Raw genomic sequence first — 115,343 nt, 5'->3', positions numbered from 1 at the left:
CGGCCGCAGGATTTCCTGCGCGCCGATTATTTCTTGCGGAAGCGATCCAGCCGCACCACTTCGGCGCCCTCGCTCGGCTTGGCCGGCTCGTCCCTGGTTTCGGCGGCAGGCGCCGCAACCGGCAGCCCGGAGGGGGCGGCGACGGCCGGCAGGTTCGCCGTCGGCGCCTCGGCCGCAGCGTCCGCCGGCTCGAACTGCAGGCCGAACTGCACCGACGGGTCGAAGAAGCTCTTGATCGCGTTGAACGGAACCACCAGCCGCTCGGGAATTCCGCCGAATGACAGCCCGACCTCGAAACGGTCTTCGGTCACCACCAGGTCCCAGAACTGGTGCTGAAGGATGACGGTCATTTCTTCCGGATATTGCGCCAGCAGCCGCGGCGACAGCTTTACGCCCTCGGCGGTGGACAGGAAGGTGATGAAGAAATGGTGTTCCCCGGGAAGGCCGTGCTCGGCGGCGTCGGCCAGCACGCGGCGCAGCACGCCGCGCAGCGCGTCACGCGCCAGCACGTCGTATCGGATGTGGTCGGTCGCCATGGTCTGTCCTGTCGCGTCTAAAATGCTGCCGCGGATCGGCGGCAATGCCCCGACTCGCCTGTTCCGGCCATGCTACCCCGGCAGCGGGCCGAGGTCAGCAGGCGTTACCGTCGCTGGCGGAAATTCCAGCAAACGGCTCACGTTTCAGGCAAATCGAATGAAGTGGAGGCTTCTGTTGCCAGGTGCCTCCGAACCCCGCCTGGCGGAGCTTAACCCACCAGGACTTTAGACTTGGTTTTTCAAACCGCTTAAGCGGCCTGAGCAACCGGAGCATAGTTGTCGTTTGCAACTATTGCATAGCCCGATAACGGCGGAACCATACCGGGAAAAAACACGTCCTTTACGCCCTCGTCGATCCTGTTTCGCCCCCGCCGAAACCCGCGTTTTGGCGCGGCGGGCTTGGGTGGAGGCGCCGGGTACTGCCCCCGGGTCCGAATGGTTTATTGCGACGGCAATTTATTTCCATAGCCGGCGAACCGGCACGTCCAATATAGGGGGCAAATCTCCGGAAAAACAGAGCCGCAACGCCGCATTTGGGCGGGGAATGCGCCCCGGCTGGCCCTGGCGGAACCGCCGTTCCAAATCTCGGACATGCCGTTGGGTCGACGCGTTCGCGATATCGCAGATCCCGCCGGGCCGGATGTGCCGATCATACCCCGATCGGGTATTCCGTTGCCGGCATTGCGGGAGCGCCGGCCGGCCCCGTGGTCACTGCCGCCGCCGCGGTGCGGGCCTTTGCCAACCATCTCAATCCGCTCTAGATGCTGCTGGCCGGGGGATGGGGTTTTGCTGGCGTTACCTGACGAAAATCGGTAGGCAGGATCGCCGGACCGGTATGACAGCCAAACAGAATGGGCGAGAAGCCCTGTGCGGGGAGAGAGATCGATGAGTGATACGCCGAGCTATGGGCCGGTCAAATACATCATGCCGAAATGGATACGCGGTCCGCAGGATTTCGTCGGTGGCCTGGCGCTGATCGCTATCGCAGTATTCGCCTTGTGGGCATCGAGCGATCTTCAGGGCATGCGCGGATTTTCGTTCGGAGCCGGAACCGCGCCCCGCATGTTCGGGTTTCTGTTGCTCGGCCTCGGCGTCGCGGTGATGATCGTCGGTCTCGTGAGCGATGGCGAGCATATTACGACCTATGCGTGGCGAGGCCCGCTGTTCGTATCGCTGGCCATTCTCGCCTTTGCGATCAACATTCGTCCGCTGGGCCTGGTGGTTTCGGCCTTTGCGAGCTTCCTCATTTCGGCGCTCGGCACGCCGGAAACCAAATGGAAGGAGACCATCATCGTCGGCATTTGCCTGACGACCTTCTGCAGCCTGTTGTTTCCCTACGCGCTCGGTCTGCCTTTGCAGATGTGGCCAAAATTTCTGATCCGGTGAGGGTGTGATGGGAGATATCTTTTCGAACCTTGGTCTCGGCTTCGGCGTCGTATTCCAGTTGGTGCAGTGGACCCCCGCCTTCCTCGGCGGCATGTCGATTCCCATCCCCGTCAACATTCTGCTCTGCCTGATCGGTGCGCTGGTGGGCACACTGGTCGGCGTGCTGCCGGGCATCGGCACCATCGCCACGGTGGCCATGCTGTTGCCGATCACCTTCGGTCTGCCGCCGGTCGGCGCGCTGATCATGCTCGCCGGCATCTACTACGGCGCTCAATATGGCGGCTCGACGACCTCGATCCTGGTCAACATTCCGGGCGAGGCGGGCTCCGTGGTGACCGCGCTCGACGGCTTCCAGATGGCCAAGCAGGGCCGGGCAGGCCCGGCGCTGGCGATCGCCGCGATCGGCTCGTTCTTTGCGGGTTGCGTCGCTACCGTGCTGATCGCGGTGCTGGGTGCGCCGCTGACCAAGCTCGCGCTGGCGTTCGGGCCCGCCGAATATTTCTCGCTGATGGTGCTCGGCCTGATCTTCGCCGTGGTGCTCGCCAAGGGATCGGTGCTGAAGGCGATCGCGATGATCGTGTTCGGGCTGCTGCTGTCGATGGTCGGCTCCGACATCGAGACCGGCGCGTCGCGGATGTCCTTCAACATCCCGGAACTCGCGGACGGCCTCGGCTTTGCCACCGTCGCGATGGGTCTGTTCGGCTTCGCCGAGATCATCCGCAATCTCGATGCCGGCGGTGAAAGCGACCGCGAACTGGTGCAGCAGAAGGTCACGGGCCTGATGCCGACCAAGAAAGACATGATCGATTCCACACCGGCGATCCTGCGCGGCACGGTGCTGGGATCGATCCTCGGCATTCTGCCGGGCGGCGGCGCGGTCATCGCCTCGTTTGCGGCCTATACCATGGAAAAGAAGCTGTCCAAGAATCCGTCGCGGTTCGGCCGCGGCGCGATCGAGGGGGTGGCGGCGCCGGAAAGCGCCAACAACGCCGCCGCCCAGACCTCGTTCATTCCGCTCTTGACGCTCGGCATTCCGCCCAATGCGGTGATGGCGCTAATGGTCGGCGCCATGACCATCCACGGCATCGTGCCGGGCCCGCAGGTGATGCAGAAGCAGCCCGAACTGGTCTGGGGCATGATCGCCTCGATGTGGGTCGGCAACCTGATGCTGCTGATCATCAACCTGCCGCTGGTCGGGATCTGGGTGCGGTTGCTGCGGGTGCCGTATCGCCTGATGTTCCCGTCCATCGTGATCTTCTGCGCGATCGGCATCTATTCGGTGAACAACGCGCCGATGGACGTGGTGCTGGCCGGCATATTCGGGCTGCTCGGCTATTGGTTGATCAAGCACGATTTCGAGCCGGCGCCGCTGCTGCTCGGCATGGTGCTCGGACCCCTGATGGAAGAGAACCTGCGCCGGGCGCTGTTGATCTCGCGCGGCGACTGGACGGTGTTCGCAACCCGTCCGCTTTCGGCGGCGCTGATGGCGATCGCTGCGTTCCTGCTGGTGATGGCGGTATTGCCGTCGCTGCGCAAGAAGCGCGACGAGGTGTTCGTGGAGTCCGAGAGCTGACATGCGTCAAAGCGCAGCATCCCGAAGTCCAATCGACTTCGGGATGCCGGGTCGTCTAATGTAGGTGTCGGTCGCTCGTGCCGGTATCGCGGTAATGGGCTTTTTTTTCGGAGAACATTGATGAACTGGTATGGTCGGTTGCTGGCAAGCGGTGGACTGATTGCGCTTGCCGGGGGCAGCGCGCTTCCCGCCCAGGCCCAGGCGCAAGGCTACCCGACGCGTTCCATCACCATGATCGTGCCGTTCGCGGCCGGCGGGCCGAGCGATGTCATCTCACGCATCGTTACCGGGCATATGGCGCAGACGCTGGGCCAGAGCATCATCATCGAGAACGTGGTCGGGGCCGGCGGCACCACCGCGACCGCCCGCGCCGCGCGCGCCGCCAACGACGGGTATACCCTGATCACCGGGCATATGGGCACCCACGCGGCTTCGGTGCCGCTGTATCCCAAGCTCGCCTATCATCCGGAAAAGGATTTCGAGCCGGTCGCGCTGCTGGCCGGGACCCCGATCCTGATCCTGGCACGCAAGGATTTCCCGCCCAAGGATCTCAAGGATTTCGTCACCTACGTGAAAGCCAATGTCGAAAAGATCAATGCGGCGCATGCCGGCATAGGCTCGGTCTCGCACGTGTCGTGCCAGCTCCTGAACTCGGTCCTCGACATCAAGCCGGTCGGCGTTCCCTTCAACGGCACAGGTCCCGCTATGAATGCGCTGGTCGGCGGTCAGGTCGATTATATGTGCGACCAGATCGTCAACGCCGTGCCGCAGATCAAGGGCGGCACCATCAAGGCCTATGCGGTGGCAACGCCTGCGCGCAATCCGTCCTTGCCCGACGTTCCGACCACCACGGAGGCCGGCCTGCCGGCGTTCCAGGCCCAGGCCTGGAGCGCGATCTTCGCGCCGAAGGGAACTCCTCCCGAGGTGATCGCCAAGCTCAACGCGGCGGCGGTCAAGGCGCTCGACGATGAAAACGTCCGCAAGCGCCTGTTCGATCTCGGCAGCGTGATCCCGGCGACGGCCGAACGCACGCCGGAAGCGCTGGCGGCGCTGGTGAAGAGCGAAATCGCCAAGTGGACGTCGGTTCTCAAGCCCGCAACCAACTGATTGCGCTCGGCGAAGCCGTTTTGAGGGCAGGGGACGGAGCGTCCCTGTTCCCCTTGCCTTAAGCCGGCCAGATCCTCATTTTTCCGGGTATAATCTAAGCATCCGGCCGAGTCGGCACTGTCGACCGGTCGGACCGCCCGCTAAGACTTGGCCTTCCCGGGATCCGCAACGCCATGAATCAGTACCACGACCTGCTCGAACGGATTCTCTCTGACGGCGCGGAGAAGCACGACCGCACCGGCACCGGTACGTTGTCGATCTTCGGCCATCAGATGCGCTTCAACCTGGCCGCCGGTTTCCCGATGCTGACCACCAAGAAGCTGCCGCTGAAATCGATCGTGCACGAACTGCTGTGGTTCCTCAAAGGCGACACCAACATCAAATACCTCAAGGACAACGGCGTTTCGATCTGGGACGAGTGGGCCGACGCCAACGGCGATCTCGGCCCGGTCTATGGATCGCAGTGGCGATCGTGGCCGGCGCCGGACGGGCGCCGCATCGACCAGATCTCCAATGTCATCGACATGATCCGGCGCAATCCGGATTCGCGGCGCCTGATCGTCAGCGCCTGGAATCCGGCCGACGTCGACAAGATGGCGCTGCCGCCCTGTCATTGCCTGTTTCAGTTCTATGTCGCCAACGGCAAATTGTCGTGCCAGCTCTATCAGCGCTCCGCCGACGTGTTTCTCGGCGTGCCCTTCAACATCGCTTCCTATGCGCTGCTGACGATGATGGTCGCGCAGGTCACGGGCCTGAAGCTCGGCGACTTCGTTCACAGCTTCGGCGACGTTCATCTTTATTCGAACCATCTCGATCAGGCCCGGCTGCAACTGACGCGTCCGACGCGGCCGCTGCCCACCATGAAGATCAATCCCGACGTGAAGGACATCTTCGCCTTCCGCTACGAGGACTTCGTGCTCGAAGGCTACGACCCGCACCCGCATATCAAGGCCGAGGTCGCGGTGTGACCGCGACGGCCCGACCGGAAGTCGTCCTCATCGTCGCGGTCGCCGAGAATGGCGTGATCGGCGCGCATGGCGCGATGCCATGGCGGCTGAAGTCCGACATGCAGCGCTTGAAGGCGATGACGATGGGCAAGCCGGTGGTGATGGGCCGCAAGACCTTCGCCTCGCTGCGCCGGCCGCTGCCCGGACGGACCAACATCGTCGTTACCCGCGATGCCGGCTTTCGCGCCGAAGGCGCGGTGGTGACGACGTCGTTCGCCGCCGCCCGCGCGGTCGCGACCGGCGACGCGCTGCGGCGTTTAGCCACTGAGATCGCCGTGATCGGCGGCGCCGAAATCTACGCGCAATGGATGCCGTGCGCCGACCGTCTGGAAATCACCGAAGTCCATGCCCGGCCCGAAGGCGATACGTACCTTCCAGCCATCGATCCGGCCGATTGGGAAGAGGTCGCGCGCGTGCGGCATCCGGCCGGGCCGGACGACAGCGCCGACACCTCCTATGTGACATATCGCCGGCGAAAGCCGCATTAACTCCATTCGGCAATGTTTGCATTGACAATTACCGGCCCGGGCATAGCTCCTTCGAGCCAACAAGCCGCGTTGTAAGGGCCGGGGCGGTCCCCTATAAAGCCGGGCAGATATTGCGGGGCCGGGCGTCTTTGCCCTTAGGCCCGCGAAGGAGACGTCGATGCCGTGGAAGAATCAAGGCGGAGGCCCGTGGGGCTCCGGTCCGAAAGGGCCATGGGGCTCCGGCCCGCAATCGGGTGGGCCGAGGCCGCCCGATCTCGAGGACCTTCTGCGTCGCGGCCAGGACCGCCTGCAGCAGCTGCTGCCGGGCGGGTATTTCAGCGGCATGGGCGTCGCGATCATCCTGCTCGCGGCCGTGGTGATCTGGGGACTGTCCGGATTCTTCCGCGTCCAGTCCGAAGAACTCGGCGTGGTGCTGCGTTTCGGCAAGCATGTGCGCACGGTGCAGCCGGGCTTGAACTATCACCTGCCGTACCCGATCGAGACCGTGCTGCTGCCGAAGGCGCTGCGGGTCTCCACCATCAACATCGGCATGAACCTGATCGAGGATCCGGCGCGGCGCGGCAGGACGATGCGCGACGTGCCGGAAGAGAGCCTGATGCTGACCGGCGACGAGAACATCGTCGACGTCGACTTCACCGTGCTGTGGCGGATCAAGCCGGACGGCGTCGGCAATTACCTGTTCAACATCCAGAATCCCGAAGGCACCGTGAAGGCGGTGGCCGAAAGCGCGATGCGCGAGGTGATCGGCCGTTCCAACATCCAGCCGATCCTCACCGGCGCCCGCACCACCACCGAGGCCGGCGTGCAGGAACTGATGCAGAAGACGCTCGACAGCTACGGCTCCGGCATCCTGATACAGCAGGTCCAGATGCAGAAGGTCGATCCGCCGGCGCAGGTGATCGACGCGTTCCGCGACGTGCAGGCGGCGCGCGCCGACCTCGAGCGGCTGCAGAACGAAGCGCAGACTTATGCCAACCGCGTCGTTCCCGACGCGCGCGGCCGTGCCGCGCAGATCATCCAGGTCGCCGAAGGCTACAAGGAGCAGGCGGTCGCCGAGGCCAAGGGCCAGAGCGCGCGCTTTCTGAAGGTCTACGACGAATACAGGAAGGCGCCCGACGTCACGCGGCAGCGCATCTATCTGGAGACGATGGAGCGCATCCTCGGCAATGCCGAGAAGCTGGTCTATGACGGCGGCAATTCGTCGTCCGGGCAGAGCATCGTGCCGTATCTGCCGCTGAGCGAGCTGTCGCCGCGGCGTCAGGCCGCGCCAACCCAACAGCAGGGCGGAGCCGCAAGATGAGATCCGGTATTACAGGTATTGTCTCGCTGATCGTGCTGTTTTTCGTCGTGATCGTCGGCTACAGCTCGATGTTCACGGTATCGCAGACCGAACAGGTGCTGGTGGTGCGGCTCGGCGAGCCGGTGCGGGTCGTCACCGAGCCGGGGCTGAACTTCAAGGCGCCGTTCATCGATACCGTGATCAGTATCGACAAGCGGATCCTCGATCTGGAAAACCCGTCGCAGGAAGTGATCGCGTCGGACCAGAAGCGGCTCGTGGTCGACGCCTTCGCCCGCTACCGCATCAAGAACGCGTTGCGGTTCTATCAAAGCATCGGCTCGATCCAGGCCGCCAACATCCAGTTGACGACGCTGCTCAACGCCGCGCTGCGCCGCGTGCTCGGCGAGGTCACCTTCATCAATGTCGTGCGCGACGAGCGCGAAAACCTGATGGCGCGGATCCGCGACCAGCTCGACAAGGAGGCCGACGGCTACGGCATCCAGGTGGTCGACGTGCGGATCAGGCGCGCCGATCTGCCGGAGCAGAACAGCCAGGCGGTCTACCAGCGCATGCAGACCGAGCGGCAGCGCGAAGCCGCCGAGTTCCGCGCCCAGGGCGGCCAGAAGGCGCAGGAGATCAGGTCCAAGGCCGATCGCGAAGCCACCGTCATCATCGCCGACGCCAATTCGACCGCCGAGCAGGTGCGCGGCGCCGGCGACGGAGAACGCAACCGGCTGTTCGCCGAGGCCTATGGCAAGGACCCGGATTTCTTCGCGTTCTACCGCTCGATGACCGCCTACGAGACCGGGCTGCGCAGCAACGATACCCGCTTCCTGCTGCGTCCGGACTCCGACTTCTTCAAGTTCTTCAGCAATTCGTCGGGCAAGCCGCCGGTGGCGGCCGCGCCGAAGCCGTAACGCTGCTGGAGCAAGATCAGGGCGAAGCGGATGCCGCTTCGCCCTGCCGAAGCGTTTTCAAACACAAGGATGGCCTCGATTCCGTTTCGATCGGAACCGGGGCTCCAAAACCAAGAACAACGTCAAACGGGAGGTTCCAGTCCGATGAGGTCCATTGCGTTCGCCGACTTCCTCATCGGTCTGGGCATTCTGTTCGTGCTTGAGGGCCTCTTGTTCGCGGCCAGCCCGGCCTGGATGCGCCGGGCCATGAAGAGCGCGCTGGAGACCCCGGACAACATTCTGCGCGTCGTCGGCATCGGATCGGCGGTCGCCGGCCTGATCCTGATCTGGTTCGTCCGGCGCTGATTGTCGCGGTCGGGACGGGCAGAAAATCCTGCCACAACAACGCGATCGTGAGCGATTGGCGTCGGTTTTTCGCCGGAATGTCCGGCTCAAATGCTTGCGCCAGAGCCCGGTTCGGGCGCACTGTGGCGGCCAAATCCCGACCCGCTTTATAGAGAGACGCTGATATGACCGGTGCGATTCGTTGCCAGAGCCGTCGCTTTCGTCCCCTGGTGGCCGCAATCTGCCTTGGCGCCGCAAGCTTTCTTTCCGCGCCGGCTTTGGCGCGGGGCCCCGACGGCATCGCCGACGTCGCCGAGAAGGTGATCGACGCCGTCGTCAACATCTCGACCTCGCAGACCGTCGAAGCCAAGAGCGGGTCTTCCGGCGGCGACAGGGGCGCGATGCCGCAACTGCCGCCCGGCTCGCCGTTCGAGGAATTCTTCGACGACTTCTTCAAGAACCGCCGCGGCGGCCCGGGAGGCGGTTCCAAGGGCGGCGAGGCCCAGCCGCGCAAGACCAACTCGCTCGGCTCCGGCTTCATCGTCGACACCGCGGGTATTGCCGTGACCAACAATCACGTCATCGCGGACGCCGACGAGATCAACATCATCATGAACGACGGCACCAAGATCAAGGCCGAGCTGGTCGGCGTCGACAAGAAGACCGATCTGGCGGTGCTGAAGTTCAAGCCGCCGGCGAAGCCGCTGGTCGCGGTCAAGTTCGGCGATTCCGAAAAGCTCCGGCTCGGCGAATGGGTGATCGCGATCGGCAATCCATTCAGCCTCGGCGGCACGGTCACCGCCGGCATCGTCTCGGCGCGCAACCGCGACATCAACTCCGGCCCCTATGACAGCTACATCCAGACCGACGCCGCCATCAACCGCGGCAATTCCGGCGGCCCGCTGTTCAACCTCGACGGCGAAGTGGTCGGCGTCAACACGCTGATCATCTCGCCGTCGGGCGGCTCGATCGGCATCGGCTTTGCGGTGCCGTCGAAGACCGTGATCGGCGTGGTCGATTCGCTGCGGCAGTTCGGCGAGCTGCGCCGCGGCTGGCTCGGCGTCCGCATCCAGCAGGTCACCGACGAGATCGCCGAAAGCCTCAACATCAAGCCCGCGCGCGGCGCGCTGATCGCCGGCGTCGAGGAAAAGGGCCCGGCAAAGCCCGCCGGCATCGAGCCCGGCGACGTCGTCGTCAAATTCGACGGCAAGGACATCAAGGAACCGAAGGACCTGTCGCGCGTGGTGGCCGGCACCGCGGTCGGCAAGGAAGTCGATGTCGTCATCATTCGCAAGGGCAAGGAAGAGACCCGCAAGGTCACGCTCGGCCGGCTCCAGGACGACAAGGCGGTGCAGGCCTCGGCCAAGACCAAGGAAGAGCCGGCGGAGAAACCGGTGACGCAGAAGGCGCTCGGCCTCGATCTTGCCACCCTCAGCAAGGATCTGCGCACCCGCTACAAGATCAAGGACAGCGTCAAGGGCGTCATCATCACCGGCGTCGACAACGCCTCCGACGCCGCCGAAAAGCGGCTCAGCGCCGGCGACGTGATCGTCGAGGTCGCGCAGGAGTCGGTCGCCAACGCCGCCGACATCAAGAAGCGCGTCGATCAGCTGAAGAAGGACGGCAAGAAGTCGGTGCTGCTATTGGTGTCGAACGCCGAAGGCGAACTGCGGTTCGTGGCGCTGAGCGTGCAGTAGGGGCGCGCGCACCGTCTTGAGGTCAAGCTTGAAGGTGGCGCCGTCGAATCCTGCCGAGAAATCGACCGCGAGTTGGATATGGTGCAGGATATCGCGAAGGGCAGTGTCGAGCGACTTAGAAGGCATAGATTGCGTCAGCCGTCGCAGCGGGGCGGACGTAGGGTTTGAGGCCGTCGCGGTTCACCACGTCGACGGGACCATCAAACAGGCTCGCGATATAATCCTTGAGACCTACATAGTCGAACACGGTGAGATGCGCGTCCGGATCGATCTCGACCATGATGTCGACATCGCTGCCAGGACGGCTGTCGCCGCGCGCCACCGAGCCGAACACGGCCGCCCGCCGCACGCCGCGCGCACGGAGATCAGGTTCGGATCGACGCAAGGTTTCAAGAGCTTCGTTACGGTTCATGATTGAATTATAGCACGAAATCCCGGCTGGCGGGAGGGAGCGGATTGCGCCCCCGATAAGGTCCCCAACGCAGGACGGTTGGCATCGAACCTATCCCCCCACGAACTCGTCCCGCCGATAGCCCTGCGCATACAACAACGCCGTGAGATCGCCGTGGTCGATCCTTGCCGCCGCGGCCGCGGCGACCGCGGGCTTGGCATGATAGGCGACGCCGAGGCCGGCGGCCTGGATCATGCCGAGGTCGTTGGCGCCGTCGCCGGTGACCAGGGTGTCGATCTCGTCGAGATCGAAGGACTCGCGCAGCTCGATCAGGGTGGCGAGCTTGGCGGCGCGGCCGAGGATCGGCTCCCTGACTTCGCCGACCAACTGGCCGTCCCGGGTCAGCAGCTGATTGGCGCGGTTCTCCTGAAACCCGATCGCCGCCGCCACCGCTTTGGTGAACAGCGTGAAGCCGCCCGAGATCAGGCAGGTCCAGGCGCCGTGGGCACGCATGGTCATGACCAGCTCGCGGCCGCCCGGCGTCGGCGTGATGCGTTTCTTCAGCACCTCCTCGACCACGCTGACGGGCATGCCCTTCAGCAGCGCGACCCGCTCGCGCAATGCCGGCTCGAACTCGATTTCGCCGCGCATCGCGCGTTCGGTGATCGCGGCGACGTGCGGCTTCAGGCCGACGAAATCCGCCAGCTCGTCGATGCATTCCTGGCCGATCATGGTGGAATCCATGTCGGCCAGAAAAAGCTTCTTGCGCCTGGCCGTCCGAGGCTGCACGACAATGTCGATCGGCAAATCGCCGCGGGCCTCGCGCAGGCGGTTCTCGATGACCCGGGTATCGTGGCGGCCTTCGAAGGGGATATCGACGGCGACTTCGTCGGACAGCCATTGCGGGGCGCCGGCCGAAGGCAGAACGGCGCGCGCGCCGTCGACCACGGTGGAGTCGAGCGCGGGGTTGGCGGGATTGCAGATGAGTGTGGCGACGAGAGACATTTGACGTGAATTCACCTGACGACAGCAAGGCCGTGCTTATCGCAGGGCCGACCGCCAGCGGCAAGTCGGCGCTCGCGCTCGAGCTTGCGCAAAAAACCGGCGGCGTCGTCATCAATGCCGATTCCATGCAGGTGTATCGCGATCTGCGTATCCTCACCGCGCGTCCGACGCCGGAAGAGGAAGCGCAGGTTCCGCACCGGCTCTATGGCCATGTCGACGCCGCGGTGAATTTTTCCGCCGGCGCCTGGGTAGCCGATGCCGCCAGGGTGCTGGCGGAGGCGCGCGCGGAAAATCGCCTTCCGATCTTCGCCGGCGGCACCGGCCTGTATTTCAAGGCGCTGACGTCAGGGCTGTCGGCGGTGCCGCCGATCCCCGCCGAAATCCGCGACAGCGTGCGTGCGCGGCTGCAGCGCGATGGCGTCGAGGCGCTGCATGCCGAACTGACGCGACGCGATCCGGCGTCGGCCGAGCGCCTGAAGCCGCGCGACCGCACCCGCATCGCCCGCGCGCTCGAGGTGGTCGAGGCGACCTCGCGTTCGCTGACCGACTGGCATCGCGACGGTCTGCCGCCGCTGTTGCCGCCGGGTCAATTCCGCGCGCTGTTTCTCGCGCCCGATCGCGATCAGCTCTATGCGCGGATCGATACACGCTTCGATGCGATGCTGAAATCGGGCGCGCTGGAGGAGGTCGCGGCATTGGCGGCGCGGCAGCTCGATCCGCTGCTGCCGGCGATGAAGGCGCATGGCGTGCCGGCCCTGATCCGGCACCTGGCCGGCGAGATCAGCCTGGAAGAGGCGGCCGTGACCGGCCGCGCCGATACCCGGCACTATGCCAAGCGGCAATTCACCTGGTTCAGGCACCAATTGCCGGAATTCGAGTGGGTGCGGCCGGAGCAGGCGGGGGAGTGGCTCTCGGCAGTCGTTCCGGGGCGCGCATAGCGCGAACTACGATGTGCAATTGCACATCGGAGAATCTCGAGATTCCCCGGTGCGCAATTGCGCACCTGAGGGCTGGTCCTTCGGACCATCCCGGAATGACGGGGTGGGAAGGGGCCCGCATGGCTGCGTGCCGCATTTTCGCTCTCGCCCGGGGCAAAAAACCCCGCTAAGCTGCAAATCTGCGTCGATTGCCGCCCGTGGCTTGACTTTTCAGGCTTGGGCAGTATGTTCCGCGCAACCTTTGGGAAGTCCGAGCCGCCGAATGCGTAATATTATTACCAAACTCCTTATCGTCGTCGTACCCAGGCGCACCGCCGGGGATGGCTAAGGCCATCCACATTCGGGCGGTGTGCATGGGGCCTCTTGGGCCCCTTTTTATTTTCCCAAGTTCTTTTCCCAAGACCCAGCTGAAGAACACAGACCCAAACTGAAGCAAGCCGCTGGCAACAGCGCATCCGGAGCAAGCCATGAGCGATACCAGCCACGATCCGAACCAGATGACGGGAGCCGCCATGATCGTGCGCGCGCTGATCGATCATGGCGTCAAGCATATCTTCGGCTACCCCGGCGGCGCGGTGCTTCCGATCTATGACGAGCTGTTCCAGCAGAGCGATGTCGAGCACATCCTGGTGCGGCACGAGCAGGGCGCCGGCCACGCCGCCGAAGGCTATGCGCGCTCCACCGGCAAACCGGGCGTAGTGCTGGTGACCTCAGGTCCGGGCGCCACCAACATGGTGACGCCGCTGGCCGATGCGCTGATGGATTCGATCCCGCTGGTCTGCATCACCGGGCAGGTGCCGACGCACCTGATCGGCAACGACGCGTTTCAGGAATGCGACACCGTCGGCATCACCCGGCCCTGCACCAAGCACAACTGGCTGGTGCGCGACGTCAACGATCTCGCCAAGGTGCTGCACGAGGCGTTCTACGTCGCCTCCAGCGGCCGGCCCGGTCCGGTGGTGGTCGACGTGCCAAAGGACGTGCAGTTCGCGGTCGGCACCTATCACCCGCCGCGCAAGTCCGACGTTCACGTCTCCTATACGCCGCGGATCAAGGGCGACGCCGCGCAGATCCGCAAGGCGGTGGCGCTGATGGCCTCCGCCAGGCGTCCGGTGATCTACTCCGGCGGCGGCGTCGTCAATTCCGGCCCCGAAGCCTCGAAGCTGCTGCGCGACCTGGTCGAAGCCACCGGCTTTCCGATCACCTCTACCCTGATGGGGCTCGGCGCCTATCCGGCCTCGGGCAAGAACTGGCTCGGCATGCTCGGCATGCACGGCACCTACGAAGCCAACATGACGATGCATGATTGCGACGTCATGCTGTGCGTCGGCGCGCGCTTCGACGACCGCATCACCGGCCGCACCGATGCGTTCTCGCCGGGCTCCAAGAAGATCCACATCGACATCGATCCGTCCTCAATCAACAAGAACATCCGCGTCGACGTCCCGATCATCGGCGACGCCGCCAACGTGCTGGGCGATCTGTTGCAGGTGTTCAAGGCCGAAGCGAAGAAACCCGACATCCGGCCGTGGTGGCAGGAGATCGCGAAGTGGCGCGCGCGCAATTCACTGTCCTACAAGAAGAACAACGACGTCATCCTGCCGCAATACGCCATCGAACGGCTGTTCGCGATGACGCGCGGGCGCGATACCTACATCACCACTGAAGTCGGCCAGCACCAGATGTGGGCGGCGCAGTTCTTCGGCTTCGAGGAGCCGCATCGCTGGATGACCTCGGGCGGTCTCGGCACCATGGGCTACGGGCTGCCGGCGGCGGTCGGTGTTCAGGTCGCCCATCCCGACAGCCTCGTGATCGACATCGCCGGCGACGCCTCGGTGCAGATGACGATGCAGGAGATGTCGACGGCGATCCAGTATGAACTGCCGATCAAGATCTTCATCCTGAACAACCAGTATATGGGCATGGTCCGGCAGTGGCAGCAGCTGCTGCACGGCAACCGGCTGTCGCACACCTATTCGGAAGCGCTGCCGGATTTCGTCAAGCTCGCCGACGCCTTCGGCTGCGTCGGTCTGCAGGCGATCAAGCCCGGCGATCTCGACGGCGCGATCAAGGAGATGATCGATATCAAGCGCCCGGTGCTGTTCGATTGCCGGGTGGCGGCGCTGGAGAACTGCTTCCCGATGATTCCGTCCGGCAAGGCGCACAACGAAATGCTGCTGCCGGCGGAAGCCAACGACGAAGCCACCGCTGCCGCCTTTGCCGGCGGCAAGGCGCTGGTATGAGGGTGGGCCGCGCCGATGTTTGATCTCGGGCAACTGGAACGCGCGCAGGACGTGGTCGGCGCGGCGATGCCCCCGACGCCGGCCTATGCGTGGCCGCTATTGTCGGAGCGGCTCGGCGCTGATGTCATCGTCAAGCATGAGAACCATACGCCGATCGGCGCCTTCAAGGTGCGCGGCGGGCTGGTTTACCTCGATCGTCTGAAGCGCGAACGGCCCGACGCCGTCGGAGTCATCTCGGCGACACGGGGCAATCACGGCCAGAGCCTCGCATACGCGGCGAGCCGCTACCGCATGAAGGCGATGATCTACGTGCCATCAGGCAATTCGGTCGAGAAGAATCGCGCGATGCGGGCCTTCGGCGCCGAGCTCGTCGAATATGGCGAGGATTTCCAGGCGGCGCGCGAGGAAGCCTATCGGCGCGCCGAGGCCACGGGACTTCACATCGTCCCGGCGTTCCACCCGAACCTGGTGCTGGGCGTCGCGACCTACGCGCTGGAGCTCTTGAGAAAAGCGCCGGATCTCGACGTCCTCTACGTGCCGATCGGGCAGGGATCGGGCATCTGCGGCTGCATCATGGCGCGCGACCTGCTCGGGCTGACCACCGAGATCGTCGGCGTGCAATCGACCGAAGCGCCGTCATACGCGCTGTCTTTTGCGGCCGGCACGGTCGTGACGACCGAGACCAGCAATACGCTGGCCGACGGCATGGCGACGCGCGTCCCCGATCCCGACGCGCTGGCGATCATCCGCAAGGGCGCCTCGCGCATCGTGCAGGTCAGCGACGACGAGGTGGCCGCCGCGATTCGCGCCTACTGGACCGATACGCACAATCTTGCCGAAGGCGCCGGTGCCGCGGCGCTCGCCGCCGCCCTGCAGGAAAAGCCGAAGATCCGCGGCAAGCGGGTCGGCCTCATCCTGAGCGGCGGCAATATTGATTTCGAACTGTTCAACCGGTGGGTCGTTCCGGAAACCGCCGTCGCCGGCGGCAAGGTGCTGGTGTGAAGATGGCAACCGCTGCATCACCAATGTTGCTGTCATCGCCCGGCTTGACCGGGCGACCCAGTACGCCGCGGCGTCTCGATTCAATTGCTGCTGCTCTGGAATACTGGGTCCCCGCCTTCGCGGGGACGACGAGCGGTGGGCGTATGACGAACAAGAGAACGACAGGGAATTGAAATGAACCAGCCCGCATCCGCCTATTTCATGGAAGACCGCCATGACCCGATCGAGACCCATACGCTGTCGGTGCTGGTGCAGAACGAGCCTGGCGTGCTCGCCCGCGTGATCGGGCTGTTTTCGGGGCGCGGCTACAACATCGAGAGCCTCACCGTCTCCGAGACCGAGAGCCAGAAACATCTCTCGCGCATTACCATTGTCACCACGGGCACCCCGATGGTAATCGAGCAGATCAAGCACCAGCTCGACCGCATGGTCCCGGTCTACCGCGTCGTCGACATGACGCTGACCGGCCGCTCGATCGAGCGCGAACTGGCGATGGTCAAACTGCGCGGCACCGGCGATCACCGGGTCGAGGCGTTGCGTCTCGCCGAGGCGTTTCGCGCCCGCGTCATCGACGCCACCATCGAAAGCTTCGTGTTCGAGATCACCGGCAACTCCGCCAAGATCAACCAGTTCATCGACCTGATGCGGCCGCTCGGCCTCGTCGAGGTGTCGCGCACCGGGGTCGCCGCGATCGGGCGCGGGCCGGAAGGGATGTAAAGCATGCTGGCGCGCGACTGGTATTACACCGAGCGGCGGCGGGTCGGGATCGATTCCGCCGTCGCTTCGATCTACGACCGGCATGACGACAGCGACAGCCGTGCCCGCGCGGCGCTGACCATGCTGGGGCTGCAACGTGGCTGGCGGCTGGCGGACATCGGCTGCGGCAACGGCGTGCTCGCCTGCGAGGCGGCGGCGATGGGCGCCGAGGTAGACGCCATCGACATTTCGCCGGCGATGCTGGCGCTTGCCGACATCCTGGCGCGCGACCGCAAGGTGGCGATCCGCACCCAGTTCGCGGGGCTTCTGAGCTTCGCCTACCAGCCGAATTCCTACGATCTGATCGTCAGCGAATTCGCGCTGCATCATCTGCCGGATTTCTGGAAGGCGGTGGCGCTGGCGCGCATCTTTGGCGCGCTGAAGCCGGGTTCGAATTTCTATCTGCGCGACATCGTGTTCGCCGGCATGCCCGACGGGATCGAGCGCGACGTCGAGGGCTGGGCGGACTTCAGCATCAAAAATCATGATTTCGACCGCGACAGCGTCATCACCCATATGCGCGACGAATATTCGACCTTTGGCTGGGTGATCGAGCGCATGCTGACCGACGTCGGCTTCACGCTGGTCTCGGCCGACTACCACGCGCCGCTGCACGGCACCTATCTGCTGCGCAAACCGAAATCCGGCGAGCAGGGCTAGCGACGTGAAGCCTTTCGACCTCTTCCTGGCCGTCACGGTGGCGGAGATCCGGCGCCTTGCCTTGGTGGCGAGCCGGATCGCCACGGCTTGATCGGGAAGAGCAGGCATGTCCCATTCGCTGCTGATCGCCTTCGTCATGTTCGCCGTCGTGATGTTCTTCACGCCGGGGCCGAACAACATCATGCTGCTGTCGTCGGGGCTGACCTACGGCTTCCGCCGCACGCTGCCGCACGTCGCGGGCATCACGATCGGCTTTGCCTTCATGATCGGGGCGGTGGGCCTCGGGCTCGGGACCATCTTCATCACCTATCCGGTGCTGCAGACCGTCCTCAAATATGCCGGCGTCGCCTATCTGGTCTATCTCGCCGCAGCCATCGCGATGTCCGGGCCGGTCGCGCAGGATCAGGACAACCGGCGCGGGCCGATGACGTTCTGGGGCGCGGCCATGTTCCAGTGGATCAACGCCAAGGGCTGGGTCATGGTGATCGGCACCATCACCGCCTATGCCGGCATCGCCGGCTTTCCCTGGAATATCGTCATCCAGGTCATGCTCAGCCTGTTGCTGGGAACGTTGTCCTGCTCGGCCTGGGCGCTGTTCGGCAGCGCGCTGCGGCCGGTCCTGACCTCGCCGAAGGCGGTGCGGGCCTTCAATATCGTGATGGCCGCCCTGCTGCTGGCCTCGCTCTGGCCGGTCTTCATGGACGCATGATGCCGCACCGCGCCATGCAGAAACGGGTTTCCCCTGACGGGAAAAATGCTCTAGACAACGCCGGAAATTCGCGGGCGACCGGCGGTCCCATCCACCCAAAAGCCTGATTAACCGGCCGATCTTGGCCACCGATGAGGAAACCACCATGCGTGTTTATTACGATCGCGACGCCGACCTGAACCTGATCAAGGGCAAGAAGGTCGTCATCGTCGGCTACGGCAGCCAGGGCCACGCCCATGCGCTGAACCTGAAGGATTCCGGCGTCAAGGACGTCGCCATCGCGCTGCGCAAGGGCTCGGCCTCCGCCAAGAAGGCCGAGACCGCCGGCTTCAAGGTGATGGAAGTCGCCGAGGCCGCCAAATGGGCCGACCTCGTCATGATGCTGACCCCCGACGAATTGCAGGGCGACATCTATCGTGAGCATCTGCACGACAACATGAAGAAGGGCGCCGCCCTGGTGTTTGCGCACGGTCTCAACGTGCACTTCAACCTGCTCGACCCGCGCGCCGACCTCGACGTGCTGATGATCGCGCCGAAGGGCCCCGGCCACACCGTGCGCTCGGAATACCAGCGCGGCGGCGGCGTGCCCTGCCTGATCGCGATCTCGAAGGATGTTTCGGGCAACGCCCACGACCTCGGCCTCAGCTACGCTTCCGCGATCGGCGGCGGCCGCGCCGGCATCATCGAGACCACGTTCAAGGAAGAATGCGAGACCGACCTGTTCGGCGAGCAGGTGGTGCTGTGCGGCGGCCTGGTCGAACTGATCAAGGGCGGCTACGAGACGCTGGTCGAAGCCGGCTACGCGCCGGAGATGGCCTATTTCGAGTGCCTGCACGAGGTGAAGCTGATCGTCGATCTGATCTATGAAGGCGGCATCGCCAACATGAACTACTCGATCTCCAACACCGCCGAATACGGCGAATACGTCACCGGCCCGCGCATCGTCACCGAAGAGACCAAGAAGGAGATGCGCAAGGTGCTCGCCGACATCCAGGGCGGCAAGTTCGCCCGCGACTGGATGCTGGAGAACAAGGTCAACCAGACCTCGTTCAAGGCGACCCGCGCCAAGCTCGCGCAGCACCCGATCGAGGAAGTCGGCGCCAAGCTCCGCGACATGATGCCGTGGATCAAGAAGGGCGCGCTGGTCGACAAGACCAAGAACTGAGGCGCGAGTACGCGAACTGAACGGAACCTTCGAGCCCCGGACGCGCTGCGTCCGGGGCTCAATAATGTCTGGCGTCTATTTCGGCATCGCCACGGCGCGCAGCGTGACGATCGCGACCGCGCACGGTGTCTCCAAGCCTTTCGCCTTTGACGCCACGTCGACTTGCGCGACGCCAATCGTGTTCCCGACCTGAATGGCCCGCGCCCGCGCGATCAACTCCTCGCCCTTGGCCGGGGCGAGGAAGCTGACCTGAAGGTTCACCGTCACCGCGAACCGGCCGGGCGCCATGGCGCTGGTGACCGCGCCGCCGCCGGCATGGTCGGCGAGGCCGGCGATCACCCCGCCGTGGAAGAAGCCGTTCGCCTGCAACAGGTCGGCGTTCTTGCCGAGCGACATCACGACATGCCCGGGTTCCGCGCTCTCGACCCTGGTGCCGATGGCCCTGGTGAACCCGGGCGCGCTGGTGACGATTTCCGCAAGTTCGCGGATGCGATGGTGGTGATCCATGAGACCCTCCGTGCTGTTCAGCCGGCGGCCATGCTCGGGCCCTCGCGTGGTCTCGGCAATGACGATTGCTCCGATACCGAGCTATAGATATGATCTATAGATGGACCTGAAGCAGATCCGGTATTTCGTGGCGGTGGCGGAAGCGGGCAGCTTCAGCGCCGGCGCCAGGCGCGCCTTCGTCACGCAGCCGACGCTGTCGGCCGCGATATCTGCGCTCGAGGCCGAACTGGGATTTGCATTGCTGGAGCGTCATGCGCGCGGCGTAAGGCTCACTGCAAAGGGCGAGGGGGCGCTTGTTACCGCGCATTCGATCTTGCGGCAGACCGAACAGCTCAAGGCGGCCTCCCGCGACAAGCCCGCGGGCAAGCCGCGGCGGCTCGGAATACTGCCGACGCTGGCTCCGGCATTCGTGACCGGATGCCTGTCGCGGCTGATGGCGATCGACTCCGACAAGTCCTGGCGGACGGAAGATGCACCGCTGGCAAAGCTTCGCCAGCGGTTGGCCAACGGCCGCTACGATCTGATCTTGACCGCGCTGGGTCCACCGGCGCGTGGCCACCGGCAAGCGGAACTGCTGACCGACAGACAGGCACTGGCCGTCTCGTCACGCGCTTTCCCTCGCGGGCCGGTCACGCCGGAAATCCTCTCGGGCCAGCCGCTGATCGTGCGCGTGCATTGTGAGCAGCTGCAGGCCGCTTCGCGCGTGCTCGATGCGTGGAAGGTGCGGCCGCGGGTGGTGGCGCAGACCGACAGCGACGCCAGGGCGCTCGCGATGGTCGCGGCCGGTCTCGGATTTTGCCTGATGCCGGACAGCTTCGAACACCCTGATGTCCGCATGCTTCGTTCCGACGATGTTGAATTGTCGCGGCGGCTGGGGTTTGAATGGGTGCGAGGCGCTGCGAATGGCTGGCTGGATCAGGCGCTCGATCGTCTGTGAATTCTTCCGGAAGTTTGCAGCGGCGCGAGATGTTTCGTGACGTGATGCCCGTCCGTCGCTTGCTGCAAGATTCTTCAAGCAGAGGAGAGTGGTGCAGCGCAACTGCTATTCGTAGTTGTCGTTTTTCATCGCGAGCGCGAATGCGGAGGCCGCGCCTTCTATCGGAATTCACCTGAAATTAAGCTGGTTGGGACTATCTCTGAAGCGACGACCGAACGAGACTCCAAGATCTCCGCGGATTTTTCCGCGTCCGCGCTTCGCAATTCCGGCGTCCTTGTCCCGTCCAGTTGAAGGTCTTTTCGATTGAAGGTTCGTGCCATGAATCCGTCCGCCCAGGCTGCGACTGTTTGGAATATCCGCAATCTCCTCATCACGGCGGTAGCGCTGCTGTCGCTGCTCGGGCTGGCGGTTTCAGGTTACGTGCTGCGCAATGCAAGCCTGGAGCGCACCACCGCTTCCGATGCGGCATCGGTCAACGAAACCGCCGATCTGCTGCTGGAAAGCGCCGGCCAATGGGCGCGCGAGCGCGGCGCGGCCAACCTCGCATTGAATTCGGCCAATCCCGCAACGGACGCGCAGGTAGCGGCGATAGCGGGTTTCCGGAAATCGGCGGATCAGCCATTCGAGCGCGCGCTCGGCCGCATGGCGGTGCAGGCGTTTGCCAATCGCGAACAGCTCATCGCAAGCGCGAAGCGTGCCTTCGAACAAGTTGCGGCGCTTCGGCGCCAGGCCGACGCCGAAATGGTCAAGCCCGCAAGCGCGCGTCAGTCTCAAGTCGTGTCGCAATGGGCGCCGGCCATCACCGGGCTGATCGTGGCGAGCCAGAATCTTCGCGTCGCCGCGGCGATGGATGAAGACAACGTCCAGGCGCGGCTGTCGAGCCTGCAGAGTCTCAAGCACTTCGTCTGGATCATGAGCGAGTATCTCGGTCGCGAGCGCGCCACGGTGGCGGCGCTGATCGCGGCCGCGCGGCCGATGAATTCCCAGGAGATCGCCACTCTCGGCAGCTTCCGGGGCCGGGTCGAGGCTGCGTGGGACTATGTGCAGGCCTATGCCGCAAAAACTTCCGCGCCGCCGCCGGTAACCGCGGGCGCCGGCCGGCTGGGCGAACAGGTATTCCAGCGCTTCGAGGGGACGCGCAAGGCGGTCTACGCCGCGGGGCTCGGCGGCGGAAACTATCCGGTCAGTTCCGCCGAATGGTTCAGTCAGTCGACGGCGGCCATCGACGAAGTGATCGCGTTGAGCGCATTGGCAAGCCAGGAAGCCGCGCGTCTGGCCGAAACCGCACAGCGCGACAGTCTGCAGATGCTGGTGCTGAACGGTTTCCTGATGACCTTCTCGTTGCTGCTTGCCGCGGCGACGCTCTGGATGGTGATCAGCCGCATCATCCGTTCGCTCGGCCAGATGACGGAGGCGATGAGCGAGCTGGCGGGCGGCGAGACGTCGGTCGTGGTTCCCTGCTCGGACCGCCGCGACGAAATGGGCTCGATGGCGCGCGCCTTGCTGGTATTCAAGGAGAATGCCCTGAGGATGCGGGACATGCAGGCCGAGCGAGAGGCTCTCGAAAAAGCCGCCCGGGAGGAAAAGGTTGCCGCCATGGCCCGGCTTGCCGACGCCTTCGAAGGCACGGTCGGAGAAATCGTCGAAACCGTCACCGCGGCCTCGACCCAGCTCGAGGCTTCGGCCGGCACCCTGACGGCGACCGCAGCGCGGGCGCAGGAGCTCACGACCATGGTCGCCGCCGCCTCGGAGGAGGCCTCGACCAATGTCCAGTCGGTGGCCTCCGCGAGCGAGGAGATGGCCTCCTCGGTCAGCGAGATCAGCCGGCAGGTGCAGGAATCCTCGAGAATCGCAGGAGAGGCGGTGGAGCAGGCCCGCAAGACCCATGATCGCGTCAGTGACCTGTCGAGCGCGGCCAACCGGATCGGCGACGTGGTCGAGTTGATCAATAGCGTTGCCGGACAGACCAACCTCCTGGCGCTCAATGCAACGATTGAGGCGGCGCGCGCCGGAGAGGCCGGCCGCGGCTTTGCGGTGGTGGCCTCCGAAGTCAAGGCGCTGGCCGAGCAGACGGCGAAGGCGACCGAGGAAATCCGCAAGCAGATCGGCGACATCCAGAACGCGACGCGGGATTCCGTGCATGCGATCGAGGAGATCGGCGTGACCATCGGCCGGATTTCCGAAATCTCGTCGACCATTGCCTCCGCGGTCGAGGAGCAGGGCGCCGCCACGCAGGAGGTCGCCCGCAACGTCCAGCAGGCGGCGCAGGGCACCCAGCAGGTGGCGTCCAACATCACGGACGTGCAGCGCGGCGCCAGCGAAACCGGCTCGGCGTCGTCCCAGGTGCTGACGTCGGCGCAGTCGCTTTCGTCCGAAAGCGGCCGCCTCAAGCGCGAGGTCGGCAAGTTCCTGGATACGGTGCGCGCGGCCTGAGCGATCGGCTTCGCTGACTGCGGTATCGCAGCCGGCCTCGCCGGATCAGCGCTCGGGTGCGCAATGCTCCCGCCGGTCGGCGACGGCGCCGCTGGGGCCTTAGCCCTCCGACGCACGCGGCGTTCGGCGGTTACAAAAATGCCCGATTCCGATCTGCGGTTGAGCTAGGTCAATAGCACTGGACCTTTGGCGCCTAAGGATTGCATTCGGCAGGGCTTGTCCCTGAGCCAATTCCCGGGAGGATTGTAATGAAGAAATCGTCTGGAGTTCTTCTTGCCGCGCTGGCGGTGGCATCAATGGGGGCTGTCGCGCCTGCTACGGCGGCGCCGATCGGATCGCCGCTGATGCTGCAAAACACGGTGGAGACATCGGTGGAGACCGTACGATATCGCCGCGGCTATGGCCCGGCCGTTGGCCTTGGCATCGCCGGCGCACTGATCGGCGGGGCGATTATTGGCGCAACGCAGCCCTACGGCTATTACGGCTATTACGGCTACCCCGGCTATTACGGTCCGGCCTACGTCGTCGCACCTCCCTACGTCGGCGGCGCAGTTGCCTATTGTGCGCAACGCTACAGGTCCTACGACCCGTATTCCGGGACCTATCTTGGCTTCGACGGGTATCGCCATCCTTGTCCCTGACGGCGGCAACTGTTGACGGAGAAAGTCGCGCCCCTGCGCCACGCCAACTTGCGCTTGCGCGGCGAGCGGTCATGCCGCCGCGCCGCCGATCAGGCCGAACAACTGGCGGCGTCGCATATCGGACACTCGGTTGCCCCATCCCGGTCACGGCTTGCACACCTTTCAGATGCAACATCTTCCGCTGAATCGCCCGCGTGACTCTTGGGAACATCATGACAACTGCAAAAGTCCGCGCATCGACGATCCTCACCGCGTTCGGGGAGGTGGAATCCGAGCTTGTCGGCAAAGCCGTCGTTCTCACCGACGGAAAAGCCGGAATGGTTCAGAGCGTTTGGCTGGACGAGCTTCATGGCCTGCGAATTTCGATCAAGGGCCACGATGGAAAGTGGCCAATCTCGACCATAAAATTCGAACAGAGCTGCCAGGAGCTGAGCGAGCCGGCCCCGGGTTAGGACGTTTGGATTGGATCGCCGTACGCGAGGATTGGATCCGCTCAGTAGATGGCTGCAATCTTCGGCGCGGAGCAAAGAAAGAAATCGGCTGTCGCGGGAATTCCGTCGTCCGAGACCATTTGCTGTCTGTCCAATGTTGGACGCACTACAACTGGTAGACACTGCGAAGAAGACCAGCCCGCCGCTGGTGGCGCCATGAAGGTTATCGATGCTGCCTATCCGTCACAGGCCTTGGCACAAACAGCTTTGACGGCTTATTGCCTGTAACGGCAATACTCGTCGCCATTGTCGTACTCGAAGCAGACTTTCACGCGGCGCCGGGCTCGGTCTCCATCGGAGTAACCGCGATTATCCTTATCTCGCTCCGCGCGGTCCCGGTCCCGATCTTCGCGCTCTGAATATCGTCCGCGGTCCGGGTCGCGATCGCGGCTGGTCTCACGGTCGCGATGCATCATTCCGCCACGACCCATTTCATGGTCTTCACGGCCCATACGGTAGCTGTCGCCACGACGTATCATCCCGCCACGACCCATCTCACGGTCGTCATCACCCATACGGCTGCTGTCGCCGTGACACATCATCCAGCCACGACCCATCTCGCGGTTGTTACCGCCCGTGCGGTCGCTGTCGCCGCGACGCATCATCCCGCAGTGGCCCATCTCGCGGTCGTCAGTCTTCGGTTGGTCGCGGCCGGTTCGTTGTTCCCGTTGTGGTTGGGAGTTCTGGTCAGTCTGGGCCGGAGTACCGGCTTGCGGAGTTGCAGCCGGCGCCTTTCCCTGCTCCTGGGCGGATGAGCAGAGGCTCGACGAGGCGAGTAACATCGTGGCGAGGACAAACACGCGCATGGGATTTTTCTCCATTGGGGTGTGATCCTAACTACCCGGTCATCTCTTGGTTTCGCGCATCAGGTCAAAATTGTACGCGCGCCCCCAAGGCGACCCCAATTCTCCTTTCCTTGGGAAGGTCTGTTGCTACGTCCGAACCCGACATTGTGATCAATATTGCTCTTGTTGGCCGTTTCAGATTTGGGTGCCCGGCTTTATCGCCCGGCTATACTGAGCAGAGCAGAAAAGCCAACATCGTCAGCCGATTGTGCCGTGTTCCGTGCGGGCCACAAAGGCTCGCTGAACCAAAAGGGAGCTATCCATGCAATCTGTCGTCATCACCGGGGCGTCCACCGGCATCGGCTGGGCCACCGCGAAGCTGTTGCTCGATCGCGGGTTTCACGTGTTCGGCAGCGTGCGCAAGCAGGCCGATGCCGACCGCCTCGGAAGCGAATTCGGCGCGAATTTCACGCCGCTGCTGTTCGACGTGACCGACGAGGCCAAGGTGCTGGCCGCCGCCCGCGAGGTCCGCGCGGCGCTCAATGGCGAAACGCTGACCGGCCTCGTCAACAATGCCGGCATCGCGGTCGCAGGGCCGGTGCTTGAACTGGCGGTCGACGAATTCCGCCGCCAGATGGATGTCAACGTCATCGGGCCTGTTATCGCCACGCAGGCTTTCGGGCCGCTGCTCGGATCCGATCCCTCGCTGAAGGGCCCGAAGGGCCGGATCGTGATGGTCAGCTCGGTCTCCGGCAGAGCCGGCGCGCCGCTGACGGCGCCCTATGCGGCGTCGAAGCACGCGATCGAGGGGCTGTCGGAAAGCCTGCGCCGCGAAATGATGCTGTTCGGCATCGATGTCATCATCGTCGCACCGGGCCCGGTGAAGACGCCGATCTGGAGCAAGGCCGAGGAGGTCGATATTTCCGTCTACAGGAACTCGCCGTTCTTTCCGGCGCTGCAACGGATCCGCAAATTCATGCTGCAGCTCGGCGAAACCGGATTGCCGCCGGAAAAGATCGCGGAAGCGATAGCCGGTGCGCTGACCTCATCCAGTCCCAAGGTGCGGTACCAGCTCACGCCGGATCCGATGCAGCACCTGATCACAGCCGTGCTGCCGAAGCGCATGGTCGACCGGATCATCGCCAAGCGTCTCGGGCTGATGCCGCCGGCGTGAGCGAAGGCATCAGCCGTTAGCCTGCCTGAACGGTCCGCGGCGTTTGCTTCGGCGCCATCGCGATCAGCCGCAGCGCCATCACCGCCAGCAGCGGGAGCAGGAACAGCGCGTAGGGCGGCATGTCGGGAATCCGCTTGCCGAACGAGACCATGAACTGAAACCACAAATAATAGCCGCCGGTCAGATGCAGGATGCGCCAGGCCCGCGGGCCGATCGCCGCGGCGCTGCGGTCGAACGACGTCGCCGCCATTGCGATGATGCAGGCATAGCCGATGCCGCCGAAGATATAGGAGGCGGCCGAGGTGGCGGCGGCATAGCCCGCGGGATCCATGATCGCGAAACAGGCGATGGCGATCGCATGAATGCCGTGGGATGCGGCGAAGGTCACGCCGAGATAGCGCCGGTTGCGGCGCTGCCATCGCGTCCAGGCATTGGGCCACAGCCGCGCCAGCGCCGCGGCGCTGAAGGCCAGGCAGAAGAACAACAGCGATGTCCGTGCGGTGAAGCGGATCACCATGCGCACGCCATCGACCTCGAATTGCCGCATGCCCGCGATCCAGATGCAGAGCCCGGCGAGGATCAGCGCCAGCACGGCGAACAGCCGCCAGCCTTCGAACCAGTGTTGGCGACGTGACGACATGGCGAGCTCCTCCGTTGGCGTAATGTAATCATCAGTTACATTTCGCTCGCCGGCATCGTCAATCCGTGTATGCAGTGCTTACATTCACGATCGGGTGATGCTAGATGTCTCGCCATGCCTGTCCCCGCCAAGCCGAAACGCCGGCCCGCCCGCCGCCCGGTTGAACCGCCGAAGCCCTATCACCATGGCGATCTCAAGCGCGTGCTGGTCGAGGCGGCGCTCGAACTGGCCGAGGCGGGCGGCGCGGAGGCGGTCAGCGTGCGCGAGGCCGCCCGCCGCGCCGGCGTTTCGCCGGGGGCGCCGTTCCGGCATTTTCCCAGCCGCAACGCCCTGATGGCGGCGGTGGCCGCCGAGGCGCAGCGGCGTTTCCGGGCCGAGATCGACGCCGCGCTGGCCGAAGCGCCTGCGGGCGACCCGCTGGCACGGTTTCGGGCCCTTGGGCTCGCTTATCTGCGCTGGGCGATGCGTAACCCGGCCCATTTCGAGATCATCTCGAGCGGCCGGTATTTCAATCACGACAGGGCAGCCGGACTGTCCCGGGACAATGCCGAACTGATCGGCCTGGCCGAAGCCACGCTGGCAGAAGCCTTCGCCAGCGGGCAGCTGAACTCGCCCGACCTGAAACGGGTCCAGGTCGCCGGCCGTGCTCTGGTCTACGGCTTTGCCCGCATGAACATCGACGGGCACTTTCCGCGCTGGGGCATCGCGGAAGGCGAGGCGGCGGCGACCGCCGAGGCGATCCTCGACCTCTTCGTCGAGGGCATCGCCCGGCGTCCCCGGCCGGCCTGAGCTTGCCGCGTCGGCTGCCTCGAGGCCGGGCAATCACCCGGCCTCACGCCGGCTGCGGCAAATTCATTGCGCGTTCATGACGTTTCACTTACATTTTCATGACACGTCGCAGGTTCCGGCTGCGCCGTCTGTCTCCTGGTCGTCGCCAGCCAAGGCTCAAGGGCAGTGCCGGTGTAAACGCGTCCCAAACCCATGGCGCCCGCGCCAAACCAAGGTCCAATCGCCACCGTCGCCACCGCCAGCGTTGCCGCGGTCGGAATCTGGCGGCTGCTGGCGGTAGCCGCCCCGCATCTGGCGGCGATCGGCCTGATGCTGCAGACCGAAACCGATCTCGGTTCGCGCACGGGCTTCGTGCTGGCCTGGGGAATCCTGAACTTCTTCTTTATCGCGTTGTTGCGGCGTCCGGCGCTGTCGGGCGCGCTGTCGCTGACGCTGGTCGTGGTGTTGATCCTGCTGTCGCGGCTCAAGCACGACATCGTGCAGATGACCGCGAACTTCGTCGACCTGATGGTGATCGACCGCGATACCGCAGCGTTCCTGTTTACGATCTTCCCCAATCTGCGCTGGTCCGTGATCGGCGCGGCCGTCGTCACCCTTCCTTTGATGTACGCATTGTGGTGGCTCGATCCGTTCCGGATCCGCCGCCTGCCGGCCCTGGCCGGCAAGCTGACATGTCTGGCGGCGCTGGTCGGGTATTCCTTTGCCTGGCCGGATGAGGCCTGGCGCGGCTATTACGACGACGGCTATCTGTCCAAATTCGCCCGCTCCGGCGTTACCGCGGTGTCGGATTTCATCAATTACGGCTTCATGGAATCGGATGCGGTCGCCGCCGAGCGGCTCAAGGTGCCGCTGGTGGATTCCTGCCATCCCGCCGGGCGGCGGCCCCACATCCTCATGATCCACGACGAGTCCAGTTTCGACATCCGCCAGGCCAAGGGCATCAAGGTGCCGGCGGGGTACGGCAGCCACTTCAAGTCGTTCGACGGCAAGGAGCGCAGATTCCTGGCCGAGAGCAATGGCGGCCCGAGCTGGTTCACCGAATACAATGTGCTCGCCGGGCTGTCGTCGCGCTCGTTCGGCCGGTTTTCCTATTTCGTGACCCGGATCGCGTCGGGACGTGTCGAGCGCGGCCTGCCGCTGGCGCTGCGCCGCTGCGGCTACGAGACGATTTCGCTGTATCCGGCCTATGGCGCGTTCATGAGCGCGCGCAGCTTTCAGACCTCCACCGGGATCCAGCGCTTCTATGACGCGCGCGATCTCGGCGCCAAGGGCGTCGAGCCCGACAGCTTCTACTACGACAAGGCGCTGCAGCTGATGTCGGGCAACGCGCCGAACAAGCCGCTGTTCATGTTCGTCTATCTCGCCGCCAATCACTTTCCCTGGGAGACCCGGTTTCGTCCGGACCTGACGCCGTCCTGGAAGCGGCCCGGCAACGAGCCGGTGGTCGACGAATACATCCGCCGCCAGGCCATGAGCGCCGGCGACTACACCGCGTTCATTGCGAACCTGAAGAAGAAGTTTCCGGCGCAGCCGTTCCTGATCGTGCGCTACGGCGATCACCAGCCGGAATTCTCGCCGCACGTGCTCGATCCCGGTCTCGGCGAGGCCGGCGTCGGCAAGAAGCTGAACGCCTACGACCCGCGCTATTACGCGACCTATTACGCCATCGACGCTGTCAACTTCGAGCCGGTCAAGAGCGCCGCCGTCATGGATACGGTCGATGGGCCCTATCTGCCGCTGGTGATCCAGGAAGCCGCCGGCATTCCGCTCGATCCGTCGTTCGAGGAGCAGAAGAGCATCATGCTGCGCTGCAAGGGCATGTTCTATGCCTGCAAGGACGGCGCGGAAGCCCGGCGGTTCAACCGGTTGCTGATCGACGCCGGCATGGTGCGGGGATTGTAGGGCGCGGCGGCCGTCCGGGTTCCGGCGGAAGCGGGTGGCCGGACGCCTTGAGTGTGGCCGTACAAACCTGCTAAACGTTTCGCAGTAGAGGCGGTTTTTTCGGGGTCTTTCGCCATGCTGATGCGTCTTTTCGCGCCGCAATTTCTCGTGGTCTGGGCCTTCCTCGGCTCGGCCGTGGCCGTGCATTTCCGCGGCAAGGTGCGGCTCGGGTTCTGGCGGCAGTTCACCGACCATTCCACCATCATGGCGCCCTACAATGTGCTGATGTACCTGTTCTCGGCGGTGCCGAACCGGCCCATCCTCGACGAGCAGTCGATCCCCGAACTCAAGCTCTTGCGCGACAATTGGGAAGTGATCCGCGACGAGGCGCTGGTGCTGTTCGCGCAGGGCCAGATCAAGGCCGCCGACAAGTACAACGACTGGGGTTTCAACTCGTTCTTCCGGACCGGCTGGAAGCGGTTTTACCTGAAATGGTACGACGCGCCGCTGCCGTCGGCGCTCGCCAATTGCCCGAAGACCGTCGAATTCCTGAATGCGATCCCCAACATCAAGGGCGCGATGTTCGCGAGCCTGCCGCCCGGCGGCAAACTGGTGCAGCACCGCGATCCCTATGCCGGCTCGCTGCGCTATCACATGGGACTGGTGGTGCCGAAATCGCCGGGCGAATGCCGGATCGTCATCGACGGCGAACCTCACTACTGGTACGAGGGCAAGGGCCTGCTGTTCGACGAGACCTATCTGCACTACGCCGAGAACACCACCAGCGACGACCGCATCATCCTGTTCTGCGACATCGAACGTCCGTTGCACACCCGCGCCATGACCGCAGTCAATCGCTGGGTCTCCAAGCACATCATCAACGAGAGCGCCACCCAGAACGAAGAGGGCGAGCGCGTCGGCTGGCTCAACAAGATCTTCGGCTACGTCTACCACGTGCGGTTGGTGGGCAAGCGGATGAAGGCCTGGAACAAGCGCGTCTATTACGCGGTGAAATATCTGCTGATCGGCGGCATCCTCGCCGCCTTCCTGGCGACCGCGTTCGCTTGAGAATGCGGGGGCGACCGACGTCCGCGTCGCGGTGCCACCTCGCTATATCGGTGGTTTCCGGTCCTCGAGGCTTGACCGGGGGCGTCCGGTTCATGTGAGATGAAACCATGAACCGCCTCCTGACCATCATTGCCGTGCTTGTCGTTGCCGCTTCGTCATCCGCGGTGGCGGAGACGATCAAATTCGAGGATTCGGCGGCGCTGTTGGGCGCCGCCTGCGCCAGGGACATCGACGCCAACTGCCGCGGCGTCAATCTCGACCCCACGCGCATGAAGGATTGTCTGTTGCGCAACCAGGATGTTCTGACGCCGCAGTGCAAGAGCGAATATAGCCGGGCTTTCGATCAGATCCAGAAGCGCGTCGCCGCGCGTCTGGCCGTCTTCAAGCTATGCGAGCGCGACATCGTCAAGCTTTGTCCCGGGGTCCAGAAGGGCGACCGAGGTGCTGCAGTCGACTGCCTGCTGGCGGGGCCGCGCGGCATCGGCATCAATTGCGGCAAGTCCCTCGGCGAAGCGGGGTATCGCTGATGCGATCGGGCAGCAAGAACCGGGGCGGCATCGGCTTGCTCCTGGCCGCGCTGATCGGCTTTGCGGGGCTTCCGGCCCTGGCGCAGGCTCCGGCGGGCGGCACTTCGGAAGAATGGATCAAGAAGCTCGGCGGCCTTGCGACCGAGCCGGAGCTCGATCTGGCGGAATTGAAGAAACAGGCGGCGGAACGAATCAAGGCGAGGGTGGAGCCGATCCCGAACAAGCGGCCGCCGATGGCGCCCGAATTGAACAAGCTGCCGCACTTCGTCGCCGAAATTTTGTTCGATGAAGACGCCGCGGTGGTGCGGCCCGATTCTTACCGGACGCTGGGGCGGATCGCCGACACGCTCACCCACCCGTCGATGCTGGGATACAAATTCCTGATCGTCGGCCATACCGCCTCGGGCGGCCGCCGCGACTTCAACCTGACGCTGAGCCAGCGCCGGGCCGACGTGATCCGCGACGTGCTGGTCAACACCTTCAAGGTTTCGTCCAAGCGTCTGGTGACCCTCGGCCTCGGCGAGGAGCAGCTCTTGGACCGCGCGAAACCGGGGTCGCCGGTGAACCAGCAGACCCAGATCGCGACGATCGGAAGCTCGATTGAGGCAAACTCTCCTCCCGTCGCGCCTGCCGCCGCCGTTCCTGCGAAAGCAGGGACCCATAAGCCCAAGCGTTAGGCAAAGGCGCGCCTTCGCGCCGTGCCCACCCATCCTGATGCGCCGTCAAGAATGGTGGGCACGCCATCGGCCGCGCATTCACGCGCCCCGATAGCTTTTTCCACCCTACGATTCCTTCCCTACTTCCCGGTCTTGTCCCACAGCCAGCGCGCCACCGCATCCGAAGACGACGCGCCGTCGCCGCCGGCGGCGCGCAGATTGGCCTCGCGCATCGCCGAGATGTCGATCCGGCCGAGCAGCGGGGCCAGCGCCGCGCGCAGGCGCTGATCGGACGCACGCTTCGGCGCCAGCAGCACGATCGCGTCGTAAGGCGGAATTGCGCCCCTGGGATCGTCGAGCACCGCCAGATCGTATTTCGCGATCAGCCCGTCGCTGGTATAGCCCGCGATCACGTCGACCTCGCCGGAGGCGACTGCGGCATACATGAAATCCGGCTGCATCTGCCGCTGCGCGCGAAAGCCGAGCCCGTAGGCCTTTTGCAGGCTCGCCCATTCCGGCCGCGAAAAGAATTCATAATCCGCCGCAATCGACAGCGTCGGCGCGCGCGAGGCGAGATCGGCGATCGAGCGGATGCCGAGCGCTTCGGCGCGCTTCCGGGGTATCACCAGCGCATAGGCGTTCTCGAAACCGAGTTCGCCCAACAGCGTGATGTTCTGCTGCGCCAGTATCGTCTTCAGTTCGGCGAGCATTGCCCGGCGCGGCTTGCTGTCGGTGCGGTGAAACTGATTGGCCCACAGCGTGCCGGAATAGTCGACATAGACGTCGATGTCGCCCGACGCCAGCGCGTCGAAGATCACGTTGGAGCCGAGGCCCTCGCGGGTGGCGGCGGTCAGCCCCGCCGCCCGCAGCCGCTGCGTCATCAGCGCCGACAGCACATACTGCTCGGCAAAGGTCTTGGCGCCGACGACGTAGCCCGACGGCGAGCGCGCCATCGAGGGCGCCAGCGTCGACGCGACCAGCGCCGCGATGCCGATGCCGCCGAGCGCGGCGCGCAGGCGGCTGCGGCGGCGAATGCCGGTCTCGACCAGGGCCAGCAGTTGATCGACCGCCAGCGCCAGCACCGCGGCGGAAAGGCAGCCGAACAGCACCAGCACCCAGTTCTGGGTCTGCAGCCCGGCGAAGATGTAATTGCCGAGGCTGGTCTGCCCGATCGGGGTCGACAGCGTCGCGGTGCCGATCACCCAGACCGCCGCGGTGCGGATCCCTGCCATTATCACCGGCAGCGCCAGCGGCAATTCCACCTGCAACAGCGACTGCCGCGGCGTCATGCCGACGCCCTGGGCTGCCTCGAGGATCGCAGGGTCCACGCTTTGCAGGCCGGTGATGGTGTTGCGCAGCACCGGCAGCATGGAATAGAGCGCCAGCGCCAGCACCGCCGGGAGGAAGCCGAAGGCGGAAAAGCCGACGCCGAGCCACGACAGCGACACGGCCGCCAGCGCCAGCAGCAGCGGATAGAACAGCGCGAGCAGCGCCAGCCCCGGCACGGTCTGCACGATGGAGGCAAGCCCGAGCAACACGCCGCGCGGTACTGGACGATTGCGTACCGCAATCGCCAGCGGCAGGCTGACCGCAAGCCCGAGCGCCAGCGCCGTGACCGAAACGCGCACATGGTTGCCGAGATAATCCGGCAGGTGCGCCAGCGCCTCGCTCCAGCGTGGGTCGGAGAACGTGCTCATGCCGCGCCGTCCCGCGGCAGCAGCACGTTGAGCCGTTCGGCCTGCCGCCGCGGCGTGCGCAGCAATTCGCCGACGTAAGCGTCGCCGCTGGCGGAAAGTTGCGCCGGCGTGCCCTGCGCCAGCAGCCTTCCGGCGCGCATCACCGCGATACGGTCTGCGAGCAGGATCGCCTCGGTCATGTCGTGGGTGATCATGACCGTGGTGAGCCCAAGCTTCCGGTGCAGGTCGCGAAAATCCTCGCCGAGCGCGTCGCGGGTGAGGGGATCGAGCGCGCCGAACGGCTCGTCCATCAGCACGATCCGCGGTTTCGCCGCCAAAGCGCGGGCGACGCCGACGCGCTGGCGCTGGCCGCCCGACAGTTCATGCGGAAAGCGGTCGCGGTAGAGCCTGCGGTCGAGCCGCACCAGATCGAGCAGTTCATCCACCCGCGCGGCAATCTCCGCCGCCGGCGTGCCCTGTAGCTTGGGCGTGATGCCGATATTGCCGGCGACGCTGAGATGCGGGAACAGCCCGCCGCTCTGGAACACATAGCCGATGCGGCGGCGCAACTGGATCGGATCGACGCTGCTGATATCCTCGCCCTCGACTGTGATGGTGCCCGCGTCGGCGTCGATCAGCCGGTTCGCCAGCCGCAGCAGCGTGGTCTTGCCCGAGCCGGAGCCGCCGACGATGGCGAGGAATTCGCCCGCGGCGACCTTGAGCGAGACGTCGTCGACCGCCCGAACCGGCTCGCCGCCGCGGCCGCCGGCAAAGTTCTTGCCGACATGCGCAAAGGCGATCAGCGGCGCATTTTGCATTCCAGTCCCGCCCAAAGTTCCTCTTGCCCTCCAGGGGAGGGTGAAAGATCAACTACCACGTCGCCGCACCGCGTTGAACTTATCCTTCGCAAGCGCTAAGGCATCCTGCAAACTTGGAGGGACGCGGGTGGAAACGACGAAGCCGACGGCGGTCGCGCTTGACGACGCGACGGTGGCGTTCCGCCTGGCCGACAGCCGCGTCTATACCGCGGTCGAGCAGGCCCGGCTCAGGATCGAGCATGGCGAGTTCGTCGCCATCGTCGGTCCCACCGGATGCGGGAAATCGACGCTCTTGAACGTCGCCGCCGGCCTGCTCAAGCCGGCGTCCGGAGCGGTGCGGATCTTCGACCAGCCGCTGACGGGGCTGAACCGCGACGCCGGCTATCTGTTCCAGGCCGATGCGCTGTTTCCCTGGAAGACCGCGATCGACAACGTCGCCATCGGACTCGAGATCAAGGGCGCGCCGCGCGCACACGCGCTGGAACGCGCGCAGGGCTGGCTGACGGCGGTCGGTCTCGGCGCCTTTGCGGGCCGCTATCCGCACATGCTCTCCGGCGGCCAGCGCAAGCGCGTCGGCCTCGCCCAGGTCCTGATCCGCGATCCCAAGATCCTGCTGATGGACGAGCCGTTCGGGCCGCTCGACGCCCAGACCCGGCAGATCATGGGCAACCTGCTGCTCGAACTCTGGAACGCCGACCGCAAGGCGGTGCTGTTCGTCACCCACGATCTCGAGGAGGCGATCGCGCTGGCCGACCGCGTCGTGATCATGTCGGCGGGGCCGAGCGCGCGCATCATCGGCGACTGGCGGGTGCCGCTCGCCCGGCCGCGCGACATTTCGGAAGTCCGCATGGAAAAGGAGTTTCACGCGCTGCACCGGGAAATCTGGAGCGTGCTGAAGGACGAAGTGATGAAGGGCTATGTGCAATCCTCGCAGGCCCCAATGGGGGTTGCATGATGAGCCGGCCCGTTCTGCTGCTGTGTCAGCTGCTGGTCGCCGTGGTCGGCCTTGCGCTCTGGCAGTTGCTCGCCACCGTGCCGGTGTTCGGCCGCGTCCTGCTGCCGCCGTTCTTCTTCTCCAACCCGGTCGACGTCGGCGCCCAGATCGTCGACTGGTTCGTGCGCGGCGTGATCTGGAAGCATCTCTTGATCACGCTGTGGGAATCGGTGCTGGCGTTCGCGATCGGTTCGATCGGCGGCGTCGCGGTCGGCTTCTGGTTCGCGCGCCAGCCGCGCGTGGCGGCGATATTCGATCCCTATGTGAAGATGGCCAACGCGCTGCCCCGCGTGGTTCTGGCGCCGATCTTCACGCTGTGGCTGGGCCTCGGCATCTGGTCGAAAGTCGCGCTCGGCGTCACGCTGGTGTTCTTCATCGTCTTCTTCAACGTCTATCAGGGCGTCAAGGAGGTCTCTGCGACGGTGCTGGCCAACGGCCGCATGCTCGGCATGAGCGAGCGGCAATTGACGCGGCACGTCTACTGGCCGTCGGCGCTGTCCTGGATGTTCTCCTCGCTGCATACCTCGGTCGGCTTTGCCGTGGTCGGGGCCGTGGTCGGCGAATATCTGGGATCTGCGGCCGGGCTCGGCTATTTGATCCAGCAGGCCGAAGGCGTGTTCGACGTCGCCGCGGTTTTCGCCGGCATGTTCGTGCTGTCGGCCTTCGTCATCCTGATCGATCTGGTGGTGACATTCGTCGAGCGGCGCCTGCTGGTCTGGCGGCCAACCGTAGAAGGGCACGGCTAGAGTCGTAAGTCGCCTTCTCAAGCGGCGCGCGCTGCTCTATCGTGCGCGCAACGAATGAGCACTGGAGGAAACCATGAGAACGATTGTCGGCAGGCTGGCCGGGACGCTGTTGGCGCTGATGCTGACATCGGGCCTTGCGGCGGCGCAGAGCAAGGTCACCGTTGCGATCGGGGGCGGCGCCTGCCTGTGCTACCTGCCGACGGTGCTGGCCCAGCAGCTCGGCGAATACGAAAAGGCGGGCCTTGCGGTCGAACTGGTCGACCTCAAGGGTGGTTCCGACGCGCTGAAGGCCGTGCTCGGCGGCAGCGCCGACGTGGTGTCCGGCTATTTCGACCACTGCGTCAATCTCGCCGCCAAGAAGCAGGAGATGACGGCCTTCGTCGTCTACGACCGCTATCCGGGGCTGGTGCTGGTGGTGTCGCCCTCCCATAACGCCGAGATCAAGTCGATCAAGGACCTGGCCGGCAAGAAGGTCGGCGTCAGCGCGCCGGGCTCCTCGACCGATTTCTTCCTTAAATATCTCCTGAAGAAGAACGGCCTCGATCCCGCGAGCGCTTCGGTGATCGGCGTCGGCCTCGGCGCCACCGCGGTTGCGGCGATGCAGCAGGGCCAGATCGATGCTGCCGTGATGCTGGATCCGTCGGTCACCGTGCTGCAGGGCAACCATCCGGACCTACGCATCCTCGCAGATACCCGCACCCAGAAGGATACGCTCGAAGTGTTCGGCGGCGAATATCCGGGCGGTTCGCTCTATTCCACGACCGCCTGGGTCAATTCGCACGAGAAGGAGGCGCAGGCCCTGACCAATGCGATCGTGAACACGCTGGCTTGGATCCACTCGCATTCGCCCGAGGAAATCATGGCGAAGATGCCGCCGGAGATGGTCGGCAAGAACAAGGAACTCTACTTGGCCGCGCTCAAGAACACGATCCCGATGTATTCGTTGACCGGCAGGATGGATCCCAAGGGGGCGGACGCGGTGCTCGCGGTGTTCAGCGAAGGCTCGCCCGAGGTCGCCAAGGCCAAGATCGACCTTGCGAAGACCTTCACCAACAAATTCGTCGAGCAGGCAAAGAAGACGACGGGGACGAATGCGAAGTAGACTTCCGCGATGACGCTTCCGGTTTTTCATCGCATCGCGACGCTTGATCTGAACGTGCAGCCCTGGTCGTGGCCGTTCGCGCAAGCGCGGCGCGCCGATATCGAGGCGCATTTCAAAGCCAGGCAGCGCGAGAAACCGCAGATCTGGAACGGCCGGGTTCTGCTGGCGCGCAACCCGGCCTTCACCGGGACCCGCTTCAGCGCCGACTATTTCGAAACCGATTTCGCCAGTTTCCTGGCCTGGCGCGATTGGGGGTTTCCCGATCGGGACGTCGTCAACAGTCCTGGAATGGGGGCGCTGCGCTGCTCCGATGGCACCTTCGTGCTCGGCGAGATGGCGCAACACACCTCGAATGCCGGGCGCATCTACTTTCCCGCGGGAACACCCGATCTCCATGACATCAGGGATGGCGCGGTCGATCTTTCCGGCAGCGTCGCCCGCGAAGTCGAGGAGGAGACCGGCCTGACGCCTGACGACTATCAGGCCGGCCCGCAGTGGGATTGCGTGCGCTACGGCGGGACCATTGCGCTGATCAGGATATTGAACGTCGCGCTCACGGGCGAGGAACTGCGCGCCAGGATCGAGGCCAATCTCGCCCGGCAGGAACAGCCCGAATTCTCCGCCATCCATCTGGTGCGTGCGACTTCCGATCTGTCAGCGGCGATGCCGCGCTTCGTCACCGCGTTCATCGAGAAGCAGCTGGCCACCCCGTTTTGAACTGGTCTGGTGCTGCGCCTGAGCGCCATGTACCTTGCAGTCCGCATCAGCCAACCGGAGCTCCCGAAGCCATGGGCAATAATTCTTCGCAATCGCTTGGCAACCAGCTGAAGCCTTTCATTGCGCCGTTTCGCTTCGACGGATCGGGCAAGTTTCATCTCAAGTCGCACAAGACCGACGAGAAGGGCGGTCTCGACAAGGAAAAGGCGGAAACGATTCTCGAGGCCAACCGCCAGCGGCTGAGCGATTTCCAGGAAAAGCTTTACGCGCAGGACCGCTGGTCGCTGCTCCTGATCTTTCAGGGCATGGACGCGTCGGGCAAGGACAGCGCCATCAAGAGTGTCTTCGAGGGCGTCAATCCGCAGGGCTGCGAGGTCTATTCGTTCAAGCAGCCGACCTCCCTCGAACTCGACCATGATTTCATGTGGCGCACCACGATCGCGCTGCCGGAGCGCGGCCGCATCGGCATCTTCAACCGCTCCTACTACGAGGAATGCCTGGTGACGCGGGTGCACCCCGAGATACTGGCCAAGGAGAAGATCCCGCCCAGCCTGATCACCAAGCACATCTGGCGCGAGCGGTTCGAGGACATCTCCGCGTTCGAGCGTTATCTCGCGCGCAACGGCACGGTGATCCTGAAATTCTTCCTCAACCTCTCGAAAGAAGAGCAGCGCGAACGCTTTCTGGAGCGGCTGGACGAGCCCGCCAAGAACTGGAAGTTCTCGATGGGCGACATCGCCGAGCGCGCGCTGTGGAAGCGGTACATGGCGGTGTATCAGGAGATCGTCCGGCACACCTCGACGTCGCTGGCCCCGTGGTACGTGGTGCCCGCGGATCACAAATGGTTCGCGCGGGTGGTGATCGGCTCCATCATCGTCAGCGCGCTCGACAAGCTCGACCTGAAATTCCCGCGCGCCGACAAGGCGTCGCTGCAGGAATTCAAGCAGGTGCGCAAGGCGCTGGAGAACGAAGGCAAGCGCTGAGCGGGGAGGGCGGCGCTGCTCTTGCTTGCTGCAGGCGATTTGCCCGTCGTCGCATCGCGCGGCCTCGGCCGCGGAAATTTTCGTCGAACAGGCCGTGCACGTGAAGGCCGATTTGTTCAATCTATTCAACGAATCCACCCGACGGGCAAATCGGTCGAAAGTCCGTCAAGCCGATTGGGCAAAAATATTCTGATTTTCCGAAATCGCAAATCGGTCTATATCGATCGCATCCCGTCCCATCAAGAGGGGCGTTTCGCGAACGTCACGGACGTAGGGGCGGGATGCGGTGGACGCAGGCGGCGCGCGAGACGGGCGTGCAGCTGGCGGACGGCGAAGTCGTGTGGTCCTGACACCCCGACGCTGGTGTCAAGTTCGCGCTAGGGAGCGCGGGCGACGGTGGCAAGAAAGCCCGGTCGCCGGGGAGATCACGTATAAGCCGTAAAACCATTGCGCAGGGAAGGCCGGGATGCTCCCGCTGAACCTGTATGCTCGTGTGCGTTTTTTCGCACATATTTGCACACGAGACCGCGGGTGCAGCGCGCACCCGGTCTTCCCTGCGCCCTCTGACCGGAGGGCCAAAGGAAATTCGATGGCAAACCTCGGGCATTTCAGGCCGCGAGATCGCGAGGCCGTGTCTGCGGGAGCCGTGTCTGGGAACGGCGTGTTGTTTGAGAATTTGAAACGGCAGTTCCGGATGGAGCCACCTTCAGGCGACAACGACAGTGGCGCTCTGCGGTTTGCGGGATCAGTGCGCTGCTTCGTGTTCCCGCTTGGGCGTTGCGTCCTGATGCTCGACCGACAGCGAGCGATAATGCGCTGCCATTTCCCTGTAGTGCTGTCGCGTAATCGGGTCGGCAGCCGTTTCTGCCCGTTCTTCGAACATTCGTGCCCGTTCAATCAGATCCTTGGCATTGGGCATGGGACGTCTCTGTGCTGAAACTCTGCCCTCCTATGTGGGTGGGCCTTTCGCGTTGCGCCCGGCCGGCGCCGTTCAAATCGCCGTGTTGAACCGGCGCCTGACCGGATTTTCAGGCGATCGTCGCGAGGTGAAACCTGCGCATCTCCGCCAGGCGCGCCCGGCAATACTCGCGGTAGATCAAGCTGATTAGCGTCCACATGATCGCACTCCGTTGTTTGATCGTCCGGCCTCACTGTAGGGGGGCTTCGTTTCCGGCGGTTTTCCCGGCCCCGAGAAAACGGCTTCGTCGGCGCCGCCGGATGTTTCGAGATCCGGCCGGGATGAAGCGGCTTCACGGGACCGGGATCGGCAATTTGAGGCCGGCGCCGGGGGCGAGGTCCGCACCGGCGACAATTAGGTCAGCCCATCTGACCATCTTTTGGCGTTGCGATCAGGCCCCTTTCTCGTCTAGAACGGCCCGGGAGCGCCGTTCCGGCAACGAACCGTCAATGGTTTTGGCCGAGGATTCCGCGTCCCAAGGGTCTGGCAATGCTGATTCGCAGCGAAAAAATTGGAGTTCACGGGGGAGCGGCCGTTGCCGTCCGTCCCGGCGCGATTCCGGCTGCGTCACTGCCCACCCTGCTTCTTGGCGGGCTTCTGCTTCTTATCGGCCCCTGAGGGCCGTCTGGGCGGTTTGCGCCTGGGCACTCAGGGGTTCGCGCGAGATCACCAGACCCTTCAGCGCTCGCATGGCGCACGACCCAAAAGGAATTCAGCAGATGACCACCGTCAACAAGTCCGCCAAGGACCGCGTAATCATATTCGACACCACCCTGCGCGACGGCGAACAATGTCCCGGCGCCACCATGACCTTCGAGGAGAAGCTCGAGATCGCCGAGATGCTCGACGACATGGGCGTCGACGTCATCGAGGCCGGCTTCCCGATCACCTCCGAAGGCGACTTCCAGGCGGTCAGCGAGATCGCACGGCGCTCCAAGAACTCGATCATCGCCGGCCTGTCGCGGGCGCATCCGAAGGACATCGACCGCTGCGCCGAGGCGGTGAAATTTGCAAAACGCGGCCGCGTCCACACCGTGATCGCGACCTCGCCGCTGCACATGCGGGTCAAGCTCAACATGACCCCGGAGCAGGTGATCGAAACCTCGATCGCCAACGTCACCCGCGCGCGCAACCATATCGACGACGTCGAATGGTCGGCGGAGGACGGCACCCGCAGCGAAATGGATTTTCTCTGCCGCATCGTCGAGGCCGTGATCAAGGCCGGCGCCACCACGGTCAATATTCCCGATACCGTCGGTTACACCGTGCCGGAGGAATACACGGCCTTCATGCGCACGCTGATCGAGCGGGTGCCGAATTCCGACAAGGCGGTGTTCTCGGTGCACTGCCATAACGATCTCGGCATGGCGGTGGCGAACTCGCTGGCCGGCCTGGCCGGCGGCGCCCGGCAGATCGAATGCACCGTCAACGGCATCGGCGAACGGGCAGGCAATGCCGCGCTTGAGGAAGTCGTGATGGCGATCAACATCCGCAACGACCGGTTTCCCTATTGGAACAAGATCGACACCACCATGCTGACGCGGGCCTCGAAGCTGGTGTCGGCGGCGACCTCTTTCCCGGTGCAGTACAACAAGGCGATCGTCGGCCGGAACGCCTTCGCGCATGAGAGCGGCATCCATCAGGACGGCGTGCTCAAGGACGCATCGACCTACGAGATCATGCGCCCGGAGATGGTCGGCCTGAAGAAGTCGTCGCTGGTGCTGGGCAAGCATTCGGGGCGCCATGCCTTCGTGCACAAGCTGGAGGAGATGGGCTACAAGCTCGGCCCCAACCAGCTGGAAGACGCGTTCGGGCGGATGAAGGCGCTGGCCGACCGCAAGAAGGACATCTACGACGAGGACATCGAGGCGCTGGTCGATCAGGAAATCGCCGCTTCCCACGACCGCATCAAGCTGACCTCGCTGACGGTGATCGCGGGCACCCATGGTCCGCAGCGCGCCACCATGAAGCTCGATGTCGACGGCCAGATCAAGATCGAGGAAGCCGAGGGCAACGGGCCGGTCGATGCGGTGTTCAACTGCATCAAGGCGCTGGTGCCGCACGAGGCCAAGCTCGAACTCTATCAGGTCCACGCGGTCACCGAAGGCACCGACGCGCAGGCCGAGGTGTCGGTGCGGCTCGCCCATGAGGGCCGTTCGATGACATCGAAGGCGTCCGATCCGGATACGCTGGTGGCTTCGGCCAAGGCCTATCTCGGGGCGCTCAACAAGATCGTCATGAAGCGCCAGCGCGACATGCCGGCGGTGGCGGCGAGCTGAACTCTTCCGAGAGAGGCCATTTTCAATCCGCAGACGACAAACGCGGCGCATCGGCGTCGCGTTTGCGTATCGGAAGTAAATATCTGAAATTGCTTATGAAATCGTATTGTTGGACGCGAATTGGCGGATTTCCGCACAGGGTCCTATGGAAGTTTGTGTGAATTTATGCGCAACTGCCCGTGGCGGGCTCACAAGTGGCAATTTTTTCTACCCCACGGTTTCGCACGGTGCTCATCCTCTACGCCGCTGTTTCCGGCGTGGCGCTGACGGTCGCCCTGTGGCTGGCCGGCGATTACGGACGAACGAGAGCATACGAAGGACTGAAAACGAGGGCACGGAGCGCGGCAGACCTCAATGCAACGGTGCTGCGCAGCGAGCTTGAGAAGCACCGGTCCATTCCATTCATCCTGTCCACCGATCCCGATGTGGAGGCCGCGCTCACCTCGCGCGATCCCGGCAAGGTTGAACTGCTCGACAGAAAATTCGAGGGCCTGGCGGAGGGGACCCGCGCTTCCGTGATTTACCTCCTGGATGCCGATGGTCGCACGCTCGCTGCGAGCAACTGGAAAACGACGACGAGTTTCGTCGGCAACAGCTATCGCTTCCGCCCTTACTACTCGCTGGCTGTCGACAAGGGCAGTGCCGAGTATTTTGCCCTCGGTACCGTCAGCCGGCGGCCAGGTCTCTATATCTCCCGCCGCGTGGATGGCCCGGCGGGCGTTCTGGGCATCGTGGTCGTCAAGCTGGAATTCGATCAAGTGGAGGCCGGTTGGGGCCGCTCCGACATGCCGTCCTACGTCACCGAGGAACGCGGCATTGTCCTGATCACCAGCAACCAGAATTGGCGGTTCATGACGGAGACGCCACTCTCTGCCGGCGACGCAGCGTCAATTCGGGCGAGTCTGCAATTTGGAGAGGCTCCGCTTCGGACGCTTCCGATCAACAAGGTCAGGGATGACACATTCGGCGGCCACCCCGCTCAAGTCGTTGCAGCCCGCCTGCCGGACGCAAAGCAATCCGGCAATTTTCTCAAGATTGAGGCTCCTGTCAGGACGACGGGCTGGCAGTTGCATCTCCTGGTTCCGGCTGCGGACGCCGTCGCGGGTCGTGTCAGCGAGGCGCGCCTGTCTCTCGGTCTCGTTCTCGTGCCGATCCTGGGGCTCGGCGCCGTGCTGCTTTATCGGCGCGAGCGAACTTCCGCTCTCGCGGCAGAGGCTGCAGCCGCGCGAATTGAGCTGGAGCACCATGTCGAGGTTAGAACGCATGATCTGCGCCAGGCGAACGAGCGGCTGGAATGGGAAATAGGCGAACGTCAGAGAACCGAGAATAAACTGCACACGCTCATGGAGGATCTGTCGCAGGCGAACCGGCTTGCTTCGTTAGGCCAGATTACCGCCGGCGTGGCGCACGAGATCAACCAGCCGGTGGCGGCAATCCGGGCCTACGCCGACAACGCCCGCGCGTTTCTCGATCGCGACGACAAGATGCATGTTCAGGACAATCTCGCGATGATCGCCTCTCTGACCGACCGCATCGGAACAATTACCGATGGGCTTCGCAGCTTCAGTCGAAAGGGCACGGGCGAGGTCGGACCTGTCAGCAGCATGGAGGCAATCGAGGGTGCTCTGCTGCTTCTGGGGAGCCGGATTCGAGCTCAATCCACGTCGATTGAATGTCACTATCCCATTGGCGATCTCGTCGTCTCCGCAAATCGAACTCGTCTGGAACAGGTGCTGGTGAATCTCGTTCAGAACGCGCTCGATGCAACCAGGGACAGTGTCGACGGAAGCATTCACATCAGGCTCGACGTTGCGGGTGACGAAGTTGAATTGTCGGTGTCGGACAACGGCCCCGGCATTCCGCAGCACGTCCTGAATACCCTCTTCACCCCGTTCAGGACGGCCAAGGCCAATGGGCTCGGTCTCGGGCTCGTCATTTCGAATGACATCGTGATCGATCTCGGAGGAAGAATCGACGTGAAGAGGATCCAGGAGAGAGAAACGTGTTTCACGGTTGTCCTGAGAAGATACCAATGAATGAGAATTCCCAAACAACGGTCGTTTTTGTCGACGACGACGAAACCCTCCGCCACGCCAATTTGCAAACGCTCGAATTGGCCGGATTCCGGGTCTTGTCGTTCAGCTCGGCCAGCTCCGCGCTAACGGTGTTGAACGGCAATTTCGACGGCGTCGTCGTCACCGACATCCGGATGCCGCAGATCAGCGGGCTGCAATTATTCAGGCGGTTGAAAGAAACCGACCCTGCCATGCCGGTGATCTTGATTACCGGGCACGGGGACATTCCGATGGCTGTCGATGCCATGCGTGAAGGTGCCTATGATTTCATCGCGAAACCCTTCGCCGTGGACCGGCTGATCCATAGCGTTCGACGCGCTGCCGAAATGCGGCGGTTGGTCATGGAAAATCGGCGTCTTTATCTGGCCACCGAGGCTGCGACGCAGGAATTGCCCTTGATCGGGCAAACGCCATCGATGCAGCGGTTGCGCAATACGTTGCGTCAGATCGCCGATGCAGACGTTGATGTGCTGATCGCCGGCGAGACCGGCAGCGGCAAGGAAGTCGTCGCCAACCTCCTTCATCGCTGGAGCAAACGGCGCGCGGGGCACTTCGTTGCACTCAACTGCGGGGCGCTCCCGGAAACCATGATCGAGAGCGAGCTGTTTGGGCATGAGCCCGGCGCGTTCACGGGAGCCCAGAAACGACGCATCGGCCGTATTGAGCATTCGAGTGGCGGAACGCTGTTCCTGGATGAAATCGAGAGCATGCCGGTTTCGACGCAAGTCAAGCTCCTGCGGGTTCTCGAAGCTCGCGAGGTCGCGCCGCTTGGAACCAACGACCTGCGGGCCGTCGACCTTCGCGTGGTCGCCGCATCCAAGGTTGATCTCGGTCATCCGGCACAGCGAAGCAGCTTCCGGGAGGATCTGTTCTTTCGATTGAACGTCGTGACGATCTCGATCCCGCCGCTCAGGGAACGCAGGGAAGATATCCCGCTGCTGTTCGCGCACTTCCTGAACAAGGCGGCGAGCCGGTTCAAGACCAAGCCTGTTGAAATCAACAGGGCTCTTCATCGTCATCTCATGGAGCACCAGTGGCCCGGAAATGTTCGAGAGCTCTCTCATTTTGCGGAACGCGTTGCGCTGGGGTTGGGTGACGGCGAATCGAATTCTGACTCGGAGGCAAGTACGAGCGGTGACTCATTGCCTACCAAGGTTGAGCGTTACGAAGGCGATCTAATTCGCCAAACATTGTCTGAAAATCATGGGGATGTTCGCTTGACGGTGGCGGCACTCGGCATTCCCCGAAAAACGTTCTACGACAAGATGCAGAGACACGGAATCAATCGCGCGGACTATGAATGAATTGGGTTGCAGTATCCGGGATCGAAGTCCCTGGCGTCGAATTGACGTGCGAGATTGCGCACGCTCATCCCATGTGTTGTGCGTCAGATCGGACATTGCTGCAGGCTTTTCGATCGCTCTGTTGAAAATTCCCGCATACTTTCAACGAAGCGGTAACTCGCGGAACCTTGGCACGCAGTTTGCTCAAGTGTTTCCATCTCCTGCCGGCTGGCAGCGAGGTCGATAGGCAGATTCCCACGGCGTCCACTCAAAGAACGGGCCGGGGAGAGGGAGACAACGGTCATGGCTCTTGCCACCAACAAGGCGTGCGTAAACGCGCTTCGGGCATTCCGAACGCTGCCTCGTCACCACGAGGCTTCAGCGTGAATCGCAATCCGACTATTTCGAGCTCAGCGACAACGTCGACCGGCAGCAAGGGCGCATTGCAGGGGAACGCCGCGCGCGAGCGTCGTTTCTTTTGCGATGCAGCAAAATTTGCGAAGTGGCCCCTGCGAACGAGCAATGGCATTTCGGCCGGCTTCTCTGTATTGGTGTCGCTGGAATAACGTCATCGGAGCCGCATAGCTCGCGCGCTTCGGGAAAATCATGTGGGAGGAAAAATGCGTAAACTGGTTTTGGCTGCTGCGTCGGTCGCGGCATTGGCACTGGCAGGGCCCGCGGCGGCGCAGGCTCCGATCGTCATCAAATTCAGCCACGTGGTCGCGCCGAATACGCCGAAGGGTCTCGCCTCCGAAAAGTTCAAGGAACTGGCCGAGAAGTACACCGGCGGCAAGGTGAAGGTCGAAGTCTATCCGAACTCGCAGCTCTACAAGGACAAGGAAGAGCTGGAGGCGCTGCAGCTTGGCGCGGTGCAGATGCTGGCGCCGTCGAACGCAAAATTCGGCCCGATCGGCGTCAAGGAATTCGAGGTTTTCGATCTTCCCTATATCCTGCCGGACCTGAAGACGCTGCGCAAAGTCACCGACGGTCCGCTCGGCGCCAAGCTGCTCAAGCTGCTCGATGCCAAGGGCATGACCGGGCTGGCCTATTGGGACAACGGCTTCAAGGCGATGAGCGCCAACAAGAAGCTGGTCGCGCCCGCCGACTACAAGGGCCTGAAATTCCGCATTCAGTCCTCCAAGGTGCTGGAAGCACAGTTCCGTACGCTTGGTGCGATTCCGCAGGTGATGGCGTTCTCGGAAGTCTATCAGGCGCTGCAGACCGGCGTGGTCGACGGGCAGGAAAATACCTGGTCGAACATCTACACCCAGAAGATGCATGAAGTGCAGAAGTATATCACCAGCACCAATCACGGCTACATCGGCTATATCGTGGTGGTGAACAAGAAGTTCTGGGATGGAATTCCTGCCGATATCAAAGTCCAGCTCGACAAGGCCATGAAGGAAGCCACCGCCTACGGCAACGGTCAGTCGCTGAAGGAAAACGAAGACGCGTTGGCGGAGATCAAGAAGACCGGCAAGAGCGAAATCATCACGCTGACGCCGGAGCAGGATGCGGCGATGCGCAAGGCGCTCGAACCGGTTTACCAGGATGTGGCAAAGCGCGTCGGCCAGCCGCTGATCGACGAATTCCTCAAGGAGACGAGGGGCGCGACCAACTAAAGCGACGTCGGAAGGCTTCCGCGCTTCGGCACGGAAGCCTTTTCACGTCTGGGGGACTGCGGCCGTTTTGGCCGCAAAAGGGAATGCGCGAGATCATCCGCCTTGGCTCCAAGGATGATCCGCATGGGGGGAGTTCATGTTTCTTCGTATCCTCGATCGGCTTGAGGAGATACTGATCGCGACGCTGATGGCGCTCGCGACGTTCATCATCTTTCTTGCGGTGATGCATCGCTATCTCATCGGAATTCCCGTCCTTTATCCGTTGCTGTTTCCGATCAACCTGTCCTGGGCGCAGGAACTGTGCATCTACATGTTCGTGTGGGTGGCGAAGTTTGGCGCGGCCTATGGCGTGCGTACCGGAATTCACGTCGGCGTCGACGTCCTTGTCAACCAGCTCAAGCCGCCGTGGCGGAACATCGTGGTGCTGTTCGGGCTGTTCTGCGGCGCCTTCTTCACCGCCGTGATCGGCACCATGGGCGCAAAATTCGTCTTCGGGCTGATGTTTACCGATCAGGTCTCGCCTGATCTGGAAATTCCAAGCTGGATCATCTATCTCTGCATTCCGCTCGGCTCCTATTTGATGTGCTTCCGTTTTCTCCAGGTTGCCTTCACTTTCTGGCGCACCGGCGAATTGCCGCACCATGACCACGCCCATGTCGAGGGAATCGACGTCGACGCGCCCGGCATCGGCGCCGCGGAGGTCATGCGATGAGCAGCCTATTCATCTTCGGACTCCTGATCGCGCTGATGCTGACGGGCATGCCGATCTCGATCGCGCTTGGCATGACGGTTCTGACCTTCATCTACACGATGACGAACGTTCCGACCGAGTCGGTGGCGCTGAAACTGTTTACCGGCATCGACAATTTCGAGATCATGGCGATCCCGTTCTTCATTCTAGCCGGCAACTTCCTGACCCATGGCGGCGTCGCGCGCCGCATGATCAATTTTGCCACCTCGATGGTCGGGCACTGGCACGGCGGGCTGGGTCTCGCGGGCGTGATGGCCTGCGCACTGTTCGCCGCGGTGTCGGGCTCGTCGCCGGCGACCGTGATCGCGATCGGCTCGATCATGATGCCGGCGATGGTGAAACAGGGTTTCCCCAAGCGCTTCGGCGCCGGCGTCATCACCACCTCCGGTGCGCTCGGCATCCTGATCCCGCCGTCGATCGTGATGGTGATCTATTGCGTGGCGACCGGCGGCAGCGTCGCGCTCGATCCGGCCGGCCTTCGGGTGTCTTCGGCCTCGGTCGGGCAGATGTTCATGGCGGGCGTCATCCCCGGCCTGATGCTGGCGACGTTGCTCGGGCTGACGACGTTCTATCGCGCCTGGAAGAACGACTATCCGCGGTTGCCGCGCGCGAGCTGGACCGAGCGCTTTGTCGCATTCCAGAAATGCATGTGGGGGCTGCTCCTGATCCTGATCGTGCTCGGCGGGATCTATGCCGGCCTGTTCACGCCGACCGAGGCTGCAGCCGTCAGCGCGGTCTATGCCTTCGTCATCGCGGTGTTCGTGTACAAGGACATGGGGCTCAGGGACGTGCCCAAGGTGCTGCTCGGCTCCGCCAATATGAGCGCGATGATTCTCTACATCATCACCAATGCGGTGCTGTTCTCGTTCCTAATGGCGAATGAGAATATTCCGCAGCACATCGCCGCGTGGATCACGTCGATCGGTGTCGACTGGATTATCTTCCTGCTGATCGTCAACGTGCTGCTGCTGATCGCCGGCAATGTGATGGAGGCGTCCTCGATCGTGCTGATCATGGCGCCGATCCTGTTTCCGGTGGCGGTCAAGCTCGGGATTCACCCGGTGCATCTGGGCATCCTGATGGTCGTCAACATGGAAGTCGGCATGTGCCACCCGCCGGTCGGGCTCAACCTCTACGTGGCGTCGGGTATCGCCAAGATGGGCATCACCGAACTGACGATCGCGGTGTGGCCGTGGCTCTTGACCATGCTGATCTTCCTCGGTGTCGTCACCTACGTGCCGGAAATCTCGCTGTGGCTGCCGCGCGCGCTCGGCATGCTCTGAAGGATATCGACCGGCTTGCCGCGATCGCGCGAAGGCGGTCACCCGCCGGGCATGATCGCGGGTGCGGAACCGGGTTGATTGCATCCCGTTGACGCGACCGCCGGCTTGGCAAGCCGGTTCGTGATCGACATCACATACCTCCAGCATGCGCCGGCACTAGCGTGACCACATCCAATCTCACGCCGAGATTTGTTGTGGGAGAGCGCTATGAGCTTATTCAAGAGCACTTTATTGGGTGCCTGCCTTTTCGCCAGCCTGCTGGCGGCAGGTCCGACACGTCCGGCCCATGCCCAGAGAGCGGCAACGGAAACCGCCACCGTCGAACAGTCGGTGCAAACGCAGCCTCCGGTCCAGAAACCAATCCAGGCGGCGGAGAATCCGGCTCGCGCCGGCAATTCGCTGGGATTGACGGGGCCGGAGCAGCGCGTCGCGCTGGTGATCGGCAACTCGAACTATCGAAACGTTGCCCAGCTCTCGAACCCCGCCAATGACGCGAAGGCCGTCGCTCAACTGCTCAATGCCGCGGGCTTCGAGGTCATTTCGGCAACGGATCTCAGTCACAATGAGATGATTCAGGTCGTGCAGGACTTCTCGGGCAAGATTGCCGGTCGTGGTCCGAACACCGTGGCGATGGTGTATTATGCCGGCCACGGCGTGCAGCTCGCGGGCGAAAACTATCTCGTTCCGATCGATGCCAGGATTTCTTCCGAACCTGATCTGGTCAATGGTTCGGTCCGGCTCGTCGACGTGATGGCGACGCTGGAGACGATTCCGAGCCGGATGCGGATCGTTATCCTCGATGCCTGCCGCAACAATCCGTTCCCCTCGCTCAATGAGGCGGGACGCGGACTTGCGATCGTCGATGCGCCGAACGGCTCAATCGTGGCCTATTCAACCGCACCGGGCACCGAAGCGCTCGACGGCACCGGCGACCATAGCCCGTACGCGGCTGCGTTCTTGCGGCTGGCGCATGAGAAAAACCTCCCGATCGAGCAGTTGTTCAAGCGGATTCGGCTCGACGTGAACAATTCGACGGACGGGCGGCAGACCCCCTGGGAAAGCTCGTCGCTGACGCGCGACTTCTATTTCTTCGGCGATACCGCGGTTGCGGCGACGAGAGTGCCGGCACCGCAAAAGGCCGTCCAGGTGGCGGACAATCTTCCCTCGCGCGCCACGCGCCAGGCCTACGACTACGTGCTGGCGGAAAATTCCGTCGAGTACTATCAGGAATTCATCCGGCTCTATCCTCACGATCCGCTGTGCGACCGTATTCGCGCGCTGCTGGGCAGTCTCGTGCAGGCGAAGGCGTGGCACAATGCGGTGCTCGCCAATTCCCCCGTCGCGTACAAGTCGTTCTATGACAAGTTCTCGAACGGTCCCTATGCGCAGAATGCGCTGAAACTGGCGGCGCAGCCGAAAATGGTTCCACTTTCGCAGCCGACGCAGATCATCGCGCCGGCTTCGATCAAGCTCGGCACTCTCGGCATGTCGCGGGACAATTCCGGTCTCAACCCCGGCGGATCCGGGTTGTTGCAGGGCCGCTCTCCGCAACAGGGAAATGTTCTGCAGGGTGGGTCAGGCAACATGGCTGCCGGCAAGTCCGGCATGGACAAGCCCGGCAGTGGCGATCGAATCGTCACGCTGCCCGGCACGCACGCATCTACCGGAAACAATGGCGCCGCTTCCGGCAAGATCATAAACTTGCCGGCCGGTGGTTTGAACAAGGCCGTTGGGCAAAATCCGAAGCTTGGTGGAGTGGCGAACCGCATCGACGGTCGGCCTGCGAAACTGCCCTCGCAGATTGGCGTCAATCGGCAGCCGGTGGGCATATCGCGGTCCAACATCGGTACGCCGCCGGGAAGCGGCGGTGGCAACCTCCGCATGGTGTCGACGCAGTCTCATGGATCTGGTCTCCAACCACAGCAGACCAATGGCAGGTTTGGACGATGGTAAGCATGCAGCTACCCGCGAATAATTCTTAACAAGTCGAGGTTCATTCCGAAATCTGCCCACCAACCGAAGGCGGACGCGGCCTTTGGCTGGTGGCTTCGACACCTGTTCCGGTCGAGAGGACTCGCTGCAGGATTACATCTTGGTAACAGAGGCCACCCTGTCCAATCTGTAAGTTGATTGGCAGGCTGGGTGACCTCATCTTCAGGCAACCTTTTGAAGGAGGTTCGCATGAAGAAGTTCGCCATCGCCGGGATCGCAGCCCTCGCCATCGCCGGTTCCACCGCGGTCTATGCCCAGCACAACCGCCCCTGGTTCCACCACCACGAGCGGATGAGCCCGGAGGACAGGGCGGCGTTCACCGACGCGCGGATTGCCGCCGTCAAGGCGGGCCTCAAGCTCAACGCCGAACAGGAAAAGCTGTGGCCGCCGGTCGAAGCCGCGGTGCGGGATTTCGCCAAACTGCGAATCGATCGCGCCAATGCGCGGATGAATGCCAAGCCTGACGATACCGCGCAGCCGGCCGATCTGGTCGCGCGCCTGCGCGACCGCGCCGAGACCATGGCGACCACGGCGGCGGCGATGAAGAAGATCGCAGACGCGGCGGATCCGCTCTACAAGACCCTCGACGACGGCCAGAAGCGGCGCCTCGCCATCCTGACCCATATGGAAGGCCGGTTCGGCCGGGGTGGCTGGCGCCACCACGGATTCCAGCGCGGCATGGACCGCGACGACGGCGGCTGGGGCCGTGGCTATGACCGGGATCGGTACGACCGGGACGGCGGGCCGGGCAAGGACCGGGGCGACCGGGGGGGCCCCGAGCGGCTCTAGCGGGCAACCGCCCCCGATCGATCGAAATGCGTCAAAAGCCGCTGAATTCAGGCGGCTTTTTCGCCTTCCCGTTCGGTCGAAATGGCCGGGGAATTCCTCGCCACTTTGCTGGACATAGGGGAATCGCTTTGCTAAACGACCCCCTCTTGCGAAGGCTTTCCGGGCCGGTTTCCGGGCGCATAGCTCAGTTGGTAGAGCAGATGACTCTTAATCATCGGGTCCCAGGTTCGAGCCCTGGTGCGCCCACCAAGCTTTTCAAGAACTTGGCAACGTAGCCGACGCGAAAACCAGCCGCGGTTTACGGTTCATTTTGCAGTTTTGTTGGCATTTCGCGCTTCAGCGAGCTGCAGGTCATGGCCGCTGACGAGTCAGTTCGTCGTGGCGGGGCGATCCTGCAACTATGGCACGCCCGAGACCCGGAAATCGCCCAAACGAGACACAGGCCCTGCCGACGCGGCGCCTGAGCTGCTGCCGTGCCGGGTTGGGATTCCCGTCCAGCCGGAGAGAGTGGCTCAGCCGCGCCCTAGTCGCTCAATGCGTCGCCGAGCATCAAGATCAGGTCGCACCGGAAATCGTCAGTGGCTTTGCCGTTCGGGTCCTCAATCCGGTGGTAACATGCGCTGTTTCCAAATTGCCTGTTCTCGAATTTCCCATTGCTGTCTTGAACAGTCTCAGCGCGAACCTTTCTGCCGAGAAAGCCATACAGGGTTTTGGCTTTGGCTGCGCTGCAGTAGAAAATGACGACCGAGCCATTCTCTTCCACGGAACTGGTGCTGATCGCTTCCCTAAAGCAATCGCTCACTCCTGCCAGTGTCAATTCCTTCGGACTTATTTGAGCGTGACTCGATGCGGTGGCGAGCAGGAAACTGATGACCACTGTCAATCCGCTCATGCAGATGTCCGGCCAGCAACTGCGTGTCTGCGGAGGCACCCGGCGCAACGGAGGCTGGACTGATCTAGGCCGTTCCATATTTGGTCTCTACCTCGATGCCGATACTCTTGAGGAAGGCTGTCGGCAAGATGCCGCCGGCGCACACGATGACGGCGTCGTTCCTGATCTGCATTTGTCGCCCCTGTTGCTCGATCTCGACGTCGTGACGGCCGATCCGCTTGACGCTGGATTGGAGCAGGACGGTGAGGCGGCCTGACTTCTCTGCGGTTGCCACCCGCTCGCGATTTTTTGCCTTGGCACGCGAAAATGCGTCGCTGCGGTGGGACAGCGTTACGGTGGTGCCGGGCTGCTCCGCAATGCTGGCTGCTGCTTCAAGGGCGCTGTCGCCACCGCCTACCACCAGCACGTGACATTCCCGGTATTGCTGGGGATCGATCAGGCGGTAAACCACCTTGGATTGGTCCTCCCCTTCGACCTCCAGCTTGCGCGGCGTTCCGCGTCGGCCGATGGCAAGCAACACAGAGGTCGTTCTGTATGATGCGCGGGTTGTCTGAACGGTGAATTCGGAGCCGGATTGCGTGATCGTCTCGACCTGTTCGCCGTAGTTCACCTTCAGGCCGGTCTTGCGTGCAACCTCCCGCCAAACCTCGAGCAAGTCTTCCTTGCTCACCTCTCTGAATTTGAGCGTGCCGACCAGGGGCAGGACTACCGGCGCCGTCATGACGAGCTTGCCGCGCGGGAAATGCGCGACCGTGCCGCCGAAGCTGTCCTGCTCGATCGTCAGAAAGCGGAGCTTGTGCTGGATAGCTGAAAGACTCGCGGAAAAGCCCGCCGGTCCGGCGCCGACGATGATTACGTCGTAGACCTCGGAAGACCGGCTTCGGTCGAATTTTCGTAAGGAGTCGATGGCCTGCCGTCCCTGCTCGATGGCATTGCGAATGAGCCCCATGCCTCCGAGCTCCCCGGCAATGAAGATTCCGGGGACGTTTGTCTGGAAGTCGGGATGGACGTAGGGAATATCGACGCCGCGTTTCTCCGTGCCGTAAACCAGCGTAATCGCATCGCGGGGGCAGGCGTCCTTGCAAGCGCCGTGGCCTATGCAATGGCTGGGTTCGATGAGCTCGGCCTTTCCATTGATCATTCCGAGAATGTCGCCCTCGGGACAGGCGCGGGCACAGGCACCGCAGCCCAGGCATTTGAGCGGATCGATTTTCGGATGCAGGGAAGCCGGTTCGAGAAGTCCGGCTTCGGCCGCCGCGGCCTTGGTCGCGCGGCTGCGCGTCTCTGCGCGTACGCGTAATGCAATATAGAAAGCCCAGATAGCCCCGACGATCAGGGCGTACACTCCTATCGCTGGATTGAGGGTCATCGGGCGAGAGTCTCCAGATGTCGCGCGCCGAAATGCGGTGAACGATCGAAGCGAGGAAGGTTGAGTGGGACGATACTTTCACCAGTCATGTTTGGAATGGATGTCGACGGTCAGCCCCGCATTTCGGGTGGCGCGATGGTGTGGCCCGGGAGTTTGGCGACGAGAAGGCAATGCTCTCCGCCAACAAGCAGATGCGACGCAATCGCAAGGATGACCCATAGTCCGGGCGGGAAACGGAGTGATTTGCGGGCGTCGCGCATGACTTTGCGCCGATGCCCCGGGAATTTCGCATGACTGGACGGCTGGCGTTCCTGATTCCGCTCTTCCTGCAATGATCTAGATCAATGGTTTGAATCAAAAAAGTGCCGACGAATGCCCTGCCGCTGATCGCGGCGCCTTCGATTTGCGGCCAATTGGCAACATTCGACGGAGAATCGAATGGAGGGGGCGAAGCAAGGCCTCATGTCATCCGTTGTAAGCTACGGGACCATTGGTTGGGGGCGCTATGCGAATTCGGCACATCGGAGGAATCGGCGATTTCGGAAAGCTCGCGTTGCTTCGCCATCTTATGCAAGGTCGCCGTCTTGCCGTCTGTCCATACCTCACCGGCGCGGACGATGAGGTGAAGGATTTCGACAAGCATTTCGATTACCTTAGGCGGCCCGATGAGTTTCGGCATCTCGCTCCGGACTTGTTTGACCAGTTGGTGGAAATTGTCAGCGGTCGGACGGTCGCCGATCCCCTGGCCGCGCTGCAAACAAGCAGGGTCTTGGAAAATGCGATATTTCTCCGACATGAAGTTCCCAAACAGACATCGTTGCGTCCGCTTTGGGCTGAGGGGCTGGTCAATTCGGTGAGCGGCGCCAATCTTGTTTTCCTCGACCCCGACAATGGAATTCAGGGGAAGCGATTGACTAACCGGCACGTGGCGCTCGCCGAGATTGCGGCGCTGAGGCTGAAGGGCAGGGTGCTCATCATCGGTCATCACCAGTCCGGCCGCAAAGCCGAGGTCAAGTACCTTGCTGATCAGATGAAGGATCTTGGCTACAATCTCGTCGAGATTGTCCGCTTGCGTCTCGTTGCGTCCTGCCTTTACGTCATTCTGGACCAAGATGAAGACATGGCCGATGCTACAGCAAGGTTCGTCAGGAAGTGGGGAAGTTGGGCTAAATCCTACCGATTCTGACGGCCGTTCGCGGTCAGTCCATGGCACCAGATTCATTTGCGGGAGAACGCAGGCAGACTCCGTGGAATGGGTGCCATCGCTGAAAAAACCGGGGCTATTTCAGCAATTGTGCAATCGCCGTATGTCCTGACGCCATCGCGACGTCGGCCGCAGTTTCGCGCTTCTTGTTTCTGAGATTTCGATTGGCTCCGGCGATCAAGAGCGCCGTGACCACATCTGCTTGCCCCTCCTGGCAGGCAATCATCAGCGCATTGTACCCGAGATTGTTCCGTACATCCGGCCGCGCGCCCTTCTTGAGGAGCTGGCGAACGATCTCGGTCATGCCGGATTTCGCGGCGAGTATCAGTGGTGTATTGCCGGCTTTCGTTGATTCTTCGATGTCGCCGCCGATCAGCAGTCGTGCGGCGTCGCCATTTCCATTTTCGAGGGCTCGAAGCAGTGGCGTTCGGCCCTCGTCGTCGGCGATGCGATGGTCGGCCTTGTTCTTCAGCAACGCCAGGATTCCGCCGGCATTCCCCCGATCGGCCGCAATCCATAGCGCGGTTCGCCTTGTTTCGTCGTAAGCATCAATCGGTGCTCCGTTCGCAATAAGAAAGTCAAGCAGGCTGAGCGGGCATGCGGCAGCAGCGATCATGAGCATCGTGCCACCCCGATCGAGAACCGTCCGGGCATCTGCGCCGCGATTGATCAGGACGCGCACAACCTGCTCGTGGCAGCGGCGGGTAGCAAGCATCAGGGCGGTATCTCCATCGCGATTTCTGGCGGCAAGATCAGCCCCTCGCTTGAGCAGGCCGTCGACGATATCAGCATGTCCACCGGCCGCCGCGAGCATGAGCGGTCTCTCGCCGAGGTGGTTTTCCGTGTTGACGTCCGCTCGGGCCGACAGCAGGGCATCGACAATATCTGCTTTGCCTGCACGGGCCGCGAGCGAAAGGGCCGTATTGCCGTCATCATCTCTTACGGCGACGTCCGCGCCGGCGGAAATCAATTGCCTGACTGCGCTGGTCTGACCGCGCCAGGCGGCGTCGAGCATCCCCGTGCGGTCGGCTCGTGCGGCCTTTGCCATGGCGGTGCGCGAGGAGGTCGCAAGTTGTCTGGGCTCCCGTGGTTCATCGGGCGCTGCCGACGGCGCGGCGCTCGATGCGCCACGTTCGATTGCAGGACGCGCCGGAAGTTCCGCCAGCAGCTTGGCGGCCCCGCCGTTTCCACGTGCCGCCGCCTTCTGCAGCCAGAGCTTCGCCTGGCCGGCGTCCGATGGGACTCCGCGCCCCGTCAAAAACATCTTCGCGAGATTGAATTGAGCGTTGGCGTGGTTTCGTTCAGCGGCGGCCTTCATCCAGCTGAAAGCCAGGAGTTCGTCTTGAGGTACGCCGCGTCCGGCCCGGTAGAGCGAGGCCAGCCTATACTGTGCTTCAGGATCTCCCGACTCCGCCGCCTTGCGGAGAAGTGTTGCGGCACGGCCGAGATCGCCTGTTCGAACCGCCTGGTCGATGACATTCATCGACGTATTGCCGTCACCTGGCTGCGCGAATGAGAAAGCGCTGGTGGTGGCAACAGCGACGAGCGTCGCTGCGGCAAGCAACGACCGGCACGATACCTTTGACGAATCCATCTTTCGCTGTGACCCTGGAGCCGACAATCAAGAACACCGGGCACGACGAGGTCCGTGCCAGACATGGGAGGCGATGTTCAGTGTCCCTCGACATTGCGCTGCATTCTTCGTCACATCCGATTGCGGCGGATTGATAACGGCGTTGTGTCTGGTCGCGCGCCACAAAACTGACCGTCTTTCTTCAAGTTGTCGCCTACCTCGAAGGCTCGGATCGTTCGGACGACAGGGCGCCCCGGGGACGAGGGCCGTTGGAGGGGCGTGTGGTCATGCCCTCGGGGGGACAATGACGAGTTCGGCGATTTCAGAGCTGACTATCGCGCACTTGAGCGCGCGGCCGAATGACGAGAGCGGCAATCGAGCGGCGCCCTCAGCGTCCTCGATACGGAGGCGTGCGAGAGCGGACTTCGCCCAATATCGTACCCGACCGTGGACGAAGCTGGCTCTGCTTGCGTTTGGCTTCGTCGTTGCGGGTGTGCTCTGGACCGCCTGGCTCAATCGCCAGGACAGTGGCCTTACGCCCGAGAGCGGCATTGGTTACTGGCTTGGAATTGCTGGCAGCAGCCTCATGGTTCTCCTGCTGCTTTACCCCTTGCGAAAGCGGATGCCGTTCCTGCGGGCTCTTGGCTCGGTGGCCTTCTGGTTCCGTGCCCACATGATCCTGGGCGTGCTCGGCCCCCTGTTGATCGTGTTGCATTCGAATTTCAGGCTCGGCTCGATCAACAGCAATATGGCTCTTGCGGCAATGCTCATTGTTGCGGCGAGCGGGGTTGCAGGTCGATATCTCTACAGCAAGATTCACCTTGGGCTGTATGGTCGCAAAGCGGAAATCAAGGAGATTTTGGCCGATGCCGATGCGCTGACAGGAATCATCGGCGCCGATCGTGTTGTTTCCGACCGAATCATTGCGCAACTGAACGGGTTCGCCGATCGTGGAGCGGCCGCCCCAAACGGCGTCATAACCGGACTGCTTTCCTTGCCGGTGATCGGCTGGCGTGCAGGCGCGGTCCGCGCCCGGCTGATTGCCGATGCGCGGCAGGCCATCACGGCTGAGAGCAAGCGTCTCGGATGGTCGCGAAGGGTTCGACGCCAGCGGCTCGCCGTCGTAGCGGACCTGGTAACGCTGCATGTGGCTGTCGTGAGGAAGGCCGCGGCCCTCGCGTTTTATGAGCGGCTCTTCAGGCTTTGGCACGTCTTTCACCTGCCGCTGTTCTTTCTCCTTGTGGTGGCAGCCATCATTCACATCTTCGCTGCGCACTTCTTTTGAGTCGAGATCCCGGTTGATCCGACGACCCATAAGTGCGTTCGCTATCGGTATCGTTTTCCTGCTTGGCTTGGCGTCAACGGTGCGTTCCCAGACTCTGTTCGAGAAGCTTGTCCTCCCGGGGCCTGTTGTCGACGGGCACGTCAAACTCGAGAAGGACTGCAGCAACTGCCACGAGCCGTTCTCGCGCAAATCACAAACGCGACTATGCCTGGCGTGCCACAAGGACATTGCTGCGGATCGAGCGGCGGGTGAGAGATTTCATGGGCGTCAGCCGGATGCCGCGAGACATGATTGCACCCAGTGTCACACCGATCACAAGGGGCGAAATGCCGATATCGTCCAGCTCGATCGGGAGACCTTCAATCACGGCTTTACGAATTTTCCGCTGCGGGACGCGCACAAGACCGTTCCATGCGATCGATGTCACAGGTCGACGGAGAAATTCCGCAATGCCGGCCAACGGTGCATCGATTGTCACAAGTCGAATGATCCGCATAAAGGACGGCTGGGGGAAGCATGCGAGAATTGCCACAGCGAGGCGGCATGGCGTCGCGTCAAGCCGTTCGACCATGACAAGACCAGGTTTCCGCTCCAGGGTTCACATCGAGCGGTCGGATGTTCTACCTGCCACGTCGGTGAGCGCTACAAGGGGATTGGTGCGACGTGCATCGATTGCCACCGGCTTCAGGATGTCCACAACGAACGGTACGGTCCCAGATGCGAAAGTTGCCACGGTCAGGACAAGTGGCGCGCAGTTAGCTTCAATCATGACAAGGAGACAAAATTCTCACTGAGAGGAGCGCATGCAAAGGTGAAGTGCGATGCATGCCATACCGGAACTCTCTATCGCGACAAGCTCACGACGGCTTGTGGATCCTGTCATCTCAAGGATGACCGGCACAAGGGCCAGCTCGGAAATCGCTGCGAGCGCTGTCACGTGGAGGTCAGCTGGCGCCGAATAACCTCTTTCGATCACGATCTCACCCGGTTTCCGCTCATTGGACGTCACGCGGTCGTGCCGTGCGAGGAGTGCCATCGTTCCCTGCTGTTCAAGGGAACGCCGTTGAGCTGCAACTCCTGCCACCGGGACCTCCATCATGAAGGGCGACTGGGGACGAACTGCGCGCTCTGCCACAACCCGAACAGTTGGAAGAGATGGCGCTTTGATCATGACGCACAAACGCGCTTCCCGCTGACGGGCGCGCACCGCGGGCTCAATTGTCAAACCTGCCACGTTACGCGGAACGTCACCAGGATCGATTTGGCCACGGATTGCTATGCGTGCCACCGACAGGACGACGCGCATCGCGGGTCATTCGGGCGGGCATGTGAACGATGCCACACGACAACGTCGTTCAAACAGGGGAGCAGGCGGCCATGAAGGTCGATGGAGCTGCCAGACACCGGCGAAGCGGGTCCAGTGGTGCGACGCTGCGTCCCGCCGATGCGCGGCGACATCGCGGCTTTGACGTGGTTCGCCTATCCGATGGTCAAGCGAAGGCGAGCAGTCACGATGTCCATATTCGAATGGTGAAGATCCTGCCACGATTGCGCCGCTTCGTGGATTCGCTCACGCGCGGTGCGGATTTGAGCGAGGACTTGATCCAGGAAACCTGTGCACGGGCTCTGGCCCATTTGGATCAATGGCAGCCGGGCACGCGGCTCGACAGCTGGATGTTTCGTATCGCTCAAAATCTCTGGATAGACCATATTCGGGCGGAGAGAGTCCGCGGCGAAGTCGTCGATGTCGAAGTCATCGATCGCTTGTTGAGCTGTGACGGTCCGGCCGTGGTCGAAAATCGGATCGTTCTCCGCGAGTTGAGGGAGGACATCGCCCGGCTGCCGATGGATCAGCGCGACGTCATGAGGTTGGTCTGCGGGTACGGTATGTCGTACAAGGAAACCGGAAGGCTGCTCAACTTGCCTGCGGGAACGGTGATGAGCCGCCTGGCTCGGGCGCGCTACGCGCTGCAGAAGCGTTTGTAGGCGGGTCGCTCGGGGCACAGGGCTGAATTGCCAGCGGTCCGGAGGCCTCTATGGGCAAGCGAGAGAGCGAAAGTGGCTATATGTACGATCGGACGTGACCGCGACGACGACGAGTTTTTCACCGGGTTTGCAGGCGAAAACGCCATGGAACGACATTTTCGCTGCATTTGCGCCCGATAGTCCGAAGATCTGAGCAGCATCCATTCGTGGCCCGCTCGTCGCGGTCGTCAATGCATGGGTTCCGCCGGCGAACGCGATCACAGTCAGCAGGGAGCCGGATGCGGTGGCGTCGATGGCCCAGCCCTTGATTGTTACGCGTTCATTGTCGAGGCGTTTGATCTCCTCGATCGCCCCTCTCACGTCCGGGTTTCCGCGAAGATTGGCAGCCTGCACCGCTGCCATCAAACTGCTGGCATCCGAAACGGAGGCGCTTGTCAGGATCGCGACACCTGGCGGCAATGCAGCCGGACTGGTCAGCCACAGCACCGCAACGAAACCAAGGATGGCGGCGGAAACGCCGGCTATCAATGTGAACCAATGCCGGGCCAGGATATGTAGTCGTGGGGTGGATGGATTTCTCGCTCGCGATGACTTCTTGGGCGAAATGTGAGACCGGGCGTGTGTAGCGGGCGCATCCGCATCTGCAACCCCAACTGCAGGTGGGAGCGTACGTGGCGGGTGTGTTCCGATCGGGCCACGGTTGGGCCTCAGATGTGGCGGTATTGTTTGCACGGCACCCCCCTTGCCAGTCTCTTTCGTCGTCGATCGCTGTATCCGGCCAACGCTCATATGCCGTAGCGCGACTGAAAGCCTGCCGGATTCGACAGAACGTCTTGCTGGATTCCGCACATTCGGATGTTGAAAAGGCTGCATCATGGCATCGGTTGGCGAGGCGCCGGCTGCGACTACATCGTTTTCACGAATGATTGCGACCGCGCCACGGGCGTGTCGGACAAAATTCCCGCAGATGATCGGATGTCGGAAAGATTGTCTGGAATAATTCTCCGCGTCTTTCGTTCGCAATACCCGGCCGGAGCCACCCGCCACGAAATCGCCCGATCGGATACGGGATGCAGTCCCATTCCGATGCAATTAGTCGAAGCAACTAAAGGCGAAAGAATCGTGAAGGGATCTGGGCGCTTTCGGTTGGGGAAGTTTCGAAGCTCCGAAAGCATTAGCAGATCGGGAATCGTCGGCGTTTTGGCGCTCGGCCTTGTGAGCGTTGGCGTGTTGTAGCCGGAAGGCTGGGTGGGCAATGAGCGTTCTGAATTCGATCAGCCGCCTTTGCGGCAGCGGACGACTGCCCGCATCGCTGCCGGGGCTGGACGTGCACGCGCGCGATGCTGCGGCGCCGACCCGATTGAATCCTGGATCAGCAAGAGGAAGCGGCGGAATGCTCGGCGTTGTGTCCGTGCGTGTCCTTGTGACCGAAAGTGGCTGGCTCAACGGAGGAGCCCGGTCGAGAGGCGAGTATCGGAGTCGTTTGCAGGGCGCGGGGCTTGAAGATGCGCGAAGGCCGTAGGGGGGATCGGGGATAGATGGCGTTGATCTCCTTGAGATCGCTGGGTCTGATGTGGTCTGCCATTGCGGTCGCGGTCGTGCTCGCCGCTGCGCCCGGCCATGCGCAATCCGCATTGACCACATCGTTCAACCACTTTTCGACGGGATTTCCGCTTACGGGCTCGCATTCCAGCGTCGACTGCGCTTCGTGCCATGTGAATGGGCGCTTCAAGGGTACGCCGAAGCAATGTTTTGCCTGCCACAACGGCACCAATGCGCAGGGAAAATCGCCAAAGCATCCGCAGACGACGAATTTCTGTGAAGGCTGTCACCTGACGGCGGCCTGGCGCACCCTGCCTTTCATCGATCATGTCCAGGCGACGGCGCCGTGCGCCACTTGCCACAATGGTACGATCGCCGTCGGTAAGCCGGCCAATCATATCGTCACTGCCGCGCCGTGCGGAAGCTGCCATCGAAGCACGGTCAGCTATGCCGGGGCGACCTCCTTCAATCACGTCGGGATTACGACGGACTGCGCCAGTTGTCACAACGGCGTTGCGGCGCTCGGCAGGCCGGCTAACCACGTTCCGACAACCGCGCCATGCGAGACCTGCCACAGGAGCACGACCACATGGGCGGGCGGAACCTTCAGCCACGCGGCGACGGACACCAATTGCTCGAGTTGCCACAATGGCAGCGGTGCAATCGGTCTGCAGACCCCGCCGCACATCCCGGTCACCGGCATCCAGTGCAGCAGCTGCCATAGCAATACGGCGGCGAGCTTCACCAGCTACACGATGAACCACACCGCGGTCAGTGCCGGCCGCTGCGACAGCTGCCACAATGGCTCGTTCACCGGTGAGGGTACCAAGGGCGCCATGGGAACGGCCTCGCACGCGGGCCATGTCGCGACCAATGGCCGCGACTGTAGTACCTGCCACAACAACACAGCCACCTTTGCCGGCGCGGCCTTCGCTCATGCGGCCACCGACACCAATTGTTCGAACTGCCACAATGGCACCACGGCGACCGGCCTGAAGACCCCGCCGCACATCCCGGTGACCGGGGTCCAGTGCAGCAGCTGCCATTCCAACACGTCGGCGAACTTCACGGCCTATACGATGAACCATGCCGCGGTGAGCGGCAGCCGCTGCGACTCCTGCCACAACGGCTCATTCACGGGTGAGGGCACCAAGGGGGCAATGGGCACGGCCGCGTTCCCAGGCCACGTCGCGACCAATGGCCGCGACTGCGGCACCTGCCACAACAACACAGCCACCTTTGCCGGCGCGGCCTTCGCTCATGCGGCGAGCGATACCAATTGCTCGAACTGCCACAACGGCACCGCGGCGACCGGCCTGAAGACCCCGCCGCACATCCCGGTGACCGGGGTCCAGTGCAGCAGCTGCCATAGCAACACGGCAGCAAGCTTCACCACCTACACGATGAACCACTCGGCGGTGAGCGCCAGCCGCTGCGATAGCTGCCACAACGGGTCGTATGTTGGTGAGGGCACCAAAGGCGCGCTGGCCACCACTTCCTATTCCGGCCATGTTGCGACCAATGGCCGCGACTGCGTCTCCTGCCACGCCGGCGCCGCCGCAACTTTCGCCAGCTGGGCAGGCGGACGCTTCGCCCATGCGGCGAGCGACACCAACTGCTCGAATTGCCACAACGGCACCGCGGCAACCGGCCTGAAGACCCCGCCGCACATCCCGGTGACCGGGGTCCAGTGCAGCAGCTGCCATAGCAACACGGCAGCAAGCTTCACCACCTATACGATGAACCACTCGTCGGTGAGCGCCAGCCGCTGCGACTCCTGCCACAACGGCTCGTTCACCGGTGAGGGCACCAAGGGTGCCATGGGGACGGCCTCGCACCCGGGTCACGTCGCGACCAATGGCCGTGACTGCGGCGCCTGCCACGCCAGCGCTGCCGCAACCTTCGCCAGCTGGTCCGGCGGACGCTTCGCCCATGCGGCGACCGACACCAACTGCTCGAATTGCCACAACGGCACCACGGCAACCGGCCTGAAGACCCCGCCGCACATCCCGGTGACCGGAGTCCAGTGCAGCAACTGCCATAGCAACACCGCGGCGAGCTTCACCACCTATACGATGAACCACACCGCGGTGAGCGCCAGCCGCTGCGACTCCTGCCACAACGGTTCATTCACCGGCGAGGGCACCAAGGGTGCCATGGGGACGGCCTCGCACCCGGGTCACGTCGCGACCAATGGCCGCGACTGCGGCACCTGCCATGCGACCGCGGCGTCCGGCTTCGCCAGCTGGGCCGGCGGGCGCTTCGCCCATGCGGCGAGCGATACCAACTGCGCGAGCTGCCACAACGGCACCACGGCAACCGGCCTGAAGACCCCGCCGCACGTCCCGGTGACCGGAGTCCAGTGCAGCAGCTGCCATAGCAACACGGCAGCGAGCTTCACCACCTATACGATGAACCACGCCGCGGTCAGTGCCAGCCGCTGCGACTCCTGCCACAACGGGTCCTATCTCGGCGAAGGCACCAAAGGCGCGCTTGCCACCACTTCCTATTCCGGTCACGTCGCCACCGGCGGCCGCGACTGCGGCGCCTGCCACGCCAGCGCTGCCGCAACCTTCGCCAGCTGGTCCGGCGGACGCTTCGCCCATGCGGCGACCGACACCAACTGCTCAAGCTGCCACAACGGCACCACGGCGACCGGCCTGAAGACGCCGCCGCACATCCCCGTGCCTGGGGTCCAGTGCAGCAGCTGCCATAGCAACACCGCGGCGAACTTCACCACCTACACAATGAACCACACCGCGGTCAGTGCCAGCCGCTGCGATAGCTGCCACAACGGTTCGTTCACCGGCGAAGGCACCAAGGGGGCGATGGGCACGGCCTCGCGTCCGGGTCACGTCGCGACCAATGGCCGTGACTGCGGCACCTGCCACGCCAGCGCTGCCGCAACTTTCGCCAGCTGGTCCGGCGGACGCTTCGCCCATGCGGCGACCGACACCAACTGCTCAAGCTGCCACAACGGCACCACGGCAACCGGCCTGAAGACCCCGCCGCATATCCCGGTGACTGGGGTCCAGTGCAGCAGTTGTCATAGCAATACGGCGGCGAGCTTCACCACCTACACGATGAACCACACCGCGGTGAGCGCCAGCCGCTGTGACTCCTGCCACAATGGTTCGTTCACCGGCGAGGGCACCAAGGGCGCCATGGGCACCGCCTCGCACCCGGGTCACGTCGCGACCAATGGCCGCGACTGCGGCGCCTGCCACGCCAGCGCTGCCGCAACCTTCGCCAGCTGGTCCGGCGGACGCTTCGCCCATGCGGCGACCGACACCAACTGCTCAAGCTGCCACAACGGCACCACGGCGACCGGCCTGAAGACGCCGCCGCACATCCCCGTGCCTGGGGTCCAGTGCAGCAGCTGCCATAGCAACACCGCGGCGAACTTCACCACCTACACAATGAACCACACCGCGGTCAGTGCCAGCCGCTGCGATAGCTGCCACAACGGTTCGTTCACCGGCGAAGGCACCAAGGGGGCGATGGGCACGGCCTCGCGTCCGGGTCACGTCGCGACCAATGGCCGTGACTGCGGCACCTGCCACGCCAGCGCTGCCGCAACTTTCGCCAGCTGGTCCGGCGGACGCTTCGCCCATGCGGCGACCGACACCAACTGCTCAAGCTGCCACAACGGCACCACGGCAACCGGCCTGAAGACCCCGCCGCATATCCCGGTGACTGGGGTCCAGTGCAGCAGTTGTCATAGCAATACGGCGGCGAGCTTCACCACCTACACGATGAACCACACCGCGGTGAGCGCCAGCCGCTGTGACTCCTGCCACAATGGTTCGTTCACCGGCGAGGGCACCAAGGGCGCCATGGGCACCGCCTCGCACCCGGGTCACGTCGCGACCAATGGCCGTGACTGCGGCACCTGCCACGCCAGCGCTGCCGCAACCTTCGCCAGCTGGTCCGGCGGGCGCTTCGCCCATGCGGCGAGCGATACCAACTGCTCAAGCTGCCACAACGGCACCACGGCGACCGGCCTGAAAACCCCGCCGCACATCCCCGTGCCTGGCGTCCAGTGCAGCAACTGCCATAGCAACACCGCGGCGAGCTTCACCACCTACACAATGAACCACACGGCAGTGAGCGCCAGCCGCTGCGACTCCTGCCACAACGGTTCGTTCACGAGCCAAGGTAAGAGGGGCCCAGAAGGGAAATCCAGGGACCATCCCTCGACGACGGCGGATTGCGGTTGCTGCCATACGAGCACGACGAGTTTTGATCCGCGACGGAAGTCTCCGGCGGGATGCTCGACGACGGCCGCGGCTGCTTCTGTGGCAGCGCCAGCCGGTGCAGCCACCGCCACGACCACAGCAACACCGACTACTGCAGCGCGTGCTGCTGCAACCCAGTCGGCTACCGCCTCCACGGCGGCGACCACAACTATCCCCGCGGCCCCCGGCGCTGCCACGGCGGCGGCGCCCGCTGCCTCAGCCAGACCAGTTACCGCAACGACCTCCACAGCGACTGCTACAACCACCACCGCGAACCCCAACGCCGCACCGGCGAATGCGCCCGCACCCGCTGCGACGTCGCCGATCGCCGCGCCATCCAACACTGCGGCGGCGCGCAGCGCGTCGCCGAATGTTGCAGCTTCCGGTCCTGCGGCCCCGTCGGCCCTTGCGATGCCAGTCGCTCCAGTCACGCCGGGTTCATCCAGGATGGGTGCAAGGTTCAGCCATGCTGGTCTAACGGGCCGTTGTGCAGCGTGCCACAATGGGGTCGCCGCGCTCGGAAAGCCGTCAAGCCACGTCGTCACCAATGCTCCCTGCGAAACCTGCCACAAGAGCACGGTGACGTTCGCCGGCGCCCGGATGAACCACACCGGAATCACCGCGAACTGCGCCAGCTGTCATAACGGCAAGACCTCCACAGGGAAGTCGGCCAAGCACCTCGTCACGAACAATCCGTGCGAGCAATGCCACAAGAGCACCGCGACATTTGCCGGCGCTCGGATGAACCACGCCGGCATCATTGCGAATTGCGCCAGCTGCCATAACGGCACGACCGCAACCGGAAAGTCGGCGAAGCACATCGTGACGAGCAGTCCGTGCGAGACCTGCCACAAGAGCACGGTGACATTTGCCGGCGCTCGTCTCGATCACAGCCGCATCACCGCGCCGTGCGTCAGCTGTCACAATGGCACGATGGCCACAGGCAAGTCGCCGAAGCATTTCCTCACGACTTTGCCCTGCGAAACGTGTCATCGGACGATGATCTGGACACCGGTGAATTACCGGCACACGTCGCCGCGCTATGTGAATCACGGGACGGCGATCAGCTGCAGCAGCTGCCACACGTCGAACGCGCAGATCGTCTCCCGGAAATTCCCTGCCTTCCAGCCGGATTGCGCCAGCTGCCATGCCGATAAGTATCGTCCGATGTCGCATCTCAAATTCGATCGGCCGGTGAAGGTCTACTACACAGTCGCGGAACTTCGGGACTGCGCCGGCGCCTGCCACGTCTTCACGGACAACACGCAAAGAAGCATCTCGACGCGGCGCACCGGCGTGCACCGAGCCATGGGAGGTGGATGGTGAAGTGCACGGCCGCCTATCGCCGAATTTTGATCCTCGCTGTCGCGGGAGTGACGGTGTTCGCACTGCGATCAGCATCCGCTCAGCCCGTCGTCGATCAGGCGTTGTCGGACGCGCAACTCGTCTCTCAAAAGGGCTGCACTCTTCTCAAGGTCAATTTCAATATCCGCATTCGCTATGCCAGCCATTTTCCAATCAGCCGGGGCGATGAACTGCGGATCACGGTGAACCCGATCGATCACAACCAGGCGGCGGCCCTGCTGACCTTGAAGCGAGAGGCGGCGACAGTGCCGGACGGAAAGCGGGCTGGGATCAAGGCGATCGACCTCGAGACCCAGAATCCGACCGGACCGGTGTTGCGGATACTTTTCGATCGTCCGGTGGCCTATCAGGTCGCTCCGAATTCCGATACCCAGAGCATTGTGGTGGCAATCGCCGGAGCCAAGCCGTCGACAGCGTGCAAGCCGGTATTCCCGGGATCGACGTTCACGACCCCTCCATTCGGCGGCGGCAGCACGGGCACCCGGCCAATGGATCGATCGGTTGGCAGGATTTCCGACGCGGATCTGAGGGCGATCGCCGCCTGGGCGGACGAGGCGAGATCCGCGCTGCGGAAAAACAATCCCGGTGGTGCGATCCAGCTCCTCACGAAGATCCTCAGATATCCGGAGAACCAGTACAGCGCCGAAGCGCAGGAACTCCTGGGGCTTGCACGTCAGAAGAGCGGGCAACCCGGCGAAGCAAGGGCCGAATACGAAGACTATCTCCGCCGTTATCCAAACGGCGAGGGAAGTGAGCGCGTGAGGCAGCGTCTCGCCGGTATCGTTACGGCGACCGGCGAACCGAATGCTCCGCTTCATTCACCCAATGGCCAGCCATCGGCTGACAAGTTCACTCCGTCCCGTGAGACGACCTGGACCCTCGTGGGCAGCGCATCGGCATTCTATATCCGCGACGACAGCTTCCGCTCCGTGCGGGATCCGACGGTGGCTCCGGACCCCACCGCGGATCCGGACGCCCATCGCGTTCATCAGAATGCAATGCTCTCCAGTCTCGATTTTACCGCGGCGTGGAACAACGACCAGACGAAGGGGAAAATTCGCTTCTCCGGCAGCGAGGAACACAGGTTTGAACCCTATTCGAAGGACTTGGCAGGGGTTGCGGCGCTTTTCGTCGATACCCTGGTCAAGGACTGGAACTTGCGTTCGGTGATCGGTCGCCAGACGGTCAATACCGACGGCGTACTCGGCCGGTTCGATGGCGCGCTGCTCAGTTGGCAGCCTCTTTCAATGCTCAGGATCGACGTTGTCGGAGGTTCGCCTGCGCTCAGTCGCTTCGATCTTCCATTCAAGAATGAAAAGTATTTCTATGGCGCGGGCGTCGGCCTGGGACCGTTCGCCGGCTTCGAGACAACTCTCTACGCCATCGAGCAACGGGATCGGTCGGTGCTGGATCGCCAGGCGGTCGGCTCGGATGTCCGTTACTTCGATGAGAACAAGTTTGCGTTCGGCAACATCGACTACGACGTTCATTTCCAGCGACTAAATGCGGCGATCTTCTCGGGATCCTGGATCCTGCCAGACAAGTCGACGATCTATGGAGGCGCGGACTACCGCAGGACTCCCTACCTGTCGACCTGGAATGCGCTGTTCAATCAGCCCTTCACCACGCTCTACGACATGCTCAGATTCCAATCCAGCGAGCAATTGCTGCAACTCGCCCGCGACCAGACCCCGATCTACAAATCGGCCATGCTCGGATTTTCCTACCCGATCACGGACAAGCTGCAGGTGAGCGCGGATGCGACGGTCGTCAACTTGACGCAGCCGATAACGCCGATTGGCCTTGATCCTGCTCTGGCGACGCTTCCTGCTGGAAACGAGTACTATTACGCAGCCCAGCTCATCAGTAACAACATCGTCAGAGATGGCGACATGTATATCGCGGCGCTGCGCTATTCGCAGCTGGCGACATCGAACCGCTACGTGCTCGACTTCAACACCAGATTTCCCCTCACGCCCGATTGGCGGCTAAGTCCGCGTTTGAGACTTGGTTACGCCAGGGGCCACCACGGAGTCGATCTCACGGAATACACCGTACTTCCGTCACTTTTGCTGAACTATTTCTGGACCAGAGATCTGAGTTTGGAGTTTGAGGTCGGCGTGCAATGGACGAGTGCTCAGCAATACGGCATCAGCAGCCGCGATACCGAGCTGATGGCAACGGTCGGCTTGCGTTACGATTTCTACTCCGACAGCAGCACGAAGCCGGACGACGTCAAGGCCAAGTTTGGAGCGCCGGCTGCGGCGGCGCTGTGCCGCTACAGCGCGCGGCCGGAAAGCGGCAATTGTGCATCGCCTCAGACGGTCAGCCGATGAGGTTCACCAGCCCAATATCATCTTCAGAGGGAAGCGGAGCGCTGCATGGCACCTGAAATCGGATACTACGCGTTGCTCCTTGCGCTGTTTGTCTCGGTGACGCAGTCGGCGATGCCGTTTGTTGCCGCACGCCGCCGCGACCTTGCGGTTGCGGCATTCGTCGATCAGGCGGCGTTGGCTCAGTTCATGTTTCTTGTCGTGGCATTTGCGTCATTGACCTACGCATTCGTCACCTCCGATTTTTCGGTCGAGGTCGTAACGGCCAACTCGCACACCGCAAAGCCGCTGCTCTACAAGATCTCGGGAGTTTGGGGAAACCACGAGGGATCCATGCTCCTTTGGGTCCTCATTCTGTCGCTATTCGGCGCCGCGGTAGCAGTATTCGGGCGCAACTTGCCTTACCGGCTGCGTATCAACGTGCTCGGCGTGCAGGGCATGGTGGGGTGCGGGTTCCTGGCCTTCATCACGCTGACGTCCAATCCGTTTGCGCGTCTCGCGCAGGCGCCCGCCGATGGCAATGGACTCAATCCGATATTGCAGGATCCGGGGCTGGCGATCCACCCGCCGTTCCTTTACCTGGGCTATGTCGGTTTCTCGATGGCGTTTTCGTTCGCGGTGGCAGCGTTGATTGACGGAAAGGTCGACGCATGCTGGGCACGCTGGGTGAGGCCCTGGGTGCTGGCAGCATGGTGCTTCCTCACGATCGGGATCACGCTCGGCAGCGCCTGGGCGTATTACACGCTCGGCTGGGGCGGCTGGTGGTTCTGGGATCCGGTCGAAAATGCGTCGTTCATGCCCTGGATTGCGGGGACCGCGCTTCTGCATTCGGCGCTCGTCGTCGAGCGTCGTAACGCGCTGGTGAGCTGGACGATCCTGCTCGCGATCCTGACGTTCTCGCTCAGTCTGGTCGGCACATTTTTGGTTCGTTCCGGTGTGCTGACGAGCGTTCACTCATTTGCGCAGGACCCCGCGCGAGGCGTCTTCATTCTGGCGTTGATCGTGCTCGCCACCGGTGGGGCCCTTGTGCTTTACGCCTTCCGCGTGCCGCATCTCAAATACGGCGCGCCCTTTGCGCCGATCAGCCGGGAAAGCGGTTTGACCTTGAATAACGTGTTGTTGAGCGCTGCTGCCGCCACCGTGTTTCTCGGAACATTCTATCCGCTCGTGGTCGACATGATCGGCAACGACAAGATTTCGGTGGGACCGCCTTACTACGACCGGACGTTCGTCCCGATCATGGTTCCGGTGCTGCTGATCATGGTCGTTGGCCCCATGCTGAAATGGAAGCGCGACAGCATTGCCGCCGCCCTCGGCCGTCTGAAATACCCGGCCGTCGCCAGCGGGTTGATCGCTATCCTGGTGCTGGTCCTCACATTCGGCCGCAACGCCTTTGCTGCGGCATTCATGGCCTTGGCGGTCTGGTTGATCACAGGCTCGTTTGCGGCTTTGGCGTATCGAACGCGGTTGGGCCGCGTGCCGTTGGCCACGACCTTGCGGCTTGCCCGGACAACGCCTCGCGCGTTTTACGGGCTCGTTATTGCCCATGCGGGAATGGGCATAACCGTTGCCGGAATTACGGGCATGACGAGCTGGGCGACGGAAAAGATCGAAATGCTGCGACCTGGCGAAAGCCTCGAACTTTCCGGGTACAGTATGCGCCTTCGGTCGGTCGGCGACGTGCCGGGTCCCAACTACGATGCCGAGCGAGGCACGTTCGACGTCACCCGTAACGGTCGGTTGGTGGGCGAGATGTTCAGCGAGCGGCGCTTCTATCCGGTGCGTCAGCAGCAGACAACCGTCGCCGGCATCAGAACAAACTTCATATCCAATTTGTACGTTGTAGTCGGCGAACCTGACGGCAAGGGCGCCTGGGCCGTGCGCTTCTACTATCATCCGTTCATGCCCTGGGTGTGGATCGGAGCGCTCACGATGGCGCTCGGCGGATTCGTCTCGCTTTCCGACCGGCGCCTGCGGGTCGGTGTGCCGCAGCGCATTCCGCGCCATACCGCTGCTGTGCCGGCCGAATAGGAGACAATCCATGAAACGTCTTGTGCCGTTGGTGCCCGTGCTTGTCTTCGCCGTTCTGGCGATCGGGCTCGGAATCAGCCTGACGAACGATCCCCGGAAGATGCCCTCACTGCTGGTGGACAAGGCGTTGCCCGCATTCGCCCTGGCCTCGCTTGAGGGGGAGGGCGGAGGGTTTTCGAGTGCCGATCTGAAAGGAAAGGTCTCGCTGCTCAATATCTTTGCTTCCTGGTGTCCCGGCTGCCGCGTGGAGCATCCGATGCTCATGCAACTTGCAGGGAAGAGCGGGCTATCGATATACGGCATCAACTGGAAGGACAGCCCGCGAAACGGAGAGCGGTGGCTGAAGGCAAACCAAAGCCCCTATGCCCTCGTCGGATCCGACGGGAGCGGGAGGGTCGGGATCGATCTCGGTGTGACGGGTGTTCCCGAAACCTTCCTAGTCGATCGCTCCGGCCGTGTGCGCTATCGCCATGCAGGCCCCCTAACCGACGATGTCTGGCGTGAAATCTTCGAGCCGCTGGTGATGCGGCTTCAGGCGGAGTCATGATCATGATCTTGCGGTTGTCGGCGCGTCGCGCTTTCCTGGGGATGCTGGTCGCTTCGGCCGTGTTCGCTTCGCTTGCTCATGGGGTTACACCGGACGAGGTTCTGCGGGATCCTGCACTCGAAGGGCGTGCCAGAGCCATCAGCCAACTGCTTCGTTGCGTCGTCTGCCAAAACCAGAGCATTGACGATTCCAATGCACCGCTCGCGCGCGACCTTCGCGTCATAGTTCGTGAACGCCTGGTCTCGGGCGACACCGACAAACAGGCAATTGATTTCATCGTCGGTCGCTATGGCAACTTCGTTCTGCTGAAGCCGCCAATGCAGCTGGATACGTTGGCGCTCTGGATCGGTCCGGCGCTGTTTTTGCTGGTAGCCGCATTGGGTTTCGTCCGGTACCTGCGCAAGCGGTCCGTCGACCAGGCCGCAGAAGGGCCAGCGGCCCTGACGACCATCGAACAGGATCGGGTTTCCGAACTGTTCAGCCGAAGGAGTTAGACATGACACTATGGATCATTCTGACGATCATGACCGCCGCTGTTGCGGTCGTGTTGTCAGCGCCGTTCATTCGCCGGCTCGACCGGCCCCCGGTGGAATCCGCGGGCGACATCGAGGTCTATCGCGATCAGTTGAATGAAGTCGAAAGCGAGCAGCGGCAAGGGCTGATTGACGATGCCCATGCAGCAGCGGCTCGGCTGGAAATCGAGAGGCGTGTTCTGGCCGCCGACAGGATGACACAATCGCTCATGCCGGTGCTTTCCGGGGGTGAGCGGAATTTCGCGGTGATATGCGTGACCGGGATCGTGGTTCTGGGTTCGGTCGGTCTCTATGCCGCAACAGGGAATCCAGATCTTCCCTCGGCGAGAGGCTCTGCTGCCACAGAACGGGCGTCTGCGTCATTTGCTCAGGGTGCGCGGGCCATAGAGAGCCTTGCTGCGGCGATGCAGACGCCAACCGAAAGCCAGGGGCAGCCGCGGTCGCAATCCGGCGTCCCGCCTGTCGAAGAGATGATCCAGCGTCTTGCAACGCGTCTGCTGCAGAATCCGAAGGACGGCGAGGGCTGGCGTACGCTCGGCTGGTCCTATTTGAGCGTCGGCCGCTTCTCTGAAGCAAGCGAGGCCTATGCGAAAGCCATCGAACTGAATCCCAACGTCGCCGACATCAGGAGCGCCCGCGTCGAAGCGCTGGTCCGATCGGCCGATGGCATCGTTACGACCGACGCCGGGAACGCCATCGAGGACACCCTGAAGATTGACCCCGGGAACGCCCGAGCACGCTTTTTCAAGGGATTGGCCAGGGAGCAGGGGGGCGACAAGGCCGGGGCCCTGACCGATTGGATAGCTGTGCTGAGGGATGCCGATCCGGCTGAAGCGTGGGTGCCGGATCTCAAGAGCAGGATCAGCGAGCTCGAGCGGAATCTCGGCATGAATGCTGCGGCGCCTTCGACCGCGCTGAAGCCGGCCGGTCCTGGCGGATTGCTTGAGACGCCGGGGGCGCCGGGAGGATCGGAAATGTCATCGACGGTCGGGAAGGGACCGAGCGCGCAGGACGTCCAGGCCGCAGAGGTCATGCCACCGGCGGAACGCTCTGCGATGATTCGAGGCATGGTCGACCGTCTTGCGAGCCGCCTGGAGGGATCGCCGCGCGATGCCGATGGATGGATCAAGCTGATCCAATCGCGCATGGTGCTCGGCGAAACCGAACTCGCGAAGCTGGCGCTCGCGCGCGGTGTCGAAGCATTCACCGATGACGCGCGGCAGCGAGACCGGATTGTCGCAGCTGCGCAACAGCTTGGACTAAATCAATGATGATCTCGCCGGAACGATCGTCGCCGGGCGAAGCCTGCGCTGGCGTCCACGTGCTCCGCATGGACGAATTGGCAGGAATGCCGGACTTGGATTGCTCATGACGCGGAAACAGCGGCGGCTCGAAGGCATGGGAAAGAATGTCGTGCCGGCGAAGGCCCAGTGCGCGGTGAGTGTCGACCGCTGCGTGTGACGAAGCGAGTGCGGAAGGTAAGTGACTGTTCGTCAGGCCGGTGCCGGTGGCCTGCAAACCAAGGCGCCAAGAAAGTGAGAGCATCATGGACTATAATGTCTTTTTCGATCGGGCCCTGGACCAGCTTCGGGACGAACGCCGCTACCGGGTCTTTGCCGACCTGGAACGGCTGGCGGGCAGATTTCCCCATGCCATCTGGCATTCGCCGGACGGTCCGCGCGACGTCGTGATCTGGTGCTCCAACGATTACCTCGGCATGGCCCAGCATCCGAAAGTGGTCGGCGCGATGGTGGAGACCGCCATGCGGATGGGCACCGGGGCCGGCGGCACCCGCAATATCGCCGGCACCAATCATCCCCTGATCGAGCTGGAGCGCGAGCTCGCCGAGCTGCACGGCAAGCAGGCCGCGCTGGTCTTTACTTCGGGCTACGTTTCGAACGAGACCGGCATCTCGACGCTTGCGAGGCTGTTGCCGAACTGTCTGCTGCTGTCGGATGCGCTCAACCACAACTCGATGATCGAGGGCGTGCGCAAGTCCGGCTCTGAAAAGCAGGTGTGGCGCCACAACGACATCGAACATCTCGAGCAATTGCTGCGGGCGGCGGCCCCGGAGCGGCCGAAACTGATCCTGTGCGAAAGCCTCTACTCGATGGACGGCGACGTCGCGCCGCTGCATCGGATCTGCGATCTCGCAGAGCGCTACGGCGCCTTGACCTATGTCGACGAGGTTCACGCCGTCGGCATGTACGGACCGCATGGCGGCGGCATCGCCGAGCGGGACGGGGCGATGGCGCGCATCGACGTCATCGAAGGCACGCTGGCCAAGGCGTTCGGCTGTCTCGGCGGCTATATCGCGGCCAACGCCAATCTGATCGACGCGGTGCGCTCCTACGCGCCGGGCTTCATCTTCACGACGGCGCTGCCTCCGGCGATATGCGCGGCGGCCACCGCCGCCATCCGGCATCTCAAGACGTCGCAGTCCGAGCGCGATCGCCACCAGGACCGCGCCGCCCGCCTCAAGCTCGTGCTCAATGCCGCGCGGCTTCCGGTGATGCAAAGCGACACCCACATCGTGCCGCTGCATGTCGGCGACCCCGAGAAATGCAAGGCGGCGTGCGACCTGCTGCTGTCGGAATACGGCATCTATATCCAGCCCATCAACTACCCGACGGTGCCGCGGGGCATGGAGCGGCTGCGGATCACGCCGTCACCCTATCACGACGACGCGCTGATCGATCGTCTTGCCGAAGCCCTCGCCGATGTCTGGGACCGGCTCGGGCTCGAGCGGCGGCCTCAAATCCTCGCCGCGGAATGAGGCCTGCGGGATGCCCTCGCGGATGAAATCGCGAATTGCTCCGGAGCGGTTCCGATAGCCTTGCCCCACGATCATTCGATCGAGTTAGTCCGTCAGGTCATCGTTGAGTATGATTGTGATGCGTTGCCATTCCTTGTCCCATCGGTTTGCCCAAGTATGACGAACGATTGACAATGTCATTCTCACCATGCCAGCGTATGGCTCTCGTCGGCTGCGATGGCGGCGCGATATCGGGGATTGATACAACAAGTCGGCCAACGTCGCGCGAATGAGACGCCGACCCTTGGGCGGTCCTCCTCACAGGAAGCCACGTTTGGGGGACGGGCTATGCGCGCTTTTCCATTTGGGCAGAACGTGTCCGGCCGAATGTTGCTCCGTGTTGAGGTTGTTCTGGCCGGACTGATGGCTGTCGTGCCTGATGCAGCCGCGCAAGACGTTGCCGCACTTGCAGGCGCAACGGCGCTTCCTCCGGTCGAGGTGATCGCGCCGCAGCCGCGCCGGGAAGCCGGCAACAGGCCAAAGCGCGGCGCGGAGCGAGGCAGGCGATCGGCCCGTCGCGCGATCGCAACCCCTGCTGTCGCCGGTGACGGTGACTCCGCTGTAAATGCCAGCACGGTGACGCAGGCCGCGATCAGTTCGTCGAGCGAAAAGAATGTAAGCGGCGCCGAAGTCAATGCATGGCCGTTTTCCCGGCCGGCCGAAGCGCTCGAGGTCGTGCCCGGCCTGATCGTCACCCAGCACAGCGGCGACGGCAAGGCTAACCAGTATTTCCTGCGCGGCTTCAATCTGGACCACGGCACCGATCTCGCCATCTCGGTCGACGGTATGCCTGTCAACATGCGCACTCACGCGCACGGTCAGGGATACGCCGACCTGAATTTCCTGATTCCGGAGTTGATCCGATCGGTCAATATCAGAAAGGGACCGTATTTCGCCGACGAGGGCGACTTCTCCTCCGTGGGAGCGGTTCATGTCAGCCTGCTCGACAGCATCAAGACGATGGCCTCGATCACCGCCGGGAGTTTCGGCTATCGCCGCGGCTTCGGCGTGTCATCCACGAAACTCGGCGAGGGCAGTTTGCTGATAGCAGGCGAGGCCAACAGCTACAACGGCCCGTGGGACAATCCCGATGGCTTGCGCAAGATCAACGGCGTGGTGCGATACAGCCAGGGCACGGCGGCGGACGGTTTCTCGCTGACCGGGATGGCCTATGCGAACAGATGGAATTCCACCGACCAGATTCCATCGCGGGCCATCGCCTCAGGCGAGATCGGGCTCTTTGGTGCGCTGAATCCGAGCGACGGCGGCAATTCCAGCCGCTTCTCGCTATCGGGCCGCTGGGCGCAGACCGGCGAGGGTGGTTCGTCGAAGGCCAATTTCTACGTCATCAAGAGTTCACTCAATCTCTGGAACGATTTCACCTACTTGCTCAGCGATCCCGTCAACGGCGATCAGTTTCGCCAGCACGACGACCGGGTTCTCGGCGGCATCAACGCGTCGCACACCTTCAAGAGCCGGTTCGCCGGCTTGCCGATGGAGACCGAAATCGGCGTGCAAAGCCGCCATGACGACATCAGGCTCGACCTGGGCAACACCGTACGGCGGCAGTTCCTGTCGGCCATTCGCAGCGACGCGGTGCGAGAGAGCAGTGTCGGCCTGTTCGTTCAGAATACGCTGCACTGGACCGACTGGCTGCGAACCAATGTCGGCTGGCGCGGTGATTTCTACCAGACCTCGGTCAACTCCTTTTTCACGCCGGCCAATTCCGGCAGCGCCAATGCGTTTATCGGCAGCCCCAAATTCGGCGTGGTGCTGGGGCCGTTTGCCAGGACCGAATTCTTCATCAATGCCGGCGAGGGATTTCACAGCAACGATGCCCGCGGGGTGATGATTACTGAATCGCCCGGCGACGGCTCGCCGCTGCAGGCTTCGCCGCTTCTGGTCAAGACCAAGGGGGCCGAAATTGGGCTGCGGACCAAAATGATTCCGGGGCTGACCAGCGCGGTCAGTCTGTTCCTGCTCGATTCCGCGTCCGAAATTCTGTTCGTGGGTGACGCCGGGGATACGGTGGCGAGCCGGCCGAGCCGCCGCTACGGCATCGAATGGACCAACGACTATCGGCCGCTGTCATGGCTCGGCCTCGAAGTCGATATTGCCGCGACGCATGCGCGCTTTCGCGGCGATGATCCGGACCAGGCGGCGCTATATGCTTCGCTCGCCGGTTTTCCCGCCGCGCAGATCGGCAATGCGCCGGGCAACTACATTCCGGGCGCGCCGAATGTGATCGCTTCGGCCGGGATCACGCTCGGCGAGAAGACCGGCTGGTTCTCTGCGCTGCGCTATCGCTATTTCGGGCCGCGCCCCCTGACCGAAGACGGGGCCTTCGTCTCGCTGGCCACCGGTCTGTTGAACGGCCGGCTCGGCTATCGCTTTGACAATGGCTGGCGCATTCAGCTCGACGCATTCAATATCCTGAACAGCCGCTCGGACCAGATCAGCTATGCCTATGGCTCGCTATTGAGATCCGATGCCCTGTTCGCGATGTGCTTTCCGGCGGCGGGTCCGCCGACCGCGCCGGCGGCCGTGTGCCAGACCGGCGTGATGGACCGGGTGCTGCATCCGGTCGAGCCGCTGGCAATTCGCCTCACGGTCGCAGGGCAATTCTGAAGCCGGGTGAGGCGGTATCGACTCGTTCACAGTTGTTTGGCGTGCGCGCCGGGAAGAAAGCGTGCGCCTTCGGCACGCAGAAAATCCAGCATTGCCTGCGCTGGGGGAAGCAATACCTTGTCTTGCCTCCGCACCACGAACCACTGCCGCACCACGGGCAGGCCGGCGACGTCGAGAGCGACAAGGCGTCCGTCCTCGAGTTCGGTGGCAACCGTGTGCGCGGAAATGAATGCGATCCCGAGACCGGCGATGACCGCCTGCTTGATGGTTTCGTTGCTGCTCATCTCCATGCCGATCGTGGGCTGAAGCTCGGTGGCGTCGAACAGCTGCTCCATGAGCATCCTGGTCCCGGAGCCTTGTTCGCGCATGAGAAAAGTTTCGTGGGTGAGATCTACTGCCGCCAGGCCGAAATCCTGCGCGAGCCAGTGTCCCCTCGGAGCAACGATGATGTGCGGATGATCGCCGATCAGATGAGTTTCCACCTCAACGTCCGGCGGCGAGCGGCCCATGATCGCGAAATCGAGTTCGTAGCCGCGCAGTGCCTGGCGTATCTCCTGGCGGTTGCCAATCGACAGGCTGATATCGATCTTGGGATGCAGCTTGGAGAAGGCCGCGATCGCAAAAGGAACGAAATACTTTGCCGTGCTGACCGCACCGATCGACACGCGCCCGCCGGTTCGGCCCGCGATCATATCCAGCGATGTCGCGCAGGCTGAAATGGCGGCCTCGATGCGCTCATGCAGTTCAAGTACCTCCTGTCCGGCCCGGGTCAGCAGCATTCCATCGTTGGTGCGCTGAAGCAGCGGCAGTCCCGCGAGATCCTGAAGATTGCGCAGCTGCAGGGTTACCGCGGGCTGGGTGAGGTTCAGGTTGTTGGCGGCCGCCGTCACGCTGCCATTGGCCGACAAGGCCGCGAGCGCTCGCAGCTGTCTGATCGTCAGATCGCGCAGTCCGGCCATATAAGAAAAACTTTTATCTTGTGAAATATATTGAAATTTTACTTATTTGGAGGCGGAGGTCAACCTCCCTTTCAGCGGTTTCGAAGGAACCGGCGCGCTGTCCCCCGTTTCAGGGTGGCGACAGGGGGAGCGATCGAATGAATCCGGGGCTGAGTCTGCGCCAGTATTTGGATGTTCATGCCAGCGCGGACCCGCTTCGCCGGGCGGTGATCGAAGTGGTCGCAGCGCTCGCGCAGGCCTCAACGGAAATTTCCGATCTGATCCGCTCCGGCGCGCTGGCGGGCATCACCGGCCAGGCGCAGGGACGCAACGCCGACGGGGACGTCCAAAAAGATCTCGACCTCCGCGCCGACCGCATCATCCGCATGTCTCTCGAGCCTCTTCCGATTGCGGCAATTGCGTCGGAAGAAGCGATGGAGTCCGAGATTTTGTATCCGGCTGCTCCAATCAGCATTGCCGTCGATCCACTGGATGGTTCGTCGAATATCGACACCAACATGTCGGTCGGCACGATCTTTTCGGTTCTGCCCACGCCGCGAGACATTCGCGCTACCTTCACGCAGCCCGGCGCGTCGCAGCTTGCGGCAGGCTTCTTCGTCTATGGCCCGCAAACCTCCCTCGTTCTCACGCTCGGCCGCGGCGTCGATATCTTTACGCTGGATCGCGGCGCGAACCTGTTCAAGCTGATCAGATCGGCGGTGCAGATCCCCGCGGATACCGCAGAATTTGCCATCAATGCATCGAACCAGCGGCACTGGGAGCCGCCGGTGCAGGCCTTCATCGAGGATTGCATGGCCGGCGCCAGCGGCGAGCGCGGCAAGGATTTCAACATGCGCTGGATCGGTTCGCTGGTGGCGGAAGCCTACCGGATCCTCACCCGGGGCGGGATTTTCCTCTATCCGGCGGACGCACGTGAAGGCTACGGCGAAGGCCGTCTGCGGCTCGTCTATGAAGCCAACCCGATGGCTTTCATCATGGAACAGGCGGGAGGCGAAGCCTCAACCGGCCGCCAGCGGATTCTCGATCTCGCACCAGGCGCGCTTCACCAGCGGGTGCCGTTGATCATGGGCTCCAGAGACAAGGTGCGGCGGCTCGAGCGTCTGCACATGAGCCCCGACATCAAATCCGAGAAAAATGCTCCGCTCTTTGCTCATCGCGGCCTGTTTCGCAACTGATCCGAAGGACCTGACCGATCGTGTCCAGGAAACATCCCATCATATCGATTACCGGCTCGTCGGGGGCGGGCACGACATCCGTCAAGCGGACCTTCGAGCAGATATTCCGCCGCGAGAACGTCGCGGCTGCCTATATCGAGGGAGACGCGTTCCACCGCTTCAACCGTTCGGAAATGCGCAGTCGCATGACCGAGCAGGCCGAGCGGGGCAACAAGCATTTCAGCCACTTCAGCCCGGAAACGAACCTGTTCGAGGAACTGGAGGCGGTGTTCAAGACCTACGGCGAAACCGGGTCCGGCACCACCCGATACTACGTCCACGACGATGAGGAAGCCGCACTGCACGGGAGCCCGCCCGGGACCTTTACCGATTGGCGTCCGCTTCCCAACGATTCCGACCTTCTTTTTTACGAGGGGCTGCACGGCGCCGTCGTGACCGACAAGGTCAATGTCGCGCGCCATGCCGACCTCAAGATCGGCGTTGTGCCCGTCATCAATCTCGAATGGATCCAGAAGCTGCATCGGGACCGCAGCGCGCGCGGCTATTCCACGGAGGCGGTGACCGACACGATTCTTCGCCGCATGCCGGACTACGTCAACTATATCTGCCCGCAATTCGCGGAGACCGACATCAATTTCCAGCGGGTGCCGACAGTCGATACCTCGAACCCGTTCATCGCCCGATGGATACCGACGCCGGACGAGTCGATGGTGGTGATCCGGCTCAAAAACCCGCGCGGCATCGATTTCCCCTATCTGTTGTCGATGATCCCCAACAGCTTCATGTCGCGCGCGAATTCAATCGTGATTCACGGATCGAAGCTCGATCTCGCGATGCAGCTGATCCTGACGCCGCTGATCCTGCAACTGATCGACCGAAAGAGGCGCGCATGAATATTTCGACCCCGAACAGGATGCTTCAGAACGGGATCGCCCATCACGACATGGCCAACGCCGTTCGCTTTCTCGTCATCGACGCGGTGGAGAAGGCGAAGTCCGGTCACCCCGGGATGCCGATGGGCATGGCCGACGTTGCCACGGTCCTGTTCTCGCGTTTCCTGAAATTCGATGCCGCCGATCCGAGGTGGCCGGATCGCGACCGGTTTGTGCTGTCCGCCGGCCATGGATCGATGCTGCTCTATGCGTTGCTGTTCCTGACGGGATATGAGGGGATCACGCTCGACGAACTCAAGGCCTTTCGGCAATGGGGATCGAAGACCCCCGGCCATCCGGAATACGGACATACGCCGGGTGTCGAAACGACAACCGGGCCGCTGGGGCAGGGCATAGCGACCGCTGTCGGCATGGCTCTGGCGGAGCGGCTGTTGAACGCCCGCTTCGGCGACGATCTCGTCGACCATTACACCTATGTGATCGCCGGCGATGGCTGCCTGATGGAGGGGCTCAGTCATGAAGCGATTTCGCTGGCCGGGCATCTCCGGCTCAACCGGCTGATCGTACTGTTTGACGACAACGAAATCTCGATCGACGGGTCGACATCGCTGTCATGTTCGGACGACCAGCTTGCGCGGTTCCAGGCATCCGGCTGGTCGGCCTGCCGTATCGATGGGCATGATCCCGAAGCCATCGCGGCGGCGATCGAACGCGCCCGGGACAACGACCGACCGTCACTAATCGCCTGCCGCACGGTCATCGGATTCGGCGCCCCGAACCGGCAGGGCACCGAGAAGGCGCACGGTGCGCCGCTCGGCGCCGACGAGATCGCAATGACTCGCGTCGCGCTGGACTGGCCGCACCAGCCATTCCAGGTACCGGACTTCGTCATCGAGCACTGGCGCAGGATCGGCGCGCGCGGGCAGGGTGCCCGCCGGGCCTGGATCGAGCGAACCAGGCGTCATACTTCCATCCCGCGTTCGCCGTTTCACGATGCGCTCAATCGAAAGCTGCCCTGCGAATACGCCGGCGCGATGGATCAGCTTCGCCATCGCTTCGGCGCTGAACGCCCGACCATCGCCACCCGGCAAGCTTCGCAACTGGTGATCGACACGATTGCGGAAGCCTTACCGAATTTGCTGGGCGGCTCGGCCGACCTCACTCACTCCAATCTCACCCGCGCCAGGACGCAACAACCGGTGCGGCCCGATCGTCTTGCGGGCAACTATATTCACTATGGCGTCCGCGAGCATGCCATGGCGGCGGCGATGAACGGCGTCGCATTGCATGGCGGCTTTATTCCCTACGGCGGTACGTTTCTCACCTTCGCCGACTACAGCCGCCCGGCGATCAGGCTGGCGGCGTTGATGGGCATCAGGGTCATCCATGTGATGACGCACGACTCCATCGGATTGGGCGAAGATGGCCCTACCCATCAGCCGGTCGAACATCTGGCATCGTTGCGAGCGATCCCGAACCTGCAGGTGTTCCGTCCGGGCGACGCCGTCGAGACCGCCGAGGCCTGGGATTGCGCGCTGAGGGCGGAGACCAGTCCTTCGGTGCTGTGCCTGTCACGGCAGGCGCTCCCTACATTCCGTGAAAATGTTGGCGACACCAATCTGGTGGCGTTCGGCGCCTACGTCGTCGTCGAGCCGGAAGGCGGCCGCGATGTTACCCTGATCGCTACCGGTTCCGAAGTGTCGATCGCGCTGGAGGCGGCGAAGCTGCTTGCAAATGACGGCGTCCGCGCCGCGGTCGTGTCGGCGCCGTGCCTCGATCTGTTTCGCCGGCAAACGGCCGAGTACCGGGCAGGCGTGCTCGGGAGTGTCCCGAGGGTCGGCGTCGAGGCCGCGGTTGAGGGCGACTGGGCGCGCTGGCTCGGCGATAGCGGCGGGTTCGTCGGCATGACCGGTTTCGGCGCATCCGCTCCGGCAGAGGTGCTGTATCGGCAATTTGGCATCACCGCGGAAGCGGTTGCTGCGTCGGCCCTGCATTGCCTGGCGAGGTCGAGGGTGGCGGAAACCAGCTCATGACGTTTCACGCGCGAGAGAAAATGACACGGAGGCCGCGATGGCACGAATTACGCTGAGGCAATTGCTGGATCACGCCGCAGAGCACGACTATGGCGTGCCGGCATTCAATATCAACAACATGGAGCAGGGCCTTGCGATCATGGAAGCGGCGGCGGCCGTCGATGCGCCGGTCATTATCCAGGCTTCGCGAGGCGCGCGCTCCTATGCCAACGACATCGTGCTGTCGAAGATGATCGACGCATTGGAGGAAATGTATCCGCAGATTCCGCTCTGCCTGCATCAGGATCACGGCAATGAGGAAGCCACCTGCGCCACCGCGCTTCAATACGGCTTCACATCGGTCATGATGGATGGCTCGCTCAAGGCCGACGCCAAGACCGCCGCGGACTATACCTACAATGTCGACATCACCAGCCGCGTAGTCGAGATGGCGCACTGGATCGGCGCCTCGGTGGAAGGCGAACTGGGCGTGCTGGGCTCGCTGGAGCACGGCGGCGGCGAGCAGGAGGACGGTCACGGCGTCGAAGGCAAGGTCAGTCATGACCAATTGCTGACCGATCCGGATCAGGCGGTCGATTTCGTCCGCGCCACCAAGGTCGATGCGCTGGCGATCGCGATGGGGACCTCGCACGGCGCCTACAAGTTCTCTCGCAAGCCGGATGGCGACATCCTGGCCATGAACGTGGTCGAGGAAATTCACCGCCGGCTGCCGAACACCCATCTCGTGATGCATGGCTCGTCATCGGTGCCGCAGGAGTTGCAGGACGCGTTCAACCAGTTCGGCGGCGAGATGCCGCAGACCTGGGGCGTTCCAGTTGAGGAAATCGTTCGCGGCATCAGGCACGGCGTTCGCAAAGTCAACATCGACACCGATTGCCGGCTGGCGATGACGGCGGCGTTCCGGAAAGTTGCGACCCGGACCAGAAGCGAATTCGACCCGCGCAAATTCCTCAAACCGGCGATGGACGCGATGCGCGACCTTTGCCGCGAGCGTTTCGAGCGGTTCGGCACCGCCGGACATGCGTCGAAGATCAAGGTGATCCCGTTGCCGGAAATGGCAAAGCGCTATCGCTCCGGTACGCTTGATCCACGTATCGGGAGTATGGCGAATGCAGCCGAATGACCCGAATGCCTTCGATCCCAAGTAGCCGTCGCACGTACAATGAGGAGACCAGCATGAACCAGCACTCGATGACCGTCCGCGGCAAGGATCGCTATAAATCCGGTGTCATGGAATACAAGAAGATGGGCTACTGGGAGCCCGACTACGAGCCAAAGGACACCGACATCATCGCGCTGTTCCGGGTCACGCCGCAGGACGGCGTCGATCCGATCGAGGCGTCCGCCGCCGTGGCCGGCGAATCGTCCACCGCAACCTGGACCGTGGTCTGGACCGACCGGCTGACCGCGGCGGAAAAGTATCGCGCCAAGTGCTATCGCGTCGATCCGGTTCCGAATGCCCCGGGACAGTATTTCGCCTACATCGCCTACGATCTCGACCTGTTCGAGAACGGATCGATCGCCAACCTGTCGGCTTCGATCATCGGCAATGTGTTCGGCTTCAAGCCGCTGAAGGCGCTGCGGCTCGAGGACATGCGGCTGCCGGTGGCTTATGTGAAGACGTTCCAGGGACCGGCAACCGGCATCGTCGTTGAACGCGAGCGCATGGACAAGTTCGGCCGGCCCCTGCTCGGCGCCACCATAAAGCCGAAGCTCGGCCTCTCCGGCCGCAACTACGGCCGTGTGGTTTACGAAGCGCTGAAGGGCGGGCTCGATTTCACCAAGGACGACGAGAACATCAACTCGCAGCCATTCATGCATTGGCGCGAGCGGTTTCTCTACTGCATGGAGGCCGTCAACAAGGCCCAGGCGGCTTCCGGAGAAATCAAGGGGACCTATCTTAACGTCACCGCCGGCACCATGGAGGACATGTACGAGCGCGCGGAGTTTGCCAAGGAACTTGGCTCCGTCGTCATCATGATCGATCTGGTGATCGGCTACACCGCGATACAGTCGATGGCAAAATGGGCGCGCCGCAACGACACGATCCTGCATCTGCATCGCGCCGGGCATTCCACCTATACGCGGCAGCGCAACCACGGCGTATCGTTCCGGGTGATTGCGAAATGGATGCGGCTCGCCGGCGTCGATCATATCCATGCCGGCACAGTCGTCGGCAAGCTCGAAGGCGATCCGGCGACGACGCGCGGCTATTACGACATCTGCCGCGAGGACTACAACCCGGCGAAGCTCGAACACGGCGTGTTCTTCGATCAGAACTGGGCCAGCCTCAACAAGCTGATGCCGGTGGCGTCCGGCGGTATCCATGCCGGCCAGATGCATCAACTGCTCGATCATCTAGGCGAGGACGTGGTGCTGCAATTCGGTGGCGGCACCATCGGGCACCCGATGGGCATCCAGGCCGGCGCAACCGCGAACCGGGTCGCGCTGGAAGCCATGATTCTCGCCCGTAACGAAGGCCGCGACTATTTGCACGAAGGGCCGGAGATCCTCGCCAAGGCAGCAGCGACGTGCACGCCGCTGAAGGCCGCGCTCGAAGTCTGGAAGGACGTCACCTTCAACTACGAATCGACCGACATGCCCGACTACGCCCCCACCGCCAGCGTTTCGATGTAAGGAGCCAAGACCATGCGCCTCACCCAGGGTTGCTTCTCGTTCCTGCCCGATCTGACCGATCAACAGATTTCCAGGCAAGTTCAATATTGTCTCGGCAAGGGCTGGGCAGTGAACATCGAATTCACCGACGATCCTCACCCCCGGAATAACTTCTGGGAGATGTGGGGCCTGCCGATGTTCGATCTCCATGACGCCGCAGGCGTGCTGATGGAGCTGGCCGAATGCCGCAAGCTATACGGTGATCGCTACATCCGGATGTCGGCATTCGATTCCAGCCACGGCTGGGAGTCGCTGCGGCTGTCGTTCATCGTCAACCGGCCGAAGGACGAGCCGGGCTTTCGGCTCGAGCGTCAGGAGGTCGACGGCCGCAAGGTCCGCTACACCACGAAATCCTACGCCGTCGATCGGCCCGAAGGCCGGCGCTACGGCGAGTAATACCATCCGGGCCGCCGCGAACGATGGACCTCCCTGGTCGTTTCGCGGGGCCTCTGGATGCACTGCTCCGCCGCTGTGCGATGTGGCGGCGGAGCTCCTTCTTTCGCGAAACATGCGCGCAGCATTTTTGGGTTTCTCCGACAGATGCCATTGGACGATGATCGATGACAATCAAGGTCAATCTTCGCGAGGAACTCGAGGCCGTCGGCATCGACGAGATTCTCAGGCAGCTCGACCGCGAGCTGATCGGCCTGAAGCCGGTAAAGACGCGGATTCGCGAGATCGCCTCGCTGCTGCTGATCGAACGCATCCGCAAGCGCATGAATCTGAGTTCTGACGCGCCGACGTTGCACATGTCGTTCACCGGAAATCCCGGCACCGGCAAGACGACGGTGGCGTTGCGGATCGCAAGCATTCTTCACAAGCTCGGTTTCGTGCGGCGAGGGCAGGTGGTGTCGGTCACCCGCGATGAACTGGTCGGCCAGTACATCGGCCACACGGCGCCTAAGACCAAGGAGATTCTCAAGAAGGCGATGGGTGGCGTGCTGTTCATCGATGAGGCCTATTATCTGCACCGTCCGGACAACGAGCGCGACTACGGGCAGGAGGCGATCGAGATCCTGCTGCAGGTGATGGAATCCCAACGCGAGGATCTGGTGGTGATCTTGGCGGGCTATGGCGATCGCATGGACCAGTTCTTCGCCAGTAATCCCGGCTTCCGCTCGCGAATTGCGCACCACATCGACTTTCCCGACTATTCCAACGACGAACTGCTGATGATTGCCGAACTGATGCTGCACGATATGAACTACACGTTCAGTGACGAAGCGCGGGCGGCATTCGTTCGCTACATCGCATTGCGCAAGGCGCAGCCATTGTTTTCCAATGCGCGCTCGATCCGCAATGCGCTCGACCGGATGCGGCTACGCCAGGCCAACCGCCTGGTAGCCGATCTCGATCGCACCCTTTCCGTCGATGACGTCAAGTCGATCGAGGCGCCGGACGTGTTGGCGAGCCGGGTGTTTTCGAAATCCCAACCGGCCCCGGTCGAGCGCCTCAAGATCGAGAGGAAATCCTGAAGCCGATGCCAGAGCCAATCGTGATTGCTCCATCGATCCTCTCGGCGGATTTTTCCCGTCTTGGAGACGAAATCGAGGCCATCGATGCCGCGGGTGCCGACTGGATCCATTGCGACGTCATGGACGGGCATTTCGTTCCGAATATCAGTTTTGGTCCCGACGTTATCAGGGCCATTCGCCCACGCACCCGCAGGATCTTCGATGTGCATCTGATGATCGCACCGGCCGATCCGTATCTGGAAGCCTTCGCCAAGGCCGGCGCCGATATCATTACGGTGCATGCCGAGGCCGGCCCGCATCTGGATCGTTCGCTTCAGGCGATCCGGGGCTTTGGAAGGAAGGCCGGTGTCACCATCTGCCCGGCCACGTCCGAGCAGGTTCTTGCGCATGTCCTCGATCGTGTCGACCTCATCCTGGCGATGACGGTGAATCCCGGCTTTGGTGGACAATCGTTCATTGAAGCGCAGTTGGAGAAGATCCGGCGCATCCGCGCCATGATCGGCGACCGGCCGATCCGCCTCGAGGTCGATGGCGGTGTCAACATCGATACCGCCGCCCGGGTGGTCGCCGCGGGCGCCGACGCGCTCGTCGCGGGATCGGCGGTGTTTCGCGGCGGAACGTTGGACGCTTACCGAAGCAACATCTCCTCGATCAGGGCTGCCGCAGCGACCGGGCGTCCAGGCTAAAGCAGGTTTGCCGGAAACCTCGTCCGCGTAGGTGGCGCGGGGGAATATCCGCTTCGTTCCCGGGCCATGGCCCTCGGCCGTGAAGCCAACGACCCGGCTCCAAAACAAAAAATCCGGTTGTCCGATTTCAAGTGATCTTCGTCGTGCGTTGGCATCGGGGGGCGCCGTCGGCCGATCGAAACAAGCGTCGCGTACCTGGTCATGCGCTTACCAGTTGGTGACGGACTTGCTAAGTCCGCGTCCGATCCAGAACAGCCAATTTGTTTCTAACCCGCTGAAATATTGACTGCATTCCAGTTGGCCCGGCGTTTGCAATCCTTCCACCAGCGACCGCCGCGTCAACAAGCGGCCAGCGCAAAATGGAGGGACGCCGGCGATGACCGAGACATTTTACGACGTGCTGAGGCGCCAAGGCATCTCGCGCCGAAGCTTTCTCAAATTCTGCTCGTTGACGGCGGCCTCTCTCGGGCTCGGGCCGGAATTTGCGCCGACCATGGCGCAGGCGCTCGAGACCAAGCCGCGTACGCCGGTGCTGTGGCTGCACGGCCTCGAATGCACCTGCTGTTCCGAGGCCTTCATCCGTTCCTCCCATCCGCTGGCGTCGGACGTCATCCTCTCAATGCTCTCGCTCGACTACGACGACACCATCATGGCGGCCGCCGGACATCAGGCCGAAGCGATCGTCGAGGAGGTGGTGACGAAGTACAAGGGCAACTACATTCTCGCCGTCGAGGGCAACCCGCCGCTCAACGAAGACGGAATGTACTGCATCATCGGCGGGAAGCCGTTCCTCGAACAGCTGAAATACGCCGCGAAGGACTGCAAGGCCGTGATCTCGTGGGGCAGTTGCGCCTCATGGGGCTGCGTGCAGGCCGCGCGACCCAATCCCACACAGGCGGTTCCGGTCCACAAGGTGATCCGCGACAAGCCGATCATCAAGGTACCGGGCTGCCCGCCGATTCCGGAGGTGATGACCGCCGTCGTCACCTACATGATGACGTTCGACAAGATTCCCGAACTCGACCGCCAGGGGCGGCCGAAGATGTTCTATTCGCAGCGCATCCACGACAAGTGCTATCGCCGTCCGCATTTCGACGCCGGGCAGTTCGTCGAGCAATGGGATGACGATGCCGCGCGCAAGGGCTACTGCCTCTACAAGATGGGCTGCAAGGGTCCCACGACCTACAACGCCTGTTCGACCACCCGCTGGATGGGTGGACTGTCGTTCCCGATCCAGTCGGGCCACGGCTGCATCGGCTGCTCCGAGGACGGCTTCTGGGATAATGGCTCGTTCTACAACCGGCTCTCCGACATCCATCAATTCGGCATCGAGGCGACCGCCGACAAGGTCGGCGGCACCGCTGTTGCCGCGATCGGCGCGGCTGCGGCCGCGCACGCCGCCGTCAGCGCCGTCAAGCGCGCCCGCAACAAGGCGCCGGCGAACACAGGGGGGAATTCATAATGAACGTTCAGACGCCGAACGGCTTCACGCTCGACACCAGCGGCAAGCGCGTTGTCGTTGACCCGCTGACCCGCATCGAAGGGCACATGCGCTGCGAGGTCAATGTCGACGCCAACAACATGATCACCAATGCGGTTTCCACGGGTACGATGTGGCGCGGCCTCGAGGTGATCCTCAAAGGCCGCGACCCGCGCGACGCCTGGGCGTTCACCCAGCGCATCTGCGGCGTTTGCACCGGAACCCACGCGCTGACCTCGGTGCGCGCGGTTGAGGATGCGTTGAAGATCAAGATCCCCGAAAACGCGAACTCGATTCGCAACATCATGCAGCTCTCGCTGCAGATCCACGACCATCTCGTACACTTCTACCATCTGCACGCGCTCGACTGGGTCAATCCGGTGCATGCGCTGAAGGCGGATCCAAAGGCAACCAGCGAACTGCAGATGGCGACCGGACCGAACCATCCGAAGTCCTCGCCCGGTTATTTCCGCGACGTGCAGAACCGTCTGAAGAAGTTCGTCGAGAGCGGCCAGCTCGGGCCGTTCAAGAACGGCTACTGGGATAATCCGGCCTATCTGCTGCCGCCTGAAGCCAGCCTGATGGCGGTGACGCACTACCTCGAGGCGCTGGATTTCCAGTCGCAGATCATGAAGACGCGTGTCGTCTTCGGCGGCAAGGATCCGCATCCGAACTGGCTGGTAGGCGGCGTTCCCTGCGCCATCAATGTCCATGGCGAGGGCGCGGTCGGCGCCATCAACATGGAGCGTCTCAACTTCGTCTCCTCGATCATCGATCAGACGACGACGTTCATCCAGAACGTATACATCCCCGACATCCTGGCCATTGCCAGCTTCTACAAGGGCTGGCTCTACGGCGGCGGCCTGTCAGGCAAGAGCGTGCTCGCCTATGGCGATATCCCCGAATACGCCAACGATTATTCGCCCTCAAACCTGCTGATGCCGTCGGGCGCAATCATCAACGGCAACCTCAAGGAGGTCCACCCCGTCGATCTGCGCGATCCCTCGCAGATCCAGGAGTTCGTTCCGCACTCTTGGTACAAATATCCGGACGAGAAGAAGGGCCTGCACCCCTGGGACGGCGTTACCGTTCCGAACTATGTGCTCGGACCCAATGCCAAGGGCACCAAGACCAATATTCAGGAAATCGACGAGGGCGGAAAATACTCCTGGATCAAGGCGCCGCGCTGGAAGGGGCACGCCATGGAGGTCGGTCCGCTTGCCCGCTATGTCGTCGGCTACGCCAAGGGCGACAAGGAAATCACCGAGCAGATCAACATGGTGCTGAAGGCGCTCGACGTGCCGGTGAGCGCCTTGTTCTCGACCCTCGGCCGCACTGCCGCGCGCGCGCTGGAGGCGCAATGGTGCTGCACCAAGCAGCGCCATTTCATGGACAAGCTGATCGCCACCATCAAGGCCGGCGACAGCTCGACCGCGAACGTCGAGAGCTGGGATCCCAAGACCTGGCCATCCGAGGTCAAGGGTGTCGGGTTCACCGAGGCTCCCCGCGGCGCGCTCGCGCATTGGATCAAGATCAAGGACACCAAGATCGACAATTACCAATGCGTCGTGCCGACTACCTGGAACGGCAGCCCGCGCGACAACGAAGGCAATATCGGTGCCTTCGAGGCATCGCTGATGAACACCAAGGTCGAACGCGCCGAGGAACCGGTCGAGATCCTGCGGACCATCCACAGCTTCGATCCATGCCTCGCCTGTTCCACGCACGTCATGAGCGAGGACGGACGCGAACTGGCCAAAGTCACGGTGCGATGAGAGAGGACAAGACAATGAAGATGCTCATTCGTTTCGGATCGGCTGCCGTCCTGGCGGCACTCGCGACCCCCGCTCTTGCGCATACCGGAGCGGAGCCGCACATGCACGGCTTCCTGGCCGGACTTGCCCACCCATTGGGCGGGCTCGACCACATGCTCGCCATGATCGCGGTCGGCATCTGGTCGGCACTTGCCGCCGGACGTCGGGTCTGGATCGTCCCGGCGATCTTTGTGGCCGCGATGTTGGCGGGAGCCGGGTTCGCCCAGGCCGGGGGCGCGCTGCCCGCGGCGGAGACCGCGATCGCGATGTCGGTGGTGGCGCTCGGCGTGCTGATCGCAGCCGGCGTCGGTCTGCCGGTCGGGGCGGGCGCGGCGCTGATCGCGCTGTTCGCGGTCTTCCACGGCTATGCGCACGGCATCGAGGCGACGGGAGCGGTGGCTGGCTATATGGCCGGCTTCGCGGTCACCACTGCCGTCCTGCACGTTTCGGGCATCGCGCTCGGCAGGGCCATCGCGGTCGTTCCGAATGCGTCGCGCCTGCTCGGAGCGGGTATCGTTGCATCCGGCGCTTATCTCGTCGCGACATTGTGAGGAGAGCGCCATGTCGATAGATTCCGGCGCAGCCATACAGCAGGCGATCTACGTCTATGAGGGGCCGGTTCGGCTCTGGCATTGGGTCAACGCTCTCGCCATCCTTGTGCTGGCGGTGACGGGATACTTCATCGGCGCGCCCTTGCCTTCGCTGTCGGGTGAAGCGAGCGATCATTTCCTGATGGGCTACATCAGGTTTGCCCACTTTGCGGCCGGCTACGTGCTGATCGCCGGCTTCATACTCCGGCTTTACTGGGCATTTGTCGGCAATCCCCATGCCCGCCAGATCTTCCTTCCGCCGCTGTTCAACGCCAGCTGGTGGGGGGAAGTCTTCCACGAGATCAAATGGTATCTTTTCATCGCCAAGGAACCCAAGAAGTACGAAGGCCACAATCCGCTGGCTACGCTCGTGATGCACTTCGTGTTCGTGTGGGGCATCGTCTTCATGATGGCGACGGGCCTGGCTCTCTACGGCGAGGGCGAAGGCATGGGCTCGTGGCAGTACCGCTGGTTCTCCGGCTGGATCATCGGCCTGTTCGGCAACAGCCAGAACGTCCACACTTGGCATCACGTCGGGATGTGGGCGATCGTGTGCTTCGTGCTGGTTCATGTCTATGCAGCGCTTCGCGAAGACGTGATGTCGCGCCAGAGTATCGTCAGCACGATGATCTCCGGCTGGCGCACGTTCAAGGACGCGCGGCCGCCTGACGATCGCCACTAGCTGATTTCACCGCGGGGGCGGCACGCGCCCGCAACAGTTCTTCATGGCGGAAAATATCGGCACGGGGCGCGTCTCACGCGCCCCGATTGCTTTGCGCCGGGTCGCGCCACCTGCGGGGCGCATGTCAGCAGATGCGCCAAAACGGCGGATACCTGGAAATGGTCTGATCACGTAGGCTTGCGGCAAGACGGTCCCGCGGCAATTGCCTCGATGAACGATCCGATGTTGGAAGGAAACTTTCCAGATCTGGGTGACAGATGACAGTTCTGCTTGCATCGATCCCTGCAATCGCTTCGTCGTATCAAGGCTAACCCATTGCTTTTGCTTCTGTTCCATCCGATGGCCCGACCCTTGCTAACCGGTTGTTACGCAACGCTCGGCAATCAAGAACGAGGAGGCGTGCGATGGAAACGCCGAAGGTCCTGATTATCGGGATCGGAAATCTGCTATGGGCCGATGAGGGCTTTGGTGTGCGGGCCGTCGAGGCCATGCACCGCCTTTATGAGTGGCCCGGGAATGTCCGCCTGATGGATGGAGGCACGCAGGGCCTCTATCTCGTGCAGCATGTGCGCGAGGCCGATATCCTGATCGTGTTCGATGCCGTCGATTACGGCCTGCCGCCCGGTACGATCAAGCTGGTCGAGGGCGACGAAGTGCCCAAGTTTCTCGGCGCGAAAAAGATCAGCCTGCACCAGACTGGATTTCAGGAAGTGCTGGCCACGGCCGAACTTCTCGGCGGCGCGACGCAGCACCTGTATCTGATCGGCGTGCAGCCGGTGGAACTCGACGACTTCGGCGGCTCGCTGCGCGACGAGATGAAGGCGCGTATCGGTCCGGCGATCCAGCACGCGATCGATTTCCTCGCCCGCTTCGGGATAGGCGGCCGTCTGCGCGATGTCCCGCTGCTGGAGACGGAGACGCTCGCCTGCGAACACATGGTGATGTCGCGTTACGAGGCGCAGCGGCCCTCCGCCGAGGACGCCTGCCGCTTCGGCGATCCGCGCGTGCTGGTCATGACGGAACAGGCCGATGTCGCGGCTGCCGATCAACAGCCGCCGCAAATGCAGGGAGCGCGGTGATGTGCATCGGCGTGCCCATGAAGGTGATCAGGCCGGGATTCGGATACGCCGTCTGCGAAGCCGCAGGCGAGAGCCGCGAGATCGACATGCGCCTTGTCGGCGACCAGCCGGAAGGGACCTGGGTTCTGGTTTTTCTCGACGCCGCACGGGAGGTGGTGACCTCAGAACAGGCGTCGCTCATCGGCAATGCGCTCGACGCGCTCAGGCTGGCTCTCGCCGGGAACACCGAAGGCATCGACGAACTCTTTCCCGACCTTGCCGGCCGTGAGCCGGAACTTCCGCCCCATCTCCAAATTCACCTGCCGTCATCCTGAAAGGATTTTGCCGATGTCGACGCCCCTCATTGACGCGCTGGTTGAAAGGCACGGGTTCAGCCTGGTCGGCGAGGCGAATGTGGACGCCTTTCTCGATGCCCACGAGCATTCCCTGCTGTTCTTCCCCGGCGATGCCGACCGCCTGGTCGAGAGCAATGATGCCGCCGTCATCGTTGCGGAGTTGATGAAGCCGTTCGACGGGCGCCTGGCGCCGGCATTGGTTGAGAAGGCCTCCGAGCGCGCGCTGCAGCGGCGCTTCCGCTTCAAGACCTTTCCGGCTTTCGTGTTTCTGCGGCGCCGCGGCTATCTCGGTGCGATCACCCGGCTGCTCGACTGGCAGGATTACTTTGCCGAGATCGAGGCCATTCTGGCGTGCAGCCCCAGCGAGCCGCCGCCCTTCAATCTGCCCGAGAGTATTGCCGCGCATCTGAGGGCAACCGGACCGGACAGCCACGATCATTCGGGAGACATCGCATGAGCGGGATCAACATGGGGGTCGTCGGACCTGGAACCCAGCCGGCCGACGCGGACGGCGCCGAACTCGCCTACATGGAAATGCCGAAGGCGATGCGGACTTACGCCATGCCCGCAGTGCCGGAGCCGGACGAAGTCGAGAACATCGATTCGGCGCTCGCGCTTCTGGCTGAAGTCCGCGATGCGCTCGCCGAAGGGAAAAGCGCAAGCTTTGACCTCGGCGGTCTCGACAGGCAAAACCGGGCTTTCGTGGATCAGGTCCTCGGCGACGGCGAGGTCAGCATCGTCGCGGGCAGTACCATCCAGGCGCAGGAATCGGTTCTGGCCGGTGTGTGGCGCGTTCACGAACTGGATCAGGCGGGCCGTCTGCAGAGGGACACGATCGAGGTCGGCGGCTTTCCCCGCTGCGTGCTGCCGTCGGCTCAGGATGCCGCAGCGCCCGCCTTGGCGTCTCACGACGGGCCGCTGCCCGCCATGGTCTACAATGCACCGGCCCTGGTCACGGAAATGACCGACAAATTGGCCGCCTGGCGGCCGGGCGTCGACGCCCATGTCATCAATCTGAGCCTACTGCCGCTCAGCGACGAGGACGTCAGCTACCTCGATGCGCGGCTCGGACCGGGCTCGGTGACGATCCTGTCGCGCGGCTACGGCAATTGCCGCATTTCATCGACGGCAACGCGCAATGCTTGGTATGTGCGCTACTTCAACTCCCGCGAGGCGGTCATCCTGAACACAATCGAGATCACCGAGATCCCGAGCGTGGCCTGCGCGGCGCCGGAGGATCTCGAGGACAGCGCGCAGCGGCTCGGCGAAATTCTGGACGTCTACCTGTGAGCGATCATTTCTTCGCAGGCTCGTTCGGCGGCGATAACGCCAAGATCGACGACGCCACGCGGCTGGAGTGCAAGATCTGCTGGTACGTCTACGATCCGGCCGAGGGAGATACCTATTGGCAGATCCCGGCCGGTACACCCTTCACCGGGTTGCCGGAGCACTGGACATGTCCCAATTGCGACGGCGCCAAGGACGGATTTCTCGTGCTCGACGGTGAAGCACATGGCTGACCTCAGGCCCGATCCCACGCCGGCGGACGCGGAGCTGCGCGCGGTCGCCGCCGGGCTCGAGGCTGCTTTCGAACGGGTGCATCGCGAGCGGATGCATGACGTGCCAATTCTCAACGCCGCGCTTGGAATCAAGGCCGTCGGGACGCGCGCGGTGGAGGCAGGCTGGCTGTCGGCACTGGTAACGCCGTGGTTCATCAATATGATGCTGCTGCCGCGCACGCCCGAGCAGACGCAGGACTACCGCGCCCTGCAACTCGGCGGCACCGTTGCCCACAGCTTTCCCGCCGGACGTTTCGAATTTATCGTGGGTGAGGAGGGCGATCTGGGGCGCTACCAGATGTGCTCGCTGTTTTCGCCGGTGCTGGAGTTCGAAAGCCACGGTGCGGCGGTGATCACCGCCGAATCCGCGATTGCGGTGCTGTTCGACGCCGGTCTGGCGCCAGATGTGACGGAGGCGGCCGATGCCGGATCGCCGGAACAGGCCGCTGCGGCGAGCTCCCGTCCCGGCGGGGAGGCGATGGAGGCTGGGAAGCTGTCGCGGCGCGGTCTATTGTTCGGCCGCAATCCTGAAACCGAGGTTGTCGAGCCATGACGATTGCGGGGCGCCTGGATATCGATCTTACGTGCCGGTCGGGCTCGTCGGCCTCGGCCCGAATCGCTTCGCGTCGCCCGCACGGGGTGACGCGGATGTTCCGCGGCCGCCGGCCGGCCGAAGTCACCAGTCTGGTGCCACTGGTGTTCAGCGTTTGCGGCATGGCGCAGGGCACGGCGGCGGCGACGGCGTGCGAGCGCGCGCTCGGCATCGCGACATCATCCGAAACCAGGCGGATACGCGACATTCTCATGCTGGCGGAAACCGCCCGCGAACATCTGTTGCGGGTTGTGATGGATTGGCCGCGCTGCATGGCGATGACGACCGATCCAGCAATGTTGGGCCGGGTGATGGGGCTCGACCAAAGGTTCCGGCGGGCGTTGACGAGTGGCGGAAGGGTGTTTGAGCCCGGCAGCATGACCACCTGCGATATCGCAGGGGTCGAAAGCGCAGTCGACGATCTCTGCGATCTGCTGGAGGCAGCTGTGTTCGGCGAACCGGCGGAGACCTGGCTCGCGCGGAGCACGTTGGCGGATCTCGAAGGCTGGGCGCAGGCGGGTATGCTGCCCACCCAGCTTCTGTTGCAACGGACCCTGCGCTCCGATGCCTTGCAGATCGGCTCCGTTTCCATTGATGCCGTACCGGATATCAATGACGCGGAGCTCACCGATATGTTGTTTGGCGAAGGCGCCGAACGGTTCATCGCGCTGCCGACCTGGGAGGGGCGCCCACGGGAAACCACGGCGCTGTCGCGGCAGGTCCGGCATCCGCTGATCCAGGCGCTTGGCGACGGGCGCGGGCATGGCATCGGCGCGCGTCTCGTCGCGCGCCTCGTCGAACTTGCGGGCCTGCCGGATCGGATGACGGCCCTTATCGAGGCGGGGAGCGAAGGCGACGACGCGGTTGGAGCATGCCGGGCCGGCATCGGCATTGCTCGCAGCGAAGCCGCGCGCGGCCGGCTGATCCACGGCATAGAGATCCAGCACGGTGTAGTGGAGCGCTATCTGATAGTGGCCCCGACCGAATGGAACTTCCACCCCGAGGGTGCTGCGGCGCGGGCCTTGGCGTTGATCGCGGGCAGCGGGCGCAGCGATGCGCGCGGCCTGGCGGACCTGATGATTACGGCATTCGACCCTTGCGTCGAATACAGTCTTGCGGTGCACTGATGCACGAGATGGCGCTGGCCGAAAGCATTCTGACCACGCTGCAGGAGCAGGCCCGCCGGCAGCATTACACGCGCGTCAGGACCGTCTGGCTGGAAATCGGCCCGCTGGCCAGCGTCGAGGAGCAATCGCTGCGATTTTCGTTCGACGTCGTCGTCAAGGGAACGCTGGCGGACGGCGCGCGGCTGGAAATCGAAACGAGCCCCGCACAGGCCTGGTGTCTGCAGTGCTGCAAGAGTGTGGCGGTCGCCAGGCGTTTCGACGCCTGCCCCGAATGCGGCGGCCATCAATTGCAGATGACCTCGGGGGATGAACTGAGGATCAAGGAGCTGGAGGTCGACTGATGTGTACAGTTTGCGGATGCGCGACGGGCGAAACCACCATCGAAGGCGCGGCGAAGGCCAGGCCTCACCAGCACACCCATGCCGATGGGACCGTGCATAGCCACGAGCACCATGATGGGCGCCATCATCATGGCGATCACCACGAGCATCATCATGGCCAAGGCCACGATGATGGTCACGGGCATCACCATCACGATGGTCCTCATCATGATGATGATCATCATCATCACGAACATCAGCATCACCATCACGGGGCCGCGGTGATCGATTTCGGCGCCAGCCCGGCCCGCGCCCATGCGCCCGGTCTCAGCCAGACCCGTATGGTGCAAATCGAGCAGGATATCCTGGCGAAGAACGATGCCTATGCCGCCGCCAACCGGGCTCGCTTCGACGCCGGCGGCATCCTGGCCCTCAATGTCGTTTCCAGTCCGGGCTCAGGCAAAACCACGCTGCTCGTCGCCACGCTCGAACTGCTCAAGGCTCAGGCGCCGGTCGCCGTGATCGAAGGCGACCAGCAGACCAGTAACGATGCCGAGCGCATCCGCGCAACGGGCGTTCCGGCACTTCAGATCAACACTGGCAAAGGCTGTCATCTCGACGCCCATATGATCGGCCATGCTGTCGAGACCTTGCGGCCCGCGGATGGGACGGTGCTGTTCATCGAAAACGTCGGCAATCTGGTTTGTCCGGCGGCCTTCGGTCTCGGGGAAGCGCACCGCGTCGTCGTGCTGTCCGTGACCGAGGGCGAGGACAAGCCGCTGAAATATCCCGACATGTTCGCATCCGCCGACCTGATGCTGCTGTCGAAGGTCGATCTGCTGCCGCATCTCGATTTCGACGCCAAGGCCTGCGTAGCCAACGCCCGCAAGGTCAACCCGCGGATCAAGGTCATCGAGGTCTCGGCCAGGACCGGGACGGGCATGGCGGCGTGGATCGCGTGGCTGCAGGCCGCGCGCACGCTCGCCTTCCCCAATGGCGAGGTCAAGGCAGCGGCACTATAGGGAGTTTGACACATGTGCCTGGCATTGCCCGCCGAGATCGTATCGATCGACGAGAGCCGCGAGATGGCGGTCGTCGCCCTTGGGCCGGTAAAGAAGGAAATCTCCGTCGCGCTGCTCGACGAGGTTTCGGTCGGCGACTTCGTACTGGTCCATGTCGGGTTCGCATTGCATCGATTGTCGCCGGAAGAGGCCGATCGCACGCTCGCCCTGATGCGAGAAGCGGGCGAGAATCCGGAAGCCGAGTTCGCCGAAGGGAGCGCGCCATGAAATATGTCGACGAGTTCCGCGCCGGCGATCTCGCGCATGGACTGGCCGCGGCCATCGCCCGTGAGGCCGATCCGTCACACACCTACAATGTCATGGAATTCTGCGGCGGGCATACCCATGCGATCTTTCGCTACGGTGTGCAGGATCTGATGCCGGCCAATCTGCGCTTCGTGCATGGTCCGGGCTGTCCGGTCTGCGTGCTGCCGATCGGCCGCGTCGATAACGCCCTCGAACTCGCCGGCGATCCGAGGGTGACGCTGTGTACCTATGGTGACATGATGCGGGTGCCTGCCACCGGGCGGCGCAGCCTGCTCAAGGCCAAAGCCGAAGGCGCCGACGTCCGGATGATCTATTCGACGCAGGATGCGTTGCGCATCGCGGTCGAAAATCCCGATCGCGAAGTGGTTCTGTTCGCCATCGGATTTGAGACGACGACACCGCCGACGGCTGTCGTGCTGAAGCAGGCCGCCGCGGCCGGACTGAAGAATTTCTCGGTGTTCTGCAATCACGTGCTGACACCTGCCGCGATCACGCATATCCTCGAAAGCCCCGAGGTGCGCGAAATCGGCACGGTGGCGATCGACGGTTTCCTCGGTCCCTCGCATGTCAGCTCCGTGATCGGCAGTCAACCCTACGAGTTCTTCGCGCAGGAGTATCAACGCCCGGTGGTGATTGCCGGATTCGAGCCGCTCGACGTGATGCAAGCGACGCTGATGATTATCCGCCAGCTCAATGACGGCCGGCACGAGGTCGAGAACCAGTATGCCCGTGTCGTCACACGCGAAGGCAATCGCAAGGCACAGGCGCTCGTCGCCGAGGTCTTCGAGCTGCGGTCTTCGTTCGAGTGGCGCGGCCTTGGACTCGTACCCTACAGCGCGTTGCGCATCCGGCCGCAATTCGCCGCGTTCGACGCCGAGCTGCGGTTCGGCGTCGAGACCAAGCCCGCCCGCGATGCCAAGAGCTGCGAGTGCCCCTCGATCCTGCGTGGCGCCAAGAAGCCCACCGACTGCAAGCTGTTCGGCACGGTCTGCACGCCGGAGAGCCCGATCGGATCCTGCATGGTCTCCTCCGAGGGCGCCTGCGCCGCCTATTGGAGCTATGGCCGCTTCCGTCAACAGGCCCGGCCGGCCGCGCGCTCCACGGAGGCCGCCGCATGACCGCGCATGATGCTCGCTTCGTCGGCGGCGCGGTCCCGCTCTCGGGATCCGTCGATATGATGCACGGCAGCGGCGGCCGGGCCACGGCCGAACTGGTGCAGGCGTTGTTCGTGCGACACTTCGACAACCCGATGCTTCGCGCCGGCAACGACCAGGCGGCGTTTCAGCCGCCTGCCGGCCGTCTGGTCATCAGTACCGACGGGCACGTGGTCTCGCCGATCTTCTTCCCCGGTGGAGATATCGGCTCGCTCGCCGTGCATGGCACCATCAACGACGTCGCCATGGCCGGTGCCCGTCCGCTCTATCTGTCCGCGGCATTCATCCTGGAGCAGGGCTTTCCGCTTGCTGATCTCGAGCGCATCGTCGTTTCCATGGCGGCGGCGTCGCGGCTCGCTGGCGTGTCGATCGTCACCGGTGACACCAAGGTGGTAGAGCGCGGCAAGGGTGACGGGGTGTTCATCACAACGACCGGGGTCGGCGTCATTCCCGAAGGTGTCGATGTCTCGGGCGACAAGGCGCGACCGGGCGACGTCATTCTGCTCAATGGCAGCATCGGCGACCACGGGGTCGCTATCCTGTCGAAGCGCGAGAACCTGGCCTTCGAGACCGAAATCGTGTCGGACAGCGCCGCGCTGCATGGTCTCGTTGCCGACATGGTGGCGGCCGTGCCGGGCATCCGGGTGCTGCGCGACCCGACGCGGGGCGGGCTCGCCTCCACGCTGAACGAGATCGCCCAGCAATCGCGAGTCGGATTGCGGCTCGACGAGGCGGCGATCCCGATGAAGGCCGACGTGCGGGCCGCGTGCGAGCTGCTCGGCCTCGATCCGCTTTATATTGCCAACGAAGGCAAGCTCATCGCAATCTGCGCGCCGGCCGACGCCGATCGCCTGCTGGCCGTCATGCGCGCCCATCCTCTCGGGCAAGAGGCGGCGAAGATCGGCGAGGCCGTCGCCGACGATCTCGCCTTCGTCCAGATGCGGACCGCGTTCGGCGGCGAGCGCATTGTCGACTGGCTCGCCGGCGAACAATTGCCAAGGATCTGTTGACGCCATGCGCATCCTGCTCCTCACCCACGCCTTCAACAGCCTCGCGCAGCGGCTGTTCGTCGAACTGCGGGAGCGGGGGCATGACGTTACGGTCGAGCTCGACATCAACGACGCCGTGACGCGCGAGGCCGTCGAGCTCGCCGGTCCCGATCTCGTCATCGCGCCGTTCCTGAAGCGGGCGATCGCCGAGAGCGTGTGGCGCCGGGTGCCGTGCTTCATTGTCCATCCGGGTATCAGGGGCGATCGCGGGCCCTCGTCGCTGGACTGGGCGATCCTCGAGTCGGAGACCAGTTGGGGCGTCACGGTGTTGCAGGCGGAAGCGGAGATGGACGCCGGCCCGGTGTGGGCCTCTTGCGAGTTCCCGATGCGGGACGTAGCCAAGTCGAGCCTCTATCGCGACGAAGTGACGGAGGCGGCGGTTGCGGCCGTGCTCGAGGCGGTCGATCGCTTCGCGAAGGGGGGATTCGCACCCGAACGGGTCGCCCCTGCAGCAGCAGGGGTGCGCGGCCGCCAGCGCCCCGCCATGAGTCAGGTCGATCGTGCCATCGACTGGTCCTCCGACACAACGGCTCGCGTGCTGGCGAAAATCCGCAGCGGCGACGGCAATCCCGGCGTCCGGGACCGGATGTTCGACCGCATTGTCCATCTCTACAACGGCAAGGCCGCGACGGGTTTGGCTGGGCCGCCCGGCTCGGTCGTGGCGTGGTCGGGTCCGGCGATCGCGCGTGCGACGATCAATGGAGCGGTGTGGATCGGTCACCTTCGCGAGCCGGCCGGCGAACATCCCTTCAAGCTGCCCGCAACCCACGTGCTGGCGCGCGAGGTCGCAGGATTGCCCGTTGTCCCGGTCGATGCGCCGACCGGCTTCGGCGAGATCGCCTACCGTGAGGCCGGCGCTGTCGGCATGCTTCATTTCGACTTCTACAACGGGGCCATGGGCACCGAGGCGACCAGGCGCCTGTTGGCCGCCTATCGCATGGCGACCAGACGTCCCACCAAAGTCATCGTGCTGCTCGGCGGCACGGAGTTCTGGTCCAACGGCATGGACCTCAACCTGATCGAGGCGGCGCGCAGCCCGGCGGACGAGTCGTGGGCCAATATCAATGCGCTTGACGATCTGGCCGAGGCCATCGTGCGCACCCGGAACCAACTGACCGTCGCCGCGCTCGGCGGCAATGCCGGCGCCGGCGGGGTGTTTCTCGCGCGCACCGCCGATCTTGTGTGGTTGCGCGACGGCGTGGTGCTCAATCCGCATTACAAGGACATGGGCAATCTGTTCGGGTCGGAATTGTGGACGTATCTGTTGCCGCGAAGGGCCGGGCTCGCCGCCGCCCGAAACGTAACCGAAGCGCGTTTGCCGGTCGGGGCGGCCGAAGCGGTCGCGCTGGGTCTGGCCGATGACAGTATTGCGGGAGCGCGCGCGTCGTTCACGCGTTCGGTGATGGGGCGCGCCGAGGCGCTCGTCGACGAGCCCGACTGGTCGGCTCGCATCGCCGGCAAGGTCCGCCTCCGTGACGCCGACGAGGCCGACAAGCCGCTCGCACTCTATCGCGCCGAGGAGCTCGAGCACATGCGCCGCAATTTCTATGGCTTCGATCCGAGCTACCATGTGGCGCGATCGAATTTCGTGCGCAAGGTTGCGAAATCCCGGACGCCGATAACCATCGCGCGTCATCGCGATCGACGATGTCTGTTCCCTCGGAGGATGGCGTCATGACCCGATTACCAACCGTCCTCGTCGTCGATGACGAGTTGCGCAGCGTCGAGGCACTGCAGCGCATCCTCGAGGAGGACTTCGACATCCGCACGGCCGTTACCGTTCATGATGCCGAGACCATCCTGGAAAACGAAATCGTCGAGGTCGTGCTGTGCGACCAGCGTATGCCGGATATGACGGGTGTGGAGTTTCTCAAATCCGTGCGCGCGCGCTGGCCGGACGCCGTGCGCATGATCATCTCCGGCTATACCGACGCCGATGACATCATCAGCGGCATCAACGATGCCGGTATCTACCAGTACGTAACGAAGCCCTGGCAACCCGAGGCCCTGATCCTCACCATCCAGAATGCCGTTCGCCTGTACCGCCTGCAGCGCGAGAACGAACTGCTTGCCGTCGAATTGAAGATGTCGGCGACACGGGCGGAGAGAGTCGTCGCCTCTCGCCGGCAGGAATTGAAAGCGCAGTATCATAGCGACGATGGCATCGTTCGGGCCGCCGACAGTCCGTTGAACGAGGTTTGCGAGCGGTTGTTACGCGTCGCGCCCTTCGACGTCTCGGTGCTGGTGTCCGGCGAATCGGGTACCGGCAAGGAACTGGTCGCCCGCGCCCTGCACTACAACAGCCTGCGCTGGAACAAGCCGTTCGTCGTCGAGAACTGCGCCGCCATGCCGGATGAATTGCTCGAAAGCGAGCTGTTCGGTCACAAGCGTGGCGCCTTCACGGGCGCCGTCGAAGATCATACCGGGCTGTTCGAGCGCGCCGACGGCGGCACTGTGTTTCTCGACGAGATCGGTGAGATCTCGCCGGCGTTCCAGGCCAAGCTGCTGCGCGTGCTGCAGGAGGGCGAGATCCGCCCCGTTGGCCGCGGCGCGTCGCGCAAGGTCGACGTTCGTGTGATCGCCGCCACCAATCGCGTTCTGGAGCAGGAAGTGCGGGAAGGACGCTTCCGTGAGGACCTCTATTACCGCCTCGCGGCTGTCACCATTCATGTCCCGGCGCTACGCGACCGCCCCATGGACATCCCGATCATAGCGCGCATGCTGCTCGAGAAGGCGCAGAAGCAATTCGGCAAGCATGTCGAGGGCCTCACCGATGAGGCGCTCGCCTGCATGGAAGCCTATCATTGGCCGGGGAATGTCCGGGAGCTGCAGAACGAGATCCAGCATCTGCTGGTCATGGGGCCGGAGAACGGGCTGCTCGGTGCGGAGCTGCTATCGCGCAGGATCTTGCGCGCAGCTCCCGAGGACGAGGCGGAGGATGTCGCGATGCTGGTTGGCCTCGATGGCCCCCTGAAAGAGCGCATCGAGCAACTCGAGGCCCGCATACTGAAGGAAACGCTGATTCGCCACAAATGGAACAAAAGCCGGGCAGCCAAGGAACTCGGCTTGTCTCGCGTCGGGCTTCGGGCCAAGCTTGAGCGTTACGGGCTGGAGAAGATCGAACCGATCGATCCGCGCTCCCGCAGCAAGGCGGCCTCCTGAGTGGCAGAGGAGTATCGGAACTTGTCCGTGTTGACGCCGCATGACAAGGACGGCCCGTCTGGGCTGATCGAGCGGGCCGGCGTGGCCGAGGCCATTGCGTTGTCGCCGGCGTCCGAGGACGCCTGGATCGACGTGATCCGCAAGATGGACGAGGTCTATTCCGAGCTTGTTCAATCCCAGGTCGAACTGGAGCAGAAGAACGCCGAGCTGGAGGAGGCGCGCCAGTTCATCGACAGCGTGGTCGCTGCCATGACAGACGTGCTGATCGTCTGCGACCGGGCGGGCCGCATCGAACAGGTCAATCAGGCGCTCGAGCGGCTCACGGGGCAAAGCGGCAAGTCGCTCACCGGGCAGCCGCTGGAGGTGCTGTTGGCTCCCGGCCAGGAGCCGCTGTTCGACGAGCTGCGCTCGAAGCTGCACGGCGGTGTGGGCCTCGGAGATTGCGAGGTTTCGTTCATCGACCGCACCGGGACGCCCACGCTGCTGTCGATGAGCTGCTCGTCACGATGCGATCACAAGGGGCGCTTCGTCGGTCTCGTGCTGATCGGCCGTCCGGTCGGCGAGCTGCGTCGCGCCTATACCGAACTCGCCGCCGCTCATCAGGATCTGCGTCAGGCGCAGAAGCAGCTGGTGTTCTCCGAGAAGATGGCTGCACTTGGCCGTCTCGTCGCCGGCGTCGCCCACGAACTCAACAATCCGATCAGTTTCGTGTTCGGCAATATGCATGCGCTGAAGCGCTATGGCGGGCGGCTCACCAAATATCTTCAGGCGATCGACCGGGGCGAAAGCCCGGACCAACTGCTTAAATTGCGCAATTCCCTGAAGATCGACCGCATTCTGCTCGACGTCGGCCCGCTCGTCGAAGGCACCCTCGAGGGAGCCGAACGCGTGAGCGAAATCGTCCAGGATCTGCGCCGCTTCTCCAGTTCCCAGACCGAGCCGCTGGAGAATTTCAATGTAAGCCGCGTGGTTCGCACGGCGATCAGCTGGGTGGTGAAGACGACGCGGATCAAGCCGGAGGTCGTGCTCGATTTGCCTGACCGGCTCGAGGTCGTCAGCCGGCGCGGGCCGGTTCATCAGATCATGGTCAACCTCGTGCAAAACGCCATCGACGTCATGGCCGAACAGCCGGAACCGAAGCTGGTGGTCAGTGGCGCTCGCGAGGGCCAATGGGTGGTGGTGCGCGTGCGCGACTTCGGTCCCGGCATGTCGGCCGACGTGATGAAGCGGCTGTTCGAGCCGTTCTTCACGACGAAGCCGATCGGCAAGGGAACCGGGCTTGGCCTTTATGTCAGCTATGGCCTCGCGGAGGAGTTGGGCGGGCAGCTCGACGGCGCCAATCACGAGGACGGCGGCGCAGTCTTCACCTTGCGTTTGCCGGCGCAGGAGGTGCCCGATGCAGAACCTTCCCGGTAAGCCTCGCCGCCTGAACCTTTTGTGGTTGCAGTCGGGTGGCTGCGGCGGCTGTACACTCTCGCTGATCGGTGCGGAGTCCCCCGACCTGCTGACCGCGCTGGATATCGCCGGCATCGATCTGGCGTGGCACCCCTCGCTCAGCGAGGCTACCGGATTCGAACTGCACGAACTCCTGGCGCGCCTGATTTCGGGTGAGGAGCCGCTCGACATCCTCTGCCTCGAAGGTTCGGTAATCCGCGGCCCGCGCGGGACCGGACGCTTTCACATGCTCTCGGGTAGCGAGCGGCCGATGAAGGATCTGATCGCCGATCTCGCGCCGCTGGCGAACCACGTCGTCGCTGTCGGAACCTGCGCGGCCTTCGGCGGTATCACGGCGGCGGGCGACAATCCTTCGGACGCCTGTGGGCTCGTCTATGACGGGCGCGAGCCCGGCGGGCTGCTTGGACCGCGCTTCCGGGCCCGATCCGGACTGCCGGTGATCAATGTTTCCGGTTGCCCCGTTCATCCGGGGTGGGTCGTCGAAACCTTCCTGCAACTGGCGGGCGGCACATTGACGGAAGCCGACCTCGACGGCATCGGCCGGCCGCGTTTCTATGCCGATCATCTCGTCCATCACGGCTGCACCCGCAACGAATTCTATGAGTTCAAGGCGAGCGCGCGCAATTTGAGCGAGATGGGATGCATGATGGAGCATCTCGGCTGCATGGGCACCCAGGTTCACGCCGACTGCAATATCCGGCTCTGGAACGGAGAGGGCTCGTGCACGCGCGGCGGCTATCCCTGCATCAGTTGCACGGAGCCCGGATTCGAGGAACTGGATCATCCCTTTACGCTGACGCCGAAGCGCGCCGGCATCCCGGTCGGTCTTCCGACCGACATGCCCAAAGCGTGGTTCGTGGCGCTGGCCTCCCTCTCCAAGGCCGCAACGCCGGAACGGCTTCGGAAGAATGCCGTCGCCGATCACATCGTGGTGCCGCCGGTGGGGCGCCAGGGAAAACCCCAGAAATGACGCGCCGGGTCGTGGGGCCGTTCAACAGGGTTGAGGGCGATCTCGAGATCAAACTCGATATCGATGGGGGAGCGGTGCGCGCGGCCTTCATCAACTCTCCGCTGTTTCGCGGGTTCGAACAGATCCTGGTCGGCAAGAGCCCGAGCGATGCCCTGGTCTATACGCCGCGAATTTGCGGTATCTGCTCGGTATCGCAGTCGATGGCGGCGGCCACCGCGCTCGCTGCGTTGCAGGGCGTCGCGGTGCCGGACAACGGCGCACTGGTCCAGAACCTGGTGACGGCGGCCGAAAATACCGCCGATCACCTGACGCATTTCTACTTGTTCTTCATGCCGGATTTCGCGCGGGCGGTGTATCGGGCCGAGCCATGGTTCGGCACTGCCGAGGCCAGGTTCAAGGCGGTCAGCGGCACGGCGGCGCGCGAGGTTCTTCCGGCACGTGCCGAGTTCCTGCATTTGATGGGGATACTTGCCGGACGCTGGCCGCATACGCTGGGGCTTCAGCCTGGTGGAACGACGCGGGCCGTCGGGGGCAGCGAGCAGGTGCGCCTTTTGGCTACCGTTGCGTCCCTGCGCAGGTTTCTCGAAACCTCGCTATTCGCCGATACGCTGGAGCGGGTGACTGCGCTTGACAGTGAAGCAGCTCTCGATGCGTGGATGGACGCGGCTCCGCCCGAGCGGGGCGACCTCCGCCATTTCCTGGTCGTGTCGAAGGCGATGGGGCTCGACAAGCTTGGACGCGGCACCGGGCGCTATCTGAGCTACGGCGCCTATGGCATGAACGGCGGACACGCTTTCAGACGTGGCATCGTCGAGGCGGGGCGTCCCCGTGCGTTTCGCTCCGCCGAGATTGCGGAGGATCATGCCTCGTCCTGGCTGGCGCGGCCTGCAGCTCCTGCTCATCCCTCCCATGGTCTCACCTTGCCGGAGCCCGATGCGCCGGGCGGCTACACCTGGTGCAAGGCGCCGCGATTGGCCGGTTCCGTGGTCGAGGTCGGTGCCCTGGCCCGCCAGATCGTCGATGGCCATCCGCTGATCGTCGATCTCGTAGCCAGAGGCGGCGGCAATGCCCGCACCCGCATCATCGCCCGCATGCTGGAGATCGCCCGCATCTTGCCGCTGATGGAGGCGTGGGTGCGCGCGATCCGTCCACGCGAGCCATTCTGCGCCCACGCCGCGATGCCGACCGACGGCGAATGCGAAGGGCTTGTCGAGGCGGCGCGGGGCGCGCTCGGCCACTGGATGGAAGTGCGCGACGGGCGCATCGCCAATTACCAGATCGTCGCGCCGACGACCTGGAATTTTTCGCCCCGCGACGAAAACGGAGTTCCCGGCGTCTGCGAACAGGCTCTGGTCGACGCTCCGGTACGCGAGGGCGAGATCGAACCGGTCGCCGTGCAGCATATCGTGCGCTCGTTCGACCCATGCATGGTCTGCACGGTGCATTGAATGGCGCGAACCCGACCAGTGTCGACGACGCAAGCGGGTGCCTGCTACCGCGTGCGCGGTCTGGTGCAGGGTGTCGGATTCCGCCCTGCGGTCTGGCGGCTGGCGACGTCGTTTGGGCTTCGTGGCGAGGTGCTGAACGACGGCGAGGGCGTATTGATCCGTGCGTGGGGCCCGCCGGATGCGCTCGACGGCTTCTCGCGCTCGTTGCGCCGGGACGTGCCGCGGCTGGCGCGCATCGACGATATCGTGCGCCAGCCGTTGCCGGGCGGCCCGGAAGGCAACGATTTCCGTATTGTCGGGAGCAATACAGGCCCGGTCCGCACCGGCGTCGTTCCCGATGCGGCAACCTGTCCCGATTGCCTTGCGGAAGTATTCGATCCCGCCAGCCGGCGCTATCGCTATCCCTTCACCAACTGCACGCACTGCGGTCCGCGGCTTTCGATCATCCGCGCAATTCCCTACGATCGCGCCACCACGTCGATGGCCGCCTTTGCCATGTGTTCCGCCTGTCTGGCCGAGTACGAAAATCCGGCCGACCGGCGCTTCCACGCCCAGCCGAATGCCTGTCCCGATTGCGGTCCGCGCGTCTGGCTTGCCGATGCGCAAGGCAACGAACTGCCATCGGCCGGCGACGCCATCCGGACGACGGCTACCGCCATTCGCGACGGGCGCATCGTCGCCGTCAAGGGCATCGGCGGTTTTCACCTGGCCTGCGATGCCACCAATGAGGATGCTGTGGCAAGACTGAGGGCCCGCAAGCGCCGCTATGCCAAGCCCTTCGCATTGATGGCGCGCGACATCGACATGGTCTCGCAATATGTCCGCATCGCGGAACACGACCATGCCGTGCTGGCGAGTGCCGCTGCGCCGATTTTCATCCTCGATGCGCACGATGGTGCGGGCAACCTCGCTCCCTCGATCGCGCCCGGCCAGTCGAGTCTCGGATTCATGCTCGCCTACACGCCGTTGCATCACTTGCTGATGTCGGATCTCTGCGCGCCGATCGTGCTCACCTCCGGCAATCGCAGCGACGAGCCGCAGGTGATCGCCAACGACGAGGCACTCGCGAGCCTCGCCGGCATCGCCGATCTCTGGCTCCTGAATGACCGCGATATCGTCAGCCGTCTTGACGATTCCGTCGTGCGGTCAATGTCCTCTGCACCCCGATTGCTGCGTCGCGCCCGTGGCTATGCGCCCGAACCCATTCAGCTCGGAAGCGGGTTCGCCGATGCGCCGCCGGTGATGGCGATGGGTGCGGAACTCAAATCGACGATCTGCCTCGTTCGCGAGGGCCGCGCGATCGTCTCCCAGCATATCGGCGACCTTGAGGACGCGGCCACGCATGCCGATTATCGCAGGGTGCTGGCGCATTACCGCGAATTACATTGCTTTTCGCCGGCGCTCGTCGCGGTGGATGCCCACCCGGATTATCTCTCGACGCAATGGGGCGAGGCATGTGCGCGGCAGGACGGAGATTTGCCGGTCCGCATTCCCCACCATCACGCCCACGTCGCGAGTTGTCTCGCCGAGCATCGCGTCGCGCTCGATGCGCCGCCCGCGCTGGCGATCATCCTCGATGGCCTTGGGCTCGGCGAGGACGGGACGCTGTGGGGTGGCGAGATCATGCTTTCCGACTACGTCTCGGCCCAGCGCCTGGCGAGCTTCATGCCGGTGCCGCTGCTCGGCGGCGCGCGCGCCATGCGCGAGCCCTGGCGCAATGCTTTTGCGCACCTCTCGCAATTCATCGGCTGGGATGATGTTTGCAGTCGATATTCCGATCTCGCCATCACGCGGCAGCTCTCGGCAAGACCGGTTGCAACTTTGCAGGCCATGATGGACAGCGGTCTAAACGCGCCGCCGGCCTCCTCGGCAGGACGGCTGTTCGACGCGGTCGCGGCCGTGCTCGGAATCGCGCCCGAGACCTGCTCCTATGAAGGTCAGGCAGCGATCGGGCTGGAGGCGCTGGCGGCGACGGCAGAACGTGAACCCGGCGGCGAATATGTAGGCCAGATTGCCAATGGCCGAATCGAGCTGATTTCGTGGACGGCGATGTGGCGCAACCTGCTCGCCGACCTGGCGCGGGGCGTCGAGACGTCGCGCATCGCCGCGCGGTTTCATGCGGGACTCGCGCTGACCCTCTCATCCCTGGCGGCGCGCCTTGCAGGCGATCGCGGCACCGACACCGTCGTCCTGGGCGGAGGCGTCTTCCAGAACCGTCTGTTGCTCGAAGCTGTAACGTCCAATCTCGAGGCGGGTGGCCTGAGGGTGCTGAGCCCCAGGCTTCTGCCCGCCAACGACGGCGGCATCTCGCTGGGGCAGGGTGCAATCGCTGCGGCACGTGCGCTTTGCCGGTGATTGGCGGGTCACTTGGGCAGGGGAAAACATGGTCACGCGCGGGATTTCGGGCCAACCGCAGATGAGTCGCAGGGCAATTCCGTCACACCATCAGATCGTGCATCGCATGAGTAGCGCCATCGCTCGCCGCCCGTCCTGGAAAAAGATTGAAATGGTCAGCTGAGTGCGCCTCAATCGCTTGCGCTCCGTCTGAAGCCGCATGGTGTCCGCCGGTTTCTGCAGCGTCCTCGCGATGGTTGATCGACGCTGCGGCAAGATCCACCTCGGCAAGATCGACGGGGGCTGAACCGTCCAAACCGGAAATCCCGTCATTGAAGTGGAATGAGTCCCCGAGACCGAGCGTGCCGGCAGCCCTCGCGCCGATCACCACATCGGCGGTTGAGGGTGCCCCGAAATCAGGCGCGCCGCTGCCATGCGTGACGGCTGCGCCGTGTCCGCTTGCATCGTCATTGCGGTCGCCGGCCCACGCGACCGCCGAATTCGCGATCGAACTCGCAAGCGTTAGCCCGTGATTCCCCGACGCTCCCAGGCCTGCCGGGCTATGCAGGACATCTGAGCCGGTATCGATCGTATGGACATGAGTGTTGGTAGCATGAATCGCATGGCCATTTGTCGGGATCAATCCGTCGTCGCTCAAATGGTCGACTTGGAAATTCGTATGGCCTTCGTTGTTCGACGTGACGACGGAGTGCGTGCCGGAATGGCTATTCCAGGTGTGGTGCAATTGCGCGATCCAGCCATTGCCATCCGACGCCATGCCATGCGCGTTGCGGTGCAACTCGGCTGCGTCGGCGATCGTCGTCGGGCCGGCGATGTCGAACAACGGCGCGTGATCGAACGCAAAGTCATTCTCCGTCGTCGCTGTAACGTGAACGTGCTCCAGTACGATTGATCGTCCATTTGCCGGAGTGATGGTGGCGTTACCGCTGGCATCTTCGGCCGCGTGCACCCGGGCTTCGGCGAAGCCGGTAAATCGGGCGTGGCCGATCAAACCAACCGGGTCTTGATCGGCATCGAAGCCGTAGCTCACGTCGGTTGTTTGCAACGACCAGCTCTGGTCGGCAAGGAGCGCGCCGTCATTGACGGTCCAGTCGGACGGGATGTCGGCGCTGGTCATCGCGACGACAGCCCCGTCGTTTTCTGCCGTCACGGCCAGTTCAAGATTGATCGGATCGCCTGTTATCTCGGCCGACGCCATCGGCGCCACGAAGACAAAATCCGACAATTCAACGGAAACGATCCCCTGCAAATGGATTTCCAGCAGAGCGGAGTTGCCGATGCTCAGCGTTTGATCCGTCGGATTGACGTACACGATGGTTTGATTGCTCATACTGTCATAGAGCCAGGCGATGGTGTGGGCTGGTACGGAAGTGCTCGTCGAGGTCAATGCCAAGACAGCGAAGGCAAGTCCACCGAGCGCCGTTAGGTCGATCCTGTCGGATCCTGATTTGAAATCGGAAATGGTGTCGAACCGGGCCGCATTGGAATCCGCTACGGACAAATAAACGAAACGGTCGTCTCCATTGCTGCCCGTGAGATTGTCCGCCCCATATCCACCGACGATGATATCGCACCCGTTATTGCCGTTGATTGTATCGCTTCCCGATCCCCCATAGATCGTGTCATCCCCGTCATTGCCCTTCATCGTATCGTTGCCGGACCCTCCGTAAAGAAGGTCGCTTTTGCCGGTGCCGTTGATGGTGTCATGACCGGCGCCCGCATAGATTATTTGGCCGTCGTTACCGCCTCCCGCGATGGTTTCACCCCCGCGAGTTCCATAGACGTAGGGCGGATCGGATATTACCTCCTTCCCGGTGGCCAACGAGTCGAAATCATTGGGGTCAGCGTCGCTGCTACCATTGATGGTGATCGTTACCACCTGGGCGGTGCCGTCCACGGTCGTGACGGTGAAGGTGTCGGTCAGCGTGTCGCAGACATCGAGTGCCTGCACCGCGCTGTTGGCATCGTCAAGCGTGTAGATCCAAAGGCCGGCTGTCGTCATCGTGAAGGTGCCGTAGCCGCCGGCGCTCGTCCTCGGCGACGTAACCGCCGTGAAGGTATTGGGCGTATTGTCGACGTCGGTGTCAGTGAGGGTGCCGGTCGCGGTCGGGCTGCCGCACGTAGCGCCGCCGGCCTCGATCACCGAGCCGGTCGTGGTGCCGGAAATGATGGCCGCGTCGTTGCTGCCGTTGATGGTGATCGCCACTACTTGGGCGGTGCCATCTACGGTGGTCACCGTAAAGGAGTCGGTCAGCGTGTCGCCGATATTGAGCGCCTGCACCGCGCAGTTGGCGTCATCGAGCGTGTAGGTCCAGACGCCAGCGGGCGTCATCGTGAAGGTGCCGTAGCCGTCCGCGCTTGCTCTCGGCGATGTGACCGCCGCGAAGGTGTTGGCTGTATTGTCGACGTCGGTGTCAGTGAGGGTGCCAGTCGCGGTCGTCGTGCCGCATGTGGCATCGCCGGCCTCGATCACCGAGCCGGCCGTGGTGCCGGAAATGATGGCCGCATCGTTGCTGCCCTTGATGGTGATCAGCACCACTTGGGCGGTGCCGTCTACGGTGGTCACCGTAAAGGAGTCGGTCAGCGTGTCGCCGGCATTGAGCGCCTGCACCGCGCTGTTGGCTTCGTTGAGCGTGTAGGTCCACACGCCAGCCGCCGTCATCGTGAAGGTGCCGTAGCCGCCGGCGCTCGCGGCGGGCGAGCTAACCGCCGTAAAGGTGTCGGGCGCATTGTCGACGTCGAAGTCGGTGAGCGTGCCGGTTGCGGTCGGCGTGCCGGACGTGGCATTGGCGGCACCGCCGGCCTCGATCGCCGAGCCAGTCGCGGTGCCGGAGATGATGGCCGCGTCATTGGTGCCGTTGATGGCGATCGTGAAGGTCTGATCGGCCGAGAGCGTGCCGTCCGACACCGTGACAATGAAGCTCGTGGTCGTGGGCGCCGCCAGCGCATTGATGGCGCCGCTGTCCGGAACGAAAATATAGGCGCCGGTAGAACTGTTGACGTAAAGCGTTCCGTAGGGACCGGTATTCGATACATCATATGTCACCCCACCCAGCACCGTGCTGCCGGCGGTCCCCCCGCTGACGCCGTAAATCAGTGTGTCGCTGTTGGGACTGCTGGCCACGAAAGTGCCGCTCGTCGCAGCGAAGACGTCAAACGCCGCGGTGTCGATTTCGATGGGCCCCGTCACCGCATTCAGTGTCGGCGGCGGGGGCGGCAGACGCCCGAAAATGATCTCAGGGACCGAGGCGAAGATCCAAGGGAGCGGCGGGAGCGAATTTTGCGCCGGCGAGGAGCCGTCCGTCTGAATGAAATTGATTGGCTGTAGCGGCAGCGGATTGACGAAGGGGGGTGTGCTCGACCCGGTTGACCCCGGTCCTTTCGCGAAGGTGGCGAGCGCTTCCTGCTGGGCTGCCTGCAATTCCGCCATTCGCGTGGCGGTGTTTGTGACTTGGTTCACGCCGATTGTGGAACCCTGCGGGCGCAGGACGATTGTTGCTCCAGGATCCTCAACGAAGAAGTGTCGCGGGATTGCCTCCTTGGTTACGAGCTCGAATGTGCCGTGCTCCAGATCCTTGTATGTTATGATGTCGTCATCCAGGAATGTGACGTTCGGGTCCGCGGCCCGGGCTTCCTTCATCGCTGAGAAGATCAGCGCCGTGAGCGACAGCATGCCGATCCCACCGGTATGGGCGCGGCCCCTAATGCTTCCAAAAGGGGTGTCGACCTTGAGGCAACCGGTCTTTGCCAACTGGCCGGCAATGAAGGCAAAGGCTCCTCTGGTCACCCCGAACAGTGCCGAATGCGAGGTGCCGGTGGAGTCGCAAATGAATTCGTTCAGCACCACGCGAGTGCTGCTCGACAGGTTGAACACGGTGCCGTCGACGAAGCGAATTCCGATCCGCCCGCCGGCCGCAGTCTCGATCACGTCACCCTGGCAAACAGGATCGCCAGCCATGACCTGAACGGCAATGCCGCCCGCACGCCTGAGGGTGCCGCAGCCGACCGCCGTCTGGATATTGCCGATGACTTGGGGAAGGAGGGCCACAAGGGCCTCACCTTCGGCTCTGGATTTGAGGCGGGACGCAACGAACATTGGCTTCGACCTCGCTTGCTGAGTAACTCAGGTCTAGCGTGGAGCCACAGTTTTCCTGGCCTAGCTTTGCCCGCGCCAGGACGGCGACGCATTCAGCGTGACGTCGAGGTCGTGCAGGACGTGCCATCGTCCCGTCGCGAGGCGCGGTATTTTCCTGTCAAAATCGGCGAACTCTTGAATATGCGAATGTGGCGCGCCAGCCTCACGAATAAGGATGGTGTAGTCAACTTGCGATTTTGAGGTACCCAATTTGTGCTGCGTTCTTGTCCGTAACTGGAGGTCGTCAGTTTGCCATAGCCATTCATCTGCAATTATGTGATCATATATATTGTGGCTAGTCCGCGGTTTGAAGAGCCAAACGGGCAGCCATGCTGACACAATCTTCTCGGAACGCGATCTTCTCAGAAGGGGGGATCATGTGCACACATACGATCGCCGTATTGGTGGCAAGTCTCGTTCTGGCGGTAGCCGGCGTTTTCCCTGCTCAGGCGCAACGCGAGTTCGCCGCGCCCGCCGTGCGGGACATCACATTGAAACCCATCGGGAGAATTGTTGCCGCTACGGGTGCGGTCACAATTGAACCCACGAGTGCCAGGGTCATTCAGGCAAGTACCGTCAGTCAGGCCGGTCAGGCCAAGGCTGGTGATCTCGTCTATCTGGGCGACGTGGTCGCGACCGGCGCTGACGGCCGGGTCGGCATTAACTTCACCGATGGTTCCTCGTTCAATCT

The 115,343-nt window shown here is 63.3% G+C and carries 97 protein-coding genes, 1 tRNA gene and 1 other RNA gene (1 of these 99 running past the window's edge); 82 read left to right on the top strand and 17 right to left on the bottom strand.

The features are described 5' to 3' along the window. Positions 1-26 precede the first annotated feature (26 nt). Both KMZ68_RS20685 and ssrA read right to left on the bottom strand, forming a co-directional pair. A complete protein-coding gene (locus KMZ68_RS20685; RefSeq protein WP_215613012.1) occupies positions 27-536 on the bottom strand; it encodes an SspB family protein in 510 nt (169 codons plus the stop codon). Between the two features lie 161 nt (positions 537-697). Beyond that, positions 698-1,056, bottom strand: a transfer-messenger RNA (tmRNA) gene (ssrA, locus tag KMZ68_RS20680). Between the two features lie 365 nt (positions 1,057-1,421). On the opposite strand from ssrA, the gene KMZ68_RS20675 reads away from it, so the two are divergent. The 9 genes from KMZ68_RS20675 to KMZ68_RS20635 all read left to right on the top strand — a co-directional run bounded on the left by KMZ68_RS20675 (position 1,422) and on the right by KMZ68_RS20635 (position 10,314). Next, positions 1,422-1,922 (top strand): tripartite tricarboxylate transporter TctB family protein, encoded by a 501-nt coding sequence (locus tag KMZ68_RS20675; RefSeq protein WP_215613011.1) that lies wholly within the window; start codon positions 1,422-1,424, stop codon positions 1,920-1,922. A gap of 7 nt (positions 1,923-1,929) precedes the next feature. Beyond that, positions 1,930-3,495 carry a tripartite tricarboxylate transporter permease gene (locus KMZ68_RS20670; protein ID WP_215613010.1) on the top strand — a complete coding sequence of 522 codons (1,566 nt, stop codon included), beginning with the start codon at positions 1,930-1,932 and terminating at the stop codon, positions 3,493-3,495. Positions 3,496-3,615: 120 nt separating this feature from the next. Then, positions 3,616-4,602: a tripartite tricarboxylate transporter substrate binding protein BugD gene (locus tag KMZ68_RS20665; RefSeq protein WP_215613009.1), complete on the top strand. Its 987-nt coding sequence runs from the start codon at positions 3,616-3,618 to the stop codon at positions 4,600-4,602. Between the two features lie 173 nt (positions 4,603-4,775). Continuing rightward, complete coding sequence (locus KMZ68_RS20660) at positions 4,776-5,570, top strand: thymidylate synthase (protein ID WP_215613008.1); 795 nt, start codon at positions 4,776-4,778, stop codon at positions 5,568-5,570. A 74-nt stretch (positions 5,571-5,644) separates the two neighbouring features. Further along, positions 5,645-6,097: a dihydrofolate reductase gene (locus KMZ68_RS20655; protein WP_249779660.1), complete on the top strand. Its 453-nt coding sequence runs from the start codon at positions 5,645-5,647 to the stop codon at positions 6,095-6,097. A 157-nt stretch (positions 6,098-6,254) separates the two neighbouring features. Beyond that, on the top strand, positions 6,255-7,397 hold the full coding sequence (gene hflK / locus KMZ68_RS20650; protein ID WP_215613006.1) for an FtsH protease activity modulator HflK: 1,143 nt from the start codon (positions 6,255-6,257) through the stop codon (positions 7,395-7,397). After that, the gene (gene hflC / locus KMZ68_RS20645; protein ID WP_215613005.1) at positions 7,394-8,293 is read left to right on the top strand and encodes a protease modulator HflC; all 900 of its coding nucleotides are present in this window, start codon (positions 7,394-7,396) and stop codon (positions 8,291-8,293) included. Before hflK ends, hflC begins: the two co-directional genes overlap by 4 nt. 144 nt (positions 8,294-8,437) lie before the next feature. Next, positions 8,438-8,638 (top strand): DUF2065 domain-containing protein, encoded by a 201-nt coding sequence (locus KMZ68_RS20640; RefSeq protein ID WP_215613004.1) that lies wholly within the window; start codon positions 8,438-8,440, stop codon positions 8,636-8,638. Between the two features lie 164 nt (positions 8,639-8,802). After that, the gene (locus KMZ68_RS20635; RefSeq protein WP_215613003.1) at positions 8,803-10,314 is read left to right on the top strand and encodes a Do family serine endopeptidase; all 1,512 of its coding nucleotides are present in this window, start codon (positions 8,803-8,805) and stop codon (positions 10,312-10,314) included. A gap of 115 nt (positions 10,315-10,429) precedes the next feature. On the opposite strand, the gene KMZ68_RS20630 is transcribed toward KMZ68_RS20635, so the two are convergent. Both KMZ68_RS20630 and serB read right to left on the bottom strand, forming a co-directional pair. Beyond that, entirely contained in the window at positions 10,430-10,699 is a 270-nt protein-coding gene (locus KMZ68_RS20630; RefSeq protein ID WP_371741359.1) for a nucleotidyltransferase family protein, read from the bottom strand. Between the two features lie 117 nt (positions 10,700-10,816). Further along, positions 10,817-11,710 carry a phosphoserine phosphatase SerB gene (serB, locus tag KMZ68_RS20625; protein ID WP_215613001.1) on the bottom strand — a complete coding sequence of 298 codons (894 nt, stop codon included), beginning with the start codon at positions 11,708-11,710 and terminating at the stop codon, positions 10,817-10,819. A gap of 5 nt (positions 11,711-11,715) precedes the next feature. Between serB and miaA the strand changes: the two genes are divergently transcribed. From miaA to ilvC, 7 genes are all read left to right on the top strand, one after another. Next, positions 11,716-12,648, top strand: coding sequence for a tRNA (adenosine(37)-N6)-dimethylallyltransferase MiaA (miaA, locus tag KMZ68_RS20620; protein WP_249779431.1), 933 nt, complete (start codon positions 11,716-11,718; stop codon positions 12,646-12,648). Between the two features lie 467 nt (positions 12,649-13,115). Beyond that, entirely contained in the window at positions 13,116-14,891 is a 1,776-nt protein-coding gene (locus tag KMZ68_RS20615; protein ID WP_215613000.1) for an acetolactate synthase 3 large subunit, read from the top strand. A 15-nt stretch (positions 14,892-14,906) separates the two neighbouring features. After that, entirely contained in the window at positions 14,907-15,893 is a 987-nt protein-coding gene (locus KMZ68_RS20610; RefSeq protein ID WP_215612999.1) for a threonine dehydratase, read from the top strand. Positions 15,894-16,067: 174 nt separating this feature from the next. Next, a complete protein-coding gene (gene ilvN / locus KMZ68_RS20605) occupies positions 16,068-16,610 on the top strand; it encodes an acetolactate synthase small subunit (RefSeq protein WP_215605452.1) in 543 nt (180 codons plus the stop codon). 3 nt (positions 16,611-16,613) lie between these two features. Then, entirely contained in the window at positions 16,614-17,309 is a 696-nt protein-coding gene (locus KMZ68_RS20600) for a class I SAM-dependent methyltransferase (RefSeq protein ID WP_215612998.1), read from the top strand. A gap of 106 nt (positions 17,310-17,415) precedes the next feature. Further along, on the top strand, positions 17,416-18,018 hold the full coding sequence (locus KMZ68_RS20595) for a LysE family translocator (protein ID WP_215612997.1): 603 nt from the start codon (positions 17,416-17,418) through the stop codon (positions 18,016-18,018). Between the two features lie 145 nt (positions 18,019-18,163). Next, positions 18,164-19,183 carry a ketol-acid reductoisomerase gene (gene ilvC / locus KMZ68_RS20590; protein ID WP_215612996.1) on the top strand — a complete coding sequence of 340 codons (1,020 nt, stop codon included), beginning with the start codon at positions 18,164-18,166 and terminating at the stop codon, positions 19,181-19,183. A 75-nt stretch (positions 19,184-19,258) separates the two neighbouring features. On the opposite strand, the gene KMZ68_RS20585 is transcribed toward ilvC, so the two are convergent. Beyond that, positions 19,259-19,690, bottom strand: a complete 432-nt coding sequence (locus KMZ68_RS20585; RefSeq protein ID WP_215612995.1) for a PaaI family thioesterase — start codon at positions 19,688-19,690, stop codon at positions 19,259-19,261. 100 nt (positions 19,691-19,790) lie between these two features. Between KMZ68_RS20585 and KMZ68_RS20580 the strand changes: the two genes are divergently transcribed. From KMZ68_RS20580 to KMZ68_RS20565, 4 genes are all read left to right on the top strand, one after another. After that, entirely contained in the window at positions 19,791-20,627 is an 837-nt protein-coding gene (locus KMZ68_RS20580) for a LysR family transcriptional regulator (RefSeq protein WP_215612994.1), read from the top strand. Between the two features lie 318 nt (positions 20,628-20,945). Further along, positions 20,946-23,060 (top strand): methyl-accepting chemotaxis protein, encoded by a 2,115-nt coding sequence (locus tag KMZ68_RS20575; protein WP_215612993.1) that lies wholly within the window; start codon positions 20,946-20,948, stop codon positions 23,058-23,060. 248 nt (positions 23,061-23,308) lie between these two features. After that, on the top strand, positions 23,309-23,701 hold the full coding sequence (locus KMZ68_RS20570) for a BA14K family protein (RefSeq protein ID WP_215612992.1): 393 nt from the start codon (positions 23,309-23,311) through the stop codon (positions 23,699-23,701). 212 nt (positions 23,702-23,913) lie between these two features. Further along, the gene (locus KMZ68_RS20565; RefSeq protein WP_215612991.1) at positions 23,914-24,153 is read left to right on the top strand and encodes a PRC-barrel domain-containing protein; all 240 of its coding nucleotides are present in this window, start codon (positions 23,914-23,916) and stop codon (positions 24,151-24,153) included. Between the two features lie 254 nt (positions 24,154-24,407). Here KMZ68_RS20565 and KMZ68_RS20560 read toward each other — a convergent pair whose 3' ends face one another. Continuing rightward, complete coding sequence (locus KMZ68_RS20560; protein ID WP_215612990.1) at positions 24,408-24,998, bottom strand: hypothetical protein; 591 nt, start codon at positions 24,996-24,998, stop codon at positions 24,408-24,410. Between the two features lie 301 nt (positions 24,999-25,299). On the opposite strand from KMZ68_RS20560, the gene KMZ68_RS20555 reads away from it, so the two are divergent. Next, a complete protein-coding gene (locus tag KMZ68_RS20555; protein ID WP_215612989.1) occupies positions 25,300-26,151 on the top strand; it encodes an SDR family oxidoreductase in 852 nt (283 codons plus the stop codon). 16 nt (positions 26,152-26,167) lie between these two features. Here the strand turns inward: KMZ68_RS20555 and KMZ68_RS20550 are convergent, their stop codons facing one another. Beyond that, the gene (locus KMZ68_RS20550; protein WP_215612988.1) at positions 26,168-26,791 is read right to left on the bottom strand and encodes a ferric reductase-like transmembrane domain-containing protein; all 624 of its coding nucleotides are present in this window, start codon (positions 26,789-26,791) and stop codon (positions 26,168-26,170) included. 114 nt (positions 26,792-26,905) lie between these two features. On the opposite strand from KMZ68_RS20550, the gene KMZ68_RS20545 reads away from it, so the two are divergent. The 5 genes from KMZ68_RS20545 to KMZ68_RS20525 all read left to right on the top strand — a co-directional run bounded on the left by KMZ68_RS20545 (position 26,906) and on the right by KMZ68_RS20525 (position 31,733). After that, the gene (locus KMZ68_RS20545) at positions 26,906-27,580 is read left to right on the top strand and encodes a TetR/AcrR family transcriptional regulator (RefSeq protein ID WP_215612987.1); all 675 of its coding nucleotides are present in this window, start codon (positions 26,906-26,908) and stop codon (positions 27,578-27,580) included. 192 nt (positions 27,581-27,772) lie between these two features. Then, a complete protein-coding gene (locus KMZ68_RS20540) occupies positions 27,773-29,482 on the top strand; it encodes a sulfatase-like hydrolase/transferase (RefSeq protein ID WP_215612986.1) in 1,710 nt (569 codons plus the stop codon). A gap of 114 nt (positions 29,483-29,596) precedes the next feature. After that, positions 29,597-30,529, top strand: coding sequence for an aspartyl/asparaginyl beta-hydroxylase domain-containing protein (locus KMZ68_RS20535; protein ID WP_215612985.1), 933 nt, complete (start codon positions 29,597-29,599; stop codon positions 30,527-30,529). A gap of 107 nt (positions 30,530-30,636) precedes the next feature. Continuing rightward, a complete protein-coding gene (locus KMZ68_RS20530; RefSeq protein WP_215605472.1) occupies positions 30,637-31,056 on the top strand; it encodes a hypothetical protein in 420 nt (139 codons plus the stop codon). Beyond that, entirely contained in the window at positions 31,056-31,733 is a 678-nt protein-coding gene (locus tag KMZ68_RS20525) for an OmpA family protein (RefSeq protein ID WP_215612984.1), read from the top strand. Before KMZ68_RS20530 ends, KMZ68_RS20525 begins: the two co-directional genes overlap by 1 nt. A gap of 119 nt (positions 31,734-31,852) precedes the next feature. Here the strand turns inward: KMZ68_RS20525 and KMZ68_RS20520 are convergent, their stop codons facing one another. Beyond that, positions 31,853-33,409, bottom strand: a complete 1,557-nt coding sequence (locus KMZ68_RS20520; protein WP_215612983.1) for a glycine betaine ABC transporter substrate-binding protein — start codon at positions 33,407-33,409, stop codon at positions 31,853-31,855. Then, positions 33,406-34,206 (bottom strand): ATP-binding cassette domain-containing protein, encoded by an 801-nt coding sequence (locus KMZ68_RS20515; protein WP_215612982.1) that lies wholly within the window; start codon positions 34,204-34,206, stop codon positions 33,406-33,408. Before KMZ68_RS20515 ends, KMZ68_RS20520 begins: the two co-directional genes overlap by 4 nt. Before the next feature lie 127 nt (positions 34,207-34,333). Here KMZ68_RS20515 and KMZ68_RS20510 point away from each other — a divergent pair, with 127 nt between their 5' ends. The 5 genes from KMZ68_RS20510 (at position 34,334) to KMZ68_RS20490 (ending at position 38,748) form a co-directional block, all read left to right on the top strand. After that, positions 34,334-35,161, top strand: a complete 828-nt coding sequence (locus KMZ68_RS20510; RefSeq protein WP_215612981.1) for an ABC transporter ATP-binding protein — start codon at positions 34,334-34,336, stop codon at positions 35,159-35,161. Further along, positions 35,161-35,946, top strand: coding sequence for an ABC transporter permease (locus KMZ68_RS20505; protein WP_215612980.1), 786 nt, complete (start codon positions 35,161-35,163; stop codon positions 35,944-35,946). The genes KMZ68_RS20510 and KMZ68_RS20505 overlap by 1 nt, the downstream gene beginning before the upstream one ends. Before the next feature lie 73 nt (positions 35,947-36,019). After that, complete coding sequence (locus tag KMZ68_RS20500) at positions 36,020-37,048, top strand: ABC transporter substrate-binding protein (protein WP_215612979.1); 1,029 nt, start codon at positions 36,020-36,022, stop codon at positions 37,046-37,048. Positions 37,049-37,057: 9 nt separating this feature from the next. Continuing rightward, positions 37,058-37,765 (top strand): NUDIX hydrolase, encoded by a 708-nt coding sequence (locus tag KMZ68_RS20495; RefSeq protein ID WP_215612978.1) that lies wholly within the window; start codon positions 37,058-37,060, stop codon positions 37,763-37,765. Positions 37,766-37,836: 71 nt separating this feature from the next. Beyond that, entirely contained in the window at positions 37,837-38,748 is a 912-nt protein-coding gene (locus KMZ68_RS20490) for a polyphosphate kinase 2 family protein (protein ID WP_215612977.1), read from the top strand. 745 nt (positions 38,749-39,493) lie between these two features. Here the strand turns inward: KMZ68_RS20490 and KMZ68_RS20485 are convergent. Continuing rightward, positions 39,494-39,667: a hypothetical protein gene (locus KMZ68_RS20485; RefSeq protein ID WP_215612976.1), complete on the bottom strand. Its 174-nt coding sequence runs from the start codon at positions 39,665-39,667 to the stop codon at positions 39,494-39,496. Between the two features lie 758 nt (positions 39,668-40,425). Here KMZ68_RS20485 and KMZ68_RS20480 point away from each other — a divergent pair. The 9 genes from KMZ68_RS20480 to KMZ68_RS20440 all read left to right on the top strand — a co-directional run bounded on the left by KMZ68_RS20480 (position 40,426) and on the right by KMZ68_RS20440 (position 52,029). Next, on the top strand, positions 40,426-41,985 hold the full coding sequence (locus KMZ68_RS20480; protein ID WP_215612975.1) for a 2-isopropylmalate synthase: 1,560 nt from the start codon (positions 40,426-40,428) through the stop codon (positions 41,983-41,985). A gap of 227 nt (positions 41,986-42,212) precedes the next feature. After that, the gene (locus KMZ68_RS20475; protein ID WP_215612974.1) at positions 42,213-44,021 is read left to right on the top strand and encodes a sensor histidine kinase; all 1,809 of its coding nucleotides are present in this window, start codon (positions 42,213-42,215) and stop codon (positions 44,019-44,021) included. Beyond that, a complete protein-coding gene (locus KMZ68_RS20470; protein ID WP_215612973.1) occupies positions 44,018-45,364 on the top strand; it encodes a sigma-54-dependent transcriptional regulator in 1,347 nt (448 codons plus the stop codon). Before KMZ68_RS20475 ends, KMZ68_RS20470 begins: the two co-directional genes overlap by 4 nt. 599 nt (positions 45,365-45,963) lie before the next feature. After that, positions 45,964-46,965, top strand: coding sequence for a TRAP transporter substrate-binding protein (locus KMZ68_RS20465; protein WP_215612972.1), 1,002 nt, complete (start codon positions 45,964-45,966; stop codon positions 46,963-46,965). Positions 46,966-47,101: 136 nt separating this feature from the next. Further along, entirely contained in the window at positions 47,102-47,677 is a 576-nt protein-coding gene (locus tag KMZ68_RS20460; protein WP_215612971.1) for a TRAP transporter small permease, read from the top strand. After that, positions 47,674-48,999: a TRAP transporter large permease gene (locus KMZ68_RS20455; protein ID WP_215612970.1), complete on the top strand. Its 1,326-nt coding sequence runs from the start codon at positions 47,674-47,676 to the stop codon at positions 48,997-48,999. The genes KMZ68_RS20460 and KMZ68_RS20455 overlap by 4 nt, the downstream gene beginning before the upstream one ends. A gap of 207 nt (positions 49,000-49,206) precedes the next feature. Beyond that, on the top strand, positions 49,207-50,952 hold the full coding sequence (locus KMZ68_RS20450) for a caspase family protein (protein WP_215612969.1): 1,746 nt from the start codon (positions 49,207-49,209) through the stop codon (positions 50,950-50,952). Between the two features lie 228 nt (positions 50,953-51,180). After that, positions 51,181-51,780 (top strand): Spy/CpxP family protein refolding chaperone, encoded by a 600-nt coding sequence (locus KMZ68_RS20445; protein WP_215612968.1) that lies wholly within the window; start codon positions 51,181-51,183, stop codon positions 51,778-51,780. Positions 51,781-51,953: 173 nt separating this feature from the next. Next, positions 51,954-52,029, top strand: a tRNA-Lys gene (locus KMZ68_RS20440). A 274-nt stretch (positions 52,030-52,303) separates the two neighbouring features. On the opposite strand, the gene KMZ68_RS20435 is transcribed toward KMZ68_RS20440, so the two are convergent. Both KMZ68_RS20435 and KMZ68_RS20430 read right to left on the bottom strand, forming a co-directional pair. Beyond that, complete coding sequence (locus KMZ68_RS20435; protein ID WP_215605491.1) at positions 52,304-52,672, bottom strand: hypothetical protein; 369 nt, start codon at positions 52,670-52,672, stop codon at positions 52,304-52,306. Positions 52,673-52,736: 64 nt separating this feature from the next. Further along, positions 52,737-54,041 carry an NAD(P)-binding domain-containing protein gene (locus KMZ68_RS20430; RefSeq protein ID WP_215612967.1) on the bottom strand — a complete coding sequence of 435 codons (1,305 nt, stop codon included), beginning with the start codon at positions 54,039-54,041 and terminating at the stop codon, positions 52,737-52,739. Positions 54,042-54,546: 505 nt separating this feature from the next. Between KMZ68_RS20430 and KMZ68_RS20425 the strand changes: the two genes are divergently transcribed. After that, positions 54,547-55,227 carry a hypothetical protein gene (locus KMZ68_RS20425; RefSeq protein ID WP_215612966.1) on the top strand — a complete coding sequence of 227 codons (681 nt, stop codon included), beginning with the start codon at positions 54,547-54,549 and terminating at the stop codon, positions 55,225-55,227. A gap of 94 nt (positions 55,228-55,321) precedes the next feature. On the opposite strand, the gene KMZ68_RS20420 is transcribed toward KMZ68_RS20425, so the two are convergent. Further along, positions 55,322-56,839 carry an ankyrin repeat domain-containing protein gene (locus KMZ68_RS20420; RefSeq protein WP_215612965.1) on the bottom strand — a complete coding sequence of 506 codons (1,518 nt, stop codon included), beginning with the start codon at positions 56,837-56,839 and terminating at the stop codon, positions 55,322-55,324. Positions 56,840-57,122: 283 nt separating this feature from the next. Here KMZ68_RS20420 and KMZ68_RS20415 point away from each other — a divergent pair, with 283 nt between their 5' ends. Further along, positions 57,123-58,103 (top strand): pyridine nucleotide-disulfide oxidoreductase, encoded by a 981-nt coding sequence (locus KMZ68_RS20415; protein ID WP_215612964.1) that lies wholly within the window; start codon positions 57,123-57,125, stop codon positions 58,101-58,103. A gap of 202 nt (positions 58,104-58,305) precedes the next feature. Here the strand turns inward: KMZ68_RS20415 and KMZ68_RS20410 are convergent, their stop codons facing one another. Beyond that, positions 58,306-58,674: a hypothetical protein gene (locus tag KMZ68_RS20410; protein WP_215612963.1), complete on the bottom strand. Its 369-nt coding sequence runs from the start codon at positions 58,672-58,674 to the stop codon at positions 58,306-58,308. 806 nt (positions 58,675-59,480) lie between these two features. Between KMZ68_RS20410 and KMZ68_RS20405 the strand changes: the two genes are divergently transcribed. Continuing rightward, complete coding sequence (locus tag KMZ68_RS20405) at positions 59,481-60,089, top strand: RNA polymerase sigma factor (protein WP_215612962.1); 609 nt, start codon at positions 59,481-59,483, stop codon at positions 60,087-60,089. A gap of 48 nt (positions 60,090-60,137) precedes the next feature. Here KMZ68_RS20405 and KMZ68_RS20400 read toward each other — a convergent pair whose 3' ends face one another. Beyond that, positions 60,138-60,617 carry a hypothetical protein gene (locus KMZ68_RS20400; protein ID WP_215612961.1) on the bottom strand — a complete coding sequence of 160 codons (480 nt, stop codon included), beginning with the start codon at positions 60,615-60,617 and terminating at the stop codon, positions 60,138-60,140. 1,010 nt (positions 60,618-61,627) lie between these two features. Here KMZ68_RS20400 and KMZ68_RS20395 point away from each other — a divergent pair. The 8 genes from KMZ68_RS20395 to KMZ68_RS20360 all read left to right on the top strand — a co-directional run bounded on the left by KMZ68_RS20395 (position 61,628) and on the right by KMZ68_RS20360 (position 78,121). After that, on the top strand, positions 61,628-67,195 hold the full coding sequence (locus tag KMZ68_RS20395; RefSeq protein ID WP_215612960.1) for a cytochrome c3 family protein: 5,568 nt from the start codon (positions 61,628-61,630) through the stop codon (positions 67,193-67,195). Beyond that, positions 67,192-69,570: a tetratricopeptide repeat protein gene (locus tag KMZ68_RS20390; RefSeq protein ID WP_215612959.1), complete on the top strand. Its 2,379-nt coding sequence runs from the start codon at positions 67,192-67,194 to the stop codon at positions 69,568-69,570. Before KMZ68_RS20395 ends, KMZ68_RS20390 begins: the two co-directional genes overlap by 4 nt. A 45-nt stretch (positions 69,571-69,615) precedes the next feature. Next, the gene (locus tag KMZ68_RS20385) at positions 69,616-71,598 is read left to right on the top strand and encodes a heme lyase CcmF/NrfE family subunit (protein ID WP_215612958.1); all 1,983 of its coding nucleotides are present in this window, start codon (positions 69,616-69,618) and stop codon (positions 71,596-71,598) included. A 10-nt stretch (positions 71,599-71,608) separates the two neighbouring features. Next, positions 71,609-72,145, top strand: coding sequence for a DsbE family thiol:disulfide interchange protein (locus tag KMZ68_RS20380; protein ID WP_215612957.1), 537 nt, complete (start codon positions 71,609-71,611; stop codon positions 72,143-72,145). Further along, positions 72,142-72,639: a cytochrome c-type biogenesis protein gene (locus KMZ68_RS20375; protein ID WP_249779430.1), complete on the top strand. Its 498-nt coding sequence runs from the start codon at positions 72,142-72,144 to the stop codon at positions 72,637-72,639. Before KMZ68_RS20380 ends, KMZ68_RS20375 begins: the two co-directional genes overlap by 4 nt. A 2-nt stretch (positions 72,640-72,641) precedes the next feature. Continuing rightward, entirely contained in the window at positions 72,642-73,949 is a 1,308-nt protein-coding gene (ccmI, locus tag KMZ68_RS20370; protein ID WP_215612956.1) for a c-type cytochrome biogenesis protein CcmI, read from the top strand. A 275-nt stretch (positions 73,950-74,224) separates the two neighbouring features. Further along, a complete protein-coding gene (hemA, locus tag KMZ68_RS20365; protein ID WP_215612955.1) occupies positions 74,225-75,454 on the top strand; it encodes a 5-aminolevulinate synthase in 1,230 nt (409 codons plus the stop codon). A gap of 402 nt (positions 75,455-75,856) precedes the next feature. Beyond that, positions 75,857-78,121, top strand: a complete 2,265-nt coding sequence (locus KMZ68_RS20360) for a TonB-dependent receptor (protein WP_249779429.1) — start codon at positions 75,857-75,859, stop codon at positions 78,119-78,121. A 26-nt stretch (positions 78,122-78,147) separates the two neighbouring features. On the opposite strand, the gene KMZ68_RS20355 is transcribed toward KMZ68_RS20360, so the two are convergent. Beyond that, positions 78,148-79,080 carry a LysR substrate-binding domain-containing protein gene (locus KMZ68_RS20355; RefSeq protein ID WP_215612953.1) on the bottom strand — a complete coding sequence of 311 codons (933 nt, stop codon included), beginning with the start codon at positions 79,078-79,080 and terminating at the stop codon, positions 78,148-78,150. Between the two features lie 137 nt (positions 79,081-79,217). Between KMZ68_RS20355 and KMZ68_RS20350 the strand changes: the two genes are divergently transcribed. The 30 genes from KMZ68_RS20350 to hypF all read left to right on the top strand — a co-directional run bounded on the left by KMZ68_RS20350 (position 79,218) and on the right by hypF (position 110,517). After that, the gene (locus tag KMZ68_RS20350) at positions 79,218-80,255 is read left to right on the top strand and encodes a class 1 fructose-bisphosphatase (RefSeq protein ID WP_215612952.1); all 1,038 of its coding nucleotides are present in this window, start codon (positions 79,218-79,220) and stop codon (positions 80,253-80,255) included. Between the two features lie 20 nt (positions 80,256-80,275). Next, positions 80,276-81,148, top strand: coding sequence for a phosphoribulokinase (locus KMZ68_RS20345; RefSeq protein ID WP_215612951.1), 873 nt, complete (start codon positions 80,276-80,278; stop codon positions 81,146-81,148). Beyond that, positions 81,145-83,181 carry a transketolase gene (tkt, locus tag KMZ68_RS20340; RefSeq protein WP_215612950.1) on the top strand — a complete coding sequence of 679 codons (2,037 nt, stop codon included), beginning with the start codon at positions 81,145-81,147 and terminating at the stop codon, positions 83,179-83,181. The genes KMZ68_RS20345 and tkt overlap by 4 nt, the downstream gene beginning before the upstream one ends. A 37-nt stretch (positions 83,182-83,218) precedes the next feature. Next, positions 83,219-84,304: a class II fructose-bisphosphate aldolase gene (gene fba, locus KMZ68_RS20335; protein WP_215612949.1), complete on the top strand. Its 1,086-nt coding sequence runs from the start codon at positions 83,219-83,221 to the stop codon at positions 84,302-84,304. A gap of 53 nt (positions 84,305-84,357) precedes the next feature. Next, positions 84,358-85,818 (top strand): form I ribulose bisphosphate carboxylase large subunit, encoded by a 1,461-nt coding sequence (locus KMZ68_RS20330; protein ID WP_215612948.1) that lies wholly within the window; start codon positions 84,358-84,360, stop codon positions 85,816-85,818. A 12-nt stretch (positions 85,819-85,830) separates the two neighbouring features. Beyond that, positions 85,831-86,253, top strand: coding sequence for a ribulose bisphosphate carboxylase small subunit (locus KMZ68_RS20325; RefSeq protein ID WP_215612947.1), 423 nt, complete (start codon positions 85,831-85,833; stop codon positions 86,251-86,253). A gap of 164 nt (positions 86,254-86,417) precedes the next feature. Further along, positions 86,418-87,332, top strand: coding sequence for a CbbX protein (cbbX, locus tag KMZ68_RS20320; protein WP_215612946.1), 915 nt, complete (start codon positions 86,418-86,420; stop codon positions 87,330-87,332). 5 nt (positions 87,333-87,337) lie between these two features. Further along, positions 87,338-88,018: a ribulose-phosphate 3-epimerase gene (rpe, locus tag KMZ68_RS20315; RefSeq protein ID WP_215612945.1), complete on the top strand. Its 681-nt coding sequence runs from the start codon at positions 87,338-87,340 to the stop codon at positions 88,016-88,018. A 376-nt stretch (positions 88,019-88,394) separates the two neighbouring features. Beyond that, positions 88,395-89,480, top strand: a complete 1,086-nt coding sequence (locus KMZ68_RS20310) for a hydrogenase small subunit (RefSeq protein ID WP_215612944.1) — start codon at positions 88,395-88,397, stop codon at positions 89,478-89,480. Beyond that, positions 89,480-91,273 carry a nickel-dependent hydrogenase large subunit gene (locus KMZ68_RS20305; protein ID WP_215605519.1) on the top strand — a complete coding sequence of 598 codons (1,794 nt, stop codon included), beginning with the start codon at positions 89,480-89,482 and terminating at the stop codon, positions 91,271-91,273. The genes KMZ68_RS20310 and KMZ68_RS20305 overlap by 1 nt, the downstream gene beginning before the upstream one ends. 14 nt (positions 91,274-91,287) lie before the next feature. Beyond that, positions 91,288-91,863: a HupE/UreJ family protein gene (locus KMZ68_RS20300; RefSeq protein WP_249779428.1), complete on the top strand. Its 576-nt coding sequence runs from the start codon at positions 91,288-91,290 to the stop codon at positions 91,861-91,863. Positions 91,864-91,873: 10 nt separating this feature from the next. After that, positions 91,874-92,584, top strand: coding sequence for a Ni/Fe-hydrogenase, b-type cytochrome subunit (cybH, locus tag KMZ68_RS20295; protein ID WP_215612943.1), 711 nt, complete (start codon positions 91,874-91,876; stop codon positions 92,582-92,584). A gap of 404 nt (positions 92,585-92,988) precedes the next feature. Continuing rightward, complete coding sequence (locus KMZ68_RS20290; protein WP_215612942.1) at positions 92,989-93,663, top strand: HyaD/HybD family hydrogenase maturation endopeptidase; 675 nt, start codon at positions 92,989-92,991, stop codon at positions 93,661-93,663. After that, the gene (locus KMZ68_RS20285) at positions 93,663-93,977 is read left to right on the top strand and encodes a HypC/HybG/HupF family hydrogenase formation chaperone (RefSeq protein ID WP_215612941.1); all 315 of its coding nucleotides are present in this window, start codon (positions 93,663-93,665) and stop codon (positions 93,975-93,977) included. Before KMZ68_RS20290 ends, KMZ68_RS20285 begins: the two co-directional genes overlap by 1 nt. Beyond that, on the top strand, positions 93,928-94,455 hold the full coding sequence (locus tag KMZ68_RS20280) for a hydrogenase-1 expression HyaE (RefSeq protein ID WP_249779659.1): 528 nt from the start codon (positions 93,928-93,930) through the stop codon (positions 94,453-94,455). The genes KMZ68_RS20285 and KMZ68_RS20280 overlap by 50 nt, the downstream gene beginning before the upstream one ends. Before the next feature lie 11 nt (positions 94,456-94,466). Next, positions 94,467-95,288, top strand: a complete 822-nt coding sequence (locus KMZ68_RS20275; RefSeq protein ID WP_249779427.1) for a hydrogenase expression/formation protein — start codon at positions 94,467-94,469, stop codon at positions 95,286-95,288. Continuing rightward, positions 95,285-95,518: a rubredoxin gene (locus KMZ68_RS20270; RefSeq protein WP_215612939.1), complete on the top strand. Its 234-nt coding sequence runs from the start codon at positions 95,285-95,287 to the stop codon at positions 95,516-95,518. Before KMZ68_RS20275 ends, KMZ68_RS20270 begins: the two co-directional genes overlap by 4 nt. After that, positions 95,511-96,110 (top strand): [NiFe]-hydrogenase assembly chaperone HybE, encoded by a 600-nt coding sequence (gene hybE, locus KMZ68_RS20265; RefSeq protein ID WP_215612938.1) that lies wholly within the window; start codon positions 95,511-95,513, stop codon positions 96,108-96,110. Before KMZ68_RS20270 ends, hybE begins: the two co-directional genes overlap by 8 nt. Next, positions 96,107-97,276 carry a nickel-dependent hydrogenase large subunit gene (locus KMZ68_RS20260; protein ID WP_215612937.1) on the top strand — a complete coding sequence of 390 codons (1,170 nt, stop codon included), beginning with the start codon at positions 96,107-96,109 and terminating at the stop codon, positions 97,274-97,276. The genes hybE and KMZ68_RS20260 overlap by 4 nt, the downstream gene beginning before the upstream one ends. Then, complete coding sequence (gene hypA, locus KMZ68_RS20255) at positions 97,276-97,617, top strand: hydrogenase maturation nickel metallochaperone HypA (protein WP_215612936.1); 342 nt, start codon at positions 97,276-97,278, stop codon at positions 97,615-97,617. The genes KMZ68_RS20260 and hypA overlap by 1 nt, the downstream gene beginning before the upstream one ends. Then, the gene (hypB, locus tag KMZ68_RS20250) at positions 97,617-98,618 is read left to right on the top strand and encodes a hydrogenase nickel incorporation protein HypB (protein ID WP_215612935.1); all 1,002 of its coding nucleotides are present in this window, start codon (positions 97,617-97,619) and stop codon (positions 98,616-98,618) included. The genes hypA and hypB overlap by 1 nt, the downstream gene beginning before the upstream one ends. Positions 98,619-98,630: 12 nt before the next feature. Beyond that, complete coding sequence (locus tag KMZ68_RS20245; protein WP_215612934.1) at positions 98,631-98,885, top strand: HypC/HybG/HupF family hydrogenase formation chaperone; 255 nt, start codon at positions 98,631-98,633, stop codon at positions 98,883-98,885. Beyond that, complete coding sequence (hypD, locus tag KMZ68_RS20240) at positions 98,882-100,042, top strand: hydrogenase formation protein HypD (RefSeq protein WP_215612933.1); 1,161 nt, start codon at positions 98,882-98,884, stop codon at positions 100,040-100,042. The genes KMZ68_RS20245 and hypD overlap by 4 nt, the downstream gene beginning before the upstream one ends. After that, on the top strand, positions 100,039-101,088 hold the full coding sequence (hypE, locus tag KMZ68_RS20235) for a hydrogenase expression/formation protein HypE (protein ID WP_215612932.1): 1,050 nt from the start codon (positions 100,039-100,041) through the stop codon (positions 101,086-101,088). The genes hypD and hypE overlap by 4 nt, the downstream gene beginning before the upstream one ends. 4 nt (positions 101,089-101,092) lie before the next feature. Then, entirely contained in the window at positions 101,093-102,805 is a 1,713-nt protein-coding gene (locus KMZ68_RS20230; protein ID WP_215612931.1) for an enoyl-CoA hydratase-related protein, read from the top strand. Continuing rightward, positions 102,802-104,289, top strand: coding sequence for a sigma-54-dependent transcriptional regulator (locus KMZ68_RS20225; RefSeq protein ID WP_215612930.1), 1,488 nt, complete (start codon positions 102,802-102,804; stop codon positions 104,287-104,289). Before KMZ68_RS20230 ends, KMZ68_RS20225 begins: the two co-directional genes overlap by 4 nt. 27 nt (positions 104,290-104,316) lie before the next feature. Beyond that, a complete protein-coding gene (locus KMZ68_RS20220; RefSeq protein WP_249779658.1) occupies positions 104,317-105,705 on the top strand; it encodes a sensor histidine kinase in 1,389 nt (462 codons plus the stop codon). After that, positions 105,686-106,714 (top strand): HupU protein, encoded by a 1,029-nt coding sequence (locus tag KMZ68_RS20215; RefSeq protein WP_215612929.1) that lies wholly within the window; start codon positions 105,686-105,688, stop codon positions 106,712-106,714. Before KMZ68_RS20220 ends, KMZ68_RS20215 begins: the two co-directional genes overlap by 20 nt. Continuing rightward, positions 106,711-108,162, top strand: coding sequence for a nickel-dependent hydrogenase large subunit (locus tag KMZ68_RS20210; protein WP_215612928.1), 1,452 nt, complete (start codon positions 106,711-106,713; stop codon positions 108,160-108,162). The genes KMZ68_RS20215 and KMZ68_RS20210 overlap by 4 nt, the downstream gene beginning before the upstream one ends. 18 nt (positions 108,163-108,180) lie before the next feature. Further along, the gene (gene hypF, locus KMZ68_RS20205; RefSeq protein ID WP_249779426.1) at positions 108,181-110,517 is read left to right on the top strand and encodes a carbamoyltransferase HypF; all 2,337 of its coding nucleotides are present in this window, start codon (positions 108,181-108,183) and stop codon (positions 110,515-110,517) included. 82 nt (positions 110,518-110,599) lie between these two features. Here the strand turns inward: hypF and KMZ68_RS20200 are convergent, their stop codons facing one another. Next, on the bottom strand, positions 110,600-114,613 hold the full coding sequence (locus KMZ68_RS20200) for a VCBS domain-containing protein (RefSeq protein WP_215612926.1): 4,014 nt from the start codon (positions 114,611-114,613) through the stop codon (positions 110,600-110,602). Between the two features lie 416 nt (positions 114,614-115,029). Between KMZ68_RS20200 and KMZ68_RS20195 the strand changes: the two genes are divergently transcribed. After that, a protein-coding gene (locus tag KMZ68_RS20195) for a FecR family protein (protein ID WP_215612925.1) crosses the window boundary here: on the top strand, positions 115,030-115,343 show its beginning. The gene runs 340 nt beyond the window's last position; only the first 314 of its 654 coding nucleotides appear in the window; its start codon is at positions 115,030-115,032; its stop codon lies beyond the right edge, outside the window.

It is taken from the genome of Bradyrhizobium sediminis (assembly GCF_018736105.1).
In the GTDB taxonomy this organism is placed as follows: Bacteria; Pseudomonadota; Alphaproteobacteria; order Rhizobiales; family Xanthobacteraceae; genus Bradyrhizobium.
The sequence above is the reverse complement of the archived record's forward strand: the minus strand, read 5'-3'. Positions and strand labels throughout refer to the sequence as shown.

Bases quoted from the DNA above. Each gene is read 5' to 3' on its own strand.
- KMZ68_RS20685 (WP_215613012.1), bottom strand. From the start codon at position 536: ATGGCGACCGACCACATCCGATACGACGTGCTGGCGCGTGACGCGCTG.
- KMZ68_RS20675 (WP_215613011.1), top strand. From the start codon at position 1,422: ATGAGTGATACGCCGAGCTATGGGCCGGTCAAATACATCATGCCGAAA.
- KMZ68_RS20670 (WP_215613010.1), top strand. From the start codon at position 1,930: ATGGGAGATATCTTTTCGAACCTTGGTCTCGGCTTCGGCGTCGTATTC.
- KMZ68_RS20665 (WP_215613009.1), top strand. From the start codon at position 3,616: ATGAACTGGTATGGTCGGTTGCTGGCAAGCGGTGGACTGATTGCGCTT.
- KMZ68_RS20660 (WP_215613008.1), top strand. From the start codon at position 4,776: ATGAATCAGTACCACGACCTGCTCGAACGGATTCTCTCTGACGGCGCG.
- KMZ68_RS20655 (WP_249779660.1), top strand. From the start codon at position 5,645: ATGCCATGGCGGCTGAAGTCCGACATGCAGCGCTTGAAGGCGATGACG.
- hflK (WP_215613006.1), top strand. From the start codon at position 6,255: ATGCCGTGGAAGAATCAAGGCGGAGGCCCGTGGGGCTCCGGTCCGAAA.
- hflC (WP_215613005.1), top strand. From the start codon at position 7,394: ATGAGATCCGGTATTACAGGTATTGTCTCGCTGATCGTGCTGTTTTTC.
- KMZ68_RS20640 (WP_215613004.1), top strand. From the start codon at position 8,438: ATGAGGTCCATTGCGTTCGCCGACTTCCTCATCGGTCTGGGCATTCTG.
- KMZ68_RS20635 (WP_215613003.1), top strand. From the start codon at position 8,803: ATGACCGGTGCGATTCGTTGCCAGAGCCGTCGCTTTCGTCCCCTGGTG.
- serB (WP_215613001.1), bottom strand. From the start codon at position 11,710: ATGTCTCTCGTCGCCACACTCATCTGCAATCCCGCCAACCCCGCGCTC.
- KMZ68_RS20615 (WP_215613000.1), top strand. From the start codon at position 13,116: ATGAGCGATACCAGCCACGATCCGAACCAGATGACGGGAGCCGCCATG.
- KMZ68_RS20610 (WP_215612999.1), top strand. From the start codon at position 14,907: ATGTTTGATCTCGGGCAACTGGAACGCGCGCAGGACGTGGTCGGCGCG.
- ilvN (WP_215605452.1), top strand. From the start codon at position 16,068: ATGAACCAGCCCGCATCCGCCTATTTCATGGAAGACCGCCATGACCCG.
- KMZ68_RS20600 (WP_215612998.1), top strand. From the start codon at position 16,614: ATGCTGGCGCGCGACTGGTATTACACCGAGCGGCGGCGGGTCGGGATC.
- KMZ68_RS20595 (WP_215612997.1), top strand. From the start codon at position 17,416: ATGTCCCATTCGCTGCTGATCGCCTTCGTCATGTTCGCCGTCGTGATG.
- ilvC (WP_215612996.1), top strand. From the start codon at position 18,164: ATGCGTGTTTATTACGATCGCGACGCCGACCTGAACCTGATCAAGGGC.
- KMZ68_RS20585 (WP_215612995.1), bottom strand. From the start codon at position 19,690: ATGGATCACCACCATCGCATCCGCGAACTTGCGGAAATCGTCACCAGC.
- KMZ68_RS20580 (WP_215612994.1), top strand. From the start codon at position 19,791: ATGGACCTGAAGCAGATCCGGTATTTCGTGGCGGTGGCGGAAGCGGGC.
- KMZ68_RS20575 (WP_215612993.1), top strand. From the start codon at position 20,946: ATGAATCCGTCCGCCCAGGCTGCGACTGTTTGGAATATCCGCAATCTC.
- KMZ68_RS20570 (WP_215612992.1), top strand. From the start codon at position 23,309: ATGAAGAAATCGTCTGGAGTTCTTCTTGCCGCGCTGGCGGTGGCATCA.
- KMZ68_RS20565 (WP_215612991.1), top strand. From the start codon at position 23,914: ATGACAACTGCAAAAGTCCGCGCATCGACGATCCTCACCGCGTTCGGG.
- KMZ68_RS20560 (WP_215612990.1), bottom strand. From the start codon at position 24,998: ATGCGCGTGTTTGTCCTCGCCACGATGTTACTCGCCTCGTCGAGCCTC.
- KMZ68_RS20555 (WP_215612989.1), top strand. From the start codon at position 25,300: ATGCAATCTGTCGTCATCACCGGGGCGTCCACCGGCATCGGCTGGGCC.
- KMZ68_RS20550 (WP_215612988.1), bottom strand. From the start codon at position 26,791: ATGTCGTCACGTCGCCAACACTGGTTCGAAGGCTGGCGGCTGTTCGCC.
- KMZ68_RS20545 (WP_215612987.1), top strand. From the start codon at position 26,906: ATGCCTGTCCCCGCCAAGCCGAAACGCCGGCCCGCCCGCCGCCCGGTT.
- KMZ68_RS20540 (WP_215612986.1), top strand. From the start codon at position 27,773: ATGGCGCCCGCGCCAAACCAAGGTCCAATCGCCACCGTCGCCACCGCC.
- KMZ68_RS20535 (WP_215612985.1), top strand. From the start codon at position 29,597: ATGCTGATGCGTCTTTTCGCGCCGCAATTTCTCGTGGTCTGGGCCTTC.
- KMZ68_RS20530 (WP_215605472.1), top strand. From the start codon at position 30,637: ATGAACCGCCTCCTGACCATCATTGCCGTGCTTGTCGTTGCCGCTTCG.
- KMZ68_RS20525 (WP_215612984.1), top strand. From the start codon at position 31,056: ATGCGATCGGGCAGCAAGAACCGGGGCGGCATCGGCTTGCTCCTGGCC.
- KMZ68_RS20520 (WP_215612983.1), bottom strand. From the start codon at position 33,409: ATGAGCACGTTCTCCGACCCACGCTGGAGCGAGGCGCTGGCGCACCTG.
- KMZ68_RS20515 (WP_215612982.1), bottom strand. From the start codon at position 34,206: ATGCAAAATGCGCCGCTGATCGCCTTTGCGCATGTCGGCAAGAACTTT.
- KMZ68_RS20505 (WP_215612980.1), top strand. From the start codon at position 35,161: ATGAGCCGGCCCGTTCTGCTGCTGTGTCAGCTGCTGGTCGCCGTGGTC.
- KMZ68_RS20500 (WP_215612979.1), top strand. From the start codon at position 36,020: ATGAGAACGATTGTCGGCAGGCTGGCCGGGACGCTGTTGGCGCTGATG.
- KMZ68_RS20495 (WP_215612978.1), top strand. From the start codon at position 37,058: ATGACGCTTCCGGTTTTTCATCGCATCGCGACGCTTGATCTGAACGTG.
- KMZ68_RS20490 (WP_215612977.1), top strand. From the start codon at position 37,837: ATGGGCAATAATTCTTCGCAATCGCTTGGCAACCAGCTGAAGCCTTTC.
- KMZ68_RS20485 (WP_215612976.1), bottom strand. From the start codon at position 39,667: ATGCCCAATGCCAAGGATCTGATTGAACGGGCACGAATGTTCGAAGAA.
- KMZ68_RS20480 (WP_215612975.1), top strand. From the start codon at position 40,426: ATGACCACCGTCAACAAGTCCGCCAAGGACCGCGTAATCATATTCGAC.
- KMZ68_RS20470 (WP_215612973.1), top strand. From the start codon at position 44,018: ATGAATGAGAATTCCCAAACAACGGTCGTTTTTGTCGACGACGACGAA.
- KMZ68_RS20465 (WP_215612972.1), top strand. From the start codon at position 45,964: ATGCGTAAACTGGTTTTGGCTGCTGCGTCGGTCGCGGCATTGGCACTG.
- KMZ68_RS20460 (WP_215612971.1), top strand. From the start codon at position 47,102: ATGTTTCTTCGTATCCTCGATCGGCTTGAGGAGATACTGATCGCGACG.
- KMZ68_RS20455 (WP_215612970.1), top strand. From the start codon at position 47,674: ATGAGCAGCCTATTCATCTTCGGACTCCTGATCGCGCTGATGCTGACG.
- KMZ68_RS20450 (WP_215612969.1), top strand. From the start codon at position 49,207: ATGAGCTTATTCAAGAGCACTTTATTGGGTGCCTGCCTTTTCGCCAGC.
- KMZ68_RS20445 (WP_215612968.1), top strand. From the start codon at position 51,181: ATGAAGAAGTTCGCCATCGCCGGGATCGCAGCCCTCGCCATCGCCGGT.
- KMZ68_RS20435 (WP_215605491.1), bottom strand. From the start codon at position 52,672: ATGAGCGGATTGACAGTGGTCATCAGTTTCCTGCTCGCCACCGCATCG.
- KMZ68_RS20430 (WP_215612967.1), bottom strand. From the start codon at position 54,041: ATGACCCTCAATCCAGCGATAGGAGTGTACGCCCTGATCGTCGGGGCT.
- KMZ68_RS20425 (WP_215612966.1), top strand. From the start codon at position 54,547: ATGCGAATTCGGCACATCGGAGGAATCGGCGATTTCGGAAAGCTCGCG.
- KMZ68_RS20420 (WP_215612965.1), bottom strand. From the start codon at position 56,839: ATGGATTCGTCAAAGGTATCGTGCCGGTCGTTGCTTGCCGCAGCGACG.
- KMZ68_RS20415 (WP_215612964.1), top strand. From the start codon at position 57,123: ATGACGAGTTCGGCGATTTCAGAGCTGACTATCGCGCACTTGAGCGCG.
- KMZ68_RS20410 (WP_215612963.1), bottom strand. From the start codon at position 58,674: ATGGTCGAACGGCTTGACGCGACGCCATGCCGCCTCGCTGTGGCAATT.
- KMZ68_RS20405 (WP_215612962.1), top strand. From the start codon at position 59,481: ATGAAGGTCGATGGAGCTGCCAGACACCGGCGAAGCGGGTCCAGTGGT.
- KMZ68_RS20395 (WP_215612960.1), top strand. From the start codon at position 61,628: ATGGCGTTGATCTCCTTGAGATCGCTGGGTCTGATGTGGTCTGCCATT.
- KMZ68_RS20385 (WP_215612958.1), top strand. From the start codon at position 69,616: ATGGCACCTGAAATCGGATACTACGCGTTGCTCCTTGCGCTGTTTGTC.
- KMZ68_RS20380 (WP_215612957.1), top strand. From the start codon at position 71,609: ATGAAACGTCTTGTGCCGTTGGTGCCCGTGCTTGTCTTCGCCGTTCTG.
- KMZ68_RS20375 (WP_249779430.1), top strand. From the start codon at position 72,142: ATGATCATGATCTTGCGGTTGTCGGCGCGTCGCGCTTTCCTGGGGATG.
- ccmI (WP_215612956.1), top strand. From the start codon at position 72,642: ATGACACTATGGATCATTCTGACGATCATGACCGCCGCTGTTGCGGTC.
- hemA (WP_215612955.1), top strand. From the start codon at position 74,225: ATGGACTATAATGTCTTTTTCGATCGGGCCCTGGACCAGCTTCGGGAC.
- KMZ68_RS20360 (WP_249779429.1), top strand. From the start codon at position 75,857: ATGGCTGTCGTGCCTGATGCAGCCGCGCAAGACGTTGCCGCACTTGCA.
- KMZ68_RS20355 (WP_215612953.1), bottom strand. From the start codon at position 79,080: ATGGCCGGACTGCGCGATCTGACGATCAGACAGCTGCGAGCGCTCGCG.
- KMZ68_RS20350 (WP_215612952.1), top strand. From the start codon at position 79,218: ATGAATCCGGGGCTGAGTCTGCGCCAGTATTTGGATGTTCATGCCAGC.
- tkt (WP_215612950.1), top strand. From the start codon at position 81,145: ATGAATATTTCGACCCCGAACAGGATGCTTCAGAACGGGATCGCCCAT.
- fba (WP_215612949.1), top strand. From the start codon at position 83,219: ATGGCACGAATTACGCTGAGGCAATTGCTGGATCACGCCGCAGAGCAC.
- KMZ68_RS20330 (WP_215612948.1), top strand. From the start codon at position 84,358: ATGAACCAGCACTCGATGACCGTCCGCGGCAAGGATCGCTATAAATCC.
- KMZ68_RS20325 (WP_215612947.1), top strand. From the start codon at position 85,831: ATGCGCCTCACCCAGGGTTGCTTCTCGTTCCTGCCCGATCTGACCGAT.
- cbbX (WP_215612946.1), top strand. From the start codon at position 86,418: ATGACAATCAAGGTCAATCTTCGCGAGGAACTCGAGGCCGTCGGCATC.
- rpe (WP_215612945.1), top strand. From the start codon at position 87,338: ATGCCAGAGCCAATCGTGATTGCTCCATCGATCCTCTCGGCGGATTTT.
- KMZ68_RS20310 (WP_215612944.1), top strand. From the start codon at position 88,395: ATGACCGAGACATTTTACGACGTGCTGAGGCGCCAAGGCATCTCGCGC.
- KMZ68_RS20305 (WP_215605519.1), top strand. From the start codon at position 89,480: ATGAACGTTCAGACGCCGAACGGCTTCACGCTCGACACCAGCGGCAAG.
- KMZ68_RS20300 (WP_249779428.1), top strand. From the start codon at position 91,288: ATGAAGATGCTCATTCGTTTCGGATCGGCTGCCGTCCTGGCGGCACTC.
- cybH (WP_215612943.1), top strand. From the start codon at position 91,874: ATGTCGATAGATTCCGGCGCAGCCATACAGCAGGCGATCTACGTCTAT.
- KMZ68_RS20290 (WP_215612942.1), top strand. From the start codon at position 92,989: ATGGAAACGCCGAAGGTCCTGATTATCGGGATCGGAAATCTGCTATGG.
- KMZ68_RS20285 (WP_215612941.1), top strand. From the start codon at position 93,663: ATGTGCATCGGCGTGCCCATGAAGGTGATCAGGCCGGGATTCGGATAC.
- KMZ68_RS20275 (WP_249779427.1), top strand. From the start codon at position 94,467: ATGGGGGTCGTCGGACCTGGAACCCAGCCGGCCGACGCGGACGGCGCC.
- hybE (WP_215612938.1), top strand. From the start codon at position 95,511: ATGGCTGACCTCAGGCCCGATCCCACGCCGGCGGACGCGGAGCTGCGC.
- KMZ68_RS20260 (WP_215612937.1), top strand. From the start codon at position 96,107: ATGACGATTGCGGGGCGCCTGGATATCGATCTTACGTGCCGGTCGGGC.
- hypA (WP_215612936.1), top strand. From the start codon at position 97,276: ATGCACGAGATGGCGCTGGCCGAAAGCATTCTGACCACGCTGCAGGAG.
- hypB (WP_215612935.1), top strand. From the start codon at position 97,617: ATGTGTACAGTTTGCGGATGCGCGACGGGCGAAACCACCATCGAAGGC.
- KMZ68_RS20245 (WP_215612934.1), top strand. From the start codon at position 98,631: ATGTGCCTGGCATTGCCCGCCGAGATCGTATCGATCGACGAGAGCCGC.
- hypD (WP_215612933.1), top strand. From the start codon at position 98,882: ATGAAATATGTCGACGAGTTCCGCGCCGGCGATCTCGCGCATGGACTG.
- hypE (WP_215612932.1), top strand. From the start codon at position 100,039: ATGACCGCGCATGATGCTCGCTTCGTCGGCGGCGCGGTCCCGCTCTCG.
- KMZ68_RS20230 (WP_215612931.1), top strand. From the start codon at position 101,093: ATGCGCATCCTGCTCCTCACCCACGCCTTCAACAGCCTCGCGCAGCGG.
- KMZ68_RS20225 (WP_215612930.1), top strand. From the start codon at position 102,802: ATGACCCGATTACCAACCGTCCTCGTCGTCGATGACGAGTTGCGCAGC.
- KMZ68_RS20215 (WP_215612929.1), top strand. From the start codon at position 105,686: ATGCAGAACCTTCCCGGTAAGCCTCGCCGCCTGAACCTTTTGTGGTTG.
- KMZ68_RS20210 (WP_215612928.1), top strand. From the start codon at position 106,711: ATGACGCGCCGGGTCGTGGGGCCGTTCAACAGGGTTGAGGGCGATCTC.
- KMZ68_RS20200 (WP_215612926.1), bottom strand. From the start codon at position 114,613: ATGTTCGTTGCGTCCCGCCTCAAATCCAGAGCCGAAGGTGAGGCCCTT.